Here is a 115,343-nt window from a genome sequence, read left to right as displayed (position 1 = left end):
CCCTCGTGCTGCCGCTGTACACGTGGCTCCTGGAACACGGCGTGACCTTCCGCTACTCCACCAAGGTCACCGATGTCGACTTCGACATCGATCCGGCCTCCGGCCGCAAACAGGCCACCCGCATCCACTGGACCGCGGGCGCCGACGGCGCTCCCGGCGACGGCGTCGACCTGAGCGAGAACGACCTGCTGTTCATGACGATCGGGTCACTGACCGAGAACTCGAACGAGGGCGACCACCACACCGCGGCACAGCTCGACGAGGGCCCTGCTCCGGCGTGGGACCTGTGGCGGCGCATCGCGGCCAAAGACCCCTCGTTCGGTCGCCCCGACGTGTTCGGCGCCCACATCCCCCAGACCAAGTGGGAGTCGGCGACCGTCACGACGCTGGACAGGCGCATCCCGGCGTACATCGAGAAGATCGCCAAGCGCGACCCGTTCAGCGGCAAGGTCGTCACCGGCGGCATCGTCACCGCGACCGACTCCGCGTGGCTGCTGTCGTGGACGGTGAACCGGCAGCCGCACTTCAAGCAGCAGAAGCCGGACGAGATCGTCGCATGGGTGTACGCCCTCTTCTCCGACAAGCCCGGCGACTACACGGGAAAGACCATCCAGGAGTCCACCGGCGAGGAGATCACCCAGGAATGGCTCTACCACCTGGGCGTGCCCGAGGCGGAGATCCCCGAGCTCGCGGCGACCGGAGCGAGGACCGTCCCGGTGATGATGCCCTACGTCACGGCGTTCTTCATGCCTCGCCAGGCCGGCGACCGACCGGATGTCGTACCCGCGGGGTCGGTCAACTTCGCCTTCATCGGACAGTTCTCCGAGTCCGAGGAGCGCGACTGCATCTTCACCACCGAGTACTCGGTCCGGACGCCGATGGAGGCCGTCTACACGCTGCTGGACATCGAACGCGGAGTGCCCGAGGTCTACAACTCCACCTACGACGTCCGCAAGCTGCTGGCAGCCACCAGCCGTCTGCGTGACGGCGAGGAGATCAAGCTGCCCGGGGGCCGGCTGACGCGCAGGCTCCTGCTCAACAAGATCGACGACACGCAGATCGGCGAGCTCCTCGAAGAGTTCGGCCTCCTGCAACCGTGACGTCGGCACCGCGGTGCACCGAGGACGGCTGAGAGCCCTCCCCCAACTCGAAAGCTCCGGCTCCCCATCTTCACGTTCACCGATGTCGCCGGCGGTGTCGTGAATGTCCGAGACTTTCAGATGACGGGTGTCGTCGCTTTGCCCAAGGCACACCGCTCCACGCGCTCACGTCAGGCAAACGCACTGTGCTCGGGCATCGCGTGACCGTTCACGAGGACTACCGCCTGAACATGGTGAAGGCGAGGTCGGCGTGGGCGACGGGTCGGCGGTAGAGCTTCACCAAGGGCCCGGCGGTCGTCACCGCTCGGGCCCTTGGCCTTCTCCAGCGCGGCATTGCACACCAGATGGAAACAACGTTTGACCAGGTGTTTCATCGGATTCAACCTGTGGCAGAGGTAGTTGTCGCGGTTGCGGAAGTCTGGGGCAGCGCGTTGGTGGAGCTCGATGATGCCGCTGACGTCCTCGGTGCCACCGTTCGAGGATCGACTGGTTGTGAAGTGGCCAGGCACGCGTCGCGCCAGCGACGCAGGGTTCGTCCCAGCCGTGCGATCCCACCGGATATCCGAAGAGCCCGTTTTGCTCGTCCTGCTGAACTGCTGTCGTGTCGTGAGATTGAAGTGCCAGGCCGGTGCGGTACGGCTTGATCAGCAGGGGCGCAGTTCCTCACCGCGGTCGGTGATCGGGTCACCGCCGCTGAGTGACCTCGGGCGTCACAAGTACGCTGCAAGGCAGCCGCGTTGCATTTCACGTGGGACGCGTCTGAGAAGGAGTTGAGCGGTTGACTGAGTTCGTACGAAGCGCTGCGTTGCCTCACCTGGAGGCGCGTCGGTCGTGCCAGGAGAACTCCTGCTACCGGCCGCACACGCACGATGCCTTCTCCATCGGGATCATCGAGGCAGGAACCTCGGTGTTCGCCGGACCCCCAAGCGGCAGCGTCCGGCTCGAACCCGGCGATGTCATCGTGATCGCAGCCGGGCAGGTGCACCAGTGCAACCCGGACAACGGAACCTGGCGATACCAGATGATCCACACGGATCAGGACTGGGCAGTTCCGCTCGCCGCGACAGATCGCGCAGTGGCCTTGTTCTCCGGCGTGACCGTGCTGCGCCACCTCGACCTCCACCACAGCGCTATCGCTTGGACTGACCTGATCTTCGCTGGCGAGTCCGCCGAGCGAATCGAGAGCGGGTTCCGGGGACTCATGAACGAACTCGGTCATGCCGCCCCGGAATACTCGGTGACGGGCGGCACCGACCTCACGCTGCTCGACCGGCTACGCCCCGTGCTGGATCGGCTGCGAAACGATGAATCGAACCCCAGCTTGGACGAACTTTCTGTGCTCGCAGGGCTTACGAAGTACGAACTGGTACGCGCCGTCAAACGCGCGACAGGGCTCGCCCCGTTGGCGTGGCGACAGAACGCGCGCATCCAGAGAGCACGGCAACTCCTCCGCGACGGGCATCCGATCGCAGACACCGCACACGAACTGGGGTTCACCGACCAGAGCCACTTCCACCGCGTGTTCCGCGCCCATGTCGCCGCATCGCCCGGCACATACCGGGCCTGAGCGCAAGAACGTACAAGACCCGCCCGCTCCCGGCTTCCGATGCTTGACGAGTCCGTCATCGAGGAACCACTGGGAGAGGTATGGAGCAGTTCGCCGCCGTCGCCGTCGCGCACTTCCTCGCACTTCTCATCCCGGGCGTCGACTTCTTCCTGATCGCCCGCACCGCGATGACCAACGGATGGCGGGCTGCGACCGGCACGTGCCTGGGGATCGCGACCGCGAACGGGATCTTCATCGCCGCCGCGTTCTCCGGCCTCTCCCTCATCTCAAACCCAACCGTGCTCGCCGTGATCCAACTCGCAGGAGGCGTGTTCCTGCTGTACATCGGCGTCGCGTTCATCCGCTCCAACGCCCGCTTCGACCCCGGCCAAGAGGCACAGGCCGTGCAGGCGACGTGGGCGCGGGGCTTCGGCCTCGGCATCGCCTCGGGGCTGCTGAACCCGAAGAACGCGCTCTTCTACCTCAGCCTCGCCGCCGCACTTGCCGGGGCCTCGCCGTTGACTCTCGCCGCCTACGGTGTGTGGATGTTCACCATCGTGCTCGTCTGGGACGTGTTCGTTGCGATCGCATTCGGCTCCAGACAAGTACTCACCCGCCTCGAACGCATCGTCCCCTGGCTCACCAAAGCCGCAGGAGCCTTCCTCGTCCTCTTCGGGCTCGCCATGATCACCACCGTATCCGTACAGCTCCTGACGTAATCAACCGTGCCTCTTCCTACTATGGCGCGCCGACCGACACCGACGACAACGCCCTCACCTGGGCCGCAGACGCGTACAAGGCCCGCACCCGGCGCCCTGGTTCCCCGGGCCAAGGTTCGAGCCTTGCACATCGTTGTGCCCCCGACGGGATTCGAACCCGTACTCGGGCGGGTTTAAGCCGCCTGCCTCTGCCATTGGGCTACGGGGGCCCGGGGCCGAGTCTAGATCTCCGACCATGCCGTAGCCGCGCCGAGCCGTTCCGGCGCGGAGGCGCGCTCAGGACGCGGGCCGCGCGAGAAGGAGCGCCACGATCCCGTCGAGGATGTCGGCCTCGCTGACCAGCATCGGCGCGCCCACCCGCTCGGCGACGGCCGCCGAGATGAGTGCGCCGGCACCGATGACGTCGGCCCGCACGGGGTGGACGTCGGCCATGGCCATGATCTGCTCGCGCGTCGACGCGCCGAGCCGGTCGGACAGGTCGCGCAGCTCTCCGACCTCCAGCGACGCGCCGTCCACGCGGCTGCGGTCGTAGACCGGCAGCCGCTGCTGGATGCAGGCCAGCGTCGTCGCCGTGCCGCCGACCCCGATCCAGGACGCCACGGCCCCGAAGTCGATGCCGGAGCCGTCCAGCAGCCCCGCGGTGAACCCGGCCGCCTCAGCGGTCTCGGCCGGTGTCGGGGGTTCGGAGCGCAGATACCGTTCCCGCAGCCGCACGCACCCGACGTTCAGCGACACGGCCCGTTCGATCCCGGCCGTCGTCCCGGTGACAAGCTCCGTGGACCCGCCGCCGACGTCCACGACCAGCACGGGCTCGGGCGTCGCATGCGACGCGATCGCGCCCGCGAAGGACAACCCCGCCTCCTCGGTGCCGGGAATCACCTCGGGCCTCACGCCGAGCCGGGCCTCGACGCCGGAGAAGAGCTCGTCCCTGTTCGCGACATCGCGGGTGGCCGACGTCGCGACGAACCGGACGCGACCGACCTCGGGGTACCCGCGCAGCACACCCGCGTAGGTGTCGACGGCCGCGAACGTCCGGGCCAGCGCCTGGGGCGCGAACTGCCGCGACTCGTCGACGCCCTCGCCCAGCCGCGTGAGCTCGAGCAGGCGCACAACCTCTGTGGGACGCCCGCCGACACCCGGTCGGGACACGAGCATCCGCACCGCGTTCGTGCCGCAGTCGATCGCGGCGACCCATTCACCCATCGGTTCGTTCCTCCTCGTGTGGCAGGCACGCCGAGAGCCGGGACTCCCGCAGGAGCGCCACGGCCTCGTCCCCCAGCGGGTTCACGCCCTCCCCCGCGGCGAGGGCGTGCGCGACGAGCGCGTGCAGGCACTTCACCCGCCCGGGCATTCCGCCGGCGCTGACACCGTCGATCTCGGGGACGTCGCCCAGCTCGGCCCGGTCGGCGAGATAGGCATCGTGCGCCCGGAGGTACGCCGCCGCCAGCTCGGGATCCGCCGTGAGGCGGGCCGACATCTCGGCCATGACCCCCCGCGCCTCCAGCGTCGAACAGGCCGACGTCAGCGACGGGCAGGTCAGGTAGTACATCGTCGGGAACGGCGTCCCGTCCGGCAGCCGGGGTGCGGTCGTGACGACACCCGGCGTGCCCGACGGACACCGCCATGCGACGGCGACCATCCCCCGCGGCGTCCGGCCGAGCTGCGCGGCGATCGCCGCCGCATCGTCGGGGGCCACCGTCACAGGACGGCTCCCGGAACGTAGGCGGCCGCCTCGGGATTGCGATCGGCCAGCACCCGCACCCGGGCGTCGACCCGCCCCACCTGATGCCGGGCGGCGCCCGACAGCCGCAGCGGCTCGGCGACGGCACGATCCAGTTCCTCGCGGCTCAGCCCGAGACGATCGTCGCCGGCCAGCCGGTCCAGCAGGTCGTTGCCGGGCGCGCCTTCCCTCATCGCCAGCGCCACCGAGACCGCGTGCTCCTTGATGACCTCGTGGGCGGTCTCACGCCCGACGCCGTGCTGGACGGCCGCCATCAGGATGTTCGTCGTGGACAGGAACGGAAGGTATCGCTGCAACTCGGCCTCGATCACAGCCGGGAACGCACCGAACTCGGCCAGCACCGTCAGCATCGTCTCGAACAGCCCGTCGATCGCATAGCAGGCATCGGGCAGCGCCACGCGCCGGACCACCGAGCACGACACGTCTCCCTCGTTCCACTGCCCGCCGGCGAGATCGCCGACCATCTGGGCGTACCCGCGCAGCAGCACCATGAAGCCGTTGATCCGTTCGCACGACCGGGCGTTCATCTTGTGCGGCATCGCGGACGATCCGACCTGCCCGGGCTTGAACCCCTCGGTGACGAGCTCCTGGCCCGCCATGAGACGAATCGTGGTGGCCAGCGACGACGGGCCCGCCGCGATCTGCACGAGCGCCGACAGCACCTCGTAGTCGAGCGAGCGCGGGTACACCTGGCCGGTGGAGATCATGACATGCCCGAAGCCGAGGTGATCGGCCACGCGCTCCTCCAGCACGCGCAGCTTCCGCTCGTCGCCGCCCAGCAGCGTGAGCATGTCCTGGCCCGTCCCCATCGGGCCCTTGATCCCGCGTAGCGGGTACAGGTCGAGCAGATCCTCCAGCCGCTCCTGCGCGTACAGCAGTTCCTCGGCGGCCGTGGCGAACCGCTTGCCCAGCGTCGTGACCTGCGCGGCGACGTTGTGCGAACGCCCGGTCATCGCAAGATCGGCGTACTGGGTCGCCAGCCGCGACAGGTGGACGAGCGTGGCGACGCACTTGTCGGAGATCACCTCCATGGACGCCTTGAGCTGGGCCTGCTCGACGTTCTCGGTGAGATCGCGGCTCGTCATCCCCTTGTGGATGTGCTCGTACCCGGCGAGCGCGCAGAACTCCTCGATGCGCGCCTTCACGTCGTGGCGCGTCACGCGCTCGCGGGCCGTGATCGACTCGGTGTCGATCTGCTCCTTGACGGCCTCGTAGGCGGCGATGACCGTCTGCGGGTCGTCCCCGCCGAAGTCGACGCCGAGCTCTGCCTGCGCCTTCAGGACAGCGATCCACAGTTCGCGTTCGGCGAGGATCTTGCGCTCGGGCGACCAGATCTCGCGCATCTCGGGCGACGCGTACCGTTCGGCGAGAACACTCATGAGATCTCCTCGGCGGCCTTCCGTGCGATGTCGTGACGGCAGAAGCCGTCGGGGAAGTCGAGTTGGGCGATCGCCGCGTAGGCGGCCTCCCGGGCGCCGGCCAGGCTGCCCGCCGTGCCCACGACGCCGAGCACCCGCCCGCCGTCCGCGACGAGCTCGCCGTCGTCCAGCGCCGTGCCCGCATGGATGATGTGAACGTTGTCGTCGCTGCCCGCCAGCCGTGGCCCGCGGATGCGTCCGCCCTTCTTCGGCGTGCCGGGATAGCCGGAGGCCGCCATCACGACGACCACCGCGGACTCGTCACGCCAGGCCAGGCGACCGACATCGGTCAGCGTGCCCGTCGCCGCGGCGTGCAGCACCCGCCCCAGCGGCGACGCGAGGACCGCGAGCAGGGGCTGCGTCTCGGGATCCCCGAAGCGGACGTTGAACTCGACGACGCGCACACCGCGCGATGTCAGCGCGAGCCCCGCGTACAGCAGTCCGACGAACGGCGTGCCGCGGCGGGCCATCTCGGCCAGGGTGGGGGCGACGACGGAGTCCATCACCTCGTCGACCAGCCCCGGCGGGGCCCACGGCAGCGGCGTGTACGCGCCCATCCCGCCCGTGTTCGGGCCGGCGTCGCCGTCGCCGACCCGCTTGAAATCCTGCGCCGGCTGCATGGGCAGCGCCGTGGAGCCGTCGCAGATGGCGAACAGACTCACCTCGGGCCCGTCGAGGAACTCCTCGACGACGACCGGACGTCCGCACGCGGCGGCGTGGGCCAGCGCGGCCTCGCGGTCGTCCGTCACGATGACCCCCTTGCCCGCGGCCAGGCCGTCGTCCTTCACGACGTAGGGCGATCCGAACTCGTCGAGAGCTGCGGCGACCTCGGCCGGGGTCGTGCAGTACCGGGCCGCGGCGGTCGGGACGCCTGCGGCCTCCATCACCTCTTTGGCGAACGCCTTGGATCCCTCGAGCCGCGCCGCGGCGGCGCTCGGCCCGAAGCAGGCGATGCCGGCGGCACGCACGGCGTCGGCGACCCCGGCGACGAGCGGCGCCTCGGGCCCGACCACGACGAGATCGACGCCGAGCTCGCGCGCCAGCGCCGCGACCGCGCCGGGGTCGGACGCGTCGACAGGGTGGTTGCGGGCGACCTGCGCCGTGCCGGGATTGCCGGGTGCGCAGTGCACCGCCGACACCCCCGGATCGTGCGAGAGCGCCTGGGCCAGGGCGTGCTCGCGCCCGCCGGACCCGATGACGAGGACCGCGATTTCACTCACCGGGACAGCCTACCGGCGGGATCCGTCACAGCAGATCGCGGATCATCACCGACTGCTCGCGGTCCGGCCCCACGCCGATCCCCGAGATCTGGGCGCCGCACAGCTCCTCCAGCCGGCGGACGTACGCCTGCGCCTGCACCGGCAGATCGCCGAACGTGCGGGCCGACGTGATGTCCTCCTGCCAGCCGTCCAGGTACTCATAGACAGGACGCGCATGGTGGAGGTCCGACTGCGAGGGGGGCATCTCGGTGACCCGCTCGCCGTTGATGTCGTACGCGACGCAGACGGGGATCCGGTCCCAGCCCGTGAGGACGTCCAGCTTGGTGAGGAAGATGTCGGTGAACGCGTTCGCCCTCGTCGCGGCACGCACCACCAGCCCGTCGAACCAGCCGCAGCGCCGCTCCCGGCCGGTCGTCGTCCCGAACTCGTGACCGTCGGCGCGCAGCTTCTCGCCGTCGGGGTTGATCTGCTCGGTCGGGAACGGTCCCTCGCCGACGCGGGTGGTGTACGCCTTCGCGATCCCGATGACCCGGTCGATGCGCGTCGGCCCCACGCCCGAACCGGTACAGGCTCCGCCGGCGATCGGGTTGGACGACGTCACGTACGGGTAGGTGCCGTGGTCGACGTCCAGGTGGTGGGCCTGCGCGCCCTCGAACAGGACGACCTTGCCCTCGTCGAGCCCCGTGTTGAGGACCAGCGCGACATCGGCGACGTGCGGAGCGATCCGGTCGGCGTACGTCAGCAGCTCGTCGGCGACCTGGGTCGGATCGACCGCGCGCCGGTTGTACACCTTGACCAGCAGTTGGTTCTTCTGGTCGAGAGCGGCGGCGACCTTCTGGCGCAGGATCGACTCGTCGAACAGATCCTGGATGCGGATTCCCAGGCGATTGATCTTGTCGGAGTAGGCGGGCCCGATCCCCCGCCCCGTCGTACCGATGCGCCGCTTGCCCAGGAAGCGCTCCGTCACCTTGTCGATGACCTTGTGATAGCTCGTGATGATGTGCGCGTTGGTGGAGATCAGGAACCGGGACGTGTCCACTCCCCGGGCCGCCAGGCCGTCGATCTCCTCGAACAGGACGCCGAGGTCGACCACGACGCCGTTGCCGATGACGGGAATCGCCGAGGGGTTGAGGATCCCGGACGGAAGCAGGTGCAAGGCGTAGGTCTCCCCGTTCACGACCAAGGTGTGACCGGCGTTGTTCCCGCCCGAGTATCTGACGCAGAAATCGACACGATCCCCGAGTTGATCGGTCGCCTTTCCCTTGCCTTCGTCCCCCCATTGGGATCCCACGATCACGACACCAGGCATGGAGTTGTCTCGCCCTTTCGACCGGCATGTGCCCGCGGTCGTCCGACGACGCGGGCGTGACGAGCCAAACTTACCCGACCGTGGACGAGCGGGCGAACAGGGTCACACCCCGGCCCACGAACCGCGAGCGGAGGCCGCTACGGGACGTCGGGTGCCGATTCGTCCGTGACCGGCGCGGCAACCGAAGCGTCGGGCTCCGTCTCGGCGGCAGACGCGGCCGGGCTCGCCGTCGATTCCGCCCCGGGCGCGGCGTCGCCGGTCGTGTCCGCGGTCGCCTCCGTCTCGGTCACGTCGTCGGCCGGCGGCTCGTCGGTGCGCGGTTCCGGCCCGTCCGCCGCGGTCACGTCGCGGACCAGGTCGGCGACCGGGACGGCGTCCTTGCGGGCTTGGAGAACCTGGTAGCCGGTCTCGCTGCTGTCCCGCAGGAACTGCCAGCAGCGATCGTGCTCGGCGCCGTCGCCGAGGCTGCCCGACAGCCGTGCGAGAGCCGCCAGGCAGCGCAGGAAGCCCCTGTTGGGCTCGTGCTCCCACGGCACCGGCCCGCTGCCGCGCCAGCCGTTCTTGCGCAGGGCGTCGAGGCCCCGGTGGTAGCCGGTGCGGGCGAACGCGTACGCCATGAGTTCGGCGTCGGGGGTCGCCGCGGCGAGGGCGCCCTCCGACAGGATCGCCCAGCACAGGCTCGAGTCGAGGTGCCGGGAGGCGATCTCGACGAACTGCTCGCTGCCGTGGGCGATGAGCTCGTCCAGCGCCGGATCGGCGGGCAGCAAGGTCGGTGCGATGCCACCCAGCAGATTCTCGAACGTCATGGGATCACCCTAGAACCAGCGCCGTGCTCCCGCGTGGGTTCGCCGCGCGGCACGCGGCACACACACAGGCGCGCCCTCACCGACATCGTCGACCCGGCGGGTCAGGCTGACCGGATGACGACGGGGCCGGGCTCCACCGGTCATGGCTTCGGGAACGCCGGCGGCCGGCCCCTTCGAGGGACCGGCCGCCGCGGAGTCATGCGGGATCAGCCGATGGAGTGCCCGGCCGAACGCAGGTTCTGGCACGCCTCGACGACGCGCTGGGCCATGCCGGCCTCGGCCGCCTTGCCCCACGCCCGCGGGTCGTACAGCTTCTTGTTGCCGACCTCGCCGTCGACCTTCAGCACGCCGTCGTAGTTGCGGAACATGTGCTCCACGACCGGACGCGTGAACGCGTACTGGGTGTCCGTGTCGACGTTCATCTTGATGACGCCGAAGTCGACCGCGTCGCTGATCTCCTGCGGGCTCGAGCCGGAGCCCCCGTGGAAGACGAGATCGAACGGCTTCGCCTTGCCGTACTTCGCGCCGACCGCGTCCTGGATCTCCTTGAGGACCGCGGGACGCAGCTTGACGGCACCCGGCTTGTACACCCCGTGCACATTGCCGAAGGTGAGGGCCGTGATGTAGCGGCCCTTCTCTCCGAGGCCGAGCGCCTCGACCGTCTTGAAGCCGTCCTCGACCGTCGTGTACAGCTTCTCGTTGATCTCGTTGCTGACGCCGTCCTCCTCGCCGCCGACGACGCCGACCTCGATCTCGAGGATCTGCCTGGCCTTGTTGGTCAGCTCCAGCAGCTCGGCCGCGATGGACAGGTTCTCGTCGACCGGCACGGCCGAACCGTCCCACATGTGCGACTGGAAGAGCGGGTTCTCACCCCGGGCGACGCGGTCCAGGGAGATCGCGATCAGCGGCCGGACATAGCTCTCCAGCTTGGGCTTCGGGCAGTGGTCGGTGTGGAGGACGACGTTGACCGGGTACTTCTTCGCCACCTCGTTCGCGTACTGCGCGAGGGCCACCGCACCGGTGACCATGTCCTTGATCGTGGATCCCGACGCATACTCGGCGCCGCCGGTCGACACCTGGATGATGCCGTCGGATCCCGCCTCGGCGAAGCCCTGGATTGCGGCGGTCACGGTCTGGGAGGAGGTGATGTTGATGGCCGGGTAGGCGAAGGACTTCTCCTTCGCCAGATCGAGCATCTCTGCGTACTTCTCGGGAGTTGCGATAGGCATCGGGGATCACTTTCGGTCGTAAGAGCGAACACTCGGCATTCTTCCACACAACGCCGGACGCTCCAGCGGAATCGGGGTGCCTGCCGGGCCTCTGCCCCCGGGCGCTCCGGGCCTGGTCAGCTCTGGATCTCGGGGTCGACGACGACGGCGCGCGAGCGGGCGGGACGGAGACCGTCGACGGTCAGGATGACCAGCGCGACCCACACGAGCCCGAACCCGATCCACCGCGGCAGCGGCATCACCTCGTGGTTGACCCACACGCCGATCGAGAACTGCAGGATCGGCGTCAGGTACTGGATGAACCCCAGCATGGACAGCGGGATCCGGCTCGCGGCGCCGGCGAACAGCAGCAGCGGGACGGCGGTGACGGCCCCGGCTCCCAGCAGCGCCGCCGTGTGCGGGACGCCGTGACCGAGCAGCGTCCCCGCGCCGGTCACCTGCAGCCACCCGAGGTACACCAGCGCGACGGGCGAGAGGACCGACGTCTCGACCGTCAACCCGACCAGAGGCGACACCTTGCCCCCGACGCGGTTCTTCACCAGCCCGTAGAGCCCGAAGCTGAGCGCGAGGGCGAGAGCGACCCACGGCACCTGCCCGTAGCCCACGGCGATGACGATCACGGCCACGAGCCCGACACCGACCGCGACCTTCTGCGCGGGCCGCAGCCGCTCCCGCAGGAAGACGACGGCCAGCGCCACCGTGACGAGCGGGTTCACGAAGTACCCCAGCGCCGCATCGACGATGTGGTCGTTGAGGACGGCCCACACGTACACGAGCCAGTTCAGCGACACGAGCACGCCGGCCGCCGCCAGTCCCCAGAACAACCGCCGGTTGCGCACGACCTCGACCAGATGCCGCCACTGCCGCCACAGCAGGACGCCGGCGAAGCAGAAGACGAAGGACCACAGGATCCGGTGACCGATGACCTCGACCGCACCGGCCGCCTTCACGAGTTGGAAGTAGAACGGGAACAGGCCCCACAGACCGTACGCGGCGACGGCGAGGACGAGGCCTCGGGAGCCGGCCGCACCGCCGTTCGCGTGATCCTCCGACTGCGGAACCGACTCGCCTGCCACGCGTCCCCTCCCCCCGGACACCGTGTTCGGGACGCCTCACTGTACGCGCCGCGGACCCCCGGTCGACACCGATTTCAGGCCCAGCGCAGCGCCCAGTGGTACATCGCGATCGCGGCCGCCGCACCCGCGTTGAGGGATCGCGTCGAACCGTACTGGGTGATCGCCACGAGGCGCTCACAGGCCGCGACGACGTCCGGGGTGAGCCCGGGCCCCTCCGACCCGAAGACGAGGCAGCAGACGGGCGGCAACTCGGTGCGTTCGAGCGGGACCGACCCGGGCAGGTTGTCGACGCCGATGAGCGGCACGGCCTCTCCCGCGGCCCAGGAGACGAACTCCTCGACCGTCGCGTGATGGGACACGTGCAGGTAGCGATCGGTCACCATCGCGCCGCGGCGGTTCCAGCGGCGACGGCCCAGGATGTGCACGCCCGCGACGTTGAACGCGTTGGCCGTGCGGACGATGGAGCCGATGTTGAAGTCGTGCTCCCAGTTCTGGATGGCGACGTGGAGCCGGTGCCGACGGGCGTCCAGGTCGGCGACGATGGCGGGCACCGTCCAGTAGCGGTAGCGGTCGGCCACGTTGCGGCGGTCCCCCTCGGCGAGCAGGGCGGGGTCGAGCCGATCGTCGACGGGCCACGGGGGCGGATACGGCCCGACCCCCGGTGCGGCCGACACTGCCGGATCGTCGTCTTTGTGGGCTCCCATGGAGGGCCAGGGTAGTCTCGGTGAACGTGACGGTCTCACTTCCGCTCCTGCTGGCGCCCCTGCTGCTGCCCGACTGGCTCGACCCGGAGTTCATCATCATGTCTCTGGGCAACTGGGCGCTGTGGGGTGTCGCTCTCATCGTCTTCGCGGAGTGCGGCCTCTTCTCCCTGCTGCCCGGCGACTCTCTCCTGTTCACCGTGGGCATGTTCGTCGCCCTCGGCACCATCACCTTCGGCGACCTGTCCTCGGGCTGGGTCCTGGCGATCTGCTGCCTCGTCCTGACGATCGCCGCCGTCCTCGGGAACATCAGCGGCTACTACCTCGGCCGGCTGATCGGCCCGCCGTTGTTCAAGCCCCGCTCGGGGTTCATGGGCAAGGTGTTCAACCCCAAGTACGTCGAGATGACCCACGGCTTCTTCGAGAAGTACGGGTCGCGCGCACTGATCCTGGCCCGCTTCGTCCCGATGGTGCGGACGTTCGTCACCCTCGTCGCCGGCGTCGGCAAGATGGAGTTCCGCAAGTTCATCACCTACACCGCCATCGGCGGCGTCCTGTGGGCCACGGGTGTCACGGTGCTGGGGTATTTCCTCGGGACGATCCCGATCGTCCATCAGAACATCGAGGTCGCACTCGTCCTCATCGTCCTGGTGTCGCTGGTGCCGATGGGCGTCGAGTACGTCATGGCGAAACGCCGCGGCAAGGCCGAAGCGGCCGCGGTCACGTTCGCCGAGGCCGAGTAGGTCCTCAGGCGAGACCGAGGTCGGTCGTCGTCGCCGCGGCCCGGTAGGGGTAGCCCGCCGCCTCGATCCGCTCACGTGCGCCGGTCTCGCGGTCGACGATGACGGCGACGCCCACGATCTGTCCGCCCGCCTCCCGCACCGCCTCGGCGGCGGTGAGCACCGACCCGCCGGTGGTGCTGGTGTCCTCGACGAGCAGCACGCGCCGCCCGGCCACGGGCGTCCCCTCGATCCGCCGCTGCAGGCCGTGGCTCTTGGCCTCCTTGCGCACGACGAACGCGTCGAGACGCCGCCCTTCCGCCGCGGCGGCGTGGAGCATCGCCAGAGCCACCGGATCGGCACCCAGCGTCAGCCCGCCCACGGCCTCGAACTCGAGGTCGGCCACGAGGTCGCGCATGACCCGCCCCACGAGGGGCGCGGCGGCACCGTCGAGGGTGACGCGGCGCAGATCCACGTAGTACGGCGCGGTCCGCCCGCTGGCCAGGGTGACCTCGCCCCGGATCACGGCGAGGTCGCGGATCAGGGCGTTGAGATCCGCGCGGTCCTGTTCGATCGTCATGGGCGTTCCTTCCGGGGGACGAGACTCACTTCTTCTGGCTCGACACGAGATGCCCGAACCCGATCGACCGATCCGGAGAGGAGAAGAAGTCCTGGCAGGTCGTGAGGGTGATCAGCGCCTTCGTCGGCTTCTCGTCGGGCTTCCCGGGCACGGAATCGAGAACCCAGGTGTCGGTGTTCTTCACCGTCAGGTCGGCGGGCGAGTTGTCGAGCTCGTAGGTGTAGATGTACGTCCGTGTCTCCACGATCACCTGCGAACCGGCCTTCAGGTCGAGCAACTGGTCGAACGGACGGCCGTGGCCCGACCGATGACCTGCGACGGCGAAGTTGCCGATCTCGCCGGGCATCGCGGTGTTCTCGTACCAGCCGAGGCCGCGCATCAAGGTGTCCTGGTCGGTGCCCACCAGCACCGGCTGCTCCCAATCCGACCCGAAGTCGGGGATCCGCAGGATCGCGATCCCGTCGCCGGGGATCGGGGTGCTGCTCGCCGACGGCGTGGACCAGACCTCGCGGAGCTTCTGCTTCTCGGCCTTCTGCGCCTCCACGGCAGGGATGTTCGTCCCCCAGAACTCCCAGGCGAACCACGACAGCGCGCCGACACCGAGGGCGAGAAGGATGACCCCGACGACCAGAGGCGCCCGCGGACGCCGCCGCTTTTCCTTCACCTGCGCGCGTCTCGGCGTCTCGGTATCCGTCACGGGCGCCATTGTAGGGGATCGCCCCGCGGCGCCCGGAGGGCGGGCACGCCCCCCGCGCCGTGCTCGCCGGTCAGGCCGTGGCCGCCGGGTCGCCGGCCGGCTCCGACACGACCTCCAGCCCGTCCCGGTCGGTGGCGACGTCGAACGTCACCGTCTGCCCGTCGCCCAGCGAGCCGTCGAGGAGCCCGCGCGCGAGTTCGTCCTCGATGGCCGTCTGGACGAGCCGCTTGAGCGGGCGGGCGCCGTACACGGGATCGAACCCGGTGAGAGCCAGCCACTCCTTCGCCGCCGGGGTGAGGACGACCCGGATGCGCCAGTCGGCCAGCCGCGCGTCGAGCCGGTCCAACTGGATCGAGACGATCTTCGACAGCTCCTCGATGCCCAGCGGGTCGAACATCACGATGTCGTCCAGCCGGTTGAGGAACTCGGGTTTGAACGCCTGCCGGACGACGCCCATGACGGCGTCCTGCTTCGTCCGCTCGTCGAGGGACTGGTCGGCGAGGAACTGCGATCCCAGGTTCGACGTGAGGATCAGGATGACGTTGCGGAAGTCGACCGTTCGCCCCTGCCCGTCGGTGAGGCGGCCATCGTCCAGGACCTGCAGCAGGATGTTGAACACCTCCGGGTGGGCCTTCTCGACCTCGTCGAGGAGGACCACCGAGTACGGGCGGCGCCGAACGGCCTCGGTGAGCTGACCGCCCTCCTCGTAGCCGACGTACCCCGGCGGGGCACCCACGAGGCGGGACACGGCGTGCTTCTCGGAGTACTCGCTCATGTCGATGCGGATCATCGCCCGCTCGTCGTCGAAGAGGAAGTCCGCCAGCGCCCGCGCCAGTTCGGTCTTGCCGACACCGGTCGGGCCGAGGAACAGGAACGACCCGGTGGGCCGGTTCGGATCGGAGATGCCCGCCCGGGCCCGGCGCACGGCATCGGAGACCGCCGCCACGGCCTTGTGCTGTCCGATCAGCCGGTGCCCGAGCTCGGTCTCCATGTTGAGCAGCTTCTCGGACTCGCCCTGCAGCAGCCTGCCCACGGGGATGCCCGTCCAGGACGCGACGACCTCCGCGATGTCGGTCGCCGAGACCTCCTCGGACACCATCGGCGGATGGGTCTCCTCGTCCTTCGACGCGGTCTGCATCTCGGCCTCCAGCGTGGGAATGCGGCCGTACAGGATCTCCGACGCCTTGCCCAGGTCCCCCTCGCGCTGGGCCCGCTCCGCCTCACCACGGAGCTTGTCGATCTGCTCCTTCAGGTCACCGACCCTGTTCAGACCCGACTTCTCGGCCTCCCACCGAGCCTCCAGCGCCCGCAGCTCCTCCTTGGCGTCGGCCAGCTCGGCCTGCAGTCGGCCGTACCGCTCGCGGCTGGCCGGATCGGTCTCCTTCTCCAGCGCCAGGGCCTGCATCGTCATCCGGTCGATGCCGCGGCGCAACTGGTCGATCTCGACCGGTGACGAGTCGATCTCCATCCGCAGCCGCGACGCCGCCTCGTCGATCAGGTCGATCGCCTTGTCCGGAAGCTGGCGAGAGGTGATGTACCGGTTCGACAGGGTCGCGGCCGCGACGAGTGCCCCGTCGGTGATGCGCACCTTGTGGTGGCCCTCATAGCGCTCGCGCAGTCCGCGCAGGATCGCGATCGTGTCCTCGACGCTCGGCTCCCCGACGAAGACCTGCTGGAAGCGGCGCTCCAGCGCGGGGTCCTTCTCGATGCGCTCGCGGTACTCGTCCAGTGTCGTCGCGCCGATCATCCGCAGCTCGCCGCGAGCCAGCATCGGCTTCAACATGTTGCCGGCGTCCATCGACGAGTCGCCGCTCGCACCGGCCCCGACGACGGTGTGCAGTTCGTCGATGAACGTGATGATCTGCCCCTCGGCGTCGCGGATCTCGTTGAGGACGGCCTTCAGCCGCTCCTCGAACTCGCCGCGGTACTTCGCGCCGGCGACCATGGAGGCCAGGTCGAGCGCGACGACGCGGCGCCCGCGCAGCGAGTCGGGGACGTCCCCGGCGACGACCCGCTGTGCCAGCCCCTCGACGACAGCGGTCTTGCCGACGCCGGGCTCACCGATCAGCACCGGGTTGTTCTTGGTGCGCCGGGCCAGCACCTGGACGACGCGCCGGATCTCCTGGTCCCGGCCGATGACCGGGTCCAGCTTCCCCTCGCGCGCCCGCGCGGTGAGGTCGATCGAGTATTTGTCGAGGGTGGACGACGCGCCCTCCTCCTCCGGGCTGGTCACGCGGCGGTCGCCGCGGGCCTCGTCGAATGCACTCTCGAGGTCGGACGTCCGCACGCCGAGGTCGGCGAGGATCTTGCGCGCGGGCGAGTCGATGGCCGACAGGGCCAGCAGCAGATGCTCCGTGGCGACGAACTGGTCGCCGAGCTTCAGCGCGCGCGTCTCCGCGTCGGCCAGCACCCGCGCGAGCGAACCCGACATCGTCGGTTGGGACACCGTGGAGCCGCTGCTCGACGGCAGCTTCGTGATCTGTCCCTGAGCGGCCGCCGAGACGATCTCGGGCTGCGCCCCGACGCCGGAGAGAAGCGTGGCGACGCCGTTGTTCTCGGGCACCAGCAGCAGGGCGTACAGCAGATGGACGGGCTCCGCCTGCGGGTTCCCCCGGGTCAGGGCCTCCCGTACCGCGGCGCTGACGGCGTCGCGGCTCTTCGCGGTCAGTTTGGACGTGTCCATGTGGTTGGTTCTCCATCGCAGGATCAAAGTTGAGTTCACCAGACTCAACCATGGGGTTGGTTTGTCTATTCCGCCCCTGGTGAGGGGCGCGACCCGGCGGAGCCTCCACCGTGCCCTGAGGGCAGGTTGACGTTTCCCTCGGGTATTCGTAGTTTTGTTGAAGCTGTTCCTCGTCCCCCCGGCGAGAACGGCATCGTGCTGACCGTGAATCCGCCGCCCGTGGCGGTGGAGCCGAACGTCAGTGTCGCGGACCGCCTATCGGCACCAATTCCCCCCGGATTCCGATAGACGGTTCGCGACGTTCCGGGGCCGCTTTCCACGATCCGCCCGAGCCTGTGGCCGCCGCGTCCCGGCGACCGTGGGCCGACGCAGCCGCCGGTCCTCAGCGAGTGAGCGCCAGCAGCCGCCGGCGAGGCGCCGAGCGGGCTCCCAGCCGGACGTCCCCGCCGGAGTCCGCGGTGAACAGCCGCGACGCGGCAGGCACCGCACGCGCCGCGCGCAGCGCATCGGCGAGGCTCTCCACCTGCTCGGTGAGGTCGTCCACCTCGGCCTGCAGCCGGAGGATGTGCCGAATGCCGGCGAGGTTGATCCCCTCGCCCTGCGACAGGCGCTGCACCAGACGGAGCCGGTCGACGTCGCGGGCCGAGTACCGTCGTCCCCGGCCGCGCGCGCGGCGCGGGACGACGAGCCCGAGCTTGTCGTACCCGCGGAGCGTCTGCGGGTGCATGTCGGCAAGCCGGGCGGCCACCGAGATCGTGAAGACGGCGGCGTCGCGGTCGATGATCGCCGGCAGGGTGGTCATGTCCCGACCGCCTCGGCGAACAGACGGGCCCGCGGATCGCCCTCGGGCGCGGCGGCCTCATAGGCGCGAAGGGCGTCCCGGGCCTCGTCGGTCAGGTGGTGCGGAACGGTGACGTCGATCGTGACCAGCAGGTCGCCTCGCTCCCCGTTCTTCTTCGCGACCCCCCGGCCACGCACCCGCAGCACCTGCCCGTTGCGCGTGCCGGCAGCCAGTTTCAGCCGCACCGGACCGCCGGACAGCGTGGGCACCTCGATCTCGGCGCCCAGCGCCGCCTCCGGGTACGTCACCGGCACGGTGATCGTCACGTTCTCTCCCGAACGGCCGAAGACGGGATGCGGCCGCACATGGACGAGGACGTACAGGTCCCCCGCGGAGCCGCCGTTGTCTCCCGGCCCGCCTTTGCCCTTGATGCGCAGCCGCTTCCCGTCGTCCACGCCGCCGGGGATGCGGACCTGCAACGGTGTCGTCGACACCGCCCGGCCCGACCCCTGGCAGACAGGGCAGGGATCGTCCACGATGAGACCGCGTCCGCGGCAGTCGCGGCACGGCTCGCTCACCGCGAACACCCCGCCCGCGTTGGACGTCTGCATCCCGGACCCCTGACACGTCGGGCACACCCGCGGAGTCGTCCCCGGGCGGGCACCGGTGCCGTGGCAGTTCGCGCACGCGGACTCGGAGTTCGTCAGGAGCGACACCGTGATGCCCTCGACCGCCTCGCGGAAGTCGATCGTGGTCTCGCCCTCGATGTCATGCCCACGCCGGGGCCCGCGCCCGCCCGAGCGACGCGACGCGCCCTGGCCGAACAGGTTTCCGAACAGATCGCTGAACCCGCCGTCGCCCGCGGTGCCGGACCGACGGAACAGATCCTCCATCGACGGACCGCCCGCGGTACCGCCCTGGCCACCCGGAAACCGGAACCCGGCCCCGAACAGCTTGCGCGCCTCGTCGTACTCCTTGCGCTTGTCGGCGTCGGAGAGGACGTCGTAGGCCTCGGTGACCTCCTTGAAGCGATCCTCGGCCGCCTTGTCGCCGGCGTGCTGATCGGGATGGTTCTCCCGGGCCAGTCGCCGGAACGCCTTCTTGATCTCGGCCGCGGACGCATCCTTGGAGACGCCGAGGACCTTGTAGTAGTCCTTCTCGAGCCAGTCCTTGGTGCTCACCGGACGCCTCCTTCCTTCCTCTGTCGCCTCGTCATTCCTCCGTCGCGGGCTGTGCCACCCCGACGCGGGCGGGTCGCAGCACCTTGTCGCCGACGCGGACTCCGCGCTGCATCACAGCGGCGACGGTCGGTTCGGCGACCGGGCCCGCCTCGTACGGCATCTGCATCAGCGCCTCGTGCAGCATGGGGTCGAACGCGTCCCCCGGTTCGCCGAACACCTCGACGCCGTGCTTCGCCGCCAGCCGTTCGAGCTCGTCGGCCACCAGCTTGAAGCCACCGTCGAGCTCGCCGTGCTGGCGGGCCGCCTCGATGCTGTCGAGCACCGGCAGCAGGTCGGAGATGACGACCTCCACGCCGCCCTGCCGGGACAGCGCCCTGTCGCGATCGACGCGCTTCTTGTAGTTCGCGTACTCCGCCTGGAGCCGCTGCAGATCCGCAGTGCGCTCGCCGACGAGTTCCTCCAGCTCACGCACCTTCGCCATCGCGATGGGCTCGGCTTCGAGAAGCTCGCCCTCGACCGCCTCGGCCGGCTCCTCCTTCCCCTGCTCGGGCTGCGGGGAAGGAGGCCGGCGGACCTGCCCGGTCTCGGGATCTATGCGTCGCCGGTCGCGAACGACCGGTCCCTCGCGTTCCTCCTCGGGCACATCCCTCTGCGTCACTTGTCGTCCTTGCCCTCGTCGTCGACGATCTCGGCGTCCACCACGTCCTCCGCGCCCGCGGTCTCGCCCGTGGCGTCGCCGCCCCCCGCCTCGGCGGAGGCCTGCTGCGCCTGCGCGGCGCTGTAGATCGCCTGGCCCATGGCCGCGGCCTTCGTGTTGAGGTCGTTCATCGCGTTCTTGACGCGGTCGTTGTCCTCGCCCTTCAGCGCCTCGGTGAGTTCGTCGAGGGCGGTCTGCACCGGCGCACGCACGTCGTCACCGATCGTCTCGGCGTTCTCGGACAGGATCTTCTCGGTGCGGAACACCAGGCTGTCGGCCTCATTGCGCAGGTCGACGGCCTCACGGCGGGCCTTGTCCTCGGCGGCGTGCGCCTCGGCGTCCCGCATCATCTTGTCGATGTCGTCCTTGGCGAGGGCCGACCCGCCGGTCACGGTCATCGACTGCTCCTTGCTGGTGGCGAGGTCCTTCGCGTACACGTGGACGATGCCGTTGGCGTCGATATCGAAGGTGACCTCGATCTGCGGCACGTTGCGCGGCGCCGGGAGCAGGCCGGTGAGTTCGAAGTTGCCCAGCGACTTGTTGTCGCGGGCGAACTCGCGCTCGCCCTGGTAGACCTGGATCATCACCGACGGCTGATTGTCCTCGGCCGTCGTGAACACCTCGGAACGCTTGGTCGGGATCGTCGTGTTGCGTTCGATGATCTTCGTCATGACGCCGCCCTTGGTCTCGATGCCGAGCGACAGCGGGGTCACGTCGAGCAGCAGGACGTCCTTCACCTCGCCCTTCAGGACACCGGCCTGCAGCGACGCTCCGAGCGCGACGACCTCGTCGGGGTTGACGCCCTTGTTGGGCTCCTTGCCGCCGGTCAGCTCCTTCACGAGGTCGACGACGGCCGGCATCCGGGTGGAGCCGCCGACGAGGATCACGTGGTCGATCGAGCTGACCGTGGTCTTCGCGTCGGAGATCACCGCGTTGAACGGTGCACGGCAGCGATCGAGCAGATCCTGCGTCATGCGCTGGAACTCGGCCCGCGTCAGCTTCTCGTCGAGGTGCAGCGGGCCCTCGGCGCCGGCCGTGATGTACGGCAGGTTGATGCTGGTCTCGGAGGCGCTCGAAAGCTCGATCTTGGCGCGCTCAGCGGCCTCCTGCAGCCGCTGGCGGGCCATCTTGTCGGCGGCCAGATCGATGCCGTACTTGTTCTTGAACTCCTTGACGAGCCAGTCGACGATGCGCTGGTCCCAGTCGTCGCCGCCCAGGCGGTTGTCGCCCTTGGTGGCCTTGACCTCGAAGACGCCGTCGGAGATGTCCAGCAGCGAGACGTCGAAGGTGCCGCCGCCGAGGTCGAAGACGAGCACCGTCTGCTCGGTGTCGCCCTTGTCCAGGCCGTAGGCGAGTGCTGCGGCGGTGGGCTCGTTGATGATCCGGTCGACGACCAGGCCCGCGATCTCGCCGGCCTCCTTGGTGGCCTGTCGCTCCGCGTCGCCGAAGTAGGCGGGGACGGTGATGACCGCGTTGGTGACGGGCTCGCCGAGGTAGGCCTCGGCATCCCTCTTCAGCTTCTGCAGGACGAAGGCGCTGATCTGCTGCGGACGGTAGTCCTTGCCGTCGACGGCGACCTTCCAGTCCGTGCCCATGTGGCGCTTCACCGAGCGGATGGTGCGGTCGACGTTGGTCACGGCCTGCCGCTTGGCGACCTCACCGACCAGCACCTCACCGCCCTTGGCGAACGCGACGACCGACGGTGTCGTCCGGGCGCCCTCTGCGTTCGGGATGACGGTGGGCTCGCCACCCTCCAGGACGGCGACGACCGAGTTGGTGGTGCCGAGGTCGATACCGACTGCACGTGCCATGTGTGGTTCCTCCAGTGAGTTCGAATGCGAGGTTGAGCCTACCACGCTCAATTCCTCATCTTCAGTCCACCCGGCTCAACCCTGGGCGAGCCAGGGTTATTCCCGCCGTTGCCCTGGATCGCCACGTCGCCGGATACCCACCCACCCTCCCCGGCACGATCAGTAGTAGACCGCGAGCCTGCCGCGTGGCCCGTCCACGACGTCCACAGGAGTGTCGAAGATCTCGGTGAGCACGTCGCCGCGCATGATCTCCTCGGGCAGGCCGACGTGGACGATCCGGCCGTCCTTGATCGCGCAGATGCGGTCGGCGTAGTGGCTTGCGAAGTTGACGTCGTGCAGGACGATGACGATGGTGCGGCCGAGCTCGGTCGCCGCCCGGCGAAGATGGTGCATCATCTGCACGGAGTGCTGCATGTCGAGGTTGTTGAGCGGCTCGTCGAGCAGCAGGCAGTCGGTGTCCTGGGCCAGCACCATCGCGACGTACGCCCGCTGCCGCTGCCCGCCGGAGAGCTCGTCGAGATAGCGGCCTTCGAGCTCCCCCATGCCGAGGAAGTCGATCGAGCGACTGACGATCTCCTCGTCGCCGAGCGTGAGCCGGCCGCGCGAGTACGGAAACCGGCCGAAGCCCACGAGCTGCCGGACGGTCAGGCGCGCCACGAAGTGGTTCTCCTGGCGCAGGATCGACACGATCTTCGCGAGATCCTTCGACGGCGTCGTCGCGATGTCGAGCCCCGCGACCTCGATGGCCCCCTCGTCCATCGCGAGCAACCGGCCGATCATGGTGAGCAGCGTCGACTTTCCCGCGCCGTTGGGCCCGACGAGCGCCGTGATGCCGCCGGCCGGTATCGTCAGGTCCACCGGGCCGATGGCGACCTCGGAGCTGTAGCTCTTCGCGACCGACGTGAGCGTGATCACAGCCGCCCCTTTCTCAGGATGTAGGCGAGGAAGAACGAGCCTCCGACGATCTCGATGATGACGCCGACCGCGCCCTGCGCGTAGAACACGTTCTTGAGCACGAAGTACGCGCCTGCGAGGACCACGAACCCGGTGAGCCACGCGACCGGGAAGATGAGGCGGTGGTCGTAGGTGTCCGCGAGCTGATAGGCGATCATCGCGACGAGGAACCCGAAGAAGGTCATCGGCCCGACCAGTGACGTCGATACCGCCATGAGGACGGAGACCAGCAGCAGCACCACGATCGTCTGACGGCGATGGTCGGCGCCGAGGTTGATCGCGGTGTCCCGTCCGAGCCCCAGCACGTTGAGCCGGCCCGCCCCCAGCCACAGCGTCGCCCCGGCGGCGGCGGCGAGCGGCACGGAGACCGCGAGGTAGCTCGCATCGGCATTGGCGATGCTGCCGATGAGCCGGGCGGTCAGCAGGTCGAACTCGGTCGGCGTCAGAAGCCGCTGCATGAACGAGGCGAGCGCGCCGAGGCCCCCTCCGAGGATCACGCCGATGAGCAGCATGATCTGGAGGTTCGCGTACTTCCCCGAGAGGAGCCAGCCGTAGAGCCCCGCCGCGAAGGCCACCATGAGCGCCACCTGCAGGACGAACTGCCACACACCCTGGACCGCGATGATCCCGGCGGCGCCGAGGAAGAACACCGCCGAGGTCTGCACCAGGCGGTACAGCGACTCGAAGCCCATGATCGACGGGGTGATGATCCGGTTGTTGGTCACCGTGTGGAACGAGACGGTCGCGATGGCCTGGCAGAACGCGACCACGACGATGATGACGAGGCTCGTCGCCCGCAATTCGGCGATTCGCCAGAACCCGGTGCTGCCGAACGGCATGGGGTTGTCCCAGGCGAGGGTGCCGGACGCCACGAGGACGGCGAGGGTGGCGAGGACCGCCAGGATGGTCGCGTAGCGTCGTCCGGCGCGCGCGGTCGGCAGCGCACCCGAATGCCGCTGCCCCGCCACGACCCGCGGGCCGGGCCTGGTCACGGTGCCCTCAGCCACGGCGCCGCGCCCTCAGCAGAAGGAGGATGAACACGACCGCTCCGAGGACGGCCAGGATGGTGGCCACCGGGACCTCGAAGGGCATGACGATGACGCGCCCGATGATGTCGCAGACCGTGACCACCCAGATCCCGAGCAGGCACACCCACGGAAGGTTCGACCGGAGGTCGTCGCCCCGGAACAGCGACACGATGTTCGGCACGATGAGGCCCAGGAACGGAAGGTTCCCGACCACGACCGTGACGATGCCGGTCGCGGCGGCGATGAGGCCGGTGCCGAGCAGGACGACGCGGTTGTAGTTCAGACCCACGTTGGTGGCCACGTCCTGCCCCAGCCCCGCGACGGTGAACCGGTCGGCGGCGACGAACACCGCGACGACGACGATCACGACGGCCCACAGCGGCTCGTACTGCCCCTGCAGCACGGAGGTGAAGGAGCCGAGGAACCAGACCCCCATGCTCTGGAGCATGTCGGTGGACAGCGCGATGAAGGTGGACACGGCGCCGACGACGGCGCCCAGCATCATGCCGACGATCGGCACGATGATCGAGGACCGGAGCGTGACGCGGCGCAGGAACCCGAAGAAGACCATCGTGCCCACGAAGGCGGTGAGCACGGCGCCGGTCATCTTTACGAGCAGCGGCGCCTCCGGCATCACGATCATGATCAGCAGCAGGCCGAGGCCCGCCCACTCGGTGGTTCCTGCGGTGGACGGCTCCACGAAGCGATTCTGGGTGAGCTGCTGCATGACCATGCCGGACATCGCCATCGCGGCACCGGCGAGGACGAGGGCAATCGTGCGGGGGATCCGGGTGATCGCGAACATCTCCGCACCGTCCTCGGCACCGAGGATGTCGTAGACGCCGACGAACAGGGAGAGCGCGACAAGTCCGGCCGTCGCGGCGAGCCCGGCGAGCAGCGGCCAGGTGAACAAGCGGCTCTTCGGGACCCGGGCGCGAACGGGCGCGGCCGGGGACGTGACGGCCGGCGGGAGGTCGGTGAGTGATTCCGTCATGCGGGAGCGGGACCGGTGGGGCGACGGATCGCGGGCGGACGTCCGGATCGTCCGGCGGGGCCGGCCGCCGGACGGTCGTCGGAGCCGGGCCGCCGCGGCGGTGCCTGCCGGAGTCCGGACCGGCACCGCCGCCGACGGCCTGTCGCCTCCGGCGGACGCGTCAGCTCTTCTCCAACTGCTCGGCCAGCGAGGTAAAGAAGGCCGTGTACGTCTGGATGCCCTCGTTCACATAGGTGAACTGCGGCATGTACACGATGTTGCCCTGCTGCACCGCGGTCACGTTCTTCAGCGCCGCCGAGCCGGCAAGCAGTTCGTTCGCCGGGGTGTAGGAGCCGTCCGTCGAGTTCGCACTCACCGCCGCGTCGCGGTCCATGACCAGGATCCAGTCGGGATTGGACGCGGCGATCGCCTCCACCGAGATGTCGTCGCCCTGGTGATCGCTGGACCCGTCGGCCGTGAGGGCCGGCGTCAGATCGAGGATCTCGAACACCGGGCCGAGGGTGCGGCCCGTTCCCGGCGCCGCGTAGTTGATCTCGCCGCCGGAGGTGATGACCGCCATCACGGTGTCCGACGAGTCATAGGCCTTCTTGACCCGTTCGATCGAGGCGTCGAAGTCGTCGATGAGCCGCTGCGCGTCCTCCTCGTGGCCGAAGACCTTTCCGAGCACCTCGACCTGGCGCTTCAGTTCCTCGTCGAAGGGCTCGCCGTCGCGCGGATCGAGCTCGATGATCGCGGCGTCCGGGGCGAGGGTCTTCAGCTCCTCGTACCGGGAGGCGAACCGCTGCCCGTTGATGATCAGGTCCGGCTCGACGGCGACGACAGCCTCCAGGTCGGGTTCGTTGTGCGATCCGAGGTTCACGATCGACGAATCCGTCTTGTACGGGTTGCCGGCGGGGATGAGGTCGACAGGCGCCGCCTTCAGGGTGACTCCCCAGTCGGCGAGCGTCTGGAAGACGCGGTTGTCGGTCGCGACCACACTCTTCGGCGGGATCGCGATGGTCTGGACGCCGTGGTTGTCCTGGACCTCGATGTTCGCGGGTGCTGCCGTGGTCTCCTCGGCTGTCGGGCTCGCGGAACAGCCCGCGAGGACGAACGCGAACGCGGTCGAGACCGCGGTGAGCGCGACGAATCGGCGACGCAACGTGTGCATGGTCAAGGAACTCCCATTCATCTGGCGACGTCGGTGCTGAGTCACGACCGACAGGACACTGGCAGGCCGCCGAACCTCGACGATGCGGGCCACAGCCTGCGCTCAGTAAGAGAAGGCTAGCCTAAGTTTTCAAGCAAAGCGATGCCTCTTCTCATCACGTGGCTTCGCGGCGTCCCCAGCGCCACATCCCGATCGCGAGCGGGACGCCGATCCAGATCAGCGTCGTGACGGCGAGATGCGCCCAGGCCTGAGAACCCATCTCCCACAGCAGGAGCGGCGACTGCGCCGTCGTGGGATTGACCCACGGGTCGATGTCGGCGTAGGGCCTCCACGCGAAGCTGATGAGCGACGTCATCGCGAGCACCGTCGGGAGCAGGAAGGAGGTCACGATCGCGGCCGGGCCGTTCAGCATCAGCAGGCCGAACCCGGCGCCCATCAGGGCTCCGAGCACCGCGACGAGGACGACGCCGAACACCGGCCCCGCCTGCAGGCTCCAGTCGAGCCCCACCCCGAAGATCGCGTGCGCGAGGCCCATCAGCCCAGCCGCCACCGGGAACGCGATCACCGTCGCGAGGACGGTCACCGTGAGGATCACGACCAGCTTGGCGGCGAGCACGCGCTGCCGGCGGGGCTCGAGGACGAAGGTCGTCAGCACCGTGCGCTGTCCCCATTCACTCGTGATCGTGAGGATGCTCAGCACGGTGAGGAACAGGGTGAGAACGCCCGCGGCGCTCTGGGCCGACGTCAACAGGTCGACCCGTCGGCCCGCGAGTTCGGCGTTCGCCGTGTAGGCGTAGGCGAGAAGGAGGACGTTGGCGGCCGTCACCGCCAGCGTGACGAGGCCGGTCGCGATCAGCAGCCAGAAACCGGACCGCGTGTCGACGAGCTTGCGCGCCTCGGCGGCCACGAGGCGCCCGAAACCGACCGTTGCGGCGGCGCGGTGAGCGGAGGACAGGGGGGCGACGGAGGCAGAGGTGGTCATCGGAGGCCTGTTCTGTGTCGGCGCGGTCGGATCGGGAAGGACGCCGGTCATGCGACCTCGCCCCCCGTCAGCCGTCCCCGCGAGGAGGGATCGGTCAGTTCCAGGAACAACTGCTCCAGGTCGGCACCGCCGGACAGGAGCGTCTCGCGCGACCCCTGCGCCACGATCTGGCCCGCGCCGATCATGATCACCTGGTCCGCGACCTGGTCGACCTCGTGCAGCAGGTGGGACGAGAGCAGCACCGTCCCCCCGCCCGACGCGAAATCGCGCAGCAGGTCACGCATCCAGACGATGCCTTGCGGGTCGAGCCCGTTCACGGGCTCGTCGAGGACGAGCACGCGCGGAGAGCCCAGCAGCGCCGTGGCGAGGCCCAGGCGCTGCCGCATACCCAGCGAATAGGTGCCGACGCGGCGCCGGGACTCGGCGGGCGTCAGGCGGACGAGGTCGAGCACCTCGTCGACGCGGACAGCGGGCAGCCCCATCACCAGTGCACTCAGCAGCAGCGTCTCGCGGCCGGAACGGCCGACGTGCTGAGCCCCGGCATCGAGCAGGACGCCGACCTGTGCGGCGGGGTTCGCAAGCTCGCCGAAGGGCTGCCCGTCGATCAGCGCGCGTCCGCCATCGGGGGTCGTGAGGCCCACCAGACAACGCAGCGTCGTAGACTTGCCTGCGCCGTTCGGGCCGAGGAAGCCGGCGACGGTCCCGGCGTCCACGCGAAACGAGATGTCGTCGACGGCGGTCACGCCGCCGTAGCTCTTCGAAAGGTGGTCGATGGTGATCATGTCCTCATCGGACCGCAGCCACCCGGCCGGGCGCAGTTCCCCCGGGGCGAGAATCGGCCCTCCTTCGGTCTCGGGTTTCGACGAGCCGTGTCGACCTTCGTCCACGAGGTCGAGACCGATGGTCACTGCGCGCGAGACCCAGGCGTCATAGGCTCGCACCATGCCCGCCCTGACGACCCGTCCACCCGACGCGGGCAGCGATCCCGGTCGCCTGTACCCGCCGCCACCCCTCACACGCTGGAGCGTGACCTGGCGCTACCTCCTCGCCGTGGCCATGGGACTCCCGGCCGGGCTCGTGTACGTGATGCTCGCTGCGGAGACCGTCGACGAACTGCCCGGGATCCCCTTCTGGTACTTCGCGCTCGATCTCGGGCTCGCCGTCTGTTCCGCGGCCGTCATCGTCGCGCGGCGCCGGCATCCCGTCGTCGTGGCGAGCATCCTCGCGATCGCCATGACCGTCTCCGCGACGAGCGCCGGCTTCTCGGCCTGGGCCTACGTATCCCTGTGCACACGGCGCCGCTGGCGCGAGCAGGTGATCCCCGCGGTCCTGCTGCTCGGGTCCACCGTCACGAGCTGGTTCGTCATCGAGCCCATCCTGCATCTGCAGCAGTCCCTGGTGGACAACGCCTGGGGGCTGATCTTCTCCGCACTGTGGCTCGGGATCTACACCGCGATCGGATGGTACGTCGGGGCGCGACGCGATCTTCTTGCGTCGCTGCGCGAACGGGCAGAGACCGCCGAGCGCGAGCAGGCGCTGCGCGTCCTCCAGGTCCAGTCGGCAGAACGGGCGCGGCTCGCTCGGGAGATGCACGACTCGCTCGCCCACCGGATCTCCCTCGTCTCTCTGCAGGCCGGCGCGCTGAGCTATCGCGCCGACCTGGACCCCGCTCAGACCCGGGAGATCGCACGCACGATCCAGGAGACGGCGCACGAGGCGCTCGCCGAACTCCGTGTCGTCCTGGCCGACCTGCGGCAGGACGGCGGGCCGGAGGCGCCGCAGCCGACCCTGGCCGACCTCCCGCATCTCCTCGACGAGACGAGGGCGGCCGGCGTCGTCGTCATCCTCGACGACTCCGCGACCGGCGGCGAGAAGCCGCCGTCGACGCTGGCCCGGCATGCCTATCGGATCGTGCAGGAGGCGCTCACGAATGCGCGCAAGCACGCCGCGGGGTCCGAGGTGCGGATCAGGCTGGACGGGGGGCCTGGCGATGGCCTGTCGATCGAGGTGCGCAACCGGCTCACCGGCGGAACCGGTGTTCCGGGAGCGGGATTCGGCCTCGTCGGGTTGCAGGAACGGGCCCAGTTGATGGGCGGCACGCTGACGGCCGCCCCGGAACGAGGGGACTTCGTCGTGAGAGCCTGGCTGCCATGGGTGAGGTGATCAGGGTCGCGGTCGTGGACGACGACCCTCTCGTGCGGACCGGTCTGGGGCTCATCCTCGGCGGATCGCCGCGGATCGAGCTCGTCGGCGAGGCCGGCGACGGCACCGAGGTCGCCGACCTCGTCCGCCGGACGTCACCCGACGTCGTGCTCATGGACATCCGCATGCCGCGCAAGGACGGCCTCGCCGCCACGCGCGAACTCCTGGCGCAGGCCGACGCGCCGCGGGTTCTCGTGCTCACCACCTTCGACAGCGACGACTCGGTCCTCCAGGCGCTCCAGGCAGGGGCGGCAGGCTTCCTGCTGAAGGACACGCCGCCGGAGCGTCTGGTCTCCGCAGTGCTGGCCGTCGCCGCCGGCGAGCCGATCCTCTCCCCCAGCGTCGCCAACCAGGTGATCGCCGCGGCGACCAGGCCCGCCGCGGGCCGGCGACGCGACGCCGCCCGCGACCACCTGGCCGGGCTGAGCGAGCGGGAACTCGAGATCGCCGTGGAGATCGGTCGCGGCCTGTCCAATGCCGAGATCGCCGCGACCGTCCACGTGAGCGTGGCGACCGTGAAGGCGTACGTGACGCGCATCTTCGCCAAGGTGAACGCCGAGAACCGCGTCCAGGTGGCGATGCTGGTCCACGACGCCGAACTGCTCTGAACCAGGCCGAGTTCGGCGACACCCGGCCGAGGGCTACCCGTCGAGCGTGTCGTCGACCCGCAGGACGACCTTGACGCCCTGACTGACGAGCGCGAGGCCCTGCTCCCACTCGTCGAGCGGCAGCGCGGCGCCGATCGCAGACTCGACGTCGATGAACCCCTCCCCCATCAGCCGCAGCGCCGTACGGAAGCTCGACGGCTTCTTTCCTCGCGAGCCGACGAGTTCGAGCTCGTTCTGGATCAGATAGTCGACGTCGACCTGGGGCGGCGTGCGGTAGAACGCGACGAGGACGATCCGCCCGCCCTTGCGCAGCACCGGGCCGATGCCCTCCAGCACGCCGGGGCCGCCGCTGCACTCGTACACCGAATGCGCGCCGTACCCGCCGGTGATTCCCCTGACGAACTCGGCGAGGTCCTGGGTCTCGGTATCGACCGTGTAGTGGATCCCGGCCTCGCGGGCCCGTGCCAGTTGCCCCGCGTGCCGGGAGCGGCCTGCGAGGACGACCGTGGCGCCCGCCGCCCGCGCGACCTGCGCGCACAACTGACCCACGGCTCCCGGTCCGACCACCACGACGACCTCTCCGGCCAGCGACGGGCTGCGCTCGATGACGGCGTGGACGGAGATGGCGACCGGCTCGGTGAGCGCACCGGCGAGGAGCGGGACGTTGTCGGGCAGCCTGTGCACGGCCCGGGCGGGAATCACGAGGTAGTCCGCGAGCGCCCCGTCGGCGGTCGTCCCGATGCCCCGGCGGTTCCGGCACCGGTGGAACTCCTCCTGTTTGCAGTACACGCACGTCATGCACAGGTAGGCGTCGGTCTCGACCGTCACCCGGTCGCCGACGGCCAGGTCGGGACGGTTCGCAGCCGCCCCGATCTCGGCGATCACGCCGGACGCCTCGTGCCCCAACGTGCGTGGGATCAGGTAGTCATGGCCGCCTTCGACGGCGGCACGATCCGTGCCGCAGATCGCGACAGCCGCGATCTTGATGAGAATCTGCTCTGAACCGCAAGCGGGTCGTTCAACCTCTCGCAGGGCGACATTGCCCGCTCCGCTCGCGTACTTGACCAGTGCGCGCATGCCGCCAAGCTACACGACGAATCACTCGTCATGACATGTCTGCTCAGGATAAGGTGGCCCCTATCCGGCAAAGCCGCCGGATCGACTCGACGAAGAGTCCTCATCGAGGAGGTTGTGTGTCCCACTACCTGATCGGCATCGACGCCGGCACATCCGTCATCAAAGCGGCACTGTTTGATCTCGAGGGCAACGAGATCCACCGTGGCGCTCGCAACGTTCCCATCACCAACCCGACGCCGACACAGGCCGAAGAGAACATGGAGGAGGTCTGGGTCGCTGCGACCGAGGCCATCCAACAGTGCCTTCAGGGCTCCGGCGTCGCCGCCAAGGACATCAAGGCACTGTCGCTCACAGGGCAGGGCGACGGCACCTGGATGATCGACAAGGACGGCAAGCCCATCGGCCCCGCCATCCTCTGGACCGACGGCCGCGCAGGCGCCCTGGTCGACCAGTGGTACGAGGACGGGACCGTCACCAAGCAGTTCCAGCTCTCCGGCACCGGCCCGTACGCCGGCACCTCGACCGCCGTTCTGCGGTGGCTGAAGGACAACCGTCCCGAGTCCCTCGAGGGCGCCACGCAACTGTGGTGCAAGGACTGGATCGGCTACGGGCTCACGGGCGTCGCCAAGACCGACCCGTCGGATCCGAGCCTCGGCGGCATCGACGTCGTGACCCGGAACTACAACGACGAGGTCCTGGACACCTGGGGCATCCTGGACATCAAGGACGTCCTGCCCGAGATCATCCCGGCAGCCGGCCTGCTCGGCACCGTGACCGCCGAGGCAGCCGGGCTCACCGGACTGCCCGAGGGACTCCCGGTGTACAAGGGCCAGATGGACATCACCGCGTCCTCCCTGGGCGTCGGCGTCATCAACCCGGGCGACTGCATGGCCGTCGTCGGCACCGCGGGCATCGTGACCGTCGCCACCGACGATCCCGCCAATGCGACCGACCCCGAGGACGTCGGCTGGATGATCCCGCACACCGACAAGACCTCGATCCGCGCGATGGGCATGAGCTGCTGCACGCCCAACCTCGACTGGTTCCTGCGCGAGTTCGGCGCACCGTTCCGCGCCGAGGCCGAGGCCATGCGCATCCTCGGCGGCGATCCGGATCGCAGCCAGGGCGCGCTGCTGTACGACTACCTCGACAGGGTCGTGTCGTCCGTCCCGGTCGGCTCGAACGGCGTCATCTTCCACGGCTACCTCTCGCCGGGCGGCGAGCGTGCCCCGTTCACGAAGGCCGACGCGCGCGGCTCGTTCAGCGGTCTGAACATGTCGCACACCCGCGCCGACATGCTGCGGGCCGTGTACGAGGGCGTCGCTCTCGGCATCCGCGACTGCCTCGACTCGATCCCGATCCCGGTCGACGTCGTGCGCATGTCCGGTGGCGGCGCGAACAGCCCTGTCTGGGCGCAGATCTTCGCCGACTGCCTCGGTCGCAAGATCGTCGTCCCCGCCGGCACCGAGTTCGGCGCCAAGGGCGCGGCCATCGTCGCCGGCATCGGCAGCGGTGAGTTCGCGAGCTACGACGAGGCGGCCGCCCAGACCGTCCACATGGTGCGCGAGTACACGCCGAACCCGGAGAACACCGCCAAGTACGACAAGTTCTTCGCGGTCTACCGGAAGATCCGCGTCGCGATGCTCGACATCTGGGGCGATCTCGCAGAGGCCGTGCGCGCCGCTGAGTGATCGTTCGTGACGTGCCCCGCGGCCGGTGGGGACTCCCCCGCCGGCCGCGGGTTTTCCGCTGCCCAACGCGGTTTCGCGGGAAGAACACCAGATGGTCACGGCCACCCTGCAAAATTGTTCCAGGCGACCCTGCACCCAAGGCGTCCCTGTATAGGCTGCTGACGAGAGAGCCCGGCACAGGAGCCGGGACGACGGTTCGGATCTGCGGGCGGGCCGTCTGTATCGCTCCCTGAGGAGGGGTGAGGTGAGAAAACTAGAGGCCGACGTCGTGGTCATCGGTGGTGGCTCCACCGGTGCCGGCGTGGTGAGAGATGTGGCGATGCGAGGATTCAAGGCAGTCCTCGTCGATCGCGTCGATCTGGCCCAGGGCACGAGTGGTCGCTTCCACGGGCTGCTCCACTCCGGTGGACGCTATGTGGTCAGCGATCCGCACTCGGCCACCGAATGCGCCGAGGAGAACGAGATCCTGAAGCGCATCCAGGCGGACGCCATCGAACCGACCGGCGGCTACTTCGTCGCGACGCCGACGGACGATCCGGAGTACGGAGATCGATTCAAGACCGGGGCCGAGGCCACCGGAGTCCCGGTGAACGAGGTGTCCATCGCCGAACTGCTTCGCCGCGAGCCACGGGTGAACCCCAAGGCGACGCGCGCGTTCGAGACCCTCGACGGCTCGGTGGACGGCTGGCAGCTCGTCTGGGGTGCCGCGCACTCCGCCGAGCAGTACGGCGCCAAGATCCTCACGTACCACCGGGTCACCAAGATCGAACGTCAGGGTGACACGGTCTCGGCCGTGATCTGCACCGACGACAAGACCGGCGAGACCGTTCAGATCGGCTGCAGCTTCGTTCTCAACTGCGCCGCGGCGTGGGGCGGCCAGGTCGCCGCCATGGCCGACTGTCACGGCGTCGAGGTCGTTCCGGGCGCCGGCATCATGATCGCGATGAACCATCGGCTCGTGAACACGCCGGTGAACCGCCTCACCTACCCGGCCGACGGCGACATCATCGTCCCCGTCCACACGGTCTCCATCATCGGCACGACCGACCAGAAGGCCGAGGATCCCGACAGGCTGCAGATCAGCTACGAAGAAGTGCAGCAGATGATGGACTGCGGCGAGCAGCTCGTGCCCGGCTTCCGCCAGTCGCGTGCGCTGCACGCCTGGGCCGGTGCGCGACCGCTGGTCAAGGATTCCCGCGTCAGCGCGACCGACACGCGGCACATGTCCCGCGGCATGTCGATCATCGACCACTCCGAACGCGACGGGCTCAAGGGCCTGCTGACCATCGCCGGAGGCAAGCTCACGACCTATCGCCTGATGGCGAAGAAGGTCGTCGACGCGATGTGCGAGCAGTTGGGCGAGCAGCGCGAATGCCGCACCGCCGACGAGGTCGTGCCGGGTTCGGAGAAGCACACGTTCTACTCGGTGAGCCATCGGCTGCACGACCGCGAGGAGGATCGCCTCTCCGAGCAGATCCTGTGCGAGTGCGAGCTCCTCACCAAGAAGATGTTCACCGACCTGCAGGATGAGCAGCCGCTGGCCACCTTCGACGATCTGCGCCGCCAGCTCCGGCTCGGCATGGGTCCCTGCCAGGGCGGCTTCTGCTCCGTGCGGGCGACGGGCGTCAGCCATGACCGCGGCAAGATCGACATCGAGCGGGCGACGGGACTGCTGCGGCTGTTCCTGCGGAACCGCTGGATCGGCCTGTGGCCGATCCTCAATGGCGACCAGGTGCGCCAGACCGCTCTCGACGACTGGATCTTCGAGGGCACGCTCGACATCGGGCATCTGCCGCAACCCGCCGAGGAGGTTCTGCGATGAGGGACGCCGTCGTCATCGGGGCCGGGTTCTCCGGCCTCGTCACAGCCATTCGGCTCGCCAAGGCGGGTCGCACCGTCACGCTCCTGACCAAGGGCATCGGCGGCATCCAGCTCGGCCAGGGCACGATCGACATCTTCGGGTACAACCCCGACCGGGTGACCGATCCGCTCGCAGCCGTCGATGCGATCACCGATGGTGGTCATCCCTACGCGCACTTCTCGGGCACGGAGGTCGCGGCGGCGGTGAGGTACCTCGCCGAGCTGCTGCCCGACGTGTTCGTCGGCGATCCCGCCCGCAACGTCCTGCTGCCCACCGCCGTCGGAGCGCTTCGCCCCACGGCCCTCGTGCCGACGTCCATGGCTGCCGGCGAGGTGACCGACGGCAAGAAGTACCTCATCGTCGGCCTCGCCCGGCTGAAGGACTTCTACCCGGGTCTCGTCGCCGAGAACCTCGGCCGCACCCCGCTGCCCGGTGGCGGCTCGGTCACGGCTCGCGCCGTCACGGTCGACTTCGTCGCCCGCGAGGGCGAGGCCGACTCGACCGGTCTGAACCATGCCCGCGCCCTGGACGATCCCGACAACCGCCGCAAGCTGGTCGCCCTCGTCAAACCGCACCTCGCCGAGGGCGAGGTCGTCGGGCTGCCGGCTGTGCTCGGCATTCACGACACCGCGGCCTGGACCGACATCCAGACCCAGCTCGGCGTACCGGTGTTCGAGATCCCGCTGCCCCCTCCGGGCGTGCCGGGGATGCGCATCAACGAGGCGCTGACCCGGCTCGCGAAGGACGCGGGCGTCCGGGTCATCGTCGGCAACCGCGTCGTCGACCACGCGGCCGACGGGACGACCCTCACCGGTGTCGTGGTGAACTCGGCCGGCAGCAAGACCGGCCACGCGGCGAAGGCCGTGGTCATCGCCACCGGCGGGTTCGAGAGCGGCAACCTGCACATGGACTCCTACGGCACGGTGACCGAGAAGACCTTCGGCCTCCCGCTGGCCAACGCCGAGGCTCCGCTCGTGCACGGTGACTACTGGGGTGCGGATCAGCCCCTGTTCAAGGTGGGCGTCGCCGTCGACGACGCGATGCGGGTCGTCGGCTCCGACGGGGCGCCGGTGTTCGGCAACCTGTACGCCGCGGGCGGCATCCTCGCCGGCGCCACGCGCTGGCGTGAGAAGTCCGGCGAGGGCATCGCCCTCGCGTCGGCGGTCCGGGCGGCGGATTCGATCCTGGGGGAGGCACGATGACCATCGAGCACACACACGAGCACGAGCAGTTGATGCGGGCCAGCCTGGATCACTGCGTGAAGTGCACGATCTGCGAGACCCAGTGCCCCGTCGCAGCCGTGACCCCGCTGTTCCCGGGCCCGAAGTTCGTCGGTCCGCAGGCGGAGCGGTACCGCCACGGGTTGTCGGTCGACCACTCGATCGACTACTGCTCCAGTTGCGGCACCTGCACGCTGGTCTGCCCCCAGGGCGTCCACATCGCCGAGCTGAACTCGCTCGCGCGCGGCGCCATGAAACAGCAGAACAACATGCCGTTCCGCGATCAGATCATCTCCCGCACCACGTTGATGGGCGCGGTGATGACCCCGGTCGCTCCGGTCGCGAACTGGGCCCTGGGCGTGAAGCCGATCCGGGTCATCGCCGAGAAGGTGATCGGGCTGCATCGCAACGCTCCGATGCCGACCGCCCACACGCAGACTCTGCAGGGCTGGGTCAAGCGCCGCGGCGCATCCGCTCCGGCCAAGCCCGGCAGCCGCGGGAAGATCATCTACTTCCACGGCTGTGCGGCCAACTACTTCGAGTTGGAGACCGGCCAGAAGACCATCGAGGTGCTGGAGCACCTCGGGTACGAGGTCATCGTCCCGAAGCAGGGGTGCTGCGGCCTGCCGTTGCAGTCCAACGGCCTGTTCGATGCCGCCCGCAAGTACGTCCGCAAGCTGGTGGCCGATCTGCGCACCGGCGGGAAGGACATCCCGATCGTGTCGGCCTCCACGTCGTGCGGGTCGATGCTGAAGCGGGAGGCCGAGGAGATCCTCGGCGTGGCCGATCCTGAGCTCGCCGACGTCGGTGGCCGGATGGTCGACATCATGGAGCTGCTGCTGAAGCTCCATGACGAAGGCACTCTGCCCGAGGACTTCGCGCCGATGGACGTCACCCTCCCCTACCACCCGCCGTGCCAGCTCAAGAGCCACGGCATCGGCGTCCCGGCCACCGAGGTGCTGGAGCTGATCCCCGGGGTGAAGATCAAGGAGAGCGGCGTCGCCTGCTGCGGCATGGCCGGCACGTACGGCATCAAGAAGGAGAAGTACGACGTCGCGATGGCGGTCGGCAAGCCGCTGTTCGACATGGTGCTGGAGACCAACAAGGAACTGGCACTGTGTGACTCCGAGACCTGCCGTTGGCAGATCGAGACGGCCACCGGTGTCCGCACCGTTCACCCGATCACGATCATCCACAAGGCCTACGGCCTGTCCTGACTGACGAGCGAGGGCCTCCCCGGTTTCCGGGGAGGCCCTCGTCGTGCCCGGAGTTGGTCGCTTCCGCGCCGGATCGCGGCCCTCCCGCCGCACGATGGTCACTTCGCGCACGCCTGTGGATAACGTCCGCGGGACGATGCGCCGAACCGCCAGCATGGTGGCGTGGACCGATCACTGGAAGTGCTCCTCGCCCGCCCGGGCGCACACGACCGCGCGACGTTGAACCGCCGATTCGGACGCCGGGCGGTCGATGCCGCCGAACGGGCGGGTCTTCTCTCGCGACTGTCCCGGGGCCTGTGCTGCGGTTCCCTCCACGCCGACTCGCCGTGGACCAGGGCGAGCGCGCTGCTCCTGGCCGGCGGGGATGCCTGCTCGGTGTCGGGACGCGCCGCGTTGTTCCTGCGGCACGCCGTCCTCGACGCACCGAGCAGAGTCACGATCGCGGCGCCCACCGGCCTGCGCGTCCGGCGCGAGGTCCCCGGTACGAGGTTGCTGCGCACGGTGTACGACGTCCCGTCCACGAGCATCCACGGCATGGCGGTGGCGGCTGCCGAGAACGCCCTGCTGCACGCGATGGCCGAGGCCGCGCCCGAGCGGGCACGGGCGACGGCGCTGGAGGCGCTGTCAACGGGAGTGATCGATATCGGGCTGGTCGATGACCTGTGCACGAGCCGCCGCTTCCGAGGACGCCCGATCCTGCGGGAGTCCCTGGCGGCGTACGGCGTCGGCGTGCGCAGCATCCTGGAGTACCGCGGGCTGACCGACGTCTTCGTGGGCACGGAGTTCGCCGACCTGCTGCGGCAGCACACCGTCACGGTCGCAGGGCGCCGGTTCGTCATCGACGCGTACGATCCCGTGCACCGCATCGCCTTCGAGCTCGACGGCGAGGCGTTCCACACGAGTCCCCGGCAGTGGCAGCACGACCGAGAGCGCGACACGCTGATCGCCTCGGCGGGCATCCTGACGGTGCGTTTCACCTACGCCGATGTCACGCACAGGCCGCTGTGGTGTCGCGAGTTGGCCCAGCGGATCATCGCGGTGCGAGCACGAACTGACCAACCTGTGGAGCCGCGGGCCGAGATCGTCGCAGAAGTGACCGACCTCAAGTTCGCGCCGCGGGGACGCGATCGGCACAATGTGGCCCGTGACGCGTGAACCGGCAGCCGTGGTGTTCGATCTCGACGGTGTCCTCGTGGACACCGAGCCCGCCTGGGACGCGGTCCGGCGCGGCCTCGCGGCCGCCGACGGGGTGCCGTGGCCACCCGGCGCGACGCAGGCGATGATGGGGCTCAACACGCAGGAGTGGTCCGCGTACCTCGCCGATGTCGTCGGCCTGCGCGGCGACGCCGCGTCGGCCGCGGCCCGCACCATCGCCGGGCTCCGCTCGGTGTATCGCACGGATCTCACCGCGAAGCCCGACGCCGTGGCGGCGATTCGGCGCATGGGCGCCCTGGCTCCGCTGGGCATCGCGTCGAGCTCTCCGCGCATCCTCATCGAGACCGTCGTGGACGTCCTCGGCGTCACCGACCTGTTCTCCGTCGTCGTGTCGACCGAGGAGGTCGGCGTCGGGAAGCCCGCCCCCGACGGGTACCTCGAGGCCTGCCGCAGACTGGGCGCCGACCCGGCCGCCAGCATCGCCGTCGAGGACTCGGGGAGCGGAATTCGCGCGGCGGCCGCCGCTGGTATGCTGGTCGTCGCCGTTCCGGACAGTTTCACCCGCGCCGCCCCGGCGACCTTGACCCTGGCGCACGCGGTGCTGGACTCTCTGGCCGATCTCGATGCAGAACTGGCGATCGATCTGATGTCGCGCCGGTTCCCCGGCCAGCCGGACGGGCTCTCGTCGAGCCCCGACACACCCGACGCGCGCATCTGAACGCAACGCTACAGAGGAACTCGATGGACACTCCCGCATGGGTCTGGGCCGTCACGGTCGTCGTGATCGTGGGCCTGCTGCTGTTCGACTACTTCTTCCACGTCAGGGTCGCCCACACCCCGACGCTGCGGGAAGCGGGCTTCTGGTCCGCCATCTACGTGGGCATCGCCGTCGTCTTCGGTATCGTCGTGTGGGTCGCCGGCGGTCACGACATGGGACTGGAGTACTTCGCGGGGTACCTGACCGAGAAGGCGCTGTCGGTCGACAACCTGTTCGTGTTCCTCATCATCATGAGCTCGTTCAAGGTGCCACGGGCGGACCAGCAGAAGGTCCTGCTCTTCGGCATCGTCTTCTCGCTCATCGCCCGGACGGGATTCATCCTGCTGGGCGCCGCGCTCATCAACTCGTTCGCCTGGATGTTCTACATCTTCGGCGCGATCCTGCTGATCACGGCCGGCAACCTGCTGAAGCCCGAGGATCCGGCGGACGAGGACGAGGCCAACAACTTCGTCATCCGCCTCGCGAAGCGGTTCCTGCACACCGCCGACCAGTACGACGGCGACAAGATGTTCACGATCGTCGACGGCAGGCGGGCGCTGACCCCGATGCTGCTGGTCATGATCGCCATCGGCGGAACCGACCTCATGTTCGCGCTCGATTCGATCCCGGCCATCTTCGGTCTCACGACCAACGTCTTCATCGTCTTCACCGCGACCGCCTTCTCCCTGATGGGCCTGCGGCAGTTGTACTTCCTCATCGACGGATTGCTCGACCGGCTCGTCTATCTCAAGTACGGCCTCGCCGCCATCCTCGCGTTCATCGGCGTGAAGCTGGTCCTGCACGCCCTGCACGAGAACAACGTTCCGTTCATCAACAACGGCGACCCCGTCCATGTCGTGGAGGTCGAGACATGGTTCTCGCTGCTGTTCATCGTCGCGACCCTCACCATCACGATCGTGTGGTCGCTGGTCAGCAAGCGGGGCAAGGCCAAGACGGTCGTGAAGAACGCCCGCCGACACGCCGTCGAGTACATGCAGCTCGACTACGAGGCGGATCCTGCGATCCGTGAGCGGAACTATGCGGCGCTGCAGCGCGAGATCTCCGCGCTCAAGGCGCTCCCGTCGGAGTTCCAGGGGCTCATCCGCGACGAGCCCGGTCTGGTGTCACTCCTCACCGAGGCGGCGCAGGTGCACGACGAGTACCGGCGCGAACGCGACCTCGACACGCTCGAGGGCGACGGCGGCTGAGTCCAGCCCGGCGCGACGGCGTTCGGGCCGCTCAGCCGGCCCGGGTGCCGTCGGCGTCGGCGATGCCGGGATCCTCACGGCGCAGGATGGGCATGAGGTCGGCTGCGACGGCCCTCAGGAACCGCTCCTGGTTGTTGCCGGGGCTGCTGAACACGAGGTGGCCGAAGCCCAGCGTCGCATACTCGCGCAGCAGGGGCATGATCTGATCGGGTGAGGACGCCACCAGCCACTCCGTGGCCAGGTCGCCCTCGATCGCTCCGCGCATCGACTCGTCGAGCACCGGCGTCCCGGTGTCGGTGTCGAGCAGGCCGGTGGGCATCCACGGCTTCGCGCTCTTGGCGGCGCGCCGCGGATTCTCGTCGTAGGAGACCTTCACCTCGAGGATGTTGTCCAGCGACGCCCGGCCGAGAGCGGCCGTCCGAGCGGTCGGCACGAGCACGTCGGCCTGCTGGCGCACTCCGGTGCCCGACGTCGTCATCATCCCGTCGGCGAGTTCGCCCGCGAGCCGGGCCTCCCCCGGGGTGAGGGCTGTTACCAGCAGTGGCACCGGGATCTCGGGCAGGTCGTGCACCGAGGCATCCTGCGTCCGGAAGAATCGTCCGCCGAACGTCACCCGTTCGCCCTCCCACAGGCGGCGCACGATCGCCAGCGACTCCTGCAGCCGCTGTTGCCGCGACGGCGCGGAGGGCCAGCGACGGCCGGTCGCTGCGACATCGTCGTGCCCGTGGCCGGTCCCGAGGCTCAGCAGGACGCGCCCCGGGAGGAGGCAGCCGAGGGTTGCGAACTCCTGAGCGACCATCGACGGGGTGCGACGCCGGGACGTGGCGAGCGCATTCGCACCGAGCGCGATCCTCGTCGTCCGGGCGCCGACGTACGCGAGCCACGGCACGGCGGCCGGCGCATGACCGACGCCGCGCCAGGGCTGGAACTGGTCGGTGACGAAGACCGAGTCGAATCCGAGGTCTTCGGCGAGCATCGCGATGTCGGCCAGTTCGCCCGGATCGAGGAGGTGCGAGGGAGCCATGTAGCCCACATGCATACGATCCCTCCCGTCCTCGGGACCACAGTAGAGCGCCTGTCCGCGTGCGTCGAACCGGCCGCGTCGGTCAGGCGGCGCCGAGCGCCCTGTCCAGGCCCGCGGTCAGTTCCCGCTCGAGATCGGCCGGATCCTCGATGCCGACGGAGAAGCGCAGCAGCCCGGGCGTGATCCCCGCCTCGGCCTGTACAGCGGGCGGCATCGACGAATGGGTCATCGTGGCGGGATGCGCGACGAGACTCTCCACGCCGCCGAGGGACTCCGCGAGCGTGAAGAGATGCAGCCCCGTGAGGAACGCGTCCACCGCGGGGCGGCCTCCGGCGAGCTCGATGCTCATCATGGCGCCGAATCCCCGCTGCTGGCGCGCGGCGACATCGTGTCCGGGATGGTCGGGCAGTCCGGGATAGAAGGTCCGGGCGACGGCGCGGTGCGAGCGCGCGGCGTGCACCAGGGCGGCCGCGTTCTCCTGATGCACCCGCATCCGGGCATGCAGCGTCCGCAGGCCGCGGAGCGCAAGATAGGAGTCGAAGGCCGAGGCCGTCACGCCCAGGCTGTTCCCCCACCAGGCAAGCCTCTCGTGGGCCTCGGCGGAGGCGGCGATCACGGCGCCGATCACGACATCGCTGTGGCCGTTGATGTACTTCGTACAGGAGTGGACGACGAGGTCGGCGCCCAGCGCCAGCGGGTTCTGCAGCGCCGGTGACAGGAAGGTGTTGTCGACGACGACGAGCGCTCCCGCCTCGCGCGCGGCGGCGGTCACCGCGGCCACGTCGGTGATCCGCAGCAGCGGGTTGGACGGCGTCTCCACCCACACCATCCGCGGGCGCAGCGCCAGGGCGGCGGCGACCCCGTCGGACGTCGTCAGGTCGCAGAGGTGGAGGACGAACGCGCCCTTCTCGGCGAGTGCGGAGAGCAACCGCCAGGTGCCGCCATAACAGTCGTGCGACGCGACGAGAACGTCGCCGGGCGACAACAGCGCGGTGACGACGAGCGTGACGGCCCCGAGGCCCGTGCCGGTGACGACGCACCCGTGCCCGCCCTCCAGCGTGGTGAGCGCGTCCGCGAACACATCGCGGGTCGGGTTGGCCGACCGGGAGTAGTCGTAGGCCGGGGACGCGCCCAACTCCGGGTACCAGTAGTTGGTGGACAGATAGACGGGCGGCATCACGGCGTGGTGCCCCATGTCCGCGGATACTCCCGCGCGTACCGCCGCCGTGACCCCGCTGTGCTCTGTCAACGTCCCTTCCTTTCCTCATCCTCGTGTCATCGCCCTGGAACCGCTCTCGGAGCGGGCTGAATCGCTCCGGAGTCTGGATTTGGCCGAGCCCTCAGAGTAGCTTCGCTCCATGAAGATCCAAGACGTGATCCGGAACAAGGGGACCGAGGTCGTGACGATCCCTCCCACCAGTCTGGTGGAAACGCTGGTGGCGCTGCTGCACGAGCGCAATATCGGCGCCGTGGTCGTGAGCACGGACGGGCGTCACATCGAAGGAATCATCAGCGAGCGCGATGTCATCCACGCCCTCGCGACCGACGGGGTCGGCGTCCTCGCGAAGCCCGTGTCGGAGCTCATGACCGCACGCGTGTACACGGTCTCCCCCGACGACGGCATCGAGGAGACCGCTCACGCCATGACCTACCAGCGCATCCGCCACGTTCCCGTGGTGGTCTCGGGCGAGATGCACGCCATCGTGAGCATCGGCGATGTCGTCAAGTGGCGCATCGACCAGCTCACCGACGAACGGAACCATCTGCTCGGCTACCTGCACGCCTGACACCCGCCCTGCACCACACGACGGCGTCCTGGCCACCGACGTGCCGGATGCGGAATCCCGGTACGGAGCGCGGGGTGTCCGCCCAGTCCTGCACGACCTCGCCGTGCATCGTGAACTGCGTGCGGTAGCACGCGAGGGCCGAGCGCAGGCGTTCGCGGCTCCCGGGGAGCGGCACCCAGGTGAAGGCGTCGTCCATCTCGCCGGAGTGCCCCTCCGAAGCGATCTCCACCAGCGGCACGCCGCTGTGCGACGCGACCTCCCGCGCGACCTCGTGGGCACGCACATGATCGGGGTGACCGTAGCTGCCCGCCGCGTCGTAGCCCACGAGAACGTCGGGCAGGCCGGTGGCATCCAGCAGAGCCTCGAGATCGGCGACCGCGTCCGTCACGGGCCGGCCGCTGAACGAGCCGGCGTCGGTCTCGTCGGCCGGTCCCGCGAGGCCGGGCCGTACCCACCGCATCCCCGAGTCCCTGTAGCGGACCGCCGGCATCCCTGCCGCCCGGGCAGGCGGCGTCCCGAGCAGCGCCTGACCGGAGACGCCCAGCGCGGCGAGCGCGGCGGTGAGCTCCCCGGTGCGGATCGCGTCGAGCGTCCGGGCGTCCGCAGTTGCGACGGCGCCCGCGACGACCTCGCCGCGTTCACCGCGGGTGGCGGTGACAACCGTGCACTCGACGCCACGCAGAGCGAGATCGGCGAGAAGGGCGCCGGTCGTCAGGGTCTCGTCGTCGGGGTGCGCGTGCAGGAAGAGGACGCGGCGCGCGCGGGTCAGCACGGCCCAGGCGTCGTCGGTCATCGTCGCACGACCCGGGCATAGGCGCCGACGAGGGCTGCGGCCGTCGTCTCCCACGTGTGATCGAGGGCGAACCGCCGCGCGCCGGCGCCGAGTGACGCCCGGGCGCTCGGGTCGGCGAGCAGACCCGCGACCGCGGCGGCCCACTCGCCGGGCTCGCGCGAGTCGAGAAGGATCCCTCCGTCGGGCGCGACGGCTTCGGCAAGGCCCCCGGCGTGTCGCCAGCCGACGACGGGCACCCCGCTCGCCTGGGACTCGAGCGCGACCAGGCCGAAGGTCTCCGACCAGGACGGCAGCAGGAACACCTCCGCGTGCCGCATCAGGGCGGCCAGTCGGGAACGGGTGCGGGGCCCGACGAACTCTGTCCTGTCGGCGATGCCGAGCCGCTGCGCGCGCTCGCGCAACTCGTCGGCGTACCCGCGGAAATCCTGCGAGGCGGCCCCTGTGAGGATGAGGCCGAGGTCCGGGTGCGCCGGGGCGAGCGCAGCGAGGACGTCGAGCGCGAGATCGGGCCCCTTCAAGGGTTGCAGCCGGGCGGCGAAGAGGAGATAGGGCGTCGCTGCAGGAGGATCCTCCCCGTCGGCGACGGGGTGGAAGCCGGCGACGTCCACGCCGGGGCGCGCGATCGCAATCCGGCCCGCCGGCACGGCGTAACGTTCGCGGACGGTCGCCGCCTCTGCGTCGGAGACCGCGACGACGAGGTCGGAGCCGACGGCCGTCAGCCGTTCACCGGCGATCCGGCCCGCGGACTCGGCGGTCTCTCCGGCAGCCGGGGAGACCGCGCCGGCGGGAGCGGCGACGGAATGGAACGACTGCACGTGCGGAACGCCGTGCCGTCTGGCGACCGGGAGTGCGGACACGCCGCTGAACCAGTGGTGGGAGTGGACGATGTCGTACGGTCGCGAACCGGCCATCGTCTGCTCCAGCGCCCGGCCGAAGGGCTCGATCGCCTGTTCCATCGCGCTCTTGGCGAGGGGCGCGGCCGGGCCGGCCGTGAGGTGGACGAGGCGCACCCGCTCGGTGACCTCGATCACGTCGGCGGCGGTCGGGTCGCTGCGCCGGGTGAAGATGTCGACGGTGTGTCCGGCCCTCGCGAGGGCGAGGGCGACGTGCCGTTCGACGACGTTCATGCCGCCCGCGTCCCCCTGTCCGGGGTCGGCGAGCGGCGAGGTGTGCAACGAGACGAAGGCGACGCGCAACGGTGCGACGGGCGGATTCACAGGGGACAGGGTACTCAGCGGCGAGGCGGGCGGCGCCTACTGCAGCGCTCCGCGGAACGCCTTGACGAGACGCAGAACCTCGGTCTGCGTCCCTGCCCCGGCGAAGTTGCTCTCGCCGACCTGCACCCCGACGAAGCCGTCGTCCACCTCGATGAAGCACGCGACGTACCTGGTCAGCCAGGTTCCGCAGACGGCGCCGTCGACCTGTGAGCGATTCTCGAACGAGTACGGATTGAGGTCGGCGATGGCTGCGTCGTGGACGATCGAGGCGACGAGCTGCCCGGAGCGGCCGGAGATGGTGCCCTTGTACCACCAGCCCACGCTCGCGCCGCTCCCCGGGGTGCCGATCCAGCGTCCGGAGCCGTACTCGTTCCCGGCCGTGAAGGTGTCGAAGCGCACCGGCACCCGCAGTTCGCGGAAGCTCCCGGTCGTCCCGGTCGTCCCGGTCGAACCGGTGCGGCCGGTCGTCTCGGTGGAGCCGGTCGTCCTGGTCGATGCCCGCGTGGTGCGGGCCGGGCTCGGAGTGGGGTCGGCATCGACGTCGGCCTTCGGCTTGAGGCTCACGACGAGGATCCCGATGAGGATCCCGGCCACCACGATCGCCGCGACGATCGCGACGACGAGCCCGGCACCTCCTCTGGGCGCCTGCGGCGGCGGGGCAGGCGGCAGCCCGGGCGGACCGTACGACGCGGGTGCCCATGGGTCGCCTTGTGCTGGCTGTGGGGCGGTCGGCCACGGCCCGGCCTGCCCCGGTTGCGGGACGGCCTGCCCCGGTCCCGTCTGCCCTGGCTGCGGCACCGCGCCCCATGTGCTCTGCCCTGCCGGCTGCGCGCCTCCTGCCCCTGGCGCGAAGTCGGGCCCGGACGGGGCGCCCAGGCCCTGTCCCTGCGGCAGTTCTCCCCATGGCCGGTTGGTCACTCTTCCCCCGATCAGCTCGCGGCGCGTCGCCCCACCCTATCCGCGCGGAGGCCACGCCCGGAATGGCGGTATCGGTCCGACAGCCACGCCCGACTATGGGAAGAGCGTCGACGACCGGTCAGCTCTCCCCGGGACCGGCATGGCGCGACCTGGCCGCGGCGATCACGGCATCGGCCGCTGCGAGCACCTCGGTCGCGACGCGCTCGGGATTCGCGTCGAGTGAGCCCGCGATCATCGCGCCGTCACGCAGCAGTTGAAGCTGGTCGGCGACCAGGCCGACCTCCGAGGGCGGCACGCCCAGACCCGCGGCGATGTCCGCGAACCGGCCGCGGAGCCAGCGTCGGTGCTCCTCGACCACGACGCGGGCGGGGTGGTCCATGCGGGCGAACTCCGCGGCGGCGTTGAGAAAGGCGCAGCCGCGGAACCCCGCTGTGCAGGCCATCGCGCCGACGCGTTCGAAGTACCAGTGGAGGATCGACGCAGGATCGTTGTCGAACTCGACTCTGGCGGCCTCCATCGCCGCGAACTCCTCCTCTTCGATCCCTCGCAGATAGACGACGACGAGGTCGTCCTTGGTCGGGAAGTACCTGTAGAAGGTGACCTTCGACACACCCGCGTCGGAGATGAGCCGGTCGGCGCTCACCGCCCGGATCCCGTCGGCGTAGAACCGGTCGCGCGCCGCATCCAGGATCCGCTGCCGAGCCGGAGGGGCAGGGGCCCGTGCGTCGGGCTCAGTGCTCATGGCGCTCCTCATCGTCATCGATCGTTCCGACGGTAACGCGAACCCGGCGCGAATCCGGGGCTTGCGCATCCCTGGGAAGCGACTAATGTGTGTATACGTACTAGTTAGTCTACCCGAGGAGCCGAAGATGCCCACCAAGGTCCTGTACACCGCGTCCGCCACGGCGACCGGCGACGGTCGCAACGGCCACTCCCGCACCCAGGACGGCGTCGTCGACGTCGATCTCGTGGTCCCCACGGATATGGGCGGCCCCGGCGGCGCGGGCACCAACCCGGAGCAGCTCTTCGCCACGGGCTACGCGGCGTGCTTCCTCGGCGCGCTGAAGGCCGGCGCGCGAGAGCACGGGATCGTCCTCCAGGACGTGGCCGTCACCGCCGAGGTCGGCATCGGTCCGCGGGAGGACAAGGGATTCGGGCTGACCGTCCACCTGATCACCGAATTCGGCGGCGGTGTCGCCCAGGCCGACGCCGAGCAGGCCGTCGCCGTCGGGCACACCATCTGCCCGTACTCGCATGCGATCCGCGGCAACGTCGACATCACCAACGAGGTCGTCGTCGCCTGATCGTGCCGCGCGACCGGCGCGGGCTCGGCCGATCGCCGGGAGCGGGGCCGCCTACCAGGACGAGACGATGATCTCGCGCAACTCCTCGTGGGTCAGCACGAGAGGATTGCCCTTCATGCTCGATGCCGCGGCGCCCTTCTCACAGGCCTCGTCGATCCGGTCCTCGGTCAGTCCGAGCGAGCCGAGCCCGCCGATCCCGAGCATCCGGACCGTCTCGGCGATCCAGGCGATCCCGGCATCCGCATCCGCGGTCCCGGTGAGGAGTTCGCCCACCTCCGCGTAGCGGGCCAGAGCCGCGTTCCCGGCATCGCGGCTCTTCAGCGCCGCGATGTTCACCCGGCACACCGCCGGCAGCAGCGCGGCACAGATCGAGCCGTGCGGAGCCCAGATCATCCCGCCCAGCGGCCCGGCGAGACCGTGCACGGCTCCGAGCTTGGCGTTGGCCAAGGACATCCCGCTCACCAGCGAGCAGATGGCCATATCGGTGCGAGCGGCGAGATCCGCCCCGTCGGCATAGGCGCGTCGCAGCCCTCTCCCCGCCCGGCGCAGCCCCTCACGACACAGCGCGTCGGTCAACGGCGTCGCGAGATGCGACACGAGGGGCTCGATGCACTGTGTCAGCGCATCGAGGCCGGCCGAGGCCGTCACGTGGGGCGGGCAGTCGACGACGAGCTCCGGGTCGACCAGCGCGACGTCCGGCAGCATGTGCACCGAGCGCAGGCTGACCTTGACGCCGTGCTCGACCGAGCCCACCACGGCGTTCGCGGTCGCCTCGCTGCCCGTGCCCGACGTCGTCGGCACGGCGACGAGCGGCACCGACGGCCGGGTCAGCGTGCGGCCCGCGCCGATCACCTCCGCGTAGTCGAGCGGGTCTCCCCCGTTGCCCAGCAACGCCGCCACGGCCTTGGAGGTGTCGATGACCGAGCCGCCGCCGATCGCCACGACCAGGTCCGCGTCCTGCGCACGTGCGGCCGCGAGCGCATCCCGGACCACCTCGACGGTGGGTTCGCCGGCGACGCGGAACCCCGCCTGCAGGTCGCCCAGGATCGCCGCGTACCGCGTCGGATCGGAGCCGGTCACGACGAACGGGCGCTCGCCCATCCCGGCGACGATGGACGGCAGCTCGGCCGACCGGCCGGGCCCGAACAGGATGCGGCCGGTGGTCGCGAAATCGAAGGTCGTCACGGGCCAAGTCTCACATGGTCGCGCGCCCTCCGCCCGGCCCGCGCGGGAATCCCGTCGGCGGCGGCTCCACGGTGAGGCGACGGGCCCGCCGACCGCCCCGCGGCGTCCGGTGAGAACGCCCGCGACACCATGCGCCTCCCTTCGGCCCGCTGACCGGCCGAGGAGCTAGCGTTGGTCCACGACGACAGAAAGGACCCGCCGTGCAGGTGCTCCGCGACATCGCCTTGTTGTTCGGCCGGACGGGCTTCGGGCTCCTCATGATCATGCACGGCGTCCGCCGGTTCTTCCTGGAGGGAATGGACGCACAGACCGCCTACCTGCAGGCCGTCGGGCTGCCCCAGCCACTCCTGTTCGCCTACGGCGCCGTCGTGCTCGAGATCGTCGGCGGCTTCCTCATCGTGATCGGCTGGCTGACCCCGCTCGTGGCGGCGGTCTTCGTGGTGGAGTTCGGGCTCGCCATCGCCTGGACCACCTATTTCCGCGGACCGTGGGTCGCCGACGGCGGCTGGGAGTATCACGCCGCGCTGATCGCGTTCGCCCTTGTCCTCATCGGCGCGGGGGCCGGGAGGGCGTCTGTGGACGGCGCGCGCGTCTCCCGGAGGCGGCGCCGGGAGGAGGCCGATTCCGACCTGACCTCTTGACACACAGACCATTCACAGGTTTTACATGGAGACAACTCATAGTCGACCACCAGATTGGGCACATGACTCACACAGCGGGGACCCCACAATCCCTTACGCGCCCGGATGGCAGCCCCATCAGGGTGCTGACCGTCGACGACGAGCAGTCGATCACCGAACTGCTCTCCATGGCCATGCGCTACGAGGGCTGGGAGGTCACGACCGCGGCCAGCGGCACGGCCGCGGTCAAGGCCGCGTCCCAGACCAGACCGGATGCGATCGTCCTCGACATGATGCTGCCCGACTTCGACGGGCTTGAGGTCATGCGCCGGATCCGCGCCTCCCAACCCGAGGTGCCCGTCATCTTCCTGACCGCGAAGGACGCTGTCGAGGACCGCATCGGCGGCCTGACGGCCGGCGGCGACGACTACGTCACCAAGCCCTTCAGCCTCGAAGAGCTCATCGCCCGCCTGCGTGCCCTGCTGCGGCGGACCGGCGCGAGCCTCATCCGATCCGAGAGTCAGCTCATCGTGGGCGACCTCGTGCTGGACGAGGACAGTCATGAGGTGAGTCGCGGCGGCACCGACATCCACCTGACAGCCACCGAGTTCGAGCTCCTGCGCTATCTCATGCGCAATCCGCGCCGCGTGCTGTCGAAGGCGCAGATCCTGGACCGGGTCTGGAACTACGACTTCGGCGGCCAGGCGAACGTCGTGGAACTCTACATCTCCTACCTCCGCAAGAAGATCGACGTCGGCCGCCGGCCGATGATCCACACTCTGCGCGGCGCGGGATACATGCTGAAGCCCGCCGAATGACCTCTGCTCCGCCACCCGCCCTCGGCCGAGGAACCCTCGGGCGCAAGCTCGTGCTCCAGGTCGCGGTGCTCGTCGCCCTCGGCACCGTGCTGCTCGGCCTCCTGACGAGCGTCACGACCTACCAGGTCATGGTCTCCGAACTGGACGATCGCCTCGATTCGACCTTCGCCCGGATCACCCGCGACAACCCCGAGAACGGGACGCAGCCGCCAGGTGCCGGTGTCGGGCAACAGATCGGCACGGTCGCCGTCGAGATCGACTCGACCGGCACCGCGACGGCGCAGGGGCGGCTCACCGACGACGGCTGGGTGTCCCTGAACGGCGACGACGTCACCGCGCTGATGGCGGCGCGGACCACGACCGCCAAGCAGAACGCCGACCTGCCGGGTCTGGGCCTGTACAGGGTGCGCGTGAGCATCCTGCCCACCGGAGGGGCCATCGTTGTCGGGCTGCCGATGAAGGCGCTCACCGAGACCATGACGACCGTGGTGGTCACCCAGGCAGTGCTCATCATCGCGACGGTGACCATCTCCGTCCTCATCGCCCGGACCATCGTGGTCCGGTCCCTACGGCCGCTCAACCGGCTGGCGGCCGCGGCGACCACGGTCTCCCAGCTCAACCTGGAGCGAGGCGAGGTGTCCATCGGGACCCGGGTGAGCGAGGCCGACGCCGACCCGCACACCGAGGTGGGCAGCGTCGGCAAGGCGTTCAACCTCATGCTCGACAACGTCGAGAACGCCCTCGCGGTACGGCAGGAGAGCGAGACGAGGGTTCGGCAGTTCGTGGCCGATGCGTCACACGAACTGCGCAACCCGCTGGCCTCGATCCGCGGCTACGCCGAGTTGACCCGTCGAGACCGCGACTCGAACACTCCCGACACCCGCTACGCCCTGGAGCGCATCGAGTCCGAGTCGGACCGGATGAGCGAGCTGGTCAACGACCTGCTGCTGCTCGCCCGGCTCGACACAGGCCCGGCCATAGAGCGCTCCGAGGTGGACGCGTCGGAGATCGTCATCAACGCCGTCGCCGATGCACGGGCGGCCGGTCCCGACCACGACTGGACGTTCAGCGCGCCCGACGAGCCCGTGTTCCTGGCCGCGGACGGGAACCGCCTGCACCAGATCGTCGCCAACCTCCTGACGAACGCCCGCACGCACACCCCGGCCGGGACGAAGGTCCACACCAGCGTCGCGGCGACCCCCGAGACCGTGGAGATCCGCGTGACCGACGACGGTCCGGGCATCCCGCCCGAGATCCTCGGCAGGGTGTTCGAGCGGTTCATGCGAGGCGAGGCGAGCCGCGTGCGGACCTCCGGCTCCAGCACAGGGCTCGGCCTGGCGATCGTCAAGGCCGTGGTGCGGGCCCACGGGGGCACGGTGGGGGTCGAGAGCGAGCCGGGCGTGCGGACGTCCTTCATCATCACGCTCCCGCGCTCCGCGCCGGACACGACGGTGGCGCTGCTCTGAACCCGCTGCGGCTCGCGGGACGCCGACCGTCGCCCGGCGTCGAAACGAGCCCAGATCTCAACCGATGGTCGAGACAGGTGGAGCATGGCCGTCTTCCCTACGCGCACAGGGATCCCGGGCAGACCTGCGAAGGACGCGGCAAAATCACGGCTGGTCCCGGCCGCGGGAGGTCAGATATTACTCACGTGTGAAGAACCCCGTGCGCGCATTCTCCGCGGCCGTCACCACGCTGGCGCTCGCCGCCACCGCGAGTGTCTGGCTCCTGCCCTCCCCGGCCGACGCCCAGACCACTCAGCAGGCCTTCATCTCGAAGATCACCGCCGCAGCCCAGGAGAACCAGGCGCTGTCGGAGGTGCCCGCGTCGGTGACGATGGGCCAGGCGATCCTCGAGTCCGGGTGGGGCCGGTCGAACCTCGCCGCGAAGTACAACAACTACTTCGGCATCAAGTGCACCTCCACGAAGTCGCCGTACCAGAGCGGCTGCGTCACGCTCACCACGACCGAGTACTACGGCACGCCGGCGACCCCGCGCACCGAGAAGGCGAGCTTCCGCACCTACTCCAGCGTCCTCAACTCGTTCGCGGATCACAGCCGGCTGCTGACCACGGCATCGCGTTATTCGAAGGCGTTCGCGTACACGACCAATCCCGATCAGTTCATCCGCGAGGTCGCCAAGGCCGGATACGCCACCGATCCGACCTATGCGTCGACGGTGATCTCGATCATGAAGACGTACAACCTGTACCAGTACAACCTGACGCCGGCGGAGCCGAAGGTGACGGCGACGGCCGCGCAGAAGTCGTCCTTCTTCTCCTCGCTCTCGAGCGCGGCCCAGTCGCACCACTACCTGCGTGGCGTGCCGGCGTCGGTTCTCCTCGCGCAAGCGGCCTACCACACGAACTACGGGCTGTCGACGCTGGTGAAGAAGACCAGGAACTACTTCGGTCTCACGTGCACCTCGAAGAAGAGCCCCTACCAGACCGGGTGCTACACCGTCTTCTCCTCGGTCAACGGGAAGATCGTGACAACGAAGTACCGGATGTACGGGAACGCCGCGGCCTCGATCGCCGACGCCGCGACCCTGTACGCCACGGACTCCCGCTACGCGGCGACGAGGAGTCTCCGCACCGCGCCCGAGACCTATCTGAAGACCGTCGCCAAGGTCGGCTACGGCGGATCCGCCTACTTCTCGGCCGTGCTGCCGTACATGCGGTCCAACACGCTGTACCGCTTCGACATGCCGTTCACCACCCTGCGCTCGGGCCAGACCGGTTTCCGGATCATCGCGCTCCAGCGGCTCCTCCTCGCCGAGGGCTTCTCGGTGAGCTTCAGCGGGCGCTTCGACGCGCGCACCCTCGCGGCGGTCAAGGGCTACCAGCGCCGCGTCGGCCTCTCCGTGACAGGCGTGGCCACGCCCCAGATGCTGCGGCTGCTCGCCGCGAAGCTCACCAAGACCCCCGCGAATCAACGCGTCGCGGCCCTCCAGGCCCTCCTCAACGGGAAGGGGTACAGCACGAAGATCTGGGGAGCCTGGGACACTCGCACCGTCCAGCAGGTGACGGCATTCAACAAGCGCAACTACGGCCCCGGCGGGGGTGCTGTCTGGCTCGTCACCTGGGCCAAGCTCTTCGCCTGAGCGGGCACGGCGGGTCTCAGTGAGCGGCGATCATGCCGAACACGCCGTCGGCGATCATCTGCACGGCGATCGCCGACAGCAGCAGGCCGGCGATCCGCGACGCCAGCACGGTTCCCGAATCCCGTAGCAGCAGGCGGATTCCCCCCGCGAATCGCAGGAACAGGTAGACGAGCGCGATCGCCCCTGCCAGGGCGGCCGCCACGAGCAGGTAGCCGACCGGTCCGCCCGCGCGGTTCACCGCCAGCATCGTCGCGACGATCGCGCCCGGGCCGGCCAGCAAGGGAGTGCCCAGCGGGACGATGGCCACGTTGGTACCGTCCGTCTCGCCGAGACCCGACTCGGCGCCCATCAGCAGTTGCAGCGCCACCAGCAGCAGCAGGAACCCTCCCGAGACCTGCATCGCCTCCACCGAGATGTGCAGGTAGTCGAGGATGTAGCGGCCGAAGATCGCGAACGCGGCGATCACCCCGATCGCGACGAGCGACGCCCGCAGGGCGGCCCGGTTGCGCTCCCGGGCGGGCAACGCGGCGGTGAGACCCAGGAAGACCGGCAACAGCCCCGGCGGATCCAGGATGACGAACAGGGTCAGCAAGGTGGACCAGAAGAGCTGGAGATCGGGCACAGGATCAGCTCTATCGGTCGGGCGACGCCCCGCGCAACCTGGCCGCATGAGAGCGTTCGTCGTCTCGCCCGCGGACGGGGCGCGGCCCGCGGGTTAGGCTCTCAGGTGCATGCCGGACGCACTCTCAAGGAGGAAGAAATGCTCACCCGTGCCCAACTCGCGACCTATGTCGACCACACCCTGCTCAAGACCGACGCCACGCCCGCGGACGTGAACGCGCTGCTCGCCGAGGCCAGGGAACTGGGCACCTACTCCATCTGCGTCTCGCCCAACATGATCCCCCTCACCGCCGACACCGGCGACGTCCTGCTCGCCGTCGTGGCCGGGTTCCCGTCGGGCAAGCACACGGCCGCGATCAAGGCCGCCGAGGCCGCCGGCGCGGTCGCAGCGGGTGCCGACGAGATCGACATGGTGATCGACATCGGCCTTCTCAAGGACGGCCGTCCCGACGCGGTCCGCGAAGAGATCGCCGCCGTCAAGGCTGCCGTGCCCGACCCGCACGTGCTGAAGGTCATCATCGAGTCCGCGGCGCTCACCGACGAGGAGATCATCGCCGCGTGCAACGCGGCCGAGGCGGCCGGTGCCGACTTCGTGAAGACGTCCACCGGGTTCCACCCGGCCGGCGGCGCCACGATCCACGCGGTGGAGCTCATGGCGCGCACGGTCGGCGGACGGCTCGGCGTGAAGGCGTCGGGAGGCATCCGGACGTGGGACGACGCCGTCGCCATGATCGAGGCCGGAGCGACACGGCTCGGCCTGTCGAGCACGAAGGCCGTTCTGGACGGCGCCCCCGAGTGACCGGCAGGGGCCGCACCCGGACGGGCGCGGCCCCGCGAACCGGGCTCCGGGCCTAGCCCAGCCCCTTGCCCGACAGCCACTCGGCAGCGACATCCGCTGCGGATCGATGGTCGGTGTCGACCGACCGGTTGAGCGCGAGCAGTTCGGACGTCGTGAGCGCCGCCTGCACGGCGTTGATCGCGTCGGTCGCCGTGGAGTTCTGGGCCACCGACGCCGCCGCCAGCGGGACGACGTTCTGCGGCAGGATCATCATCTCGGGATCGGCGAGCTGAACGAACTCGTCGCCCGCGAGCGCCGCGTCGGTCGTGAAGAACGTCGCCACCTGGATCTTGTCGTCCTGCAGATCCTTGATCTTCACAGCCTGCGAGTTGTAGGCCTTGAACTGCTTGAACGTCACGTTGTAGACGTCGGTGAGGCCCTGCGGACCGTACGGGCGGCCCTCCAGCTCGGACGGCCCGCCCAGCACCCAGTCCGACGCCTTGTCCGAGAGATCGCGCAACGACACCAGCCCCTCCGCGTCCGCGAGCGTCTTCGTCACGACGTACACGTCCTGGTCGGTCGCCGCCGAGGGATCGAGGATCGCCAGGTCGGGGCCGACGGCCTCGGGCAACGCCTTCTCGATCTCTTCGGCGGTGCGCGCCGGGCTGCTGGAATCGATGTACTGCAGCAGGTTTCCGGTGTACTCGGGAACCAGCGCGATCGAGCCGTCCTTGAGCGCCTGCAGATACACCTCCCGTGAGCCGATGCGGGTCTGCGTGGTCGCGTCGATGCCCTTGGCTCGCAGCGCGCCCGCATAGATCTCGGCGAGGATCTCGGACTCGGTGAAGTTCGCGGAACCCACGACGATCCGCGCTCCGTCCGCAGGCGACGTCGTCGCGTCGCCGAGGGGGTTGTTCGTCGCGCACCCGCCCAGGGCGAGGGCCATCAGGAGCGCGGACAGTGCTGCCACTACTCGTTTCATACCGCCACTTGCCTCTCCGTCGTCAGTGTGAGGCGACCACGTCGGTAGGTGACCATCCTCAGGATCCACCCGATCGCCCCCAACAGCAGGTCGACCGCGATGGCGAGTACGCCAACGATAACCGCCCCGGCGAACATCTCCGGATACCCGCTCGGTCCGAGGAGCTGGCCGTCGACGATGAGTCGGCCGAGCCCTCCGGACGCCGCCATGGCCGCGACGGTCGCCGTGGCGATGAGCTGCAGCGCGGCGCTGCGCACCCCGGAGACGACCAGCGGCAACGCCAGTGGCAGCTCCACGCCGGTGACGACCTGCCACGGTGTCATGCCCAGCGCGCGGGCGGCGTGAACGGCGTCGGGGTCGCAATCGCGGAAGCCCACGGCGGCGGCGTTCAGCACCGGAGGGACGGCGAGGACGGTGAGGGCGAGAACGACAGGGACCAGGCCCGTTCCCATCAACGTGACGACGAGCACGAGCAGGCCGAGCGTCGGGATCGAGCGGGCCGCGTTCGACGTCTGCACGACGAGCACCTGGCCGCGCCGGTAGTGCCCCACGGCGGCGCCGACGGGGATTCCGATGATCATCGCCACGAGCAACGACACGGCGACGTAGCCCATGTGCTCGCCGATCCGCTCCCAGATCCCGCCCGGGCCCGCCCAGTTCGCCGCATCGCCGAGATAGCCGAAGAGGTTCACGACACCCGCCCCCTCGCCAGCCAGGGCGCCGCGAGGCGCTGTCCGAGAAGGATCGCCGCATCCGCGACCAGGGCGAGGGCCACGCTGAGGACGAGACCGACGAGGATCGGCGTGAGGAACCCGTCTTCGAACCCCTGGTCGAAGAGACGCCCGAGCGCGCCCTGCCCGATCACGGCACCGACGCTCACGAGCGCGATGTTCGACACCGTGGCCACCCGCAGACCGCCGACGATCACGGGGACGGCCAGCGGCAGCTCGACCGCCCACACCCGCCGGAAGGGACCGAAGCCCATCGCCTCGGCCGAACTGCGCACCGCGGGCGGGACGCCGGAGAAGCCGTCGACGACACTGCGCACGAGCAGGGCGACGCAGTAGATCGTCAGGGCCACCATGACGTTCACGGGATCGAGGATCCGCGTGCCGAGCACGACGGGAAGGGCGACGAAGAGAGCGAGGGACGGGATGGAGTAGACGACCCCCAGAACCGCCAGCACCACGCCCTGCACGGCCCGCCCACCCCGGTACACAAGACGGCCGAGCGGGATGGAGATCACGAGCGCGGCCAGCACCGGGACGACCGACTGCACGACGTGGGTCCACAACAGGCCCGCGAGCATCCCGCGATTGTCCTGGATCCAGGCCCAGTTCACGACGATGCCTCCGGGACGACCCCGTCATCGACCGGACCCGGCCCGGAGACGGGTTCCGCCGGCTCTGCGACGGCGACCTCCCGGTGTGCTGCGCGCTCGGCCCGCGACTCGGCCAGGTCGTCACGATGCGTGGCGACGGCGGTCAGCAGGTCGGCGATGGTGACGACGCCCGCATAGCGGGCCGCCGGCCCGGCCACCGCGACGGCACGACCGACCGGGGAGCTGAGCGCGGCATCGAGCGCGACGCGAAGGGAGTCGGTCGCCGGGTCGAACACGGTGCCGAGATCCATCGTGCCTCCGGGCAGGCGCGGATCGACCCAGCCCACAGGACGGCCTCGGGCGTCCAGCACGAGGACCGGCCGCTCGGTGGTGGCCGTCCCGGGCGCTCGGGTCGTGTCGACGGCCGTGAGCCGCAACCCCGCCGCCGCGGCGAAGCCCAGCCCTCGATATCCTCGATCCCGCCCGATGAACTCGCGCACGAAATCGGTGGCCGGTTCGTCGAGGATCTCGGCCGGCGGCCCGGCCTGCACGATCGCACCATCTTTCATGATGGCGACCTGATCGCCCATGCGGATCGCCTCGTCGAGATCGTGCGTGATCATCACGATCGTCTTGTCGAGCTCCCGCTGCAGCCCCCGCACGAGATCCTGCAGACCGGCGCGGACCACCGGGTCGACCGCCGAGAACGGCTCATCCATGAGGAGGACGTCGGGATCGGCGGCCAGCCCCCTGGCGACCCCCACCCGCTGCTGCTGCCCCCCGGACAGCTCCGCCGGGTACCGGTCGGCCAGCGACTCGGGAAGTTCGGTGAGCTCCATGAGCTCCCTCACCCGCCCGGCGATCCGGCGGGAGTCCCAATGAAGCAGGCGCGGGACGGTCGCGATGTTGGCGGCCACCGTCCGGTGGGGAAACAACCCGCCCGATTGGATGACATACCCCATGCTGCGACGCAACTCGGTCTTGCCCAGGGTGTTCAGGGGCCGCCCGTCCCAGCGGATCTCCCCGGCGTTCGGCTCCAGCATGCGGTTGATCATGCGGAGCGTCGTCGTCTTTCCGCACCCGGACGGGCCGACGATCACCGTCGTCCGATGCGCGGGGATCACCAGGCTCAGATCGGAGACGGCGGGCGCGTCGCGCCCGTAGGACTTCGTCACATGCGCGAACTCGATCATGACATCCTCACGTCGGGGTCCTTGGAAGCCTAGCCCGCGGCTCCGACAACGCCGGACAGGCGTTCAGCGCGGTGTGCGGCGAACCTCGAAGGTGTGGTCGCCGAACGAGACGACCTGACCGCCCCTCACCCGCACACGGTCGCCCGGCGCGCACGGTTCGTACATCCCGCTGGATCTCGCGATGGCGGTTCCGTTCGTCGATCCCCTGTCGACGACATAGACGCCCCGCTGGTCGACCCCCACGGCGAGGTGCGTCTTCGAGACCATCTTGCCGTCCGCGCCGATGCTCACCAGTCCGGTGATGTCCTCGCCGTCCCGCGCGACGGGGTCCCGTCCGAGCAGGATCGTGCCCGTGAGCACGATCTCCCGCCCGTCGTCGAGACGGACGGTCCAGGAGCCGGCTCCGGCCGCGGGACGTGCGAGCCGCGTCGAGCCGTAGTCGTCCTCCGTCGACGCCGCCACCGCGGCCCGCGGAACGGGGGCTCCCCAGGGACGGGCGGACGAGGCCGGCGGCCGGGACCACGGCGGCGAGGCGCTCGGGGCCGGAGACCTCTCCGCCGACGGGACCCCCGGGGCCCGCGCGGGCAGGGGCGCCGACGGGACCGGCGGATCGGCGGCCCAGGGCGGGGCGGCGGGCGCCGCACCCCAGGCACCCGGCGGCACGGCGGTCGCGAGCGGCGGCTCCTGCCCGTGGGACACGCCGTCCGGGACCCCGGTGATCGGTCCGGGCTGTTCCGGGCCGGGAGCGAACGTCCCGGCCGAGAGCGCGTCCCAGTCGCTCCACGGTCCGGCCGGCCGCTGCCGGCTCTCCGGGTTCGCGGGAAGCACGGCGGTCGAACTCGCCGATGCCGACGACAAGGGGCCGCGCGACGACACGGCCCGGGCCGACACCGGCGGCCTCACCCGCTGGGCGACGACGACGGACCCGGCCGCGAGATCGTGCCAGCCCTGGTGCAGCGGGTGCAGGACGACCTGCACCACAAGGGCGATCAGGCCGATCCCGGTCACCCCGCAGGCGAACAGAACGAGCTGCCGCAGGAAGAAGCGGCCCCAGCCGACCGGCAGCCCGTCGGCGATGCCGAGGAGCTGAAGCCTCATGATCCGCATGCCGGGGCCGGCGGCTCGCGCGGCGAACATCCACCACAGCAGGAAGGCGTACGCCACCCCGCCCAGTCCGCACGCGACCGAGGCGACGAGCAGCGCACCGAAGGAGGGATCCGACACTGCGACGGCCGTCCACACGCCGCCCAGGACGGCCGGCACCAGCCCGTCGATCACCTGCGCGACGAACCGCTTCCCGAGCCCGCCGACCTCGACACCGGTCGGCAGAGGACTTGCGACCATGGGTTTCCCTCCTCCCGCGTGATTCACCGTGTCGTCACCGCGTTCGGAATCGCCGGAGCGAACGCAGGGACAGCCAGGCCAGCGGGCGTCGCCATCGAGGCACCGACGCTGTCATCCCCTTCGCCGCGCGGTCGACCCCCGCCCAGTAGGTGACCGCCTGCGCCTCCGACACGGCCTCGGGACCGAACACGGTCGTGTCGGCCAGCCGGGCCAGAACCTGGGGATCGGCGCCGTCCGACACCCGCGGCAGCCGCTCGGCGATCGACGCGGCCTGCTCGGTGCGCGTCGCGAACGGCGACGGGGTGGAACCGAGGTCCCTCGCCCGGTCGGTCAGCTCCGCCCAGCCACCCGCCACCCTGTTGGCGATGACCTCGGCGTTCATGCGGGCTCTTCGACGGCGCAGCTTCGTGCCCACGACGAGGGCGATCGGCACGACGATGAGCAGCAGGGGGATGCCCACCCCGGCCGTGATGCCCGCCACCAGGCGCCAGTCGATGCTCCAGGGATCGTCCTGCTGGCCCTGCGGAGGCTGCGGATCGGCGTTGTCGGGCGGCAGCCGGTCGGGACGCTGCGGCGGCGGGGGCGGGTTCTCCACCTGCGGTCGCGGCTTCGCCTGGTCGGGATCGTCCTCGGTCTTCGGCACACGGTCCTCGTCGGGGGTCGGGTCGAACGTGACCCACCCGAGACCATCGAGGTACAGCTCGACCCACGCGGAGACGTCCTTCCCTCGGATCGCGATGCTTCCGCCGTCGCCGGACGGAGTGTACCCATAGACGACCCGTGAGGGGATCCCGAGATGCCGCGCCATCAGGGCCATCGCCACCGAGTACTGCTCGTCGTCGCCGATCATCCGGTTGACATCCGAGAGCAGCGCCTGGATGCGCTCGTACGAGTGACCGGCCGCCGAGGTCGCCTCGTCCTTCTCGACGCCATGGGAGAAGTACCCCTGCTGCAGGCGCGTCACGAGGTTGAGGGCGACCTGGCCGGACGTCGAGGCATTGCCCGACCACCGCTGCGCGAGGTCGCGGGCGACATCGGGGATCGGGTCCGCCTGCGGCAGATCGAACGAGCCCTGCCCGGCGAGCCGGATCCGGTCGGCCGTGGGCTGCGCGTCCACGACGGCCTGCACGGTGTACGAGTCGCCGGACCGCAGTCCCTCCGTGTCGATGCCGGTGCCCGACGCCTTGTTGTAGAAGAACGAGTCGGCAAGACTGAGCGCCCGGTCCCCGGCGAACGAGATGGCGCGGGTCTCGCCCACCGTCGGCACCCACGGTCCGGTGTAGTCGTCGATCCGTATCGTGACCGGTGTGGCCGCCGAGCCGGACACCGTGTCGATCTCCGCCCCGACCCGCTTGAACTGACCGGCATCGGTGCCCGGGGTGTCGCTGTCTGCGACCCGCATGCTGAAACCGTCGTAGGCGTCCATCGTCGCGATCCTCACCCGCGCACCCGCCGGCAGCCCCGACACGGTCAGCAACGTGTCGTCCTTGTGCTCGGAGATGTTGGCACGAAACGCCTGCAGCGGGCTCGGGTAGACGGTGAGGTCCAGCGGAGACTCGACGGCCTCGCGCAGGTTCGCGCGGTGGGCTCCGGGGGCGACGAGCGGTCCAAGGAGCGCCACGCTCAGGACGGCGACCAGCAGCACGGGGACGCCCAGCAGCACCCCGGTCCACGACACGGTCGTCTTGTCGCGAACCAGGACACGACCCCGGCGGAGGCGGCGCAGGCTCGTCCACAGCACGGTCACGACGGCGAATCCGAGCCCGACCAGCAGCGGCTGGAACGACGACGCCGTGCCGAAGGCGACGCCGACCACGCCGGCCGCGGCGGGCGGCAGCCACGCCAGCCCCGTCCGTCGGGTCCGCAGGGCGATCGAGATGCTGCCGGCACCCGCCAGCATGAGGCTGATCAGCGGCACGACGAGCAGGCTTCCGGTCTCGCCGATCGGCGGATCCAGTGTGAGGGACGCCCGCCATGCCTGCACCGCCCCGGTGGCGAGGCCCTGAATCGTCCGAGCGGTCGGGACGACGCCGGCGATCGTGGTGCTCGGCATGGCCAGAGCCCCTCCGAACGCGAAATAGCAGCCCACCAGCACCCCGGCGATCGTGACGGACCGCCACCGCCGGAATGCCCCGGCGACCCCCGCGCCGACGCCGATCGCGGTGCCGCCCAGCGCCGCCGCCCAGACCATGCCGGAGCCGTACGCGAGGACGAACGTCATCGTCGCGAGGACACACAGCAGGGTCATGACGCCCACGTCGACCGCGAGCCGCACACGGCGATCGCGGCCGCGCTCGCTCAGCCACGTGCCGGGTGCCGGTGCGGCGAGCGGGGAGAGGACACGACGCGGCGCGGCATCGTCGCGCCGCCACCGAGGAACACGGACCGGCCTCATTGAGCGGCCCTCCGCATCGCGCGTGGCAGGTCCTCCAGGTCGGCGAGACGAATGTAGGTCACGTTGGCGATCGTGCGCACGCTCAGCGCCGCTCGCTCGTCCACGCGCACCGCGACGACGCGGACGTCCGCGTCGAACTTCGTGCTCGCCTTGCGCACGGTGCGCTGCGGCACCCGCCCGCCGGTGATCCACACGACCACCGACGCGGCCGCCTCGTAGTCGAGGACGACCTCCACCACGTCGAGCGGCGAGCCCGAGGCGGCCGGCTCGATCCGGCACATCTCGTCGAGGGTGCGCATCGCCGACAGGACCGGGATCAGTTCGGTGCCGGTGATCAGGGCGAGGGGGTTGTCCTCGCGGAACGCCTGCAGCGCGACGGAGGCCCCGACGCTGATGGCCAACTCGAAATCGTCTCGGGTCGCATACGAGGACTCGGACACGTCGATCGCCACGCACACGCGACTCTGGCGGGTCTCTTCGAACTGGCGCACCATGAGGCGCCCGGTCCGGGCGCTCGACTTCCAGTGGACGTGGCGGCGGTCGTCACCCGGCTCGTACTCCCGTAGCGCGTGGAACGACATGTCGGAGTTGGTGACGAAGGATGTCGCCTGTCCCTCGAGATCGTGCACGAAGCCGGCCTGGCGGGCAGGGAGCGAGACGGTCCGCGGGTGGACGTAGAGCTCCAGCACGTCCGTCCACTCCGCGCTGCGGCCCGCGAGGCCGAACGGGTCGCCCTGGATCGACTGCGCCGGCCCGACCTCGATGACGGCGCGCCGGTCGGTGGGAACGTCGAACTCCGCACGGAAACCCCTGCCCGCCTGGAGCAGGGGCACGGCGAACGACGCGCGTTCGGCAGCCACCGGGATGTCCATGCGCGAAGGCAGCGAGAACCGCCGCGTCCGGTTGACGATCTCCACCGACCCCCCGGCGCGCTGCCCGACCACGACGTGCGGCTGCTCCAGGCTGACGCGAACGGCGTAGCGGGGCCGGCCGATCGTGAACGTCAGGGCGATCGCGCCGAGGACCAGGCAGAACAACCCGGCGTAGGTGAGCTCGGCCCATCCGAGCCCCGCTCCGCCCATCAGCAGGACGGCGGCGAGCGCGAACACCCACCAGCCGGCGGTCCGCAGCCCGAGGACCGAGGACACCTTCGCGGCCACGGCGCGCATCCGCGACGCGAGCTCCCCGCCGGTGGCGGTGCCCGTCGCGGGCTGCCAACCCGAAGAGGTGCTCGCCGCGGTCATGTCGCGACGCGCTCCGTCGGCGGCGCGACGCCACCGATGATCTTCGTCATCACGTCGATGGCCGTCACACCGTTGAACTCGGACTCGGGATCCATCACCAGCCGGTGCGCCAGGCAGGGAATGGCGAGGACCTTGATGTCGTCGGGCACCACGAAATGCCGCCCGTGAGATGCCGCCCAGACGCGCGACGCACGCACGAGGGCCAGCCCGCCGCGCACGGAGGACCCCAATCGCACGTCGGCCGAGGCACGCGTCTCCTCGACGATCCGGGCGACGTAGTCGAACACCGACGTGTCGATGTGGACCGAGGATGCCAACTGCGACATCTCGGCGACGGCCTGCGTCGTGATGACGGGGGGCAGCGCCGCCGAACGCGGGCGCGAGCCGCCGCTGGCGAGGATGCGCAGCGTGTTCTCCCGATCGGGATGACCGAGCATGGTCTTCATGAGGAACCGGTCGAGTTGCGCCTCGGGCAGCCGGTACGTTCCGGCCTGCTCGATCGGGTTCTGGGTCGCGATGACCATGAACGGCTGGCCCGTCGAATAGGTCCTGCCGTCGACGGTGACCCGGGCCTCCTCCATGACCTCCAGCAGCGCGGACTGCGTCTTGGGCGAGGCCCTGTTGATCTCGTCGGCCAGGACGATGGAGGCGAAGACCGGGCCCTGGTGGAACTCGAACTCGCCCGTCTTCTGGTCGTAGATCGTGACGCCGGTCACGTCCGAGGGCAGCAGGTCGGGCGTGAACTGGATGCGGTTGCTCGTTCCCTGCACGGTCTGCGCGATGGCCCTGGCCAGGGTCGTCTTGCCGGTCCCGGGAACGTCCTCGAGCAGGAGGTGTCCCTCGGCGAGCATGCAGGTCACCGCGATCCGGATCGCCTCGGTCTTCCCCATGATCGCGCGCTCGATGTTGCGGACGACCGCCGCGAACGTGTCGGCGAACCACCGCGCCTGATCAGGGGTCATTGCCATGTCTTGTGATCCTTCTGTCTCAGGGGACGCTCACCGAGCGCGTCATGACGCCGCAGGTGATGGTCCATGCGCCCGCCGCCAGGGCGTCACTCGCCTCGAACCGTCCGCTGCCGGATCCTTCGAGGATCGTCACATCGAAAGACTGGCGGAACGATCCCGGTCCGTTCGCCTCACACGACACGGTACCGGCGGACTGGTGGCTGAGGGTGAACGTGATGACTCTCCGCGACGCCACTGTGAGGTCGGACATCGGAACCTCGACGTGGACGACGGCCTCTCGCGACCGCAGGCCGTGGTTGCCGATCGTGTACGCGGTGATGTCCCTGGCCGCGTCCACGGTGATCTCCGAGGCCCAGGTGGTGCCGAAGTACCCGCTCACGCGCACGTCGCCCGCACCCCAGTTCACGTAGGTCTCGACGGAGGTGTTCCCGTTCGCCTGCTCCTCCGTCGGTGCCGTCCAGCGCACCATCAGCGCGTTCGCCGCGGTCACGCCGACAACCTGGAGCCGTGGCGGCTCGGGCGCGGAGTAGACGTCGATGAGCGGCGAGTTCCCCTCGGGACCGCACTTGGAACCGGCGCATGCGGACGCGACGAACCGGTACTCCTGCCCGCCGGTCAGTCCGCCGACCCTCCACGGCAGGACGACGTCGTCGTCGGTGCGCACCACGGTCCCGTCGGCCTGCTCGACACGTACCCGGAGGCGATCCCCGGCGCGGCCGTTCGCGGGCACGTTCACGGCGGTGAGCGTCACCGACCGGTCTCCGGTCGTGAAGTCGAAGCTGGTCGGTGCGCTCGGCGCCCCGAAGACCGTCACGGTGACCCCCGCCGAACGGGCTCCCTCACCGGCCTTGTTGCGCGCGGACACCGCGATCGCGACATCGCCGTTTCCACTGAGCGCGATGGTCGCCGAGGTCTGCGTCCCCGGAACGGTCGTGTTGAGCTCGCCGTTGGCGTACACGAGGTACTCCGTCACAGGGGCGCCGTTGGTCGCCGCCGGCGCGCCCCACGACACCCGGGCCGAACGCCCGTTGATGGCCGAGGAGTCGTCGCTCGCCTCGACACCGGTCGGGGAACTCGGCGGGGCCGCGGGCACCTCGGAGGCTGCCGGCCCGTAGGGGCTGTCGCCTGCCTGGTTGGTCGCCAGCAGGGCCACGCTGTACTGGGTGCCGTTGGTGAGCCCGGTGAAGGTGTGGGTGCGGGTGGTGAACGCGGCCTCGCCGCTGCGGATGACTTCCCGGACGGTCGTGTCCCCGGTGAGGAGCAGGGTGTACGACTCGATCGCGGTTCCCTCGTTGGCGGGCACCGACCAGGTCACGGTGATCTGGCCGTCCGCGGCCGTCAGGGACGGCGCCGCCGGAGCCGAGGGGAGCACGTCGGGCATCATCTCCGCCGATGCGGCCGACGATTCGGATGATCCCAGCGCGTTCACCGCGGCCACGGTCAGCCGGTACCTGGACCCGTTGCGCAGGTTCCGGATCGTGCAGGTCGTCGCGGCGCAGTCCTGCGTGACGGTGCTGCCGGGCGCGGTGGCCGTGACGACGTACTTCTGGATCGGGTGCCCGTTCGGGACGCTGGCACTCCAGGTCACGTCCAGCGTGGTGTTGCCGACCTGGTTCAGCACGGCGACACCGGGACGGCTGGGCGTACCGCGGACCGTGACGATCACGTACCCGTCGACCTGCCGCCGCACCGACTTCGTCCCGTCCTGGACGCTGTAGCGCACCCGCAGTTCGCCGACGTAGTCGTCGGCCGGCGTGATCGTGACGGCGTCGGCGGTGTGGGACACGGTCCCCGAGCCGCTGACGACCTCGGCGGCGACGATGACCAGCGTCGTGTCACCGAGCAGGTTGCTGCGGTCGTTCGCCAGTGCCGCCACGACGCTCGGCCGGCCCTGGTCGCCCACGACGGCGTCGTCGGTCACGGTCGGGCGCGGCCGCGTCGACTCCACGACGACGAACTCGACCGTGATGGAGGCCCGGCCGCCCCGGCCGTCGGTGACCGAACCCGTGTACGTGGCCTTCGCCCCCGGGGCCGCCGTCAGCTCGGCCGTCGCCGACACGACGGACCAGTCACCCGAGAACCGGACCGCGACACCGGCCACGTCGCCTCCGGAGAACTGCTCGAAGGAGATCGCGTCGCCGTCGGGATCGGACACGTACTGGGCGAGTTCGACCGACTTCTCGGGCTCCCCCTGCCCGATGTCGACGGTGATCGTCCCGGCCACGGTGGGCGGATTGTCGAGCCGGTCGGCGTCGTCGTCGCCTCCGCCGTCGGCCGTCGGCCGGGACAGCACCTGGATCGGGAGGGAGATGACGGCCTTCTTCCCGGTCGTGTCGGAGGCGCTGCGGCCGTCGGTGACCTCGAACACGACCGAGGCGGGACCGATGTAGTTGCTGCGCGCGGAGAACTCGACCGTGCGCGGGCCCACGCCGGTCGCCTGCCCGTTGGTTGCCCAGATGCGATCCTCGCTGACAAGGGACACGACGCGTCCCTGCGTGCCGACGACGTAGTCGCCCAGCGCGATCGAGATCGTCTCGCCGGCCACGACCTGCAGCGCCGGCGCGTCCGATTTCGCGGCGGGCACCATGTCGGCCGCACCCGGCACGATGATGACGGCCCAGGCCCGCTGCCCGTCGGCGTCGGTCACCTCGTAGCGGACAAGCCGCATCGTCGGGCCGATCCGGACGCGCACGACCGGTGTGCCTGTCCCGTCCGGGACGCTGGCGGTGTCGGTGTCACCGCCCGGGATGGAGATCTTCAGCGCACTCTGCGCCCCGTCGGGGTCGTAGTCGTTGTCCAGCACGGGGACGTCGACGACCGTCTTGCCCACGACGTCGCCGGCGAGGACCTGGTCGTCCCGCACGACCGGAGCCAGCAGCGGCGCCTCGGGATCGCTGATGACGCGCACGACACCGGTGGACGTGCGGCCGCGAGCATCCGTCACCGTGTACTGGCCGCTGTACTCGCCGGCCTCGGACGGGACGGTGAAGGTCAGGTCGGTGTCGTCGACGATGTCGACCTCGAACGGGAACAGCAGCCCGTCGCTGCGCAGCGAGATCGATTCCCCGTCGGGGTCGGAGTCGTTGGACAGCACCGAGAGTCGGACCGTGCGGCCAGGACGCGTGCGGATGACGTCCTCTCCGGCGACCGGGGGCGTGTTGACGTCGGAGTCCCGCGGGACGATGCCGACGCGGATCGTGCCCACGCCCACAGCGCCGCGGCTGTCGGTCACCTGGTACTCGAAGGAGTCGGTGCCTGTGGAGTCGTAGGACTGGTACTCGATCCACCGCTCCCCCACCGACACGATGCGGCCCCGGGTCGGCCCGGTGTTGAGGCCAAGCAGCCGCACGGAGTCGCCGTTCGGGTCGATCCCCTCCAGCGGGATCGGGATCTTGGTGATCGAGTTCTCCAGAACCCGCCCCGTCACCACCTCGGGTTTGGGCGCCTGATTCTCCACGTCGGACGCGACGACGTTGAACTTCACCTGCGCCGACGCCTCCTGCCCGCGGGAGTCGTGGATGCGGTAGACCGCGCGGTACTGGCCGGCGGTTCCGGGGGCCGTGAACCGCACGGTCTCGCCGTCCACCCACGCGACGCCGGGGCTCTGGACCAGCTCGGTGTCCACCTGCAGATCGAGCCCGATCGGCGAGTAGTCGTTGCGCAGCACGTTGACCGTGGCCGTGTCCCCCGCCCGGACGGTGATCTCGTCGGTCACGGCGACCGGCGTCACCTTCGCCCCCGAGGGAGCCGGGATCACCACGACCGTGCCCGTGACCGAGTTCACGCCGTCGGACACCTTGTAGGTCAGGGTGATGGGCTCGGACGGTTCGGTGATCGCGCTGATGCGCAACAGGTGTCGCTGGTCCATCTTGACGGTCAGCGCCGGGTTCGTGCTGACGGACTGGATGACGAGGACGTCGCCGTCGGGATCCTCGTCGTTGGCCAGCGGGTCGACGAGCACCGACCCGCCTTCGGGGAGCAGCGCCACGTCGCGCGCGGCGATCGGCGCCCGATTCTGCGCGACCGGTGCGATGACGTCGACACGGATGATGCCCGTCGAGCCGTAGCCGTTCGTGACGACGTAGCGGAGGTAGTACGTGCCGGCTTTCGCGGTGGTGAACCGGATGGTGTTGTCCTGGTAGTTGGCCTCGGCGGTGAAGTCGGATCCCTCACGCGTGACCCGGGCGAGCTTCAGATTCGCCCCCACGTCGTTCTCCAACGGCTTGAGCGTGATCTCCTGGTTCACTGTCGTGGAGTAGTAGTCGCCGTTGGCGACAGGCTGGATGTCCCTCCCCTTGCGCGCGTCGACGACGACCACACCGGTCGTGGTGGCGTAGCCGTCGCTGACGGTGACCTCCACCTCCTTGCGCCCGGGCCGCGTCCCGACGTCCTGGTAGTTGAGAACGCCCTCAGGGGTGAAGTCGACCTCGTCGTCGCCGTCGACGACCCTGGCGCCGACGAGCACGAGATCGTCGCCGTCGGGATCGGACCAGTCGAGCAGGACGCGTTTTGAGACCGAGGAGCCGAGCGCCACGACGAGGGGGTCGGACGTGGTCTGCACCGGCGCCGCGTTGGACCGGCTCTGGTATTGGGGAAGGACCTTCACCGTGGCGGTCGCGGTGGCCGTGCGATCGCGACCGTCGGAGATCGTGTAGGTGAACGTGACGGTGCCTGTGGCCGTCACGGGCAGGTAGAGCTGGATCGCCGTGCCACCCCGGATGAGCGAGAGCGTGCCCTGGTTGGTGCTGGGCGGCCCCAGGATCGTGATGATGTCCCCGTCTGGGTCGTAGTCGTTGTCCCGGATCGGCAGCAGCGTGGTGCGCCCGGCGCGGGCCGCGAGCTTGGGATCGTCCACGGCCACAGGCGGGTGATTGACGGTGTCCCGGTCGGGCGGGACGACTGTGGTCTCCTGGTCGTCGTCCTCGTCGCCCTGTTCGGCCTCGGACGGAGTGACCCGCTTCCAGTCGGTGATGAGCTTCATGCCCTCGTCGACCATCCAGATGTAGCCGACGCGCGACGCGTTGAGGACGACCACACCGCGGTTGGCGCGGAACACGGGCAGGTCGCCGTCGACGTACTGCGGAATGTCGATGAGTTGCGACTGGCCATCGGAGCACAGCTTCGCGAAGCGCCCGTTCGCGAACACGCCGTAGGCACAGCCGTTCGCCACCAGTGGCACGCCCGGTGTGGCACTCACGCCGCTCACCAGCGAGAACAGCCGGCTGCTGCCCACACCCACCAGACCCGACGCGTTGGCCAGCACCGCCCGCGCGGTCTCGGAGCCCTGGACGACCTGATCGGTCGGGGACGCCAGTTGCGCGGATCCGCCGCCCGGCACGGTGAGGGGTTGCGCGTCGCCCTCGATCCACACCTGCTGGCTGCCGCGGTCGAGGACCACGGCCTTGTCTCCGACGGCGCTGAGCTGGACGTTGTACGGCGCCTGGATCTGCCAGGGGAGCTTCGTCCGGACGATCTCGCCGTCCACGAGCCGGACGATGGCCTGGTCACGCAGGGAGAGCCCGATCGCCCGGCCTCGTGCGGTGACGGTCGCCAGACCGCCCTCGCCGAGGTCGATCTGCGCGGGGGCCTGCGCGAAGTCGATGGCGAGCACGCCTGCGATGTCGCCGGTCCACATGCGTCCGTCGGTCGGGTTGACGACCGCGATGGTGTCCTTGCCGAGGCTCACCGAGGCCGCCGCCGGCAGTTGGACCGGCGAGCCCGGGACGCCCCTGGCGAAGTCGAGTTGCTGGATCTGGTTGGACGAGGTGGACTGCAACAGCACGGTGTCACCGGACTGCAGCACGGTGTACGCCTGGTCGGCCGCCCGCACGGCGGTCGCGAGCTCGTCGACCTCGGAGTTGAGCTGGCCCACGAGACGCGACTCGGACTTGACCACGTACACGGCGCCGTCGTGGAGGGACACGTCGGCCACCGAGAAGCCGGGCGAGGTCACGGCCGCAGCCAGCAGCGCGACGCCGACCACACCGACGACGATGCCCGACCAGGCGTCCGTCAGCGCGGTCCACAGTCTCTTGCGCGTGCGCGCCGCCATCTGCAACCCTCCCCCGAGGAACCCGACCGGACCAGCCTAACGGGCTTGAGGTCGCCTCCCGACTCCTCGCATGTCCCACCTTTGTGGGGATCCACCAGTGTAGGAGCGCGGATCGGGCAAAGACAGGACTGACTGCGGGAGGCGAGTCACAGGGGTTGGTCCACGCGGATCGCGACGCCGTCGCCCAGATCGAGGATCGTTCCGATTCCGACCGCCACGGGTTCGCCGGGCGCCATCCGCACCGGCTGTTCGCCCGGGCGGACGAGCACCGTCCCGTTTGTCGAATGCAGGTCGGTGACGACGACCTCCCACTGCACCGCAGCGACGCGCAGGTGGGTGCGGCTGATGTCCTGGCTCGGGCTGGGCACGCTGAGCAGGACGGCGTCGTGCTCGGACGGCGTCGCTTGCGGCGCTCGCCCGACGAGGACGACGCCGCCGACCTCGGCCGACTGTCCGGTGGATGCCCGCAGCACGGCCAGCACCGGCAGAGCGACCAGGCGGGGCGAGGATCCGTCGACCGCACCGCCGCATCGTGCGCACACCCTGGCGTCGGGCGGATTGGGATGCTGCAGGCCGCACATCGCGGCCAGCACCAGGTCGTTGCGGGGCGAGGTCGGAACGCCCGCCTTGTGCGTGGCCGCTATGCCGGTCGCGAAGATCGTCTCCCCGTCGTGTTCGGAGGCCGAGTCCGTCGTCTGCACCGCAGGGGGCGGGGTCCCGAACGACGGCAGGCCGGAGATGATCCCGCCGGCGGGAGCCTGCGGCGGCGGGCTCGCGACGCCCGGGGGCGGTGGTGTGGCCGCGCCGAGCGGCTCCCAGCGGCCCGGCTGGGCCGGTGACGGCTGCCCGGAAGGATGTCCTTCATCCCCCGGCGCGGGATGTGGCACCGGCGAGCTCTCGGGTGATGCCTGCGCAGGCGCGGATCCGGGCGGGACGCCGTAGGGAACCTGCGCGGGAACCCCCGCGGGCAGTGACGGCGCGGGCGGTGCGCCGCCGGGCGCGATGTCCGTGCTCGGCGGGGCTCCCCACCCACCCGGATCCCCCGCCGGGTCGGGAAGCGCGGGCCGGCCGGGAGGCGCCGGGGGCTGCGGACCGGGCGGTGCCGCTGCGACTCCGGCGGCGGCCGCCGCGCCGAGGGCCGTGCTCGCGGGCAGGGCTGCTCCTGCCTCGGCACCGGGCGGGGGCGGCACGACGAACGGTGATGCCTGCGGGACCGGAGCCCCGACCTCCAGGGACGCGGTCGGCAGGAGCTCCGTCCGGCCCTCGACGTCGAAGGTCGACGGAGCCGGGGCGGACGGGGTGCTGTACTCGGTGTCGAAGGATGTCGGCTCGGGGTCGGGCGCAGCGGTCGACGGCAGGTCCAGATCGGCCGGCGCGAAGGGCTCGGCGTCGTCGTCCTCCGGCTCCGCACCGGCGGCGTCCGCGGGCTCGGCGACGGGTTCGTCCGCGAGCGGCTCCTCGCGCGCCGGTTCGTCCGGCTCCGCGCCGGATCGCTCGGGGAAGACCAGCCGCGCCTCGTCGGTGCAGTCGAGATGGACCTCGCCGGCGGTCACCGCTCCGGTGACGAGCGGCAGCCGGAGTCCGTCCTGGATCCCCGGCGTCATCGTGACGTCGAACCGCAGGACGTCTCCGAGACCGATCTCGGACCAGGTCTGGACTCCGTCTCCCGTCGCCAGGACGGCACCCGAGTCGGCATCGCGGACCGCGATGCTGCCGCGCAGCAGTGACCGCATGCCTCCGTCGGCCCAGAAGAAGGCGCCGAAGTCGGGCAGCGCGTCGATGCGTACCCTCGTGAGCGTCTCGGTCAGGTCGAACACGCTGCCCGACGCGACGACCGAGGCCCACATGCCCTGGATCAGCTCGGAATGCTTCGGCGCGGCGGGCGGCATCACCACGAGGAGCGTCGGCCCCGACAGGACGACCCAGGGCCCCGGCGAATAGGTGGCGCGCCAGCGCCCGTTCCGTTCGGTCATGGACGTTCCTCCCGAGTCTCGTGAGGATATTGTCCCTCAGCCGAGGCGTCGCGTTACAGATCGGCTTCGAGGGACGCGTTGAACTCGCGCTTGGTCGCCTGCCACACGTCCTCCGTCTGCCCGGTGCGCCAGTAGCCGGAGATGGACGTCCGCTCCCGCGGCAGCCCGCGCTCGACGAGGAGATGCCTCCGGACAGGACGCATCATGTCGGCGTTGCCGTGGACGAAGGCGTGAACGACCCCGCCGGGCAGGTCGGCCCCCACGATCGTCTCCTCCAGCGACTCGCCGCGATCCCGGTGCACCCAGCAGACCTCGGCCCGCGGGTGCGCCGGGAGCGCGAACTCGTCGCCGGCGTCGCCCACCTCGGCGAAGACCACCGCGCCCACACCCGGATCGAGCCGCTCCAGCGCGGCGGCGATGGCCGGCAGTGCCGACTCGTCACCTGCGAGGATCACGGCGTCGGCCACGGGCGGCGGACCCCACGCGCCGCCGGGCCCGCGGAAGGAGATCTCGTCCCCGGGCCGGGCCCCGGCCGCCCACGGACCCGCGAGCCCGCGCTCTCCGTGGACGACGAAGTCGATCGCCATCCGCCGGGCGCCGCGATCGAAGGAGCGGATGGTGTAGGTCCGCATCACGGGCCACAGCTCGCGGGGATAGGCCTCGCGGACCGCGTCGGGGTCCACGGGCATGCCGTACGGCGCTCCGGGCGGCGGAAAGAGCAGCTTCACGTAGTGATCGGTGAACGGCAGATCGGGAAACTCCGCCAGTTCGGGACCCGTCAGGTTGACGCGTATCAGATCCGAGCTCACCTGCTCGGACCCCTCGACGCTGACTCTCCAGACCCGCGCGTTGCGGCGCTCGTGCTCCATTCCGCGAACAGTACTCGGGTTAGGCAAGCCTTCCCGAAGTGTGAGCGCAGCGGCTCAGCGCAGAACCCCCGTCGTGGCCTCGGCCCGCGCGAGAATCTGGTCGACGGCCTTCAGAAGCGCGTCGTCGGGATGCGCGTCGGTCCGGGTGCAGGTGTCCGCGTCGGTGGTGCACACCAGGCAGCGCCGCGGGCGGATTCCGATCTTGGCCCTGTCGAGCACCAGTCCGTCGGTCGTGATGACGTCCATGTCCCACAGCCGCCCGAGCAGATGGGTGTCCTCCAGTTTCAGCAGGACACGCTTGATCTCCCACGGGCTCGCGTTCACCGCGATCTGCGCCTCGGGCCCGGTCGTGGGACGCTGATCCTCCCACTCGCGCACCATCCAGCCGCGATCACCGAACGCCCGGCGCAACTCCGCCTCGGCAACTCCGAAGACGCGCTCCGTCCAGGACCACCACTTCACAGGACCCGGGCTGACGAGCGTCAGGCACACCACCGGGAGCCCGTGGTCGGCGATCATGCGCCGGCGCGCGGTCTTGCGACGATCCCGCGCCGCGACGATCTGCTCGACCGCCACCGGCCCGCGTTCTTCGGCCCACATCACCTTCACACCCCCATCAGGGACTCGGCGGGCGCTCCTGCCTGCGGCAGGACGACCTCCACGACGTTGATCGGCGGCTCGTCGGCCTGTCCACATTCCAGCCACCGCCGCCAGCCGGGCCCGATCCCGGCCGGGACATACACATGCGTGACTCCGAGCGCCGGCCCGAGCACGCTCCGCAGGCACTTCAACTCGGTCAGCGACGGCATCGCCGCGACGAGGTCGTGCGCCGCGTGGACGCGGATCCGGTCGGCGTGCGGAAGGTGAGCGATCCAGGTCGTGACCTGCTGCACCTCATCGGACCTTGTCACGAAGACATGGACACTGTCGCAGTCGGCGGCGGCGGCCAGGACGAGGGGTGCCGCCCACTCGTCCGCGTCGGGGAGGACGACCACCCCGACGGTGCCCGGTACGGTCCGCTCCGTGGCGACCTCGGTCAGGAACTCCCGCAGTTCCGGTACTTCATGCTCGACGGTCGACATCATCGTCGACATCTCCCTTGCGTAGAACGTGTGCTTCCATCATCACGAAGACCCCCCTCTTCGTGTATCCATCGTATGCGGACGGCGTCTCGCATGCACTACTCGACCCTCAAGAAACATGAGTTTCTTCGTTGATACCGACTAGTCACAATAAGATTCCGCTTGCCCGCAGCAGATCGGTCAAGATTCTAACGATTCCGTAACGCGTCGCGCGTCCCATGAACCATGGACGGACGTGCCTCGCGTAGCTACGCCAAAGCCCACCTCGCTACGCCGAGGTCAGGACGCTACCGGTCCCCCGGTAGCTTCCCGGCCGGAGCGTAGCCACGCGGCGACGCCCTCGTGGCCTCGCTACGCCGAGGTCAGGACGCTACCGGTCCCCCGGTAGCTTCCCGGCCGGAGCGTAGTCACGAGGGCGTCGCCGCCGGGAAAACGGGCCGGCCCGGACCCCGCGAAGGGGACCGGGCCGGTCACATGCCGGGGATCGAGAGATCCGCGACGGGCTTACTTGTTCTTCAGCACCGCCTGGGCCGCCGCGAGACGGGCGATCGGCACACGGTACGGAGAGCAGGACACGTAGTTCAGCCCCGCCTTGTGGAAGAACTCGATCGAGGCCGGGTCGCCGCCGTGCTCGCCGCAGACGCCGGTCTTGAGATCGGGCTTGACCGAACGGCCGCGCTCCACGCCCAGCGACACGAGACCGCCCACGCCGTCCTGGTCGATCGTCTCGAACGGGTTCGCCGCCAGCACCTCGGTGTCGACGTAGTACCCGAGGAAGCCCTGCTCGGCGTCGTCACGGGAGATGCCGATGCCGGTCTGGGTGAGGTCGTTGGTGCCGAAGGAGAAGAAGTCGGCCACCTCGGCGATCTCGTTGGCGCACACGGCCGCGCGCGGCAACTCGATCATCGTGCCGATCGTGTAGTCGAGCCGCTTGCCGGCGAGCTCGAACTCCTCCTCGACCGCCTTCGTCACGATCTCGCGCTGCGTGGAGAGCTCCTGCTGGTACGCCACGAGCGGGATCATGATCTCGACGCCCACCGTCTCGCCCTCACGATCCAGGACCGCGAGCGCCGCCTTGATGATGGCGCGGGCCTGCATCTCGGGGATCGACGGGTACAGCATCGCGAGGCGGCAGCCACGCGTGCCGAGCATCGGGTTCTGCTCATGCAACCGCTTGACCTGCGCGAGCGTCGCCTTCTCGGCCTCGACCTGCTCGGTCGGCGCCCCGGTCAGCTCCAGCTTCTGCACGAGCAGCGACTGGTCGACGAGGTTCGGCAGGAACTCGTGCAGCGGCGGATCGAGCAGCCGGACGGTCACCGGCAGACCCTTCATGGCCGTGAAGATCTGCTCGAAGTCGGCCTGCTGCATCGGCAGGATCTCCTCCAGAGCCGCGGCGCGCTGCTCCTCGTTCTCGGCGAGGATCATCTTGCGGACCGACGGGAGCCGGTCGGCAGCCATGAACATGTGCTCGGTACGGGCCAGGCCGATGCCTTCGGCGCCGAGCTCGCGGGCCTTGGACGCGTCCTCGAAGTTCTCCGCGTTGGCGCGGACGCCGAGGCGGCGGGTCTCGTCGGCCCACTCGACGATGCTCAGGAAGTCCTCGTTGAGATCGGCCGGGACGAGCGTGAGGGCGCCGGCGAACACCTCGCCGGTGCTGCCGTTCAGGGTGATGACGTCGCCGTCGTGGTAGTCCACGCCGTCGATCGTGACCTTCTTGCCCGCCGGGTCGATCTTGATCGCCGTGGCACCGGCCACGCAGGTGATGCCCATGCCGCGTGCGACGACGGCCGCGTGGGACGTCATGCCGCCATGCGCCGTGAGGACGCCCTGGGCGACCATGACGCCGTGGATGTCATCGGGGGTCGTCTCGAAGCGGACGAGGATGATCTTCTCGCCGCGGTTACCGCGCTCGGCGGCCTCGTCGGCCGAGAAGCACACGCCGCCGACGGCCGCGCCCGGGGAGGCCGGGAGACCCTTGACGATCGGCTTCTCAGTGTTGTTGGGGTCGATGCCCGGGTGCAGCAGGGCGTCCAACTGGGCGGGCTCGACGCGCAGCAGCGCCTCGTCCTTGGTGAGAAGCCCCTCGGCCACCATCTCGCGGGCGATCTTCACAGCGGCAGCGGCGGTCCGCTTGCCGTTGCGGGTCTGCAGCATGTAGAGCTTGCCGTCCTCGACGGTGAACTCCATGTCCTGCATGTCGCGGTTGTGCAGTTCGAGCTTCTCCATCGTGTCGAGCAGCTCGTGGAACGCGTCCGGCAGGACCTCTTCCATCTCCGCCAGCGGACGGGGCGTCCGGATGCCGGCGACGACGTCCTCACCCTGCGCGTTGACGAGGAACTCGCCGTAGAGCTCCTTGGTGCCGGTCGCGGGGTTGCGGGAGAAGCAGACGCCGGTCGCGGAGGTGTCGCCGCGGTTGCCGAACACCATCTGCTGCACGTTGACGGCCGTGCCGAGCCGGCGGGAGATGCCGTTCGCCTTGCGGTACACCTCGGCGCGCGGGTTCATCCACGACTTGAAGACGGCGTTGATGGCGCGGATGAGCTGCTCGCGAGGATCGGACGTCCACGCGCCGCCGAGGGCCTCGTTGGACAGCGTCTTGAAGGTCTCGGTGAGCTCCTTCAGGTCGGCGGCCGTCAGGTCGGTGTCCTGCGCGACGCCACGAGCGTTCTTGAGCTCGGTGAGGGCGTCCTCGTACACGTTCGGGGCGACGCCCTCGACGACCTCGCCGTACATCTGGATGAAGCGGCGGTAACAGTCGTAGGCGAAGCGCTCATTGCCCGCGAGCGCGGCGACGGCGGGGACGGATGCGTCGGAGATGCCCAGGTTGAGGATGGTGTCCATCATGCCGGGCATCGAGACGACCGCGCCCGAACGCACCGACACCAGCAACGGCTTGTCGGGATCGCCCAGCTTGAGCCCGGTGCGCTCCTCGAGCCGTGCCAGCGCCGCATCGACCTGCTCGGCCAGTCCCTCGGGCCAGTTGCCGTCGTTCTCCATCGCGGCGACGCACGATTGCGTCGTCACCGTGAAGGCGTCGGGAACCGGAACCCCGATCCGGTTCATCTCCGCGATCCCGGCGCCCTTGCCCCCAAGAGTGCTCTTCAGCGAGATGTCGCCCTCGCTGAGGTCGTAGATGTAGCGGGTATCTGTCATCGAGAAAAACTCCTTCGTCTTCTGGGCATCCCCGAGGCTCCGCCGACCACGCACGTCCGTGGCGTCCGCGATCTGCGGGCACGCGCGACCTACAGCACTCAGGGGTGACTGTCAGACCCAACCGTACCCAATGTCGCGCGCCCGAGACACGGAATGGCCCAACGCCCGAAGCGCGAGAACGGATCTGCTCACCTGTGGACGGCCGCCGCGCGGATGCTCGCATCGAGCTGCGCCACGGTGACCGGGTTGACCACGACCGCATCGACCCACTCCGCGTCGAGCGCGGCGTGCAGCAGCCGCTCGTCGTGCGGTGCGCCGATCACGGCCAGCCGGGTCGCGCCGCGACGCGCGAGCTCCGCGTAGCCGTCCAGGTCGGCCCGGTCGGCGACATCGGCGACGACGAGGTCGACGCCCGGAAGCCGCCCGAGTGCGCCCAGTTCGGCAGGCGACGCGAGCGAGACGCCGATCTTGCCCACCGACTGGTCCGCCCGGTATTCCGCGAGCGTCGCCCAGGCGGTCGCGTCGGCGTCCAGCGCGTTCGCGACGGATCCGAAGACCACCGCCGCCAGCGACCGGCGAGCGAGGTGGGCGAACCCGTTCTCGACCGCCGTGCGCACCTGGTAGTGGAGGGCGCTGCCGGACAGGCCGCCGACCAGCACCGGGAGGCGCAGGATCGTGCGGAGGCGCTGTTGCAGGGCCGGCAGCGTGCCCTGCCGCACGATGTCGACCGTCCCGGGCTCGGCGACGTCGTGTGACAGTCCCCGGTTCACCGCGCTGACGAACACGTCGCGCACGGTCGCGCCGTCACGGCTCGTATCGGCTCCCAGGCGCCCGACGTTGCGGGTCCCGAGCAGCAGGGACGTCGTCCGCGGGCGCAGGCCGGTGACGGGCACCATCGGCCCGGCCGAGTCGACGTCGGCCTTGAGCTTGCCGATCAGGGCGCCCCACGGCACGCCGACCGGGTCGGGCTCGTCGTCGAACAGCCGCGAGATCCGGTAGTAGTCGTTGAGGCAGTCGGTCGTGCAGCGATAGGCGACCGGGTCGCCCGGGTTCTGCGCCGGCACGAACAGCAGCTCGCCGAGTTCGCGCCGCAGCCAGGGCGTGACGTGCTCGCGGTCGTAGGCAGCCGTCGCGCGCTCGGCGGCGATCCGCAGGTCGCGCACGGAGAAGCCTTCCGCGCCCAGCCCCTCCGGCACGCGGTCGATGTCGACCCGGCCGTACGCATTGCCGGACGCGTCCATCGCGTCCAGCAGCTCGTGCACCAGATCCGCGTCGGCGATCGGGTTGTCGCCGGTGAGGCGGACGACCCGGTCGTCGGGGTCGAGGTCGGCGGTCGCCATCACGAAGCGGCCGAGAACGTCGTCCAGCGGACCGCGCACGACCGGGATTCCGACACGCTCCAGATGATCGGCGATCCGGGTGTCGTACGCCTCCACGCTCGTGGCGACGACGACCTCGTCACCGGTGCGGGACGCTCTGCGCGCGACGAGCTCGATGAGCGGCATTCCCGCGATGGACATGAGCGCCTTGCCGGGCAGGCGCGAGGACGACAATCGGGACTGGATCACGACGCGGGTACGGCGACTGGCGGTCATACCCAGCAACGTAGCGTGCCGCGCGCGACTGCGCCCGTCGCTCACCGGCCGGCTGCGAGACGCTCCACCGCGTCGGCGACGCGCACCCGGCCGTCGCCGTCCACCAGCGTGCGCGCCGCGGCGGCCATCTCGGACCGCAGCGGGGCGTCGGTCAGCAGGCCTCGCAGCCGCCCGACGGCCTCGGCCCGGCCGGCCGCGTCGTCACGCAGCTCGGTCAGCCGTCCGACCGGGACGCACACCGGCGTCCCGGCGACGCGCGTCCGTCCTGCCTCCAGATACCCGAACTCCTGGTTCTCGGTGACGCACACCAGGCCAGTCGGCAGTCCGAGGCACAGCAGTTCCCACACGGTGGTGCCGGCCGCGCTCACCGCGGCGTGGCAGGTCACGGCCAGCCCGCCGAGATCGTCCACCGGACCGTGCACGTCCATCGACTGGCCGGCGCCGGTGGGCAGCGCCGCGAGCTCGGCGGCGATCGCCTCGGTGGCCGTGACGGCGACCACCTCGACGGGCACGCCGGTCGCCAGCAGCAGCGGGACGAGCACGCGCGCGCCGCCGTAGGCGTCTGTGCCGCCGAACACCACGAGGACGCGGGGCGTCCCCGATGTGGGCGATGCGACGCCGCGCCGGTCGCGGATCTGGTCGCGCAGCAGGACATAGCCGAGACCGCCCAGGAACTCCGCGGCGGCAGGCAGCTCCGGCAGCCGGACGGCGTTCAGGTTCTGGTCGACGTACAGGTCGGCGCGCTGATGGACCCCGAAACGGCCGTCGACCATCGTCGCGACCGGGATTCCCGCCGCCCTCAGCGCCTCCCCCGTCGCAGCGGGAACGGCGTAGCCGTCGATGATCGCCACGTCGGCGCCGAGGCCCGCCGCCTGCCTCCCGACATCGTGGGGCGGTGCCGGGGCGACGAACCCCAGCCCCCGCGCCGCGAGCTGGCGCAGAGCCCAGGGCACGTCGCTGACACCGAGCAGGGTCACCTCGTGGCCGCGGGCGCGAAGCTCCTCAGCGAGCGCGAGCTGGCGCACGACGTGCCCCACCCCGTTGGCCACAGTGGCGTCGACGCGGATCGCCACGCGCATCGCGGGCCTCGTACGGACACTCGTCACGACGCAGAATGTTAATCTGACCGGCGACGCAGAAGGATCAGCCGGGAGGCTCTGGAGCCCCGACCGGTACGCGAAGACGGAGAAGGGATCGGTCATGAGCCTGCTCACGGGATCGTCGGTGCTTATCACGGGCGGTACGGGTTCGTTCGGAAAGGCGCTGATCAAGCGTCTGCTGACAGACATCAATCCGCGCCGGATCGTGGTGTTCAGCCGGGACGAGCTGAAGCAGTACGAGTGCAGGCAGTTGTTCGACAACGATCCGCGGCTGCGCTGGTTCATCGGCGACATCCGCGACCAGCACCGCTTGATGCGCGCGATGCACGGCGTGGAGTACGTCGTCCACGCGGCTGCGCTGAAGCAGGTGGACACCGCCGAGTACAACCCGTGGGAGTTCGTGAAGACGAACGTCATCGGCTCGCAGAACGTCATCGAGGCGTCCATCGACGTCGGTGTCCAGAAGCTCGTCGCGCTGTCCACCGACAAGGCCTCCAGCCCGATCAACCTGTACGGGGCCACCAAGCTCACCGCCGACAAGCTGTTCATCTCGGGCAACCACTACGCGGCCCGTTACCCGACGCGGTTCTCGGTCGTGCGGTACGGGAACGTGATGGGCTCGCGCGGTTCGGTCATCCCGTTCTTCCGCAAGCTCGCCGCGTCGGGAGAGTCGCTGCCGATCACCGACTTCCGGATGACGCGGTTCTTCATCACCTTGCCGCAGGCGGTCCAGTTCGTGCTCGACTCGTTCGACCGGATGCAGGGCGGCGAGCTGTACGTGCCGCGGATCCCCAGCATGAGGATCGTCGACCTCGCCCAGGCCATCGCGCCGGGCGCGCCGATGCACGAGATCGGCCTCCGGCCGGGCGAGAAGCTGCACGAGGAGATGATCTCGGCCGAGGAGGGACGCCGGACGCTGCTCCTCAGCGACACCCGCTACGTGCTGCAGCCCGACCTCGCCACCTGGGGCTACGAGTCCCCGGCCGAGGGGAAGCAGGTCCCGGCGGGCTTCCACTACACGTCCGACAAGAACGATCAGTGGTTCTCGGGCGAGGAGATCACCCGGATCCTCGAGACCGAGGTCTGACGTGCTCCCCTACGGACGCCAGTCCATCGACGAGGACGACATCGCGGCGGTCGCCGAGGTGCTGCGGAGCGACTGGCTCACCACCGGGCCGGCGGTGAGCCGGTTCGAGGAGGCGTTGCAGGATCGGACCGGCGCGGCGCGCGTGGTCACCGCGACGTCCGGGACCGCTGCGCTGCACATGGCCTACGCCGGAGCGGGTGTCACCCGGGGGTCGCAGGTCGTGACGACCCCGATGACGTTCGTCGCGACGGCGTCGAGCGCGCTCGCTCTCGGGGCCGAGGTCGTCTTCGCCGACATCGACGAGGGCACGGCCAACATCGACCCGGCCGCGGTGTCGGCCGTGGTCACCGACCGCACGCAGGTGGTCGCCGCCGTCGACTTCGCCGGGCAGCCGGCCGAGATGGACGAGATCAACGCGATCGCCCACGGGGTCGGAGCCGTGACGGTGGAGGACGCCGCCCACTCCATCGGCTCGACCGACGACGGGCGTCCCGTGGGGTCGCTGGCCGACCTCACGACGTTCTCGTTCTTCCCCACGAAGAACATGACGACCGCGGAAGGCGGGGCCGTCGCGAGCCTCGACCCGACCGTCGGGCAGCGGGTTCACGAGTTCCATTTCATCGGCCTTGTCCGCGACCGTTCCCGGATGCGGCACCCCGACGAGGGACCGTGGCACCAGGAGGTCCACGAGTGGGGTCTGAACTACCGGCTCTCCGACGTGCATGCCGCGCTGGGACTGAGCCAGTTGCGGCGGCTCGACCGGTTCAAGGCGCGCCGGGCCGACCTCTTCGCCCGCTACCAGGAGGAGTTGTCCGGTATCGACGGCGTCCGCACGCACACCGTGCGCGACGGGGTCGATCCCACCTGGCACCTCTATCCGGTGCGGATCCTCGACGGGCGCCGCCGCGAGGTGTTCGACAAGCTTCGCGCCGCCGGCATCGGCGTGCAGGTCAACTACATTCCCGTGTACTGGCACCCCGTGTTCGAAGACCTGGGCTACCGACGCGGCATGTGTCCCAACGCGGAACGGTTCTACTCCGAGGAGATCTCCCTGCCGATGTTCGCCGACCTCACCGACGACCAGCAGTCCCAGGTGATCGACGCCCTGCGGCACGCGCTTCGGAGCTGACCCGTGCATCACGCGAATCACTTCTACGGTCACGCGCACATCCTGGCCCGCTACGCGGGTCTCTTCGAAGGTGGAGAGGACGTCTGGGGTGACGAGCCCCCGCGTCCGCCTCGAATCGACGGATTCGTGCAGCACGGCTGGAACCTGTGGGACGGCTATGCGGTCGGCACGGCGCTCGTGCCCGGATTCAAGAAGTTCGTGTGGACCAGGGCGGTCGCCCGGCGCGGGCGTGCGCTCGGCCACACCGACCACATCGTCATGGGTGCCCCGTGGGTGTACCTGCAGTCGCTCACCGGCCGTCTCGAGCCGCGCCGGCCGGACAGCAACAGCGTGATCGTCTATCCCTTCCACGGCTGGGAGGAGCAGCGGCTGATGGGCTCGCACGCGGACCTGCTCGCCGACGTCCGCCGGGTGGAGGGCGACGTGCCGATCACCGTGTGCCTGTACTGGGACGAGTACCGGGATCCGGAGATCCGCAAGGCCTACGTCAAGCAGGATGTTCGCGTCATCACCCACGGCACGCGGGGCTTCATGTACAAGGGAACCCAGCCCTGGTTCCTCGACCGGCAGATGACCGAACTCCTCCGCCACGGCCGCGCCGTCAGCAATCGGATGGGATCGGCCCTCCTCTACGCGGCCTCCCTCGGTCTCGATGTCGGCGTCTACGGCGACCCGATGGCGATCGAGAACGACCACGCGGTCCTGGGGGGAATCGAGAAGCAGCGGCGACTGTGGCCCGAGATGGACCAGCCCTTCGTCCCGCCTGCCGACGCACTGCGAATCGCGCAGGAGGAGCTCGGCACCGCAGAGATGCTGAGCCCGGCCGAGATCCGCTACTGGTTCGGATGGGAGTGACACTCCCCCGGTGAACGTGCGACGGCCCCCACATCGACGTGGGGGCCGTGGCGCGTCAGAGAGGGTCAGCCCCTCAGCCTGGCCTTGGCGAACCGGACGATCCGGTCCCATGCGCCCGGCGGCAGGGCGCGTACGACGACGCCCTTTCCTGCCGCGATGACGGCGCGGCCGGGCCAGGTCATCGCACGGGCGATCTTGTACGGGACGGAGCGCTGGATGCTCGCCAGATGACGCCGCTCGGAGTTGAGCTGTTTGTCCTGCCACTTGATGTGCGTGTTGCACCAGCGAAGCTGCTCCTCGTCGCGCACCAGTCGCGCGTTGAGCTTGTGGATCACCGCCTGGCTCTCCAGCCTGCTCCACGAACTGGAGAGGCTCAGCCTCGCCGCACGCCCCGCGTCCAGGCGCCGCTCGAGCTCATCGGCGACGTCGACCTCGACGCCGAGCTGCAGCGTCTCGATGCGGACGCCGAGCTGCACGACCGCACGCAGCAGGTCGTCGGTGAGTTCGACGCCGGCCATGAGGGTCAGGCTCTCCCATGCCGCGTCGAGGCTGATCGACGCGGGCCACGGGTGCGTGGCCCCGGACGTCAGGATCCTGTCGGCGAACTCGCGCAGGCACACCGCCTTGGCGAGGTCCAGGTGCCCGGACTGCCAGCGCCACGTGCTGTCCAGCAGGGACAACGCGCCCTCCTCGTCGCGCACGCAGTTGCTGGGCGCGGCGAAGAAGGCCTGCTCCACGGGAAGCGTGGCCAGCCAGGCGGACCAGACGACCACCTCGTCGCGGAGTCTCTCGAACTCCCCGGTGGCTGCGGCGCGGCGCCACACGGCCTCCAGCGACTCGCTGGCCCGCAACCCGCCCAGGACGGCCGTGCCCTCGCGGATGAGCGGCCCGACCATCGACCTGGTGTCCGAGGCGCCGGTGATCTCACCGACCTCGTCCGCCTGGAGCCGCCACGAACGCTGCCAGGTGCCGGCGAGACGGTCGTCGGGCGCGTAGGCGAGGCGCGGGAGGCGCACGCCGCGTGTCAGCAGCCAGCCGGGGGCCAGCCGGAGCAGGTCTCCGCTGTGCACCACGTCGGGGACGACACCCCAGGGATCCTGGAGGGACAGGGCGTCTGCCTGCTCGTCGGCGAACACGGACGCCGCAGCGAGCGTCAGCAGCCCTGCGAGGTCCGGGTCGGTGGCCGCCGAGCCGGTGATGAACAGCCTGGAGGGAGTGCCCGCGACGAAAGCGACCTCAGCGCCCGGATCGAGGGCGACAGCGGCCTCGTAGGCAAGGCCGCTCTCCGCGTGGTCCCAGACCGACTGGCCCGGCCGGGACACCTGGAGCAGCCGGTCGAGGCCCAGCAGGTTCGTCATCCGCAGCACGAGACGCCCCTTGGCCCCGGCCCAGCCACGCACCCTGTCGACGGTCTCGCGCTCGGGGCGCATGCCCTCGTCGGTGGAGTAGAACACGTCGAACGTGTCCAGGCCCACGACCAGGTCGTAGTCATGCTCCGGCTCGAAGCGGGCGACCGATCCGCACCAGATCTTGGCCCGGGGGTGGATGCCGACCAGCATCGCCGAGTCGAGGCGCGAGCGGACCAGCACGTCGACGTTGGCCCGCGTCGACACCAGCGGCAGGCACCGAGCGGCCTCGGGGCCGATCAGCAGGACCCTCCCCTTCGCTGCGGCGAGCGACGCGCCGAGCACGCTGGCCCAGAGCGCGGAGGGGTCCGGGACGATCGGGACGTCCTCGGGCTCATCGTCATCGTCGTCGTCGGCCTCATCGTCATCGTCATCATCGTCGTCGTCATCCCCAAGGTCTTCTGCCGGGGGTGCCACGAAATCGGACCAAGCGAACATGTCACCGCCGATGATGTGTACTCCTCGCGCTTCGGGGGTCAGCTCCGAAACCATCCTCTATCCCTCGTTTCATGGTCGCCGACGCTCTGGAATCGGCCTACGACAGCTATCCGAGCCTAGACGGACCCACGGTCGCTCGTCACAACCTCACCCGCTCCCAGCGGACATGCCGGCTGTACCCTGCGCGGCTCAAAGCCTCGGAGCGCACCGAAAGGCGGAAGTACGTCACGGGCGCGTCCCCTTCCCCCGAGGGAAGTTTCACCTCGCAGGTCTCCGGCGTCGGGAACCGGGCCGCGACACGGTGGGCTTCCCCGCCTGACGCCCAGGCTGTTGCTGAGACGCTGTCGGCGCTCAGCCGAGGTAGGGGCAGTGCACGGCGCAGGGCGCGGCGTCCATGCAACTCGACCTTTCGCTTCGCGCGAGCCAGATTCCCGCGTACTCCCGTGGCCGTCCCCGTGACACGCGGGCTGTCCACGACTCGGAACCGCAGCGTAGAGCCGCCTGGGGCGACCCCCATGAGCGGTGTTCCCGGGACGAGCACGCGATCGTCATACGTGATGGCACCCACGCGCTCCTCGGATGCCTCTCGGGATTCGGCGAAGTCGATGGCTGTGATGCAGACACCGCAGAGAGGGTCAGTCGTCGCGCCGGGTTCTCCCTCGGCCGCGTCGCTGAACTCGATGAGCAGCAGACTTCCGTCATCGACCGCTGCCGCCGGCACTCGGAAGGTGATTGTCTGTCTGGTCCGCTCGCCGACCAGCACAACCCCGGCCACAATCGCATCGTGGCATCTCACACGAATGCACCGGGGCCCTCGGGAATCCAACATCTCGGCATCAGGGTGGCGCTCGGCGTACCATCGGTGGGTCTGGACGTCAATCATGAGTTCGGCGGTAACGATCAGGTCCCGCTGTGTGCCGCCCGTCTTGATACCGAGAAGGATGCGACCTCGAACCGCACGGCCGACGACAGCCTGTCCGCGCGCGAAGCCGTCGACGACAACGAGCGAAGGGTCCTGCCCCGACTCGACTCTTCCCGGAAGTTCCAGCGGCTCCGCCGGATTGTCAAAAACGGTCGTCACGCCACATCCTGGTGCGCCCACAGAATGATCGACAACGCCCAACGAGTCCGCTAGGGCCGGGACGTCCACGTGAAAATCGACCCTGGTCAGCAGCGGGTCGCGGCGCTGAAGAAGGCGACGCACCGCGACCAGTGCGGCGTCCGCGTCGGCCTCCACATGCCCGAACGCAACAGACATGTTCTGGTGCAACTCCACGCCTTGCAGCATCTCCCAGTGCGGCACGATCGGCGATGCCACGTCCGCACCCGCCCGATAGAACCACAACCACAGACGTGCCCGCATCACCTGCTCCTCGGAGATGAGGGTCTCTCCTCGCAGCAGTGCCGCGATGTTGTCATTGAGAAGCTGCCAATACTCGTCCTGGGTGTCCGCGCGTTGCGAGAACCCGCAATGACTCCACTCCGACCACCCGGCCTGAATCGCTGGCACACCATAGGCGGGAAACTCGTTCGAGACGCTGCCGCGCACCGTGACGGCGGTGTCGACAAGGCTCCACATGACATTCTTCGACACATCCATGCTGGAGATGAAAGCCATATGGTCGACATCGTCGTACTCTTCTGCAAGACGTTCGAACCATTCCGTACCATCATAGTGGGCCTGCGCGGGATGATCCACAAGCAACCAATTCACCTCTGGGTGCCCAGCGGCGAATCGTAGCGTCGCATCGAACCAGTCGGCAAGGTTGTCGAAAACCTCGTAGTTGGAGTGAACCGCATCCGAAACGGCGTGATTGAACACTGCGACCACGGGCTTCCGAGAATCGAGACCTAGCTGCGCCATCCCGAGCGAACGGATCGAATCGCGCTCCTCAGGAGTGCTGAAATCCAGGTGCGACACGCTGCCGCCGCCACGCCACCATGACGGTCGCCCCTGATTCGTCTTGGACCGATACGCGGTGAGTTCAGCCGAGCGCGCGAGGATCTCCCTCGCGGGCCACACGTGCTCCTCGAAAAAGTCTGCAATTTGTTCCGTCCACACCATCCGGGCGCTGTATCCGTCGTGCAACATCTCAGGGAACAATGCGTACGCCTTGAACGATCCCGTCGATTGCAGATGGTAGATCTCGACACCGTGCCGCATTGCCGCCTCAACGCCGAAGCCCCACTGATGATAGTCGATATGACTGGCCACAAACGCTACGACATCGAGCTGCATCAGCGCGTCCCACACGCGAGAGAAATGCTCACAACGCTTCTGGAGTGCCCGATACTCTTGGTTATCTAGCACCTCTGGGGTGATCTTGGGAATACGCAGAGCACGTAATTGCGTCGCCTCTGCGATCTCAGAGAACGTTTGCCGAGATATACCAGACTCGCCGGGGATCAACACCTCTTCACCACCCAGAGTGAAAGAAGCGGAACCCTCCAAGGAATCCTCCACCACGCGGCCGAGGTCGATGAACTCCTCCACCCCGTACGCCTGCGCCAACTGCTTAAGCCGGTCGACATCGTAGTAGCCCCAGATTTCGTCGCGCCAATGCTTGTCGGGACCCACCAAACCCACGAGCCGCACATGCCGATCACGTTGGAGCGACGCAGCCATCGTTAGCACACGGATCGCTACACGAACGTCCTGGTAGAGGAGATCGACCAGCACGATCGCCTGCCCCGCAGCGAGTGTGTTCGATTGCCAGTAGCCCTCGGCCAGTCCGCACATCCGGTTGAAGGAGGGCCCATAGACTTGGTTGTCTGCTTCTCTCGGTTTTGGCCTAGCCACGTTCATCCTCCACGGATCTGAGTGCTGTCGAAGTGACAGTAGCGGTATTTCCCCCCACCGTCAGACACAACCGGGCGGGCGCGGGCCAAACCGACATGGATTCCGGCAGGAAGCCTGGTGCATCAGCCCACGGCCCGTGTCAGCGGTGACGAGCGGGTCGCGCGCGTGCCTCTCCCCGCCCGGAGCGATCGGGCCGCCATCACGAACGCTCCTTGCGGACGCAAATCCTCGCGCCGTCGTCCAGCGCCGCGCAGGTGAAGTCCGCACGCAGTACCTGTTCTGTGCGAGCCACCCATGGGTTCCACACAGAGCTGCCTCCTAGGGAACTCGTCTTGGGGGCGAACGACGTGGAGACGTAAACCACGTCGGCCTTCGGGAGGCAGCGCGTCACTGTATCCAGGCTCGACTGCGAGTCGAACCGGTACTGGTGGAACCGTGGGCATGCCAGGTGCCACGCACCCAGGCCGACCGCGTGTCCGCGGTCGTCGTTACTGCCCAATCGGGCGTACGACGCCGGTTCCCCGGTCTGGAGGATCACCTGCGCCTCCCGGGGGGTACTGGTCAGCATCCTGATCGCCTTGTCCGGCGGAAGAGTCGGGTAGATGGCGGCCAGGGGTCCTCCGGCGAGCAGCACCGCCGCGACGACCAGCACCGCCAGGGACGCGAGCGGCCGCGATCCCAACCGCTCGTCGACGAGCGCCGCGAGGAGGGCGGCGGCCAGTGCGGCGGCAAAGCCGTAGATCAAGAGATGCTGGACCCACAGGCCGGTCACCGCCAGCACGGCGGTGGCCGCAACGACCGCCGCGATCACCGACAGGGTGACAAGCGAGAAGACGCCCGTGACACCGGCTCGGGCCCGACGCCAGCGAACCGCACCCAGGACGACGGTGAGGATCAGCGCCGCCGCCAGGATCCCGTACGCGGGGGTGCGGAGCCGTGCGAAGTGCGCGAGCGGAGCCGGCAGGCTGGAGTTCAGCAGGACCGAGGACGAATAGCCGACATTGGCGCTCAGCATCCCGAGATAGGGCACCAACTCCTGCCGGACCACGAGAACCGCGACCATCACGCCGCCCCCGAGCAGAGCGCCCAGTGCGCCCCATGCCAGTCCGCGCCACTGTCTGCGAACCGCCACGATGACGACGAGCGGCAGGATCAGGGCGGGGGTCACGACGAGCTTCAGGAAGAACGTGACTGCCACGAGGACACCCGCCGGCAGGTAGCGCTCCTGCAGCGCGAGCGCCACGGAAAGCGTCGCCACGGCGACAGCAGGCAGGTGGGAGTTTCCCGGGAAGTACAACGGTCCGGTGAGCACCAGCGGCGTCATGACGAAACCCGCGACGACGCACATCCGCAGGCGTGCCCCCAGGAACCGCGCGATCAGCGCGACACCGACACCCGTGAGCGCGACCCACGCCATCTCCAGCACGATGTCCATCAGCGGCGAGACGGCCCGCCCCAACGCGATCGTGTAATAGAAGAGCGGATCCTTGTTGTCCCACACGTCCCGGTAGAGGACGTCTCCCGCCAGGAGGCGTTCGGCCACGGACACGAAGATCCCGCGGTCGAGGGTCACCACCGGCACCATCCGCGGGAAGAGCACGCCCCAGGTCCCGACCACCGCCAGCCACGTCCAGACGCCGACGGCACGGAACCCGGTCGGCGGCCGAGCGCGCCGGCCTGCGCTCCGGCGAGGCGCGGTCGGATCGGGCGAAACCCGTGTCAGAGCAGGTCCCAGGTGAGTGGCGTCCCCTTCGCAGCATCGACCCGGAAGAGGCGTCCCGAGACCGTGGCGAACAGATCGGGCGCGAGCCCTCCCGCCGGCCGGATCGACCGCACATTGTCGGCGGACACGGGTTCGCCCGCGCGGACATCGCGCGTGACGAACAACGAGCGGCGGAAACGCAGCCCTTCTCGCTCGGACGGCTTGGCACCGATCCGCGCGCTGCCGAGCGCCTGCCGGGCGACATCGGTCTCGGCGACGAGCGCGGCGAGTTCGTCGGGCTCCAGGGAGAACGCCGAATCGACCCCGCCACCGTCCCTCGACACCGTGACGTGCTTCTCGATGACGCAGGCGCCGAAGGCGACCGAGGCGACGGCCACGCCGATGCCCATCGTGTGATCGGACAGGCCGACGAGCGTCCCGAACGCATCGGCGAGCACCGGCAGCGACCGCAGGTTCGCCGACGCCGGGTCGGCCGGGTAGTCGGCCGTGCAACCGAGCACGATGATCTGGTCGTTGCCGACGCCGCGAGCGGCGGTCACGGCGGCATCGATCTCAGCGATCGACGCCATCCCCGTCGAGATGATGATCGGCCTGCCCACGGCCGCCGCGGTGCGGATCAGCGGCAGGTCCACGATCTCGCTGGAAGCGATCTTGTACGCCGGGACGTCCAGGTCGGCGAGGAACGCCACCGCGGTCGGGTCGAACGGGCTGGAGAACGCGAGAATGCCCAGTTCGCGCGCCCGCGCGAAGATCGGCTCGTGCCACTCCCACGGCGTATGCGCCTCGTCGTACAGGTCGTACAGGCGTCGCTGGCCCCACAGGGCATGCCCCTTGGAGATGCGGAAGTCGGGGGTGTCGGCGTCGATGGTGATCGTGTCGGCCGTGTAGGTCTGCAGCTTGATCGCGTGCGCCCCGGCCTCGGCCGCGGCATCGACGATCTGCAACGCCTTGTCCAACGAGCCGTCGTGGTTCCCGCTCATCTCGGCGATGATGAAGGGAGGCGCGTCCGCGCCCACACGGACGCCCCCGATCTCGATGCTGGCGGCGTTCATGCGCCCTCCTCGAATCGCTTGACGGTGTGGATGACGTCGACCGTCCGGCCGCCGATCTCGCGCCGGGTCGTCTCGACCTCCTCGAAGCCCTGCCGAGAGTTGACCTGGCGCACCGAGTCGTTGGAGCCGAGTGTCTCCGCGTGCAGTTCGCGCAGGCCGAGGACGTCGCGGGCGTACTTCACGGCGTCCCGCTGGATCTGGATCCACGCCGGGAACAGGGCGCCCGCCGCGGTGAGGCCCTCGTTGTCCAGGTAGTAGCCCCACCAGGCCGTGTGCGCGGCGGCGTCGATGTCGAAGAACGTCACGACGCCGGCGGGCGCCCCGGCGCGTTCGTAGATGAGGACCCGTCGTGTCGGGTCGACCATGGTCCGTTCCCACCAGGCGGTGTGTTCGGCGGTGCCGATGACATGCTGCGTGAGGGACACCGCCCGCACGTCGGGATGGTTCCGCCACCGCAGGACATCGGCCGAGTCGGAGTCCGTCGCCGGACGTAGCATCGTGCCTCCCGTGCTGGCGCCCGCCCCGCTACCGGGCCGGGCGGACGATCGTCGCTAGACTACAACAGCTACCCACAGCAGTTACTCACAGCTAATTCCAGAGGCAGGAACCCATGAGCGATCTGAGCCGCGACGAGGTGCGGGGGATGATGGCCGACGTCTTGACCAAGCAGGGGAAGACTCTCCCCGCCGGCGACACGACGCCGCTGGACGAGATCGGTTTCCGTTCCCTCGACTTCTCCGAACTGGCGCTGCGCGTCGAGGACGAGGTCGACGCCGAACTGAACTTCGACGCCCCCGGGCTGCGCGAGATCCGCACGGTCGGCGACGTCCTCGACTTCATCGACCAACTGCTCACAGCATGACGCTGCCCGCCGGAGCCGCCAACCGGATCGTCAGCGGCGACACGACGACGACATGGCAGGATCTCGCCCTCGTCGACCTGCCGGGGGCGGCCGCCGTGTTCGTCGCCGACGACCTCGACGCCGCGCGCGTGGTGTGGACGCATGCGACGGGGTCGCGCGAGACGCTCGTCGCGGCGGCGTCGCGCGCCGAGCCCGGTCTCGTCGACAGCCTGCTCGATGCGGGTCTCGCGGTCGTGCACCTCGCCGGCGACGACATCGAGGTCACCGCGTCCCCGACGCCCCGTCCGCCCGAGGCGGATCGCGTGTGGCTGCTGACGTCGGGCACCACCGGGCGCCCGAAGCGGGTCGGACACACGCTGGCGTCCCTCACCACCGTGGGCGGCCAGCAGCCGCCGCGCACCTGGCTGTGCCCGTACACGCCGGGCGCGTACGCCTGGTGGCAGGTCGTCACCCTGTCGTTGAACCTGCCCGGACAGGACATCGTGTTCGTGAGCCCGCAGGACTTCGAGCGGTGGCCCGAACTCGCGCGCAGGCACGGCGTCACCGCCGCCTCCGGCACCCCCACCTTCTGGCGGCAGGCGCTGCTGCGCAGCGGCGAGACGCTGCGCGAGGTCGGCCTCCAGCAGGTGACGCTCGGCGGTGAGCCCGTCGATCAGGGCGTCCTCGACCTCGTCCACGAGGCATTCCCCGCCGCGCGTGTCTCGTGGATCTACGCCTCGTCGGAGGCCGGCGCGGCGATCGCCGTCCACGACGGCCGCGCCGGGTTCCCCGCCGCCTGGCTCGACCGGGACGCCCCCGGTCGCCCGCGGCTGCGGGTCGACGGGGACGAACTGCTCATCGCCTCGCCCCACAGAGGGGCGGGGATCGACGCCGAACTGCACACCGGAGATCGGGTCCAGATCGTTGACGACCGTGTGCTCATCACGGGTCGGCTGGCGACGGACGAGATCAACGTCGGCGGCTCCAAGGTCTCCGCCGCACAGGTGCGCGAGGTCCTGCTGTCGCACCCCGGTGTCGCCTGGGCGGCGGTCAAGGGCCGCAGGGCCCCGCTCGTCGGGACCGTCGTCGCCGCCGATGTCGTCCTGTCCGACCCGTCGGTCACCGAGGCCGGCCTCGCGCAGTGGTGCGCGGCCCGTCTCGCGGAGTACGCCGTGCCGCGGCGGTTCCGCATGCTCGATTCCGTCCCCATCTCCGAAAGCCTGAAGAGCGATGTCTGATACAGAACCCATCGGCCCCGCCACCTGCGTCCTCGTCTCCGGAGGGTCGCGCGGCCTCGGCCTCACGATCGTCCGCAGCGTGCTCGACAAGGGCGCGAAGGTCGCCGCCTTCGCCCGCACGGTCACCCCCGGGATGACCGAACTCGCCGAGACGTACCCCGACCGGGTGTTCGTCGGGTCGGTCGACGCCACCGACGCCGCGGCAGCGACGCGGTTCATCAAGGACGCCGCCGCGCATCTGGGCCCGATCGACGCGCTGGTGAACAACGCCGCGATCGGGCAGGACAGCCTGCACGTGCACACGTCTCCCGAGCGCATCGACGCGATCATCTCGACGAACCTCACCGCACCGCTCGTGCTCACCCGTGCCGTGCTGCGGCACATCATGAGCCGCGGCGGGCGAGGCCGCGTGGTCAACGTCACGTCGATCTGCGCACAGCGCGGCTACGCCGGCCTCGTCGCCTACTCGGCCACCAAGGGCGGGCTCGACGCCGCCACGCGGGCCCTGGCCCGCGAGATGCACGGCCGGGTCCTGGTGAACTCGGTCGCCCCGGGCTTCTTCGCCTCCGAGATGAGCTCGGTCCTCGGGCCGAACCAGTTGGACACCATCACCCGCCGCACCCCGTCGGGCCGGCTCGTCGAACCGGCGAACGTCGTGCCCGTCGTCGAGATGCTGCTCTTCGCCGACACGAACGTCAACGGCCAGGTGATCGTCCTCGACGGCGGTGGCGGGATCTGACCCGGCCGGCTGGGCTGCCGCCGCGGACCTCGCCCGGCTGACGTTCACGGCACCGGCGGCCTCCGGTGCCCGGGGGGCGCATCTGCCCGTGCCGGCGTGCCGGGGCCTCCATTCGTACCTGCCCGACGGCACGCAGGCATGCTGGCGCCACGGCCTCGACGGCACGTTCGCCGTCGACGTGGAGCGACGCGCCGTGCCGCCTCCGCACCTCGCCGCCCGCTGGCACGGTCCGGCCGAGGAGTTCTGGGAGGCATGGGTCACCGCCGAGGTCGTCGCGAAGCTCACCCGGACCCCGGTCCTCACCCTCGCGGCGCGCGGCCTGCCTGTTCCGGTCCCCTCCGCCGTGGACGCCCTCGTGGTGCGGGAGGGCGACCTCGTGGCGTGCTTCGGTCGCCTCCGCGGCGTAGTACCGTGACGGAAGCGCTCATGTCCGACGAAGGGAGCACGATGACGCCGACGATCGCCGCCGTGGTGCTCTCCATGGGTAACCGCCCGGACGAGTTGGCGACCGCCCTGGCCACCCTTCGCGACCAGGCACGCGTCGACGTCGACTGCGTCGTCGTGGGCAACGGGTGGGAGCCCGAGGGGCTGCCCGCCTGGGTGCGCACGGTGCATCTGCCCGAGAACGTCGGCATCCCCGAGGGACGCAACGTGGGGGCACGCGAGGCACGCGGGGAGTACGTGTTCTTCTACGACGACGACGCGTCCCTGCCGACGTCCGACGTCCTCGCCCGGATGGCCGCGGTGCTCGCCGCCGATCCCGCCGTCGCGGTCGTCCAACCGCGCGGCGCCGATCCGTACGGACGCCCGACGCCACGACGCTGGGTGCCCCGCCTGCGGGTGGGGCCCGACGCGCGAGGCGGCGAGGCGGCGGTCTTCTGGGAGGCCCTGTGCATGATCCGGCGCACCGCCTTCGACGAGGTCGGCGGCTGGCCCGGGCACTTCTTCTACGGCCACGAGGGCGTCGACATCGCCATGCGGCTGCTGGACGCGGGGTGGCGGATCCGCTACGAGCCGTCCGTCGTCGTCCACCATCCCGCCACCGCGGCGACCCGGCACGCGGTGTTCTACCGCATGAACGCACGCAACCGCGTGTGGGTGGCGCGCCGCAACCTGCCCGCGCCCCTGATCCCGCTGTACCTCGGGGTGTGGACGCTCGCCACCGTCGTCCGGGTGCGCAGGCCCGGGCCGCTGGCCGTGTGGTTCCGCGGCTTCGTCGAAGGGTGGCGGACCGACGCCGGTGAGCGGCGTCCCATGTCGTGGCGCACGGCGTGGCGGATGACCCGTCTCGGCCGGCCCCCGATCGTCTGATGTCCCATACCGGTCCCCGGCCGCTGCGGGTCTTCCTGTCGGGCGTCCGCAGCCAGGCGCATGTGGTCTATGCGGCGTCGTGGCTGCGCGCGCAGCTCGCCGCGGACCCCGCCCCGGTGACGGTCGTCGACGGGGGCCTGGGCGGTTTCCTCGGGGCCGCTCCGGTCACGCCCGGCGACCTGGACAGGCTGTTTCCATCGGATCCGCGGCTGACACGCATCTCCCCGACCGGAGCGGGACGTGTGTGGGCGTCCCCGGACGAGCGCCTGGTCTACCTCGCGATCGGCGCTCCCGGCATCAAACCGTGGCTCCGACTGCGGGCGGCCAACCCCGCACGCCGGATCGCCGTCGTCGTCACCGACGAGGGGCTGGGCAGCTACGGCGACTGGCGGTCCCGCCGCGACGCGTGGCGGCGGGAGGGCGGGGGCGCCGTGTGGTCCACCGCCCGCGCGGTCGCCGGCGCCGCGGCCAAACGACTCCTCGTCGACGAACGCTGGGCCCTGTACACCGACACGCCCGCCGGATGGCGCCTCCACGAGCCGGTCGCGGACGAGTTCCGCCGGCCCGCCCGCTCCGCGCCCGTCGATCGTGCGGTCTTCCTCACCCAGCCGTGGGTGGAACTCGGCACGGTCACCGACGTGGCGTACCGCCGCCACATCGCCGAGGTCGCCGCGGCCTGCACCGCCGCGGGGTACACCTTCGCGGTGCGACCGCATCCCGCCGAGGACGCATCCCGCTACGCACAGTGGGATGTCCTTCCCGGGACCGTGCCGGCCGAGTTGGACCCTCGGATAACATCGTCCGCGGTCGTTCTCGGGGCGACATCGACAGCCCTGCTGAACCTGGCCGCCATCTTTCGGTTGCCCGCGTACCGCGTCGGGGGAAAGGAACTGGCAGTGCTCGACGAGCTCTTGTCACCGCGACAGCGCGCCCTCCTGGACACGTATCTGCCGCCCACTGTGGAACCGTCGGGGCTGGAGTTCGGCCGATGAGTTCGCCCAAGTCCCTCGGGGACCACATCAAGATCCTGCGGATCCTCGTGTCCCGCGACCTCAAGGTCCGCTACTCGTCGAGCTTCCTCGGATACCTGTGGACGGTCATCGATCCGCTCGCCTCCGCCCTCATCTACTACATGCTGTTCGTGGTGATCTTCAAGAGGTCCGACGCCGGCTACAGCCCGTACTTCCTGTTCCTGCTCTCGGGCATCCTGCCCTGGCAGTGGTTCAACGCGGCGGTTTCGGAGTCGACCCGGGCGCTCACCTCGCAGGCCCTTCTGGTGAAGTCGACGAATCTGCCGCGGGTCCTGTGGGTGCTGCGCCTGGTGCTGTCGAAGGGCGTCGAGTTCCTCCTCTCCATGCCGGTGCTGGTCCTCTTCTGGGTCATCTACTACTTCCAGGGCCATGCGCACCTCGACTGGGAGGTCGTGTACCTGCCGATCGGCCTGCTGCTGCAGGCCGCGCTGTGCCTCGGCGTCGGCCTCATCCTCGCCCCGGTCACCGTCATCGTCACCGACATGCAGCCGCTGATCCGGATCGTCCTGCGGATCCTCTTCTACCTGACGCCCATCATCTTCACGCTCAACCACGTGCCCGAATGGCTGCGGCTCATCTTCTATGCGAATCCGATGACGGGGATCCTCGAGTTCTACCGTGCCGGGCTCTTCCCGAACCCGGTCAACTGGAACTCGGTGCTGTCGGGCGTCGTCGGGACGGCGATCCTGCTCGGCCTCGGATGGCTCATCTTCTCGCGCATGGAGAAGACCGTGCTGAAGGAGATCTGATGAGCGACCATCCCGGTTCCACGACGCCCGATCCGGTCATCACGGCCCGCGACATCGGCATCGAGTTCCTCCGCTCGCGGAAGCGGAACATGTCGATCCGCGAGCTGGTCTTCAAAGGCAAGTCGACCTCGCCGAAGGACTCCTTCTGGGCGCTGCGCAACGTGTCCTTCGACATCCAGGCGGGCGAGGCGGTCGGGCTGGTCGGCGGAAACGGCGGGGGCAAGTCGACACTCCTGAAGATCATCGCCGGGGTCCTGCTCCCCGACGAGGGATCGGTGAATGTGGCTCAAGGCGTCGCCCCCCTCATCGAGCTGACCGGCGGCTTCCTCGGCGCCCTCACCGCCCGCGAGAACGTCTATCTGACGGCCGGGCTGCACGGCCTGAGCCGCGAGCGGGTCGACGAGCGGTTCGAAGAGATCGTCGACTTCGCGGGCCCCCAGGTGCGGGCCGGCCTCGACACGCCGTACCGCCACTTCTCCTCCGGGATGAAGGTGCGGCTCGGCTTCGCCGTCATCACCACGCTGGACGAGCCCATCATCCTCGTCGACGAGGTGCTGGCCGTCGGCGACCGGGCCTTCCGGGACAAGTGCTATGCGCGGATGGAGAACCTCCTGGAGGAGGGACGCACGCTGTTTCTCGTGTCCCATGCCGAACCCGATCTGAGACGCTTCTGCAGGCGCGGCCTGTATCTGCGCAACGGCGCCCTCGTCGCCGACGGCGACATGGACGACGTCCTGGACGAATACAACGCCGAGCTCGACGCGAATCCCTGACACGCTCAGGTCGACAAGAGGAGGAGAACAACGTGAGTTGGCTGGTCACCGGAGGTGCCGGGTACATCGGAGCCCATATCGTCCGTGCACTGCAGAACGCGGGGTTGGAGCCCGTCGCCCTGGACAACCTCGTCACGGGACTCGCCCGCTTCGTGCCCGCCGGCGTCCCGCTGATCGAGGCCGACGTGAACGACACGACGGCCGTCACGCGCGCGCTGACCGAGCACGCGGTCGACGGCATCATCCACGTGGCAGGCTTCAAGTACGCAGGCGTCTCGGTGGAGCGGCCGCTGCACACCTACCGCGAGAACGTCACCGGCATGGTCAGCGTGCTGGAGGCCGCGCAGGAGGCCGACGTCCAGAAGGTCGTGTTCTCGTCGAGCGCGTCCGTCTACGGGACGCCCGACACCGAGATCGTCACCGAGGACGCCCCCCTGCACCCCGAGTCGCCCTACGGGGAGTCGAAGCTCATCGGCGAGTGGTTGCTGGCCGACCAGGAGCGGGCGACGGAGGGTTTCCGCTCGGTGTCGCTGCGCTACTTCAACGTCGTCGGCTCCGGCACCGACGAGGTGTGGGACGTGAGTCCGCACAATCTGTTCCCGATCGTCATCGACGCGCTCCTCGACGGACGCACGCCGCGGATCAACGGGATCGACTACCCCACGCCCGACGGGACCTGCGTACGCGACTACGTGCACGTCGGGGATCTCGCCATCTCGCACGTGGCGGCCGCCCAGGCACTGGCCGCCGGGAAACCGCTGGCGCGCGCCTACAACCTCGGCAGCGGAACGGGCCTGTCGGTGCGCCAGATCATGGACGCCGTCGCGCAGGTGACCGGGATCGGCTTCACCCCCGAGATCGCACCGCGCCGGCCCGGCGATCCCGCCCGGATCGTGGCACGCGGCGATCTGGCCGCCCGAGACCTCGACTGGGTGATGCGCCACGACGTGGCCGACATGGTCGCCTCGGCATGGCGGGCGCGGAGGGCCTCGCTCGGGCTCTCGCTCACGTCCTGACCGACGCCTCCACCCGCGCGGGCGACCGTACTGCTCCCAGGATGGCGACTTCATAGGATGGCCGCGTGACGACGACACCCCGACCGGACCTGGACGGACCGGTGCGCCCCGCCGATCCTCGAGCGAGCCGATCCCGTCGGCGCACCAACCGCATGCTGTGGGTGCCTCACGAGCACGGGGCGTGGGCCTGGCTGATCGTGCCGGTCGCGGCGGGCGCCCTGATCGGCCCTGCCGCCCCGTTCCAGGCCGTGCTGCTGGTGTGCGCGGTGTCCGGCTACTTCTGCTTCAACGCCCTCTCGTGGTGGGTGCGGATGCCGCCCGCCCGACGCGGCGCTGCGCTGCGGCCGGCGGCCGTGTACGGCGCCGTCACTGTGGTGGCCGCCCTCGCGCTCGTCGTCCTCACCGGGCCGGAGATCCTCGTGTGGTGCGTCGTGCTCGCCGTCGGTCCGGCGATCGCCTGGTGGTACACACGCCGCGGCGCCGGCCGGGGGTTGGCGAGCGGGCTCGCCACAGCACTGGCCTGTTCGCTGCTCCTGCTGGTCGCGGTCCGGCCCGATCCGTTCTCGCCCGCACCGGCGCCGCCCGCGGCGGTGTGGGCGACCGCGCTCACCTTCGGCTACCTCGGCGGAACCGTGTTCTCCGTGAAGTCGCTCATCCGGCAACGGCGATCGACCGGCTGGCTCGCCGCCTCCGTCGGCTGGCACGCGGCATGGACGGCCGTGGCCGGCGTCGGGGTCGGCCTCGGGCAGCCGTTCGCCTGGTTCGCGCTCTGGATCGTCCTCACCGCCCGCGCCGCCGCCCTCCCCCTGCTGTCCCGTCGCCGTCCGCTGCGGCCCGCCGTCATCGGTGCCGCCGAGGTCGTCACGTCACTGGCGCTTCTCGGCGTCGCGGCCTGGGCGGGGACCATCGCGCGGGGCTGAGGCGATGCGACCCGGCGCGCTCCGGGCCGCCTCCCCGCGGGCACACGAGACCGTCTCACCGCCAGGTTGCATGGCATACCGGCCCCGGGTGCCCGGCCGGGAAGAGCCGACCGCCAGGTTGTGAGGCATACGACAGCGGATCGGCGCCGCATACCCCGAACAACCTGGCGGTCAGCTCGCAACGGGCGGAACACCCCGCCTCGTATGCCGCGCAACGTGGCGGTCTCCTCCGATTGAGCTCCAGTCCCATCATGGCGTCCGGCGCCACGCATGCAGGAAGGAGAACGACGGAATTGGACGACGGCGCTGCAGACCCGCCCGGGTCCCACAGCGCCGTCGATTTGTGCGAGGCGCGGATCAGTCCTGTCCGTCAGTAGGCACCACGGGACCGGACGACCGCACGAAGCGTCTTCGCGAGGATCGCGACGTCGGACACCATCGACCAGTTGTCGACGTAGTACAGGTCGAGGCGGACCGACTCGTTCCAGCTCAGGTCGGAGCGGCCCGACACCTGCCACAGACCCGTCAGCCCCGGGCGGACCGCCAGCCGACGCAGAACGTCCGGCTCGTACTTCGCCACCTCGTTCGGGAGGGCCGGCCGCGGACCGATCAGGCTCATCTCGCCGCGCAGCACGTTGAAGAACTGCGGGATCTCATCGATCGAGAAGCGGCGGATGAACCGGCCGACCCGCGTCACGCGCGGATCCTGGCACATCTTGAACAACACGCCGTTGCCCTCGTTGAGCGCCTGCAGGCCCGAGAGGAGCTTGTCGGCATCGGGGACCATGCTGCGGAACTTGTAGCACCAGAACAGCTCCCCGTTGCGGCCCACTCGGGTCTGCCGGTACATGACCTTCCCGCCGTCCTCGATCTTGATCGCGATCGCGGTGGCCAGCATGATCGGCGACGCCAGGACGACCAGGGCGGACGTCGCGACGATGTCGAAGACCCGCTTGAACAGCTTGCCGGCCTGCATCGCCTGCGGCTGATCGACCTGGATGAGGGACATGCCGGCGATCGGCCGCATGTTGAGCCGGCCCGCCGCCACGTCGGTGACGCCCGGAACGACCATCATCTGCGCGCGGGAGTTCTCGAACCTCCACGCGGAGCGGCGGAAGTCCGCGCTGCTCTCGAAGGAGCCCTCGCAGAAGATCACCGCCCCGGCGCCGGCGCGCTCGGCGACCCTGCTCGCGTCGTCCAGCGTGCCGAGGATCGGGATGCCGTTGACGTCGCCCACGGTCGTGCTGTCGGCCCGGACGAGTGCCCCGAGGACCCGGAAGCCCAGCGTCCGCTCACGCCGCAGCACGGCGACGATCTCGTCGATCCTGCCGGGGTCACCGGCGACGATCACGTCCTCGGACAGGTAGGCCTTCGCGCGCAGCCAGTGCCCGATGCGGCGGGCCAGCATCCGCTCCGTGAGCAGGGCCGGGATGCCGATCGCGAACAGGCACAGGAAGAACGCCCTGGACAGATCGTGCATGGCCAGGTACGAGAACACGCCCATGGCGGCCGCGGTGGCAAGTCCGGCCGTGGCGACACGTCGGTACTCCTCCATGCCGTGAAGGCGGTAGCGCACGCGGTAGGTGCCCATCAGCGTCAGGAACAGCAGCCACAGGACGCCGATCACCAGATCGATGGGGCGCACGACGCCCACCCATCCCTCAGCGGTGATCACATGGCGCGCCAACAGCGCCGCAAAGGTGCTGAGTGCGATGGTGGCGAGATCGCCAGCCACAAGCAGAGGGACAGTGGCACTGTTCGAATACGCACCGGCCCTCGTCGTCCGTGAACTCAGGACGGTCGAGACATCAGACACTACAGATACCATCGTCCCCCCGAACGATTGGTCAGACCTCGAACCCCCCGGATCGAGGTGAGTGCGGCGCCCCACTCCCAGACCGGCAAAACCGGCCTCCCCTCGGGAGTGTTACCTACCGCACTGCGCTCTTGAATCTAGGCCAAAGCACAAGCCCTATCAAGCTTGCCCTTGTCGAAGAATGAACTGACTACCGCTCATGAGACGACACAGTCGCTTGTGATACAGATAGCACCGAAATATACCCGTCGGGCAACTACGGACAATCTGTACCGACGGGTACAGCGTCTCGCGAGACGGCGTTCTCACACGAGGTGCTCGACGCCCGGGCCGAGCTACCGCGCCGGCACCGGCCAGTCGTCGTCCGCCAGGAGCTTCAGCAGGTAGTCGCCGTAGCCCGACTTGCCGAGCGCCCGGCCTCGCTCGGCGAGCGCCTCGTCGGAGAGGAACCCCCTGCGCCAGGCCACCTCCTCCGGGCAGCCGACGAGAAGGTCCTGCCTGGCCTGGATCGTGCGGACGAAGTTGCTCGCATCGTTCAACGAGTCGAACGTCCCCGTGTCGAGCCAGGCCGTGCCTCGCGGAAGCACATCGACGTGCAGTCGCCCCTGCGCCAGGTAGGCGCGATTCACGTCGGTGATCTCGTACTCCCCGCGCGGCGACGGTTGCAGGCTTCGCGCAACGTCGACGACCTGCTCGTCGTAGAAGTAGAGACCGGGCACCGCGAACGGGGATCGAGGCCGGGCGGGCTTCTCCTCGATCGACAGCGCGCGCCCCTCGGCATCGATCTCGACGACGCCGTACGCCGTCGGGTTCGCGACGCGATAGGCGAAGATGAGGGCCCCGTCGAGACCCTCCGCGACACGGGCCAGGTTCGTGCCGAGGCCCTGCCCGAAGAAGATGTTGTCGCCGAGCACCAGGCAGGACGGGCCTCCGGCGACGAAATCCGCGCCGATGGTGAACGCCTGCGCGAGTCCCTTCGGCTCGGGCTGCACCGCGTAGCTGATGTTGATCCCGAACGCGGACCCGTCGCCGAGCAGCCGCTGGAAGGACTCCTGCTCATGCGGCGTATTGATCACCAATACGTCCTGGATACCGGCAAGGATCAGCGTTGACAAGGGGTAATAGATCATCGGCTTGTCATAGACGGGGACGAGCTGCTTGCTGTTCGCCATCGTGATCGGATGGAGGCGCGTCCCCGAACCGCCAGCGAGAATGATGCCGCGCATAGGGGCAGTGAATCACAGGACATAGGATCCCGTCATGACCCGACTTCTCGTGACCGGGGGCGCAGGCTTCATCGGTGCGAACTTCGTCCATCAGGTGTTGGAGTCCACCGACGACGTCGTCACCGTCCTGGACTCCCTGAGCTACGCCGGCAACCGGGCGAGTCTGCCCGACGACGGGCCGCGGTTCCGGTTCGTCCGCGGGTCGGTCGCCGATCCAGCCCTGCTGGACGACCTCGTCCCGCGCCACGATGCCGTCGTCCACTTCGCGGCGGAGTCCCACAACGACAACTCCCTGCTCGACCCGTCGCCCTTCATCGACACGAACATCGTGGGCACCTTCGAGCTGTTGCAGGCCGTCCGGCATCACGACGTCCGCTACCACCACATCTCGACCGACGAGGTGTACGGCGACCTCGAACTCGACGATCCGGCACGGTTCACCGAGACGACGCCCTACAACCCCTCGAGTCCCTACTCGGCCAGCAAGGCCGGCTCCGATCTGCTGGTGCGCGCCTGGGTCCGGTCGTTCGGCGTCCGCGCGACCATCTCCAACTGCTCGAACAACTACGGCCCCTACCAGCACGTCGAGAAGTTCATCCCGCGGCAGATCACGAACCTCATCGACGGCGTCCGGCCCCGGCTCTACGGCGCGGGGCTGAACGTCCGCGACTGGATCCACGTGCGCGATCACAACCTCGCGGTGCTGCGCATCCTCGAAGCCGGGACGATCGGCGAGACCTACCTCATCGGGGCCGACGGAGAGCTGAACAACGTGACGGTGATCCGGCTCATCCTCGAGCTCATGGGCAACGATCCCGACGACTTCGATCACGTCACCGACCGGCCGGGCCACGACATGCGCTATGCGATCGACGCGAGCCGGTTGCGCGCCGAACTCGGCTGGGCGCCGGTGTACCCGGACTTCCGCGCGGGGCTCGCCGCCACGATCGCCTGGTACCGCGACAACGAGGCGTGGTGGCGGCCGATGAAGGACCAGACCGAGGCGAAGTACGCGCGCACCGGCCAGTAGCCGGCAGGACCACACGCCGGCGGCGGCGACGACCCCCTGGCCTGCGAGACTGGGCGGGCTCTCGATCCCGAAGACGGAAGTGACACCATGCGCACAAAAGCCCTCGTCGGCGCGGCCGGCCTCGCCATCGCACTCGCCCTCGGCGGGTGCAGCGCGCCGGGCGGCGCCGCGCAGACCGGCGCCAGCAGCCCCACGCAGACCAGTGCGCCGGCCGAGTCGTACACGCCGGGGCAGTCCGTCGACACGGCGCTCCTCACCGCGAAGATGCAGGCAGGGTCCGACTCGGTCAAGACCATGCACGTGACGATGACCATGGAGGGCGAACTGGCCGCCGACGTCGTGGGCGACGTGGATCGGAGCAACCCCGACAAGCCGGCGGTGTCGCTGACCCTCACGCAGAAGTCGGGCGAGCAGTCCCTCGACTACATCCTCATCGACGGCGTCACCTACATCTCCGACGACGGCGCCAAGACGTGGACCAAGGACGCATCCGACACCAGCGTGTCCGGGGCGATCCAGCAGCAGGACAAGTACCTGGAGTACCTCACCAAGGCCGTGTACACCGGGGAGGAGACGGTGAACGGCGCCACCGCCCGCGTCTTCGAGCTGACCGTGGAACTCCCGTCGGACGCGAGCGCCGAACTCGGCGGCTACAAGGTCTGGCTCGACGAGCACGACCGGACGGTCCGCTACCAGATGACGTCCACGGTCTCCGACATCAAGACGGTCTCCGACGTCACGAACAGCAAGTTCAACGAGCCGGTGACGATCACGGCTCCCCCGTCCAGCCAGGTCACGGGCTGACCCACGGCACCTGCCGCGCGCCCGATACGCTCGCTGTATGGCTGACCTGTCCCTGCAGCACACCGCGATCCCGGGTCTCCTCCGGCTGACGCTGCCCGTCCACGGCGACGCTCGGGGATGGTTCAAGGAGGCTTGGCAACGGGAGAAGATGACGGCGCTCGGCCTGCCCGATTTCGGCCCCGTCCAGGCCAACCAGAGTTTCAACGCCGACCGCGGCACGACCCGCGGACTGCACGCCGAGCCGTGGGACAAGCTCGTCTCCGTCGCGGCCGGGCGCATCTTCGGCGCCTGGGTGGACCTGCGGCCCGGACCGGGCTTCGGCCGGAGCGTGTCGTTCGAGTGCGGCCCCGAGACGGCCGTGTTCGTGCCGCGAGGGGTTGCGAACGGCTTCCAGTCGCTGGCGCCCGACACGGTCTACACGTACCTCGTCAACGACCACTGGAGCCCCGCCGCGCGCTCGTCGTACGCCTATGTGAACCTCGCCGACGAGCAGGTCGCCGTGCCGTGGCCGATCCCCCTGGCGGAGGCCATCGTGTCCGACGCGGACCGAACCCATCCGCGGCTGCGCGACGTCACAGGGGTCCCGCCGAGGACGACGGTCGTGCTGGGGGCGAACGGCCAGCTCGGCAGGGCGCTGCGCGCGCTGCTGCCCGGGGCCGTCGCGCTGACCCGGGACGACCTCGACCTGGGCGATCCCGCCGCGGTGGCCGGGTACGACTGGCGCGGCGTCGCGACGATCGTCAACGCCGCCGCCTACACGGCCGTCGACGCGGCGGAGACGAACGCCGGGCGCGCGGCGTGCTGGGCGACCAACGTCACCGCCGTCGCGCGCCTGGTCGAGATCGCGCGACGACACCGGATCCATCTCGTCCAGCCGTCCAGCGAATACGTGTTCGACGGAACGCGGAGATCCCATCCCGAGGACGAGGCGCCCGCGCCGCTGGGCGCGTACGGGCAGTCGAAGGCCGCGGGGGACGCCCTCGTCGCCACGCTCGGCGACCGGTACCACATCGTGCGCACGAGCTGGGTGTTCGGCGACGGCCGCAACTTCGTGCGGACGATGGAGGGGCTGGCGCGGTCGGGTCGCCCCGCGCGCGTCGTCGCCGACCAGACGGGCCGTCTCACCTACGCCCCCGACCTGGCGGCCGCGATCGTCCATCTGCTCTTTGTGCAGGCACCCGCCGGGGTGTACAACGTGACCAACTCCGGACCGGTGCAGTCGTGGGCCGACATCGCGGCCGACGTGTTCGAACTGTGCGGACGGGATCGCGGCGACGTGACACCGATCTCCACCGAGGACTACGTCGCCGGGCGCGCAGGGGTGGCGCCTCGGCCGCGGAACAGCACGCTCGACCTTGACAAGCTCGCCGCCACGGGATTCGAGCCGGTCCCCGCGCGTCGCCGGCTCGCCGAGTACCTCGCCTGAGACGCCCGTCGGCAGCAGGTGCGGCCCTCCGCGCCGCCTCGATCGGCCAGGCACAGGGCGGCCAGGAATGCGCAGCGGCTGGATCGGACAGGACCGGCCGTGCTCGGCACCGTGGCTCCGATAGGTTGGCGGTCATGCCGCGATTCTTCCCGTTCCCCGCGCTCCGCTACGCCCCCGGATCGGACCTGAGCGCCGTGACCGCACCGCCGTACGACGTCCTGTCCGAGGCCGATGTCACGGCTCTCGCCGCCCGCGACCCGCACAACATCGTCCACGTGGACGTGCCGAGCGGCGACCCGGGCAGCTATGAGGCCGCCGCGGCGACGTTGCGGGAGTGGGTGCGCACCGGCGTCCTCGTCCGCGACGAGCGCCCGTCGTTCACGATCTACCGGATGCGCTTCACCGACCCCACCGGCGCCACACGGCAGACATCGGGCGTGCTCGGGGCGCTCGGGGTGTACGACTACGCCGAGCAGCAGGTGCTGCCCCACGAGCGCATCACACCCAAGGCGTCGACCGATCGACTCGACCTCACCCGTGCGACGCGCGCCAATCTGTCCCCCGTCTGGGGACTGTCGCTCGCCGAGGGATTGACGGCAGCGTTGGAGAAACCGGGAGAACCGGTGGGCATCCTCACGGAGGACGGCGTGACGCACATCGTCGAGCGGGTCACCGATCCTGCGCGATTGGCGGCGATCGAACAGATCGTCGCGCGCGACGCCGTGCTCATCGCCGACGGGCACCACCGCTACGGCGTGGCCCAGACCTACCGGGCCGAGCGGGAGGCCGCAGCGGATCCCGGCGGCGCGGACACCACGCTGGCCTTCCTGAACGAGCTGGTCGCCGACCAGCTCAGTGTCGCCGCCATCCACCGTCTGTACGCCGGCGTTCCGTTCGCCGATCTCCGGGTGGCCCTGGCGGCCTGCTTCGATCTCTCCCCGGGCCCGTCCCCCGACGCCGCAGCGCTGCGTCGGATGGACGAGTCCGGGCGGTTGCTGCTCGTCGCGCCGGACGGCTCGACCGAGTGGCTGGCTCCCCGTGCCGATGCGTTCGACGGGGTCCGGGACCTCGACGGCGCCCGGCTGGAACGCGCGCTGGACGGACTGGACGCACACGTCACGTACCAGCACGGCGTCGCGGAGGTCGTCGAAGCCCTGTCCGGCGGTCGGTTCTCGGCCGCCGTCCTCATCCGTCCCACCTCTGTGGCCGAGATCGTCACGACGGCTCGCGAAGGATTGCTGATGCCCCCGAAGTCGACCTTCTTCACGCCGAAGTTGCAGACCGGGCTCACGATCCGGGAGATTGCCCAACCGTCCCAAGTCGACAACCCGTCCCGGTAGCCTGTCTCGTAGTTCAGAATCTGTAGAAGGGTCCAGCAATGACGCGAATCGCGAACGCTGCTCTTCGAGCCAAACTCACCACGGCCGAAGAAGCAGCGAAGTTCGTCAAACACGACATGAATGTCGGCATGAGCGGGTTCACCGGCTCCGGTTACCCCAAGCTGCTGCCCGGCGCCATTGCGGCCCGGATCGCCGAAGCCCACGATCGCGGCGAGGAGTTCAAGATCGGCGTCTGGACCGGCGCGTCCACGGCTCCTGAGCTGGACACGGCGCTCGCCGAGGTCGACGGGATCAAGTTCCGCACCCCGTACCAGTCCGACCCCATGATGCGCCGCAAGATCAACGACGGCACGTCCGACTATGCCGACATCCACCTGTCCCACCTGGCCCCGATGGTGTGGGCGGGCGCGCTGGGAAAGCTCGACCTCGCCATCATCGAGGTCACGTCCATCAAGGAGGACGGAACCGCCGTCCCGTCGTCGTCGGTCGGCAACAACAAGTCGTTCCTGGACCTGGCCGACAAGGTCATCCTCGAGGTGAACTCCTGGCAGAGCGAGGGTCTGGAGGGGATGCACGACGTCTACTACGGCACCCGCCTCCCACCCGACCGCAAGCCGGTCATGATCACCAGCGTCGGTGACCGCATCGGCCAGCCCGTCTTCAACATCAACCCCGAGAAGGTCATCGCCGTCGTCGAGACCGACCACGAGGATCGCAACACACCGTTCAAGGCGGCCGACGCCGACTCCGAGAAGATCGCCGGGTACCTGCTCGACTTCCTGCAGAACGAGGTCAAGCAGGGGCGGCTGCCGAAGAACCTGCTCCCGCTCCAGTCCGGGGTCGGGAACGTCGCCAACGCCGTGCTCGTGGGCCTCATGGAGGGCCCGTTCGAGCAGCTCACCTCGTACACCGAGGTGATCCAGGACGGCATGGTCGACCTGCTGGACGCCGGCAAGATGACGGTCGCGTCCGCCACGGCCTTCTCGCTGTCGCCCGAGTACGCCGCGAAGATGAACCGCGAGGCGCAGGACTACGCGCACAAGATCATCCTCCGGCCGCAGGAGATCTCGAACCATCCCGAGATGATCCGCCGCCTCGGCGTCATCGCGTGCAACGGCATGATCGAGGCCGACATCTACGGCAACGTGAACTCGACCCACGTCATGGGCTCGCGCATGCAGAACGGCATCGGCGGTTCGGCCGACTTCACCCGCAACGCGTACATCTCGGCGTTCGTCACGCCGTCGGTGGCCAAGGGCGGCGCGATCTCGTGCATCGTGCCGATGGTGTCGCACCACGACCACACCGAGCATGACGTGCAGGTGCTCATCACCGAGCAGGGCCTCGCCGACCTGCGGGGGCTCGCACCGCGGAGGCGCGCGAAGAAGATCATCGAGAACTGCGCGCATCCGGCCTACAAGGACATGCTGCAGGAGTACTTCGACCATGCGACGAAGACCGCGAACGGCCAGCAGACGCCGCACGACCTGCGGCAGGCGCTGAGTTGGCATGTCCGGTTCCTGGAGACCGGCACGATGCTTCCCGCCTGATCCATACCCGATACAGGCCAGGTGGCCGTCCGGGACGCGCGTCCTGGGCGGCCACCGGCACGTTCTAAGCTGGACTTCCGAAAGGAGCGCGCATGAGCCTGCCACCGGCCGAGTCGTCCGACGCCGCCATGTCCCGTCCCGGACCACCGGTACCGACCATCCCGGCCACCTCGGTGACACCCCCGGCGCCCGGGTCTCCCGCACCGGCCGGGATGGTCGCGATGCCGGTCGACGGAGGCATCGCCACGCTTCCTCCGCCCGACGAGACCCCGCGGGACCGCTCCCCGCTCAGTCCGCGCACCGGCGAGCCGCGCCGTCCGATCCTCATCTGGGTCGCGGCCGGGCTCGGACTCGCCGCCACCGCCATCGTGGCCGTCGCACTCGCCCTGGTGATGTGGAACTCGATCCCCGCGTTCGCCGAGGCGTCCTGGATCAACGCCCGGATGCAGACAGATCCCGGCTCGTGGGTTCGCGTGGCGTTCTCGATCATCAACGCCGTCGTCGCCGCCGGCGTCGGCGGGGCGACCGCGTTCGTCGGCTACCACGCCTTCTCAGGAGCGGACTGGACCCGCTGGGGCGCGATCGCCGCGGCCGCGGTCTCGCTGCTCTCGCTGATGCTCACGCCGCTCGCGGCCGCGAGCATCGCGCCTGCCGCGCTCGCCGCCCTCGTCGTGTGGCTGCCGCCGTGCCGGCGCTACTTCAACGCATGGACCGCCTTCCGGGAATGGAAGGTGACGCGTGTCGCGCTCCCCGAGCGGATCGCCTACGGCCCGCTTCCGAGATACCGCTGAGCGCCGCCCGAGACGCGCATAGCGACCCACCCGAAGGGCATAAGGAAAGGGCGTGCGGAGCATCCGCACGCCCTTTCCTCGCAGATCAGTTCACATGGCCCTCGTACAGGCACTGGACGAGGGTGTCGATGTTCTTCTCGATGGCGAGACCGGCCGCCACCGCCGCGGCGACGAACACGTACGTGTCGGGCTTGTCGACGAGCAGTTGCTTGACGGCTTCGAGCGCGGCCTTGTCGGCGTAGGTGTAGTAGTTGATCTTCTTCACCCCGCGGGAGATGCACTCGCGGTACTCCGCCGGGCTCAAGCCGGATCCGCCGTGCATGACGATCGGCACGCCGGTGCGCTGCCGCAGCGTCGAGATGAGCTCGTAGTTGATCTTCGGGTCGGCCTTGTACAGCCCGTGGACGGTGCCGAAGGAGCATGCCAGCGCCGTGACGCCGGTCTGCGCGACGAACTCCGCAGCCAGGTCGGGATCGGTGTAGAGCGACTCGTCGCCGATGCCGGTGGTCGAGTCGGCGCCGTCCTCACGGCCGGGCATGACGCCGAGCTCGGCCTCGATGCCGTAGCCGTACTCGTTGGCGAGGGCGACGACCCGCTTCGTGGTCGCCAGGTTCTCCTCGTAGGGCAGGCGCGAGCCGTCGTACATGGCGGAGTTGAAGCCGACGTCGAAGCCACGCTTCACGTAGTCGAACGTCTCGCCGTGGTCGACGTGCACGACGAGGGGGGCGCTGGAGCGCTTGGCCAGCTCGACCATCGCGGGCCCGATGTTCTCGATCGTGTTGACCGACTCGTGGACCTCGGCGTGCTGAATGATCAGCGGGATGTTGTGCCGCTCCGCCACCTTGATCGTCGCCACCAGCATCTCGAGCGTCGGGGTGTTGATCGACGCGATGCCGCAGTTGTTCTTCTCGCCGAACTCGAGGGCTTCCTTCAAGCCGATGAGCATGTGTACTCCTTTGTCACGCAGAGCGGAAATGTCGAAGGGTCAGTTTCGATCGCCAGTGTAGATTTGCCCGCCGGTCGCGACCGGGGCGCCCGGGAGAACCAGCATCTGCGCGCTCGGCGCGAACCGGGCCTACCGGCGGACCGTGCGGAGGCTCCCCGCACGGGCCCGGAGGCTCACCAGGAGCTGCGGCGCACGGGCGCCGAGCGGACCACGAAGACGCTCAGGCACACGGCGTAGGCGATGCCGAAGACGATGAGGGAACCGGCGTTCGTCGCTGCGTTGTCTGCCGCGAAGCCCATGGAGAGGGTGAAGGTGAGCCGCTCGGCGAACTCGAACGCGCTCCCGAAGGCCCACCACGGCTCCGCCGTCACCAAGAACCAGTACGCCAGCGTCGCCACCGCCAAGACGATGCCGACCGCGATCCGGCCCCGCTGCGGCCGGCTGCCCGCCGCCAGCCGGTACAGCGTCGTGGCCAGCCAGGCCATCGCGACGTATGCCGCGAGCCGGAGGAGCCCGATGCCGGCCAGATACCAGGCGGCGACGAGACCCGGCAGAATCGCGCCCGCCATGGCGGCGAGTCCGCGTCCGACGCGCTCGGCGGGCCCGTTCGCTCCTGCCGGAGGCCCGGCGGGTGCGGCCCAGCCCGGCTGGGCCGCACCGCTCCCGGGTGGTCCGAACGGCGCCGGATAGGCCGTGGCGGGCGTGCCGGTGCCGGGCCCGGGGTACGCGACGGCCGGAGCCGGCTGCGGGGCGGGTGCCGCCGAGGGCGGCGTGGGCTGCTGCGGGGGCGGGACGGCGCGGTCGGCACCGGTCTCGGGCCCTGGTGTGCCCGCGGGGCCGAGACCGGCCGCCCAGGCGCTGCTCGTCGGCGCGACGAAATCGGGCATGCCGACCGGCGGCTCCTGCTCGTGTCCACGCGGGTCGCTGGTCACAGGGTCGCCTCCCGTCGGTCTCCGGCTCAAGCCCTCGCGGCGGCCGGCGCTTCGCCCGCGGCGTGAGCGCCCGAACCCCTGAACGCCTGTCCACGCATGACACTACTAGGGCGCGTCTCGCAGCGAGAGGCTCATCGCCCCCGTAGCGCGAGGGCTTCTCTCGGACCCGGCCCGGCTTGAGCGGGCAGCCACCCCCACCGACTGCGGGCTGGGCGCGCCCTTACCGGGTAGACGCGCCGTGGGCGGGCTCAGACATGAAGGTACATCGAAGGATGGGCAAGGCCAGTTCTCATCATGAAGACACGCACTGACCCCCGGGTCGCGTCCGGTCGCGGCGCCCGGGCGGGGTGCGGTTCGGTGAGGTATAACCGAAGCGTGCCCGTATCCATCTCCGACCTCACCTCTCTTCTCCGCGACGCTCGCTGGGTGGCGCTGACCGGCGCCGGCATCAGCACCGACTCCGGCATCCCCGACTACCGCGGCCCCCATGCGCGTCCCACCAAGCCGCTCATGTTCCAGGAGTTCCTGTCCTCCGAGGCGCACCGGCGGCGGTACTGGGCACGGGCGATGGTGGGCTGGACGACCATCGGATCGGCGCAGCCGAACGCCGGGCATCGCGCCCTCGCCGGCCTCACCGACAGACGCCTCCGGGGCATCATCACGCAGAACGTGGACGGTCTCCACCAGGCGGCGGGCAGCGACGGCGTCGTCGAGTTGCACGGCACGCTGGCACAGGTGAGGTGTCTGTCGTGCGGAGCGATCGTGGCTCGCGAGAGCATGCTGGAGGCGCTGGAGGACGCCAACCCGGGCTGGCGCGACCGCCTGCCCCAACCGCCCGACAGCCCGGACTATCGGACGCCCGAACGGCTGCGGCCCGACGGCGATGCCGAGGTCACCGACTGGCAATGGGTGCGGCTGGTCTCCTGCGGCGTGTGCGGCGGCATCCTCAAGCCCGACGTCGTGTTCTTCGGCGAGTCCGTGCCGAGCCCGCGGGTGCAGCTCAGCTATTCGATGGTCGACGACGCCGATGCCCTGGTGGTCGCCGGATCGTCGCTCACGGTCATGTCGGGGCTACGGTTCGTGCGTCATGCCGCGAAGGTGGGCAAGCCCGTCGCGATCATCAACAGGGGGCCGACACGCGCCGACGAGTTGGCCGTCGTCCGGCTCGACGCCGGCACATCCGAGGTTCTCACCGCGCTGGAGCGCTCCCTCGTCTGACCGCCCCGGCGTCCGAGCACCCGCGATCGGCCCCGTCGTCACTCACCGGGGAACGCGACTCCGAGCCGGCGCCGCACCTCGTCCATGATCTCCATGACCTCCATGGTGTCCTGCCAGGTCATCAACGGCGACTGGGTCTCCCCGGCCGCGATCCGGCGGGCCACTTCGGCAGCCTCGTACTGGAATCCCCCGGCATGTCGTCCGGCGAGGCGCTCCGTCCTTCCGTCGTGAAGCGTCAGCACGGCGTCGGACGGGTTGTAGAACGTGCGCTCGATGTCGATGCGGCCGTCGGTGCCCGAGATGGTTGCCGCGTTGGCCATCCCTGTGAGCATGGACGCCTGCGCGACGGTGAGCGTCACGGGGCCGTGGCGCAGCACGATGGTCTCGGCGGAATCGACCCCCCGGTCGGTCAGCGACCCGAAGGCGTGGATCTCGTCGGGCTTGCCCAGCAGCGCGTGCGCGAACGACAGGGGGTAGACCGCGAGGTCCAGCAACGCGCCCCCGGCCAGGCGCGGGTTCCACAGCCGGTGCTCGGGACCGAAGACGAGGTGCTGTCCGTGTTGGGCGTTGATCGCGACGATCTCGCCGAGGAGGCCGCCGCGGACCGCCGCGACCACGGATCGGTAGTGCGGCAGGAACCGCGACCACATCGCCTCCATCGCGAACAGTCCCCGGCTCTGCGCCGCCGCGAACACCTCCCTGGCCTCGGCGGCGCTGCGGGCGAACGCCTTCTCGACGAGGACGGGCTTGCCGGCCTGCAGGGCGAGGAGCGCGTGATCGCGGTGCTCGCTGTGCGGCGATGCGATGTAGATGGCGTCGAGGCCGGGGTCCGCGACGAGCTCCTCGTAGGAGCCGTACGCACGCGCGACGTCCATCTCACGCGCGAAGGCACGTGCCCTGTCGAGGCTCCGCGAGCCGACGGCGGCGATCGTCGAGGCGGTATGCCGGGGAATCTCCGTCGCGAACCGATGCGCGATCCCTCCCGCGGCGAGGATCCCCCAGCGCAGGCCGGGGGCCTCCGCGGGGTCGGGGTAGGCGGCGGCGGGCGCGAGCAGCGGCGCGACGGGATCGGTGGCGGTCATGGCGCCAGCCTAAGGCGTGCGTGCGGCCGGCGGCCGGGCGATCCCGCACCGACGTCTTGTCCCGGCGAGGCCCGGGCCCGGCGCCCCGCGCCACACCGGTCACGAGCCGAAGATCCCGCGGAATCTTTTCATCCATTTTCTTGGGTTATTTCTCGGCCCGAACGCACGGCGATCTGGAAACGCCTTGCCGTACAGGGATACCGCACTTCGCATAAGGCCGACCTAACCGGCTATTTGGTTAGCCGAACCTTCGTTGAAGGAATTCTCGGGCATTGCTTGACTATGCCTGTGACCGAGGTGATTCCCGCTATCGAAACCGACGACCGGCAGATCGGGCGCCGTCTGAACTGGCTGCGCGCGGGCGTGCTGGGGGCCAACGACGGCATCGTGTCCGTCGCGTCCTTGGTGGTCGGTGTCGCGGGCGCGACCACGAGCACCTCGGCGCTCGCGACCGCAGGCATCGCCGGGCTGGTCGGTGGGGCCATCTCGATGGCCCTGGGCGAGTACGTCTCGGTCAGCAGTCAGCGCGACAGCGAGCGAGCGCTCATCGCGCGGGAGCGTCACGACCTCGCCACCCGGCCCGACGCCGAGCTCGCCACGCTCGCCTTGCTCTACCGCCGGCGGGGTCTCTCCGCCTCGACCGCCGACACCGTCGCCAGGGAACTCACGGCGCACGATGCCCTGGCCGCACATCTGGAGGTGAAACTCCACATGGACGCCGACGATCTCGTCAGCCCCGGACACGCCGCCCTGTCGTCGGCGGTCTCGTTCACCTTCGGCGCGCTGCTCCCCCTGCTCGCGATCCTGCTCCCGCCCGCCGGCCTCCGCGTGCCCATCACCTTCGCCGCGGTGCTGGTGGCCCTCGCCCTCACCGGGTCGCTGTCGGCTCACATCGGCGGCAGCGGGAAGCGTCGTGCAACCCTCCGGCTCGTCGGGGGCGGCCTACTGGCGCTGCTGGCGACCTGGCTGATCGGGTCGCTCCTGGGCACGACGGGCATCGTCTGAGACCTGGGCGGCGACACGTCCCGGCCAGGGTCGGCCGCAAGAAGGGACGTAGCTACGCCAAGGCCGCGAAACTACCGGGGGACCGGTAGCTTCGCGGCCTTGGCGTAGCTACCCGGCCCGAAGCGTCGTCACGCCGAGGCCCTCATGGAGCGGGCGACGGGAATCGAACCCGCACTGGCAGCTTGGGAAGCTGCTGTTCTGCCATTGAACTACGCCCGCAGTCTGCAACAGCCCTGACAGTCTAGCCAATCCGGCAGCCCCTCGCATGTCGCCGACGCGGCACGCCCGCCGCGACGCGAGGGCGGCCGCGGCCGTGGCGCGGATCGTCAGACGCCGACCCGGGCGGCGGCGCGCGCCACCGCGGCGAGGAGATCGTTCCGGGAGCGCTCAACCGCTCTCCGGCCGACCGGGTCATGGTCGACGACGACCTCGGCCAGGCGGCGTTCCGGCTCCATCGGCTGCCCGCTGGAACCGACGGAGAGCTCCAACAGCGTGAGCAGGTCGAGATCGGCCGGCGGCGGCTGCCGGAACTGCGACAGCTCCCTGGCCAGGCCACGCTCCTCGGCCTCGGCTCGCGCGCCCGAGTGGTACGCCACCAGGGACACGACGCACGCCGGTGCGCGCACCGCGTCGAGGAACCGGGCGCCGTCGAGCGGCGGGAAACCCGTGTCACGGACCAGCGGTCCATGCCCGATCTCGAGAAGCCACGCCGCGACGGCGACGCGCCCGGGGACACGACCTGTCGCCAGCCAGGACTCGCCCAGCGCTCCGACACCCTGCACGTGGGCCCACAGGGCGCCGGTATGCCAGAGATGGGCCGCCGCGGCCGATCGGGCGGCCGCGACGTCCCACGTCAAGGTGGATCCGGGATCGATCATGGAGGACGCCGGGGCAAGCGGGGGGTTTCGACTCACGAGGGCGATTCTACCAACGGGTAACAGGCGACAAAAGCGCGACGGGCCTCGTTCTCGTCCCCGTCAGGGATCGCCCTGGCCCTCCCCCGTGATCGTCGCCGAGCCCTGTCTGACGCGCGCCGCGGGGCATAACGTGCCGGTATGAGCAGCTTTCACGAGCCCACCGACGTCGGGCCGGCCGTCGGCGGGGACAAGCCCGTCTCCGAGGCGGACAAGCAGCAGGTGCTCCATCTCCTGCAGACCGCGTACGACGACGGGCGCCTCACGCCCGACGAGCTCGAGTCACGGCAGGCCGGCGCCCGGGACGCGCAGACGTTCGACGATCTCATTCCGCTCACTCGCGACCTGGTCCCGGTCGATCAGCCACCGACGTACACCGTGACCTCCCCCGCACCGGAAACCCCCGCCACGCCCCTCTCCCAGGACTCCGAGTCGTCCGACACGATCGTGGCGGTCTTCGGCGGCGCCACCCGCAAGGGGAACTGGGTCGTTCCTCCGAAGATCCACATCACGGCGGCCTTCGGAGGTGCCGAGATCGACATGAGCCGCGCGACCTTCACCAGCGACGTCGTCGAGGTGACCGTGTTCGCCGCATTCGG

At 69.7% G+C, this 115,343-nt stretch carries 100 protein-coding genes and 2 tRNA genes (2 of these 102 running past the window's edge); 42 read left to right on the top strand and 60 right to left on the bottom strand.

Going from position 1 to position 115,343, the window contains the following annotated elements; genetic code table 11:
* The 3 genes from G555_RS0113495 to G555_RS0113480 all read left to right on the top strand — a co-directional run.
* Nucleotides 1-1,100, top strand: the 3' portion of a protein-coding gene (locus G555_RS0113495; RefSeq protein ID WP_028709266.1) for an oleate hydratase. 682 nt of this gene lie to the left of the window's left edge; the window shows 1,100 of its 1,782 coding nt (coding positions 683-1,782); its start codon lies beyond the left edge, outside the window; the stop codon is at nt 1,098-1,100.
* A gap of 778 nt (nt 1,101-1,878) precedes the next feature.
* Entirely contained in the window at nt 1,879-2,667 is a 789-nt protein-coding gene (locus G555_RS0113485) for a helix-turn-helix domain-containing protein (protein ID WP_028709265.1), read from the top strand.
* Between the two features lie 80 nt (nt 2,668-2,747).
* Complete coding sequence (locus G555_RS0113480; RefSeq protein WP_028709264.1) at nt 2,748-3,365, top strand: LysE family translocator; 618 nt, start codon at nt 2,748-2,750, stop codon at nt 3,363-3,365.
* A 136-nt stretch (nt 3,366-3,501) separates the two neighbouring features.
* On the opposite strand, the gene G555_RS0113475 is transcribed toward G555_RS0113480, so the two are convergent.
* The 10 genes from G555_RS0113475 to G555_RS0113430 all read right to left on the bottom strand — a co-directional run bounded on the left by G555_RS0113475 (nt 3,502) and on the right by G555_RS0113430 (nt 12,868).
* Nucleotides 3,502-3,574: transfer RNA gene (locus G555_RS0113475), tRNA-Leu, on the bottom strand.
* 67 nt (nt 3,575-3,641) lie between these two features.
* On the bottom strand, nt 3,642-4,568 hold the full coding sequence (locus G555_RS0113470) for a Ppx/GppA phosphatase family protein (protein WP_028709263.1): 927 nt from the start codon (nt 4,566-4,568) through the stop codon (nt 3,642-3,644).
* Nucleotides 4,561-5,067, bottom strand: a complete 507-nt coding sequence (locus tag G555_RS0113465) for a DUF501 domain-containing protein (RefSeq protein WP_028709262.1) — start codon at nt 5,065-5,067, stop codon at nt 4,561-4,563. The genes G555_RS0113470 and G555_RS0113465 overlap by 8 nt, the downstream gene beginning before the upstream one ends.
* Nucleotides 5,064-6,485: an adenylosuccinate lyase gene (gene purB / locus G555_RS0113460; protein WP_028709261.1), complete on the bottom strand. Its 1,422-nt coding sequence runs from the start codon at nt 6,483-6,485 to the stop codon at nt 5,064-5,066. The genes G555_RS0113465 and purB overlap by 4 nt, the downstream gene beginning before the upstream one ends.
* Nucleotides 6,482-7,735, bottom strand: a complete 1,254-nt coding sequence (gene purD / locus G555_RS0113455; RefSeq protein ID WP_028709260.1) for a phosphoribosylamine--glycine ligase — start codon at nt 7,733-7,735, stop codon at nt 6,482-6,484. Before purD ends, purB begins: the two co-directional genes overlap by 4 nt.
* A gap of 34 nt (nt 7,736-7,769) precedes the next feature.
* Nucleotides 7,770-9,053 carry an adenylosuccinate synthase gene (locus G555_RS0113450; protein ID WP_028709259.1) on the bottom strand — a complete coding sequence of 428 codons (1,284 nt, stop codon included), beginning with the start codon at nt 9,051-9,053 and terminating at the stop codon, nt 7,770-7,772.
* Nucleotides 9,054-9,190: 137 nt separating this feature from the next.
* Nucleotides 9,191-9,859 (bottom strand): DUF3151 family protein, encoded by a 669-nt coding sequence (locus G555_RS23305; RefSeq protein WP_084635254.1) that lies wholly within the window; start codon nt 9,857-9,859, stop codon nt 9,191-9,193.
* 206 nt (nt 9,860-10,065) lie between these two features.
* Nucleotides 10,066-11,088, bottom strand: a complete 1,023-nt coding sequence (gene fbaA / locus G555_RS0113440) for a class II fructose-bisphosphate aldolase (protein ID WP_028709258.1) — start codon at nt 11,086-11,088, stop codon at nt 10,066-10,068.
* Between the two features lie 116 nt (nt 11,089-11,204).
* The gene (gene rarD / locus G555_RS20070) at nt 11,205-12,164 is read right to left on the bottom strand and encodes an EamA family transporter RarD (RefSeq protein ID WP_084635253.1); all 960 of its coding nucleotides are present in this window, start codon (nt 12,162-12,164) and stop codon (nt 11,205-11,207) included.
* Nucleotides 12,165-12,238: 74 nt separating this feature from the next.
* Entirely contained in the window at nt 12,239-12,868 is a 630-nt protein-coding gene (locus tag G555_RS0113430; protein WP_051209114.1) for a TrmH family RNA methyltransferase, read from the bottom strand.
* A 26-nt stretch (nt 12,869-12,894) separates the two neighbouring features.
* Here G555_RS0113430 and G555_RS0113425 point away from each other — a divergent pair, with 26 nt between their 5' ends.
* Complete coding sequence (locus G555_RS0113425; RefSeq protein WP_036923062.1) at nt 12,895-13,608, top strand: DedA family protein; 714 nt, start codon at nt 12,895-12,897, stop codon at nt 13,606-13,608.
* A gap of 4 nt (nt 13,609-13,612) precedes the next feature.
* Here the strand turns inward: G555_RS0113425 and pyrE are convergent, their stop codons facing one another.
* The 13 genes from pyrE to G555_RS20055 all read right to left on the bottom strand — a co-directional run bounded on the left by pyrE (nt 13,613) and on the right by G555_RS20055 (nt 28,066).
* On the bottom strand, nt 13,613-14,164 hold the full coding sequence (gene pyrE / locus G555_RS0113420) for an orotate phosphoribosyltransferase (RefSeq protein WP_036922585.1): 552 nt from the start codon (nt 14,162-14,164) through the stop codon (nt 13,613-13,615).
* Between the two features lie 25 nt (nt 14,165-14,189).
* Nucleotides 14,190-14,861, bottom strand: coding sequence for a class E sortase (locus G555_RS20065; RefSeq protein WP_245581272.1), 672 nt, complete (start codon nt 14,859-14,861; stop codon nt 14,190-14,192).
* 70 nt (nt 14,862-14,931) lie between these two features.
* Entirely contained in the window at nt 14,932-17,544 is a 2,613-nt protein-coding gene (gene clpB, locus G555_RS0113410) for an ATP-dependent chaperone ClpB (protein ID WP_028709254.1), read from the bottom strand.
* Between the two features lie 382 nt (nt 17,545-17,926).
* Nucleotides 17,927-18,346 carry a heat shock protein transcriptional repressor HspR gene (locus G555_RS0113405; RefSeq protein ID WP_028709253.1) on the bottom strand — a complete coding sequence of 140 codons (420 nt, stop codon included), beginning with the start codon at nt 18,344-18,346 and terminating at the stop codon, nt 17,927-17,929.
* On the bottom strand, nt 18,343-19,506 hold the full coding sequence (gene dnaJ / locus G555_RS0113400; RefSeq protein WP_028709252.1) for a molecular chaperone DnaJ: 1,164 nt from the start codon (nt 19,504-19,506) through the stop codon (nt 18,343-18,345). The genes G555_RS0113405 and dnaJ overlap by 4 nt, the downstream gene beginning before the upstream one ends.
* A gap of 31 nt (nt 19,507-19,537) precedes the next feature.
* Nucleotides 19,538-20,164: a nucleotide exchange factor GrpE gene (gene grpE, locus G555_RS20060; protein WP_342662679.1), complete on the bottom strand. Its 627-nt coding sequence runs from the start codon at nt 20,162-20,164 to the stop codon at nt 19,538-19,540.
* Nucleotides 20,161-22,014 (bottom strand): molecular chaperone DnaK, encoded by a 1,854-nt coding sequence (gene dnaK / locus G555_RS0113390; protein WP_028709251.1) that lies wholly within the window; start codon nt 22,012-22,014, stop codon nt 20,161-20,163. The genes grpE and dnaK overlap by 4 nt, the downstream gene beginning before the upstream one ends.
* A 159-nt stretch (nt 22,015-22,173) precedes the next feature.
* Entirely contained in the window at nt 22,174-22,929 is a 756-nt protein-coding gene (locus G555_RS0113385) for an iron ABC transporter ATP-binding protein (RefSeq protein ID WP_028709250.1), read from the bottom strand.
* Complete coding sequence (locus tag G555_RS0113380) at nt 22,926-23,975, bottom strand: iron chelate uptake ABC transporter family permease subunit (protein WP_245581271.1); 1,050 nt, start codon at nt 23,973-23,975, stop codon at nt 22,926-22,928. The genes G555_RS0113385 and G555_RS0113380 overlap by 4 nt, the downstream gene beginning before the upstream one ends.
* Nucleotides 23,968-24,990 (bottom strand): ABC transporter permease, encoded by a 1,023-nt coding sequence (locus G555_RS0113375; RefSeq protein ID WP_028709248.1) that lies wholly within the window; start codon nt 24,988-24,990, stop codon nt 23,968-23,970. The genes G555_RS0113380 and G555_RS0113375 overlap by 8 nt, the downstream gene beginning before the upstream one ends.
* Before the next feature lie 160 nt (nt 24,991-25,150).
* Complete coding sequence (locus tag G555_RS0113370; RefSeq protein WP_028709247.1) at nt 25,151-26,140, bottom strand: siderophore ABC transporter substrate-binding protein; 990 nt, start codon at nt 26,138-26,140, stop codon at nt 25,151-25,153.
* Nucleotides 26,141-26,294: 154 nt separating this feature from the next.
* Nucleotides 26,295-27,122 (bottom strand): ABC-2 transporter permease, encoded by an 828-nt coding sequence (locus G555_RS0113365; protein ID WP_028709246.1) that lies wholly within the window; start codon nt 27,120-27,122, stop codon nt 26,295-26,297.
* 47 nt (nt 27,123-27,169) lie between these two features.
* Nucleotides 27,170-28,066 (bottom strand): ABC transporter ATP-binding protein, encoded by an 897-nt coding sequence (locus G555_RS20055; RefSeq protein WP_245581270.1) that lies wholly within the window; start codon nt 28,064-28,066, stop codon nt 27,170-27,172.
* On the opposite strand from G555_RS20055, the gene G555_RS0113355 reads away from it, so the two are divergent.
* Nucleotides 28,065-29,285, top strand: coding sequence for a sensor histidine kinase (locus G555_RS0113355; RefSeq protein ID WP_084635251.1), 1,221 nt, complete (start codon nt 28,065-28,067; stop codon nt 29,283-29,285). The two genes, G555_RS20055 and G555_RS0113355, sit on opposite strands and share 2 nt — an antisense overlap.
* The gene (locus G555_RS0113350; protein WP_028709244.1) at nt 29,273-29,932 is read left to right on the top strand and encodes a response regulator transcription factor; all 660 of its coding nucleotides are present in this window, start codon (nt 29,273-29,275) and stop codon (nt 29,930-29,932) included. The genes G555_RS0113355 and G555_RS0113350 overlap by 13 nt, the downstream gene beginning before the upstream one ends.
* Nucleotides 29,933-29,965: 33 nt before the next feature.
* Here G555_RS0113350 and G555_RS0113345 read toward each other — a convergent pair whose 3' ends face one another.
* A complete protein-coding gene (locus G555_RS0113345) occupies nt 29,966-31,009 on the bottom strand; it encodes an alcohol dehydrogenase catalytic domain-containing protein (RefSeq protein ID WP_028709243.1) in 1,044 nt (347 codons plus the stop codon).
* A 116-nt stretch (nt 31,010-31,125) separates the two neighbouring features.
* On the opposite strand from G555_RS0113345, the gene G555_RS0113340 reads away from it, so the two are divergent.
* From G555_RS0113340 to G555_RS0113310, 7 genes are all read left to right on the top strand, one after another.
* Nucleotides 31,126-32,700 carry an FGGY-family carbohydrate kinase gene (locus G555_RS0113340; protein ID WP_028709242.1) on the top strand — a complete coding sequence of 525 codons (1,575 nt, stop codon included), beginning with the start codon at nt 31,126-31,128 and terminating at the stop codon, nt 32,698-32,700.
* A gap of 244 nt (nt 32,701-32,944) precedes the next feature.
* Nucleotides 32,945-34,522: an anaerobic glycerol-3-phosphate dehydrogenase subunit GlpA gene (gene glpA / locus G555_RS0113335; RefSeq protein ID WP_028709241.1), complete on the top strand. Its 1,578-nt coding sequence runs from the start codon at nt 32,945-32,947 to the stop codon at nt 34,520-34,522.
* Entirely contained in the window at nt 34,519-35,763 is a 1,245-nt protein-coding gene (gene glpB / locus G555_RS0113330; protein WP_028709240.1) for a glycerol-3-phosphate dehydrogenase subunit GlpB, read from the top strand. The genes glpA and glpB overlap by 4 nt, the downstream gene beginning before the upstream one ends.
* Nucleotides 35,760-36,998: an anaerobic glycerol-3-phosphate dehydrogenase subunit C gene (locus G555_RS0113325; protein ID WP_028709239.1), complete on the top strand. Its 1,239-nt coding sequence runs from the start codon at nt 35,760-35,762 to the stop codon at nt 36,996-36,998. Before glpB ends, G555_RS0113325 begins: the two co-directional genes overlap by 4 nt.
* A gap of 162 nt (nt 36,999-37,160) precedes the next feature.
* On the top strand, nt 37,161-38,153 hold the full coding sequence (locus G555_RS0113320; protein WP_156887560.1) for an endonuclease domain-containing protein: 993 nt from the start codon (nt 37,161-37,163) through the stop codon (nt 38,151-38,153).
* Nucleotides 38,143-38,871 (top strand): HAD family hydrolase, encoded by a 729-nt coding sequence (locus G555_RS20050; RefSeq protein ID WP_051209102.1) that lies wholly within the window; start codon nt 38,143-38,145, stop codon nt 38,869-38,871. The genes G555_RS0113320 and G555_RS20050 overlap by 11 nt, the downstream gene beginning before the upstream one ends.
* Nucleotides 38,872-38,894: 23 nt before the next feature.
* Entirely contained in the window at nt 38,895-40,118 is a 1,224-nt protein-coding gene (locus tag G555_RS0113310; RefSeq protein WP_028709237.1) for a TerC family protein, read from the top strand.
* 31 nt (nt 40,119-40,149) lie between these two features.
* Here the strand turns inward: G555_RS0113310 and G555_RS20045 are convergent, their stop codons facing one another.
* Together G555_RS20045 and metB are read right to left on the bottom strand one after the other, a co-directional pair.
* Nucleotides 40,150-41,157, bottom strand: a complete 1,008-nt coding sequence (locus tag G555_RS20045; protein WP_051209099.1) for an LLM class flavin-dependent oxidoreductase — start codon at nt 41,155-41,157, stop codon at nt 40,150-40,152.
* Nucleotides 41,158-41,224: 67 nt separating this feature from the next.
* Entirely contained in the window at nt 41,225-42,391 is a 1,167-nt protein-coding gene (gene metB, locus G555_RS0113300; RefSeq protein WP_028709236.1) for a cystathionine gamma-synthase, read from the bottom strand.
* 109 nt (nt 42,392-42,500) lie between these two features.
* On the opposite strand from metB, the gene G555_RS0113295 reads away from it, so the two are divergent.
* Nucleotides 42,501-42,929, top strand: coding sequence for a CBS domain-containing protein (locus tag G555_RS0113295; RefSeq protein ID WP_028709235.1), 429 nt, complete (start codon nt 42,501-42,503; stop codon nt 42,927-42,929).
* Here the strand turns inward: G555_RS0113295 and G555_RS20040 are convergent.
* From G555_RS20040 to G555_RS0113275, 4 genes are all read right to left on the bottom strand, one after another.
* Nucleotides 42,886-43,722, bottom strand: coding sequence for a PIG-L family deacetylase (locus G555_RS20040; protein ID WP_051209096.1), 837 nt, complete (start codon nt 43,720-43,722; stop codon nt 42,886-42,888). The genes G555_RS0113295 and G555_RS20040 overlap by 44 nt on opposite strands.
* The gene (locus G555_RS0113285; protein ID WP_028709234.1) at nt 43,719-44,939 is read right to left on the bottom strand and encodes a glycosyltransferase; all 1,221 of its coding nucleotides are present in this window, start codon (nt 44,937-44,939) and stop codon (nt 43,719-43,721) included. Before G555_RS0113285 ends, G555_RS20040 begins: the two co-directional genes overlap by 4 nt.
* A 36-nt stretch (nt 44,940-44,975) precedes the next feature.
* Entirely contained in the window at nt 44,976-45,857 is an 882-nt protein-coding gene (locus G555_RS22385; protein WP_156887559.1) for a hypothetical protein, read from the bottom strand.
* A gap of 118 nt (nt 45,858-45,975) precedes the next feature.
* Entirely contained in the window at nt 45,976-46,599 is a 624-nt protein-coding gene (locus tag G555_RS0113275; protein WP_036922578.1) for a TetR/AcrR family transcriptional regulator, read from the bottom strand.
* A 127-nt stretch (nt 46,600-46,726) separates the two neighbouring features.
* On the opposite strand from G555_RS0113275, the gene G555_RS0113270 reads away from it, so the two are divergent.
* Nucleotides 46,727-47,161: an Ohr family peroxiredoxin gene (locus G555_RS0113270; protein WP_028709232.1), complete on the top strand. Its 435-nt coding sequence runs from the start codon at nt 46,727-46,729 to the stop codon at nt 47,159-47,161.
* 51 nt (nt 47,162-47,212) lie between these two features.
* Here the strand turns inward: G555_RS0113270 and G555_RS0113265 are convergent, their stop codons facing one another.
* On the bottom strand, nt 47,213-48,346 hold the full coding sequence (locus G555_RS0113265; protein WP_028709231.1) for an iron-containing alcohol dehydrogenase: 1,134 nt from the start codon (nt 48,344-48,346) through the stop codon (nt 47,213-47,215).
* A 200-nt stretch (nt 48,347-48,546) separates the two neighbouring features.
* Between G555_RS0113265 and G555_RS0113260 the strand changes: the two genes are divergently transcribed.
* The 4 genes from G555_RS0113260 (at nt 48,547) to G555_RS21405 (ending at nt 52,886) form a co-directional block, all read left to right on the top strand.
* A complete protein-coding gene (locus tag G555_RS0113260) occupies nt 48,547-48,987 on the top strand; it encodes a DoxX family protein (RefSeq protein WP_028709230.1) in 441 nt (146 codons plus the stop codon).
* Nucleotides 48,988-49,049: 62 nt separating this feature from the next.
* Nucleotides 49,050-49,784: a response regulator transcription factor gene (locus G555_RS0113255; protein WP_028709229.1), complete on the top strand. Its 735-nt coding sequence runs from the start codon at nt 49,050-49,052 to the stop codon at nt 49,782-49,784.
* The gene (locus G555_RS0113250; RefSeq protein ID WP_028709228.1) at nt 49,781-51,250 is read left to right on the top strand and encodes a sensor histidine kinase; all 1,470 of its coding nucleotides are present in this window, start codon (nt 49,781-49,783) and stop codon (nt 51,248-51,250) included. Before G555_RS0113255 ends, G555_RS0113250 begins: the two co-directional genes overlap by 4 nt.
* Before the next feature lie 187 nt (nt 51,251-51,437).
* Nucleotides 51,438-52,886: a glucosaminidase domain-containing protein gene (locus G555_RS21405; RefSeq protein ID WP_051209093.1), complete on the top strand. Its 1,449-nt coding sequence runs from the start codon at nt 51,438-51,440 to the stop codon at nt 52,884-52,886.
* Between the two features lie 16 nt (nt 52,887-52,902).
* Here G555_RS21405 and G555_RS0113240 read toward each other — a convergent pair whose 3' ends face one another.
* Nucleotides 52,903-53,508 carry a MarC family protein gene (locus tag G555_RS0113240; RefSeq protein WP_028709227.1) on the bottom strand — a complete coding sequence of 202 codons (606 nt, stop codon included), beginning with the start codon at nt 53,506-53,508 and terminating at the stop codon, nt 52,903-52,905.
* A 138-nt stretch (nt 53,509-53,646) separates the two neighbouring features.
* Between G555_RS0113240 and deoC the strand changes: the two genes are divergently transcribed.
* Nucleotides 53,647-54,306: a deoxyribose-phosphate aldolase gene (deoC, locus tag G555_RS0113235; protein ID WP_028709226.1), complete on the top strand. Its 660-nt coding sequence runs from the start codon at nt 53,647-53,649 to the stop codon at nt 54,304-54,306.
* Nucleotides 54,307-54,358: 52 nt separating this feature from the next.
* Here deoC and G555_RS0113230 read toward each other — a convergent pair whose 3' ends face one another.
* From G555_RS0113230 to G555_RS0113155, 16 genes are all read right to left on the bottom strand, one after another.
* Nucleotides 54,359-55,255, bottom strand: a complete 897-nt coding sequence (locus G555_RS0113230; RefSeq protein ID WP_051209088.1) for an ABC transporter substrate-binding protein — start codon at nt 55,253-55,255, stop codon at nt 54,359-54,361.
* 8 nt (nt 55,256-55,263) lie between these two features.
* A complete protein-coding gene (locus G555_RS20025) occupies nt 55,264-55,959 on the bottom strand; it encodes an ABC transporter permease (protein ID WP_084635247.1) in 696 nt (231 codons plus the stop codon).
* Nucleotides 55,956-56,609 carry an ABC transporter permease gene (locus G555_RS0113220; RefSeq protein WP_028709224.1) on the bottom strand — a complete coding sequence of 218 codons (654 nt, stop codon included), beginning with the start codon at nt 56,607-56,609 and terminating at the stop codon, nt 55,956-55,958. The genes G555_RS20025 and G555_RS0113220 overlap by 4 nt, the downstream gene beginning before the upstream one ends.
* Nucleotides 56,606-57,781 (bottom strand): ABC transporter ATP-binding protein, encoded by a 1,176-nt coding sequence (locus G555_RS20020; protein ID WP_084635246.1) that lies wholly within the window; start codon nt 57,779-57,781, stop codon nt 56,606-56,608. Before G555_RS20020 ends, G555_RS0113220 begins: the two co-directional genes overlap by 4 nt.
* 63 nt (nt 57,782-57,844) lie before the next feature.
* Nucleotides 57,845-59,125, bottom strand: coding sequence for an RDD family protein (locus G555_RS0113210; protein ID WP_028709223.1), 1,281 nt, complete (start codon nt 59,123-59,125; stop codon nt 57,845-57,847).
* 34 nt (nt 59,126-59,159) lie between these two features.
* Nucleotides 59,160-61,520: a transglutaminase-like domain-containing protein gene (locus tag G555_RS20015; protein ID WP_051209086.1), complete on the bottom strand. Its 2,361-nt coding sequence runs from the start codon at nt 61,518-61,520 to the stop codon at nt 59,160-59,162.
* Nucleotides 61,517-62,764 carry a DUF58 domain-containing protein gene (locus G555_RS20010; RefSeq protein ID WP_051209083.1) on the bottom strand — a complete coding sequence of 416 codons (1,248 nt, stop codon included), beginning with the start codon at nt 62,762-62,764 and terminating at the stop codon, nt 61,517-61,519. Before G555_RS20010 ends, G555_RS20015 begins: the two co-directional genes overlap by 4 nt.
* Nucleotides 62,761-63,732, bottom strand: a complete 972-nt coding sequence (locus tag G555_RS0113195) for an AAA family ATPase (protein WP_028709222.1) — start codon at nt 63,730-63,732, stop codon at nt 62,761-62,763. The genes G555_RS20010 and G555_RS0113195 overlap by 4 nt, the downstream gene beginning before the upstream one ends.
* A 19-nt stretch (nt 63,733-63,751) precedes the next feature.
* Complete coding sequence (locus tag G555_RS20005) at nt 63,752-69,784, bottom strand: Ig-like domain-containing protein (RefSeq protein ID WP_036922576.1); 6,033 nt, start codon at nt 69,782-69,784, stop codon at nt 63,752-63,754.
* A 146-nt stretch (nt 69,785-69,930) separates the two neighbouring features.
* Entirely contained in the window at nt 69,931-71,757 is a 1,827-nt protein-coding gene (locus tag G555_RS23240; protein WP_028709221.1) for an FHA domain-containing protein, read from the bottom strand.
* Between the two features lie 53 nt (nt 71,758-71,810).
* Nucleotides 71,811-72,626 carry a siderophore-interacting protein gene (locus G555_RS0113180; protein WP_028709220.1) on the bottom strand — a complete coding sequence of 272 codons (816 nt, stop codon included), beginning with the start codon at nt 72,624-72,626 and terminating at the stop codon, nt 71,811-71,813.
* A gap of 54 nt (nt 72,627-72,680) precedes the next feature.
* The gene (gene citX / locus G555_RS19995) at nt 72,681-73,226 is read right to left on the bottom strand and encodes a citrate lyase holo-[acyl-carrier protein] synthase (protein WP_245581279.1); all 546 of its coding nucleotides are present in this window, start codon (nt 73,224-73,226) and stop codon (nt 72,681-72,683) included.
* 5 nt (nt 73,227-73,231) lie between these two features.
* Entirely contained in the window at nt 73,232-73,720 is a 489-nt protein-coding gene (locus G555_RS22380; RefSeq protein ID WP_028709219.1) for a hypothetical protein, read from the bottom strand.
* 492 nt (nt 73,721-74,212) lie between these two features.
* The gene (ppdK, locus tag G555_RS0113165) at nt 74,213-76,861 is read right to left on the bottom strand and encodes a pyruvate, phosphate dikinase (RefSeq protein ID WP_028709218.1); all 2,649 of its coding nucleotides are present in this window, start codon (nt 76,859-76,861) and stop codon (nt 74,213-74,215) included.
* 188 nt (nt 76,862-77,049) lie between these two features.
* Nucleotides 77,050-78,456, bottom strand: coding sequence for a cytidylyltransferase domain-containing protein (locus G555_RS21395; protein ID WP_051209079.1), 1,407 nt, complete (start codon nt 78,454-78,456; stop codon nt 77,050-77,052).
* Between the two features lie 41 nt (nt 78,457-78,497).
* Nucleotides 78,498-79,562, bottom strand: a complete 1,065-nt coding sequence (locus G555_RS0113155) for a PseG/SpsG family protein (protein ID WP_028709217.1) — start codon at nt 79,560-79,562, stop codon at nt 78,498-78,500.
* A 94-nt stretch (nt 79,563-79,656) separates the two neighbouring features.
* Between G555_RS0113155 and pseB the strand changes: the two genes are divergently transcribed.
* From pseB to G555_RS0113140, 3 genes are read left to right on the top strand one after another with little or no spacing between them, the layout of a single operon-like run.
* Nucleotides 79,657-80,643 (top strand): UDP-N-acetylglucosamine 4,6-dehydratase (inverting), encoded by a 987-nt coding sequence (gene pseB, locus G555_RS0113150; protein WP_028709216.1) that lies wholly within the window; start codon nt 79,657-79,659, stop codon nt 80,641-80,643.
* Between the two features lies 1 nt (nt 80,644).
* Nucleotides 80,645-81,772 (top strand): DegT/DnrJ/EryC1/StrS family aminotransferase, encoded by a 1,128-nt coding sequence (locus tag G555_RS0113145; protein ID WP_028709215.1) that lies wholly within the window; start codon nt 80,645-80,647, stop codon nt 81,770-81,772.
* Between the two features lie 3 nt (nt 81,773-81,775).
* Nucleotides 81,776-82,627: a hypothetical protein gene (locus G555_RS0113140; protein WP_028709214.1), complete on the top strand. Its 852-nt coding sequence runs from the start codon at nt 81,776-81,778 to the stop codon at nt 82,625-82,627.
* A 65-nt stretch (nt 82,628-82,692) separates the two neighbouring features.
* Here G555_RS0113140 and G555_RS0113135 read toward each other — a convergent pair whose 3' ends face one another.
* The 5 genes from G555_RS0113135 to G555_RS19980 all read right to left on the bottom strand — a co-directional run bounded on the left by G555_RS0113135 (nt 82,693) and on the right by G555_RS19980 (nt 90,543).
* A complete protein-coding gene (locus G555_RS0113135) occupies nt 82,693-84,471 on the bottom strand; it encodes a hypothetical protein (RefSeq protein WP_028709213.1) in 1,779 nt (592 codons plus the stop codon).
* A gap of 139 nt (nt 84,472-84,610) precedes the next feature.
* Complete coding sequence (locus tag G555_RS21390; protein WP_051209075.1) at nt 84,611-87,211, bottom strand: hypothetical protein; 2,601 nt, start codon at nt 87,209-87,211, stop codon at nt 84,611-84,613.
* A gap of 259 nt (nt 87,212-87,470) precedes the next feature.
* Nucleotides 87,471-88,844, bottom strand: a complete 1,374-nt coding sequence (locus tag G555_RS0113125; RefSeq protein ID WP_169337920.1) for a glycosyltransferase 87 family protein — start codon at nt 88,842-88,844, stop codon at nt 87,471-87,473.
* Between the two features lie 146 nt (nt 88,845-88,990).
* On the bottom strand, nt 88,991-90,046 hold the full coding sequence (gene pseI, locus G555_RS0113120) for a pseudaminic acid synthase (RefSeq protein WP_036922571.1): 1,056 nt from the start codon (nt 90,044-90,046) through the stop codon (nt 88,991-88,993).
* A complete protein-coding gene (locus tag G555_RS19980) occupies nt 90,043-90,543 on the bottom strand; it encodes a GNAT family N-acetyltransferase (protein WP_036922568.1) in 501 nt (166 codons plus the stop codon). Before G555_RS19980 ends, pseI begins: the two co-directional genes overlap by 4 nt.
* Nucleotides 90,544-90,656: 113 nt before the next feature.
* On the opposite strand from G555_RS19980, the gene G555_RS0113110 reads away from it, so the two are divergent.
* The 10 genes from G555_RS0113110 (at nt 90,657) to G555_RS0113065 (ending at nt 98,664) form a co-directional block, all read left to right on the top strand.
* On the top strand, nt 90,657-90,908 hold the full coding sequence (locus tag G555_RS0113110) for a phosphopantetheine-binding protein (RefSeq protein ID WP_028709210.1): 252 nt from the start codon (nt 90,657-90,659) through the stop codon (nt 90,906-90,908).
* A complete protein-coding gene (locus tag G555_RS0113105) occupies nt 90,905-92,125 on the top strand; it encodes a class I adenylate-forming enzyme family protein (RefSeq protein ID WP_028709209.1) in 1,221 nt (406 codons plus the stop codon). Before G555_RS0113110 ends, G555_RS0113105 begins: the two co-directional genes overlap by 4 nt.
* Nucleotides 92,118-92,864, top strand: coding sequence for an SDR family NAD(P)-dependent oxidoreductase (locus G555_RS0113100; RefSeq protein ID WP_028709208.1), 747 nt, complete (start codon nt 92,118-92,120; stop codon nt 92,862-92,864). Before G555_RS0113105 ends, G555_RS0113100 begins: the two co-directional genes overlap by 8 nt.
* A complete protein-coding gene (locus G555_RS0113095) occupies nt 92,851-93,279 on the top strand; it encodes a hypothetical protein (protein ID WP_028709207.1) in 429 nt (142 codons plus the stop codon). The genes G555_RS0113100 and G555_RS0113095 overlap by 14 nt, the downstream gene beginning before the upstream one ends.
* Before the next feature lie 11 nt (nt 93,280-93,290).
* Nucleotides 93,291-94,175 carry a glycosyltransferase family 2 protein gene (locus G555_RS0113090; RefSeq protein WP_028709206.1) on the top strand — a complete coding sequence of 295 codons (885 nt, stop codon included), beginning with the start codon at nt 93,291-93,293 and terminating at the stop codon, nt 94,173-94,175.
* Nucleotides 94,175-95,167: a polysialyltransferase family glycosyltransferase gene (locus tag G555_RS22375; protein ID WP_156887558.1), complete on the top strand. Its 993-nt coding sequence runs from the start codon at nt 94,175-94,177 to the stop codon at nt 95,165-95,167. The genes G555_RS0113090 and G555_RS22375 overlap by 1 nt, the downstream gene beginning before the upstream one ends.
* On the top strand, nt 95,164-95,955 hold the full coding sequence (locus G555_RS22370; RefSeq protein ID WP_028709204.1) for an ABC transporter permease: 792 nt from the start codon (nt 95,164-95,166) through the stop codon (nt 95,953-95,955). The genes G555_RS22375 and G555_RS22370 overlap by 4 nt, the downstream gene beginning before the upstream one ends.
* Nucleotides 95,955-96,728: an ABC transporter ATP-binding protein gene (locus G555_RS0113075; protein ID WP_028709203.1), complete on the top strand. Its 774-nt coding sequence runs from the start codon at nt 95,955-95,957 to the stop codon at nt 96,726-96,728. Before G555_RS22370 ends, G555_RS0113075 begins: the two co-directional genes overlap by 1 nt.
* Nucleotides 96,729-96,760: 32 nt before the next feature.
* Entirely contained in the window at nt 96,761-97,744 is a 984-nt protein-coding gene (gene galE / locus G555_RS0113070) for a UDP-glucose 4-epimerase GalE (protein WP_028709202.1), read from the top strand.
* A gap of 65 nt (nt 97,745-97,809) precedes the next feature.
* Nucleotides 97,810-98,664 (top strand): YwiC-like family protein, encoded by an 855-nt coding sequence (locus G555_RS0113065; protein WP_156887557.1) that lies wholly within the window; start codon nt 97,810-97,812, stop codon nt 98,662-98,664.
* A gap of 370 nt (nt 98,665-99,034) precedes the next feature.
* Here the strand turns inward: G555_RS0113065 and G555_RS0113060 are convergent, their stop codons facing one another.
* On the bottom strand, nt 99,035-100,399 hold the full coding sequence (locus tag G555_RS0113060; protein WP_051209072.1) for a sugar transferase: 1,365 nt from the start codon (nt 100,397-100,399) through the stop codon (nt 99,035-99,037).
* A 416-nt stretch (nt 100,400-100,815) separates the two neighbouring features.
* A complete protein-coding gene (rfbA, locus tag G555_RS0113055; protein ID WP_028709199.1) occupies nt 100,816-101,706 on the bottom strand; it encodes a glucose-1-phosphate thymidylyltransferase RfbA in 891 nt (296 codons plus the stop codon).
* Between the two features lie 34 nt (nt 101,707-101,740).
* Between rfbA and rfbB the strand changes: the two genes are divergently transcribed.
* The 6 genes from rfbB to G555_RS0113025 all read left to right on the top strand — a co-directional run bounded on the left by rfbB (nt 101,741) and on the right by G555_RS0113025 (nt 108,647).
* Nucleotides 101,741-102,736 carry a dTDP-glucose 4,6-dehydratase gene (rfbB, locus tag G555_RS0113050; protein ID WP_028709198.1) on the top strand — a complete coding sequence of 332 codons (996 nt, stop codon included), beginning with the start codon at nt 101,741-101,743 and terminating at the stop codon, nt 102,734-102,736.
* Between the two features lie 87 nt (nt 102,737-102,823).
* Nucleotides 102,824-103,540 (top strand): LolA-like protein, encoded by a 717-nt coding sequence (locus tag G555_RS0113045; RefSeq protein ID WP_028709197.1) that lies wholly within the window; start codon nt 102,824-102,826, stop codon nt 103,538-103,540.
* 37 nt (nt 103,541-103,577) lie between these two features.
* A complete protein-coding gene (locus G555_RS0113040) occupies nt 103,578-104,966 on the top strand; it encodes a sugar nucleotide-binding protein (RefSeq protein ID WP_028709196.1) in 1,389 nt (462 codons plus the stop codon).
* Between the two features lie 134 nt (nt 104,967-105,100).
* A complete protein-coding gene (locus tag G555_RS0113035; protein ID WP_028709195.1) occupies nt 105,101-106,306 on the top strand; it encodes a DUF1015 family protein in 1,206 nt (401 codons plus the stop codon).
* Nucleotides 106,307-106,344: 38 nt separating this feature from the next.
* Nucleotides 106,345-107,856: a succinyl-CoA:acetate CoA-transferase ScpC gene (scpC, locus tag G555_RS0113030; protein ID WP_028709194.1), complete on the top strand. Its 1,512-nt coding sequence runs from the start codon at nt 106,345-106,347 to the stop codon at nt 107,854-107,856.
* A gap of 92 nt (nt 107,857-107,948) precedes the next feature.
* Nucleotides 107,949-108,647, top strand: a complete 699-nt coding sequence (locus tag G555_RS0113025) for a hypothetical protein (RefSeq protein WP_028709193.1) — start codon at nt 107,949-107,951, stop codon at nt 108,645-108,647.
* A gap of 85 nt (nt 108,648-108,732) precedes the next feature.
* On the opposite strand, the gene G555_RS19975 is transcribed toward G555_RS0113025, so the two are convergent.
* Together G555_RS19975 and G555_RS22365 are read right to left on the bottom strand one after the other, a co-directional pair.
* A complete protein-coding gene (locus G555_RS19975; RefSeq protein ID WP_036922565.1) occupies nt 108,733-109,593 on the bottom strand; it encodes a class II fructose-bisphosphate aldolase in 861 nt (286 codons plus the stop codon).
* Between the two features lie 173 nt (nt 109,594-109,766).
* The gene (locus G555_RS22365) at nt 109,767-110,525 is read right to left on the bottom strand and encodes a hypothetical protein (RefSeq protein WP_156887556.1); all 759 of its coding nucleotides are present in this window, start codon (nt 110,523-110,525) and stop codon (nt 109,767-109,769) included.
* A gap of 375 nt (nt 110,526-110,900) precedes the next feature.
* On the opposite strand from G555_RS22365, the gene G555_RS0113010 reads away from it, so the two are divergent.
* A complete protein-coding gene (locus tag G555_RS0113010; RefSeq protein WP_028709191.1) occupies nt 110,901-111,743 on the top strand; it encodes an NAD-dependent protein deacetylase in 843 nt (280 codons plus the stop codon).
* A 38-nt stretch (nt 111,744-111,781) separates the two neighbouring features.
* Here G555_RS0113010 and G555_RS0113005 read toward each other — a convergent pair whose 3' ends face one another.
* The gene (locus tag G555_RS0113005) at nt 111,782-112,825 is read right to left on the bottom strand and encodes a Gfo/Idh/MocA family protein (protein WP_051209070.1); all 1,044 of its coding nucleotides are present in this window, start codon (nt 112,823-112,825) and stop codon (nt 111,782-111,784) included.
* 288 nt (nt 112,826-113,113) lie between these two features.
* Here G555_RS0113005 and G555_RS0113000 point away from each other — a divergent pair, with 288 nt between their 5' ends.
* The gene (locus tag G555_RS0113000; protein ID WP_245581269.1) at nt 113,114-113,830 is read left to right on the top strand and encodes a VIT1/CCC1 transporter family protein; all 717 of its coding nucleotides are present in this window, start codon (nt 113,114-113,116) and stop codon (nt 113,828-113,830) included.
* Between the two features lie 145 nt (nt 113,831-113,975).
* On the opposite strand, the gene G555_RS0112995 is transcribed toward G555_RS0113000, so the two are convergent.
* Nucleotides 113,976-114,049: transfer RNA gene (locus G555_RS0112995), tRNA-Gly, on the bottom strand.
* A 107-nt stretch (nt 114,050-114,156) separates the two neighbouring features.
* Entirely contained in the window at nt 114,157-114,744 is a 588-nt protein-coding gene (locus tag G555_RS19965) for a hypothetical protein (protein ID WP_156887555.1), read from the bottom strand.
* A gap of 141 nt (nt 114,745-114,885) precedes the next feature.
* On the opposite strand from G555_RS19965, the gene G555_RS19960 reads away from it, so the two are divergent.
* On the top strand, nt 114,886-115,343 hold the 5' portion of the coding sequence (locus tag G555_RS19960; RefSeq protein WP_051209063.1) for a DUF1707 SHOCT-like domain-containing protein. The gene runs 208 nt beyond the window's last position; 458 of the gene's 666 nt are visible here — the first part of the coding sequence; the start codon lies at nt 114,886-114,888; the stop codon falls past the right edge of the window.

Source organism: Propionicicella superfundia DSM 22317 (genome assembly GCF_000423465.1).
In the GTDB taxonomy this organism is placed as follows: Bacteria; Actinomycetota; Actinomycetes; order Propionibacteriales; family Propionibacteriaceae; genus Propionicicella; species Propionicicella superfundia.
This window is presented reverse-complemented; position numbering and strand designations above follow the sequence as displayed.

Excerpts from the sequence above, each read along its gene's own strand:
- G555_RS0113480 (WP_028709264.1), top strand. The coding sequence starts at position 2,748 with ATGGAGCAGTTCGCCGCCGTCGCCGTCGCGCACTTCCTCGCACTTCTC.
- G555_RS0113470 (WP_028709263.1), bottom strand. The coding sequence starts at position 4,568 with ATGGGTGAATGGGTCGCCGCGATCGACTGCGGCACGAACGCGGTGCGG.
- purB (WP_028709261.1), bottom strand. The coding sequence starts at position 6,485 with ATGAGTGTTCTCGCCGAACGGTACGCGTCGCCCGAGATGCGCGAGATC.
- G555_RS0113450 (WP_028709259.1), bottom strand. The coding sequence starts at position 9,053 with ATGCCTGGTGTCGTGATCGTGGGATCCCAATGGGGGGACGAAGGCAAG.
- G555_RS23305 (WP_084635254.1), bottom strand. The coding sequence starts at position 9,859 with ATGACGTTCGAGAATCTGCTGGGTGGCATCGCACCGACCTTGCTGCCC.
- fbaA (WP_028709258.1), bottom strand. The coding sequence starts at position 11,088 with ATGCCTATCGCAACTCCCGAGAAGTACGCAGAGATGCTCGATCTGGCG.
- G555_RS0113430 (WP_051209114.1), bottom strand. The coding sequence starts at position 12,868 with ATGGGAGCCCACAAAGACGACGATCCGGCAGTGTCGGCCGCACCGGGG.
- pyrE (WP_036922585.1), bottom strand. The coding sequence starts at position 14,164 with ATGACGATCGAACAGGACCGCGCGGATCTCAACGCCCTGATCCGCGAC.
- clpB (WP_028709254.1), bottom strand. The coding sequence starts at position 17,544 with ATGGACACGTCCAAACTGACCGCGAAGAGCCGCGACGCCGTCAGCGCC.
- G555_RS0113405 (WP_028709253.1), bottom strand. The coding sequence starts at position 18,346 with ATGACCACCCTGCCGGCGATCATCGACCGCGACGCCGCCGTCTTCACG.
- dnaK (WP_028709251.1), bottom strand. The coding sequence starts at position 22,014 with ATGGCACGTGCAGTCGGTATCGACCTCGGCACCACCAACTCGGTCGTC.
- G555_RS0113375 (WP_028709248.1), bottom strand. The coding sequence starts at position 24,990 with ATGACGGAATCACTCACCGACCTCCCGCCGGCCGTCACGTCCCCGGCC.
- G555_RS0113370 (WP_028709247.1), bottom strand. The coding sequence starts at position 26,140 with ATGCACACGTTGCGTCGCCGATTCGTCGCGCTCACCGCGGTCTCGACC.
- G555_RS0113365 (WP_028709246.1), bottom strand. The coding sequence starts at position 27,122 with ATGACCACCTCTGCCTCCGTCGCCCCCCTGTCCTCCGCTCACCGCGCC.
- G555_RS0113355 (WP_084635251.1), top strand. The coding sequence starts at position 28,065 with ATGCCCGCCCTGACGACCCGTCCACCCGACGCGGGCAGCGATCCCGGT.
- G555_RS20055 (WP_245581270.1), bottom strand. The coding sequence starts at position 28,066 with ATGGTGCGAGCCTATGACGCCTGGGTCTCGCGCGCAGTGACCATCGGT.
- G555_RS0113350 (WP_028709244.1), top strand. The coding sequence starts at position 29,273 with ATGGGTGAGGTGATCAGGGTCGCGGTCGTGGACGACGACCCTCTCGTG.
- G555_RS0113345 (WP_028709243.1), bottom strand. The coding sequence starts at position 31,009 with ATGCGCGCACTGGTCAAGTACGCGAGCGGAGCGGGCAATGTCGCCCTG.
- glpB (WP_028709240.1), top strand. The coding sequence starts at position 34,519 with ATGAGGGACGCCGTCGTCATCGGGGCCGGGTTCTCCGGCCTCGTCACA.
- G555_RS0113325 (WP_028709239.1), top strand. The coding sequence starts at position 35,760 with ATGACCATCGAGCACACACACGAGCACGAGCAGTTGATGCGGGCCAGC.
- G555_RS0113310 (WP_028709237.1), top strand. The coding sequence starts at position 38,895 with ATGGACACTCCCGCATGGGTCTGGGCCGTCACGGTCGTCGTGATCGTG.
- G555_RS20045 (WP_051209099.1), bottom strand. The coding sequence starts at position 41,157 with ATGCATGTGGGCTACATGGCTCCCTCGCACCTCCTCGATCCGGGCGAA.
- G555_RS0113295 (WP_028709235.1), top strand. The coding sequence starts at position 42,501 with ATGAAGATCCAAGACGTGATCCGGAACAAGGGGACCGAGGTCGTGACG.
- G555_RS20040 (WP_051209096.1), bottom strand. The coding sequence starts at position 43,722 with ATGACCGACGACGCCTGGGCCGTGCTGACCCGCGCGCGCCGCGTCCTC.
- G555_RS0113275 (WP_036922578.1), bottom strand. The coding sequence starts at position 46,599 with ATGAGCACTGAGCCCGACGCACGGGCCCCTGCCCCTCCGGCTCGGCAG.
- G555_RS0113270 (WP_028709232.1), top strand. The coding sequence starts at position 46,727 with ATGCCCACCAAGGTCCTGTACACCGCGTCCGCCACGGCGACCGGCGAC.
- G555_RS0113255 (WP_028709229.1), top strand. The coding sequence starts at position 49,050 with ATGACTCACACAGCGGGGACCCCACAATCCCTTACGCGCCCGGATGGC.
- G555_RS0113250 (WP_028709228.1), top strand. The coding sequence starts at position 49,781 with ATGACCTCTGCTCCGCCACCCGCCCTCGGCCGAGGAACCCTCGGGCGC.
- deoC (WP_028709226.1), top strand. The coding sequence starts at position 53,647 with ATGCTCACCCGTGCCCAACTCGCGACCTATGTCGACCACACCCTGCTC.
- G555_RS20020 (WP_084635246.1), bottom strand. The coding sequence starts at position 57,781 with ATGATCGAGTTCGCGCATGTGACGAAGTCCTACGGGCGCGACGCGCCC.
- G555_RS0113210 (WP_028709223.1), bottom strand. The coding sequence starts at position 59,125 with ATGGTCGCAAGTCCTCTGCCGACCGGTGTCGAGGTCGGCGGGCTCGGG.
- G555_RS20015 (WP_051209086.1), bottom strand. The coding sequence starts at position 61,520 with ATGAGGCCGGTCCGTGTTCCTCGGTGGCGGCGCGACGATGCCGCGCCG.
- G555_RS20010 (WP_051209083.1), bottom strand. The coding sequence starts at position 62,764 with ATGACCGCGGCGAGCACCTCTTCGGGTTGGCAGCCCGCGACGGGCACC.
- G555_RS0113195 (WP_028709222.1), bottom strand. The coding sequence starts at position 63,732 with ATGGCAATGACCCCTGATCAGGCGCGGTGGTTCGCCGACACGTTCGCG.
- G555_RS20005 (WP_036922576.1), bottom strand. The coding sequence starts at position 69,784 with ATGGCGGCGCGCACGCGCAAGAGACTGTGGACCGCGCTGACGGACGCC.
- G555_RS23240 (WP_028709221.1), bottom strand. The coding sequence starts at position 71,757 with ATGACCGAACGGAACGGGCGCTGGCGCGCCACCTATTCGCCGGGGCCC.
- G555_RS0113180 (WP_028709220.1), bottom strand. The coding sequence starts at position 72,626 with ATGGAGCACGAGCGCCGCAACGCGCGGGTCTGGAGAGTCAGCGTCGAG.
- citX (WP_245581279.1), bottom strand. The coding sequence starts at position 73,226 with ATGTGGGCCGAAGAACGCGGGCCGGTGGCGGTCGAGCAGATCGTCGCG.
- G555_RS22380 (WP_028709219.1), bottom strand. The coding sequence starts at position 73,720 with ATGTCGACGATGATGTCGACCGTCGAGCATGAAGTACCGGAACTGCGG.
- ppdK (WP_028709218.1), bottom strand. The coding sequence starts at position 76,861 with ATGACAGATACCCGCTACATCTACGACCTCAGCGAGGGCGACATCTCG.
- G555_RS21395 (WP_051209079.1), bottom strand. The coding sequence starts at position 78,456 with ATGACCGCCAGTCGCCGTACCCGCGTCGTGATCCAGTCCCGATTGTCG.
- pseB (WP_028709216.1), top strand. The coding sequence starts at position 79,657 with ATGAGCCTGCTCACGGGATCGTCGGTGCTTATCACGGGCGGTACGGGT.
- G555_RS0113135 (WP_028709213.1), bottom strand. The coding sequence starts at position 84,471 with ATGTTCGCTTGGTCCGATTTCGTGGCACCCCCGGCAGAAGACCTTGGG.
- G555_RS21390 (WP_051209075.1), bottom strand. The coding sequence starts at position 87,211 with ATGTGCGGACTGGCCGAGGGCTACTGGCAATCGAACACACTCGCTGCG.
- pseI (WP_036922571.1), bottom strand. The coding sequence starts at position 90,046 with ATGAACGCCGCCAGCATCGAGATCGGGGGCGTCCGTGTGGGCGCGGAC.
- G555_RS19980 (WP_036922568.1), bottom strand. The coding sequence starts at position 90,543 with ATGCTACGTCCGGCGACGGACTCCGACTCGGCCGATGTCCTGCGGTGG.
- G555_RS0113110 (WP_028709210.1), top strand. The coding sequence starts at position 90,657 with ATGAGCGATCTGAGCCGCGACGAGGTGCGGGGGATGATGGCCGACGTC.
- G555_RS0113105 (WP_028709209.1), top strand. The coding sequence starts at position 90,905 with ATGACGCTGCCCGCCGGAGCCGCCAACCGGATCGTCAGCGGCGACACG.
- G555_RS0113100 (WP_028709208.1), top strand. The coding sequence starts at position 92,118 with ATGTCTGATACAGAACCCATCGGCCCCGCCACCTGCGTCCTCGTCTCC.
- G555_RS0113090 (WP_028709206.1), top strand. The coding sequence starts at position 93,291 with ATGTCCGACGAAGGGAGCACGATGACGCCGACGATCGCCGCCGTGGTG.
- G555_RS22375 (WP_156887558.1), top strand. The coding sequence starts at position 94,175 with ATGTCCCATACCGGTCCCCGGCCGCTGCGGGTCTTCCTGTCGGGCGTC.
- G555_RS22370 (WP_028709204.1), top strand. The coding sequence starts at position 95,164 with ATGAGTTCGCCCAAGTCCCTCGGGGACCACATCAAGATCCTGCGGATC.
- G555_RS0113075 (WP_028709203.1), top strand. The coding sequence starts at position 95,955 with ATGAGCGACCATCCCGGTTCCACGACGCCCGATCCGGTCATCACGGCC.
- rfbA (WP_028709199.1), bottom strand. The coding sequence starts at position 101,706 with ATGCGCGGCATCATTCTCGCTGGCGGTTCGGGGACGCGCCTCCATCCG.
- rfbB (WP_028709198.1), top strand. The coding sequence starts at position 101,741 with ATGACCCGACTTCTCGTGACCGGGGGCGCAGGCTTCATCGGTGCGAAC.
- G555_RS0113045 (WP_028709197.1), top strand. The coding sequence starts at position 102,824 with ATGCGCACAAAAGCCCTCGTCGGCGCGGCCGGCCTCGCCATCGCACTC.
- G555_RS0113040 (WP_028709196.1), top strand. The coding sequence starts at position 103,578 with ATGGCTGACCTGTCCCTGCAGCACACCGCGATCCCGGGTCTCCTCCGG.
- G555_RS0113035 (WP_028709195.1), top strand. The coding sequence starts at position 105,101 with ATGCCGCGATTCTTCCCGTTCCCCGCGCTCCGCTACGCCCCCGGATCG.
- scpC (WP_028709194.1), top strand. The coding sequence starts at position 106,345 with ATGACGCGAATCGCGAACGCTGCTCTTCGAGCCAAACTCACCACGGCC.
- G555_RS0113025 (WP_028709193.1), top strand. The coding sequence starts at position 107,949 with ATGAGCCTGCCACCGGCCGAGTCGTCCGACGCCGCCATGTCCCGTCCC.
- G555_RS19975 (WP_036922565.1), bottom strand. The coding sequence starts at position 109,593 with ATGCTCATCGGCTTGAAGGAAGCCCTCGAGTTCGGCGAGAAGAACAAC.
- G555_RS0113005 (WP_051209070.1), bottom strand. The coding sequence starts at position 112,825 with ATGACCGCCACCGATCCCGTCGCGCCGCTGCTCGCGCCCGCCGCCGCC.